The sequence below is a fragment of the Streptomyces poriferorum genome (assembly GCF_019399235.1).
Taxonomy (GTDB): Bacteria; Actinomycetota; Actinomycetes; order Streptomycetales; family Streptomycetaceae; genus Streptomyces; species Streptomyces poriferorum.
In genome coordinates, this window is record NZ_JAELVH010000017.1 from 1 (window position 1) to 96,658 (window position 96,658).

The following is a 96,658-nucleotide window of genomic DNA, read 5'->3' on the forward strand; positions in this document are numbered from 1 at the left end:
AGCGCGCTGCTGGACGATCTCCGCACGGCGATCGGGCGGTACGTGGTGCTGCCGAGCGACGAGGCCCTGACCGCCGTCACCCTCTGGGTCGCGGCCTCCCACATCCAGCCCGGCCTCCAGCACGCGCCACGGCTGGCGGTGGTCGGACCGACCAAGGGGTGCGGCAAGTCCCGTCTCCTGGACGTCCTCTACGAGACCGTCCACCAGCCGATGATGACGGTGAACACCTCCCCCGCCGTCGTCTTCCGCGTCATCGGCAAGAACCCGCCGACGCTGCTGGTGGACGAGGCCGACACCATCTTCGGCCCCAAGGCAGGCGACAAGGAGGACCTGCGCGGCCTGCTGAACGCCGGGCACCAGCGCAACCGGCCCGCCTGGCGGATCTCCGGGCCGGAGCACAAGCCAACCGCGTTCCCCACCTTCGCCATGGCGGCGCTGGCCGGCATCGGCGACCTGCCGGACACGATCATGGACCGCGCGATCGTCATCCGCATGCAGAAGCGCAAGCCGGGCGAGCGGATCACCCCGTTCCGATCGCGATACTCCGTACCGGAACTGCACGCGCTTCGCGACCGGCTGGCCGACTGGCTGGTCCCGCAGCGCGGCACCGTCGCGGGCGCGGTGCCGAAGATGCCCGTCGAGGACCGCGCCGCCGACACCTGGGAGCCGCTCGTCATCGTCGCCGACCTCGCCGGCGGGCACTGGCCCGCGCGGGCACGTGCCGCTTGCCTCGCGATGACGCGCAACGAGGTGGTCCAGGACGAGCAGACGACGCTGAAGACGCGGCTGCTGCGTGACATCCGCCGCGTCTTCAACCAGGAGGCCGGCAAGGAGGCCATGCGCAGCCAGGACCTGCTCGCGGTCCTCATCCAGGACGCCGAGGCCCCGTGGGCGGAGTACGGCACGAAGGGGCTGAACGCCTACCACCTGGCGAATCTGCTGCGCGACTTCGGTATCAGCCCGGCCAACTACCGATTCGAGAACGGCAGGCAGGCCAAGGCGTACGCCCGCAACCAGTTCGTGGACGCATGGGCCCGCTACTGCCCCGACCCCGCCCTGTCGGCACCCACCGCCGAGGTCCCGGCACATCCGACCCGGGGCAGGCCGCCCGCCCCTCCGTCCGGGACGCTGCCCACCGGCCCGCCGGGAGGGCCCGCAGGCCCCAGGCCCACTCGCTGACACCAGGTCCGCATCAATCCGTCGCATCCGTCCCCGCGCAGGTCAGCGCGGGGACGGATCTCCTCGGCGTTACGGATCACTCCGTACCTGCGGCCCGCTCCGTACCTGTGCTGACCAGCCACGCGACGGATGCGACGGATGCGACGACGGGCCACCCCACACGACTGACGGAGCACCACCATGCCCGAATCGAACGCCGACGACCCCACCTCCCGCCGACGCAGGAAGTTGTTCAGGCTCACCCGACGACCAGCAGCAAGCTGGAGCGAACGAGCCTCTAACGAGGCTTCGTCCGCGCTTGCCCCCGCCCCAGGGGTGGCGGAGGACAAGGCCGAGCGCCAGGGGGCGCCCGAGCCGAAGGAGGGGGCGGCCGAGGACTCTGGCCGGCCCGCAGCCGACTCCGCTCCTCCCCGTACGCCTACCGATGCCCAACCACTCGTCGAGCAGCCCTCCTGGCGGGATCTCGACGCCCCCGCCCTGCCCGCGCAGATGAACCGCAAGCGCACCGTGGAGAAGCGCGACCAGGAGAAGACCATTCGCTTTACACGCACCGCAGTCCAGGTGATCAGCGCCGCCGCTCACCAGCGCGGTCAGAGGTTCGCCGGATTCGTCGGAGACGCGGCCCTGGCTGTTGCGCAGGGCAAAGCGGAGATGGTCGGCAGTCCGGAGGACGATCCACTGCGCCCGCTGATCGAGGCCGTCGAGGCGCACACGGTCGCGCTGAACCGCATCGGCGGCAACCTCAACCAGATCACTGCCGCCATCAACCGAGGAACCGTGCCCGAGCGCGCCGAGGAGGTCCTCGACCGCGTCGAGCAAGCAGCACGGACCAGCTTCCACCTCATCGACCAGCTCCTGACAAACGGCACGGTTCATGGTTCCTGACGTCTCCACCGGCTCCGACAGCCGCGGACTGATCGCCTATCTCTTCGGCCCTGGGCGCCGCGACGAGCACACCAACCCCCACATCGTCGCCGCCTGGGACATGGCCGGCGCTCCCGACCCCGGCCGCGACCCGGCAGCCACCTACTCCCAGCTCGCCAGGCGACTCGACCACCACGTCGACCTCCGCACCCGCGAGCTGGGCGGCAAGAAGCCATCGCAGCACGTCTGGCACTGCCCAGTCCGCACCGCCCCCGGCGACCGCTACCTCACAGACACCGAGTGGGCCGAGGTCGCCCGCCGCGTCGTGCACGCCACGGGCATCGCCCCCGACGGCGACGAGAGGGCATGCCGATGGATCGCGGTACGCCACGCCGACGACCACATCCACATCATGGCCACCACCGTCCGCGCCGACGGGCGCCGCCCCCGCACCCACCAGGACGGCCGACGGGCGCAAGCGGAGTGCCGCAGGATCGAGACCGAGTTCGGCCTGCGCCGCCTGAAGTCCGGTGACATCACCGCGCCTCGCACCCCCACCGGTGCCGAACGCGCCAAGGCCGAGCGCCAGGGCCAGACCGTGACCGCACGACAGTGGCTGCGCGAGCGGGCGTACGCAGTCGCCGCCGCCGTACACACCGAGGCCGACTACTTCACCGTGCTGCAGTCCCTCGGCATCAAGGTCAAGACGCGCCTCGGCCCCGAGAGCGGCGACGTGATCGGCTACAGCCTTGCCGCACCCGGCGACACCAACAGCGCCGGCGAACCCGTCTGGTACGGCGGCTCGAAGCTCGCACCCGACCTCTCCATCAACCGCCTCCGCGAACGTCTCCCCGACCAGGAGACAGCCGACCGCCCCCGGTTCGCGGCAGACCCCGCCGAGCCGTGGCAGCACACCATCACCGCGATACAGACGGCGCACTCTGTCCTCGACTCCGACGACGATGCCGCCGCCCAAGGCCAGCTCGCCGCCTTCGGCGACGCCCTCTACAACATCGCCAGCGCCACACCCGGCCCACACCGCACAGAGCTACGCGCAGCGGCCACGGCGTTCAACCGCGCCCGCCGATCCGCCACCCGCGCCGACCACCAAGCAGCCCACGCCCTGCGCCAAGCCGCAAAGGAACTCGCCTACGCCTCCAACGAACCCGGCGGACTCGCTATCGCCCTGCTCTTCGCCACCGTGCACCTGGCCCGCGCCGCCGCCAAGTGGCACGAGCAGCGCGGCCACGAACAGCAAGCCGCAGCCGCCGACGAAGCCTTCCGCCACCTCCAGGCCGGCTACCAGCAGGTCGCCGCCCCTGTCCTGGCGGACTTGGCCCACCGCGCACCACGAGCCGCAACCGCCCGCCGCTACGAGCAAGACGTGCGCGCGACCCTCCCCGACCACGCCGACCGGATCCTCACCGACCCCACTTGGACCGCCCTGACCACAACCCTCGCTCACGCCGAGACCGCCGGCCACAACCCCCGACGCCTCCTGGCCGAAGTGGCCGCCCAGCGTGAGCTCGACAGCGCAGAGCACCCCGCCGAAGTCCTCAACTGGCGCATCACCGCTCAACCGAACCGGCGGACGAAGGCGGCCCGCAGCCGAAGCACGATCAGCGGAGCGCCGCCCATGTCCGCCACACCACATCCTCCAGCCACGCCGGTGGCCACGAGGCCAGAAGAGAACAGTCGGCACCGATGACGACCCGTAATTCGCACGTAGCTGCCGATGCGCCAGCTACGGAACCAGCAAGGCAGCCCACATCGCACTCTGTCGCTAGAAAATGTCCCGTATAGGCTATGGGTTCTCCAGTAAAGTTTAGGCTGTGCCACCGAGAAACGCCGAGCATGGCCTGATAAACGCCATTACCGCCGAAGCACGATAAAGCGGCGGCTTGGCGCGCCCTGCCGCAGGCCACATGAAAGGCTATTTAGTGAAAATATTTATGGATGAGTCAGGCAACGGAAACATCTCCCAGCCATTGATTGTCGGCGCGGTTGAGCTGGGTGAGGACGCAGAAGATGTTGAGGCGAGAATTCGCGATTTGTACAAACGCCTAGACGCAAGGAGTAGCTTGACCGGACTTGGCAGTTTCGAAGAATTCCGCAAGGATGGTTTTCACAGTTCGAACGATCCGGTAGAGATTTCTGTTCCGTTCCTAGAACTGATGCGGTCCACCTTCTTCAGGACGTACATGGTCGTCACGAACCGAACACGCGTCCCTGGCGACACGGAATCCGAACGAATCGAGTTCATGTATGTAAAGCTGTTGAGTGATCTATTGATTCGGCATCGCAATGAATCCGAGGTGCTTTGCCACATAGAACAGAGCGAAGAGATGGCGTCGATCATTGGCCGACTTCCGAATGGCGTCACCAGGCAAGCCCACAAAACAATCGGCAAAACAGCGCCGCTGCCGAAATTGAAACTCTCAATGGTCGCAAAGCGGGATTACATGTCTACCGCCATCATCGACTATGTCATGGCAGCCGTGAGTAGATGGCTCCAAGCCGACCGCACCTTGGACCCGAGAAGCAGGCATTCCAGGGGATTCCGCGAGATCGAGCCGTCCATCTCTATGCTCTATTCGTTCGAGCACGGCCGCATTTCCAGCCGAAAGGATCCGCTTCATTAATATGTGGTATACTCGCGCCCGAGGTAGGGCCTCAGTCAACGTTGTGCGCGAGTTCGCGTGCGTTGCGTGATAGTCCTTGCATGGGAGTGTGGCCCTACCTCCTGACGCGTCACCGCAGGGGGACCAGTGGCTTTTTCGGTTGATCACCTGGCGGAGCAAGCCTTCCTGTCGGTCAAGGATCTCGAATGGCTATCCGCGCACCTTCCTGCCGGTGAAGGAACCTTCTATGTCCAGCGGAGGCATCGCAAGAAGCACGGCGGGATACGAGAAGTTTTCGAGTTGAAGCCGCCATTCGATACCGTTAGCAAAAATTTGCATCGGAGCTTCACGAGCCGGTTCTCGTATGAAGCACCTGCCCATGTTCACGGGTTCGTTCGCGGACGTTCCACGATCAGCAATGCCAGTCAGCATCTTGCAAAGAGGTGCGTCTTGCGTATGGATCTTGAGGACTTCTTTCCGTCCATTGGTGCAGCAGCGATACATGATTTGCTTCGAGAGCAAGGGTACGAAGAGAAGGCTGCGGAACTTGCCGTCAATCTCGTTACTATCGGCGGTAAGCTGCCAATCGGACTGAGTACGTCACCCCTCCTGTCTAATCTTGCTTTCCTGAGCACGGACCGCTCCCTTGCTGAGTATGCTCGATCGGAGGGCCTTTCTTTTACGCGCTACGTGGACGATCTGACATTCTCTGGAGATGTCACTGACCGCCACTCGATGGATATCGCTCGTATCCTCGACGACGCTGGCTGGTCGGTAAACACACGCAAGACTGTCTTCATGCGCCGCGGTGGTCCACAATACGTTACCGGTTTGTATGTCGGTGAATCGAGCGGGCCACGGATTCCACGCAAGGTAAAGCGCAAGATGCGATGGATCTTGCACGTCATATCGAAATTCGGTTACGCCGCCTACATGACCGATTTCGGCGGCGAGGGCGACGAGATGTTTCGGCGCCGCCTGTTGGGCTGGGCGTGCTATATCGCCGCAGTCGAGCCAGACGTGGGCTACCCACTACTGCGAGCTTTCGATGAACTGGTTGATGAAGAGGATCTAGAAGGGGATGAAGAGGGTCTATACGACCTGCCCTAAGAGCTCGTAACACGATCATGCTTGGCCGAGATGTTTCCGCTGGCCTCTGACTTGCGCTCGTTGGCGGCCCGGACAGGGTAGTGTCCGGGCCGCCAAGTACTGCCCTCAAGACCTCGCGATCACGGCCTGGGCTCCGAGCCGCGTCAGCTCGTGGCTGACGGCCAGGGCCGCCTTCCTGGCGTCGCTGCTGGTGCGGCGAACATCGACCGAAGAACCGCCGTCAGCCGTGAAGGTTCTGGCGCGGACTGTGTAGGTGGTGGCGTCCGGTCCCCGGTTCGTTCGGCAGTACCCCGCCAGTGGGGCATTGCAGAAGCCGGCCAGCCGACGGAGTACCAGACGCTCGGCTTCCGCCTCCGTGGCGGTAGCCGGGTCGTGGAGGAAGTTGATGGCCTCGCTCGTGGCCTTGTCGTCCTCGCGTGTCTGGAAGGCGATGATCGCAGCAGCGAGCGGGGGGCAGATCGCCTCCGGGCTGATCCGTTCGGTGATCAGGTGACGCAGGCCGAGGCGCTCCATGGAGCATGTGGCGACGATCAGCGCGTCAATCCGGCTGTCGGGCTCGTGCAGCGCTCGGAGGCGTTCGTCCACCGGCCCACGTATCGGAACGACGTTGATGTCCGGGCGATGGATGCGCAGTGCGGCGGTCCGGCGCAAGGACGCGGTGGCTACATTCGCCCCAGCGGGGAGGGTGGCCAGCGTGAGACCGGGATCGCGGGCGACCAGGCAGTCCCGGATGTCGTCGCGCCGCAGGTAGGCGGACATTGTCAGGCCGGGAGTGTCGATGGTCGGCGCGTCCTTGAGGCAGTGAACAGCGACGTCGATTTCGCCCGTCAGCAGGGCGGATTCGATCTCTTCAGAGAAAACGCCGTCCGCCTCCAGTGCGGCTCGATCCACCGACCGATCTCCACCCGCTTCGGTAAAGGGGCGCAGGATGGTGGGGCCGGCGGCGGAGAGAGCGGATAAGACCGGGGCCGTCTGCATGAGAGACATCTTCGAGGCGCGGGCGCCCACGCGAAGGGCCACAAGTTTCTCCTTTAGTGACAAAGTGTCGGAATCTGCATGGTTCTGGTGCAAGTACGATTGCGAGCCAACGGGACTGCTATCGCGGGGAGTTGACCTGAATGGGCGACGTGGTGCGCATCGGCTCCAGAGCTAGCAAGCTGGCGAGGACGCAGGTCAGCGAATGGCTGGCACCTCTGGCCGGGCAGTTCCCGGAAGTCACCTTCAAGCGCGAGGTCATCCTCGAAGGCGGCGACCAGGACCGCGTCACGCCCACGCTCGCGGAGGTCGCCAAGACGGCCGGCGGGTCTGCCTTTTCCACCAACCAAGAGGCAGCCTTGGTCACGGGGAAAGTCGACGTGATCGTGCACTCCTTGAAGGACCTCCCTACGGCCGTTACCGAAGGAACGACCCTGCTGACCACGCCAGGCCCGCGTGAAGACGTACGCGACGTGCTCTGCGGGGCGACCCTGGCCGGTCTCCCAGAAGGGGCGACTGTGGGCACAGGGGCGCCCCGCCGCGTGGCTCAGCTCCTCGCGCTCCGCCCCGACCTCAACGTCGTGCCGATCCGGGGAAACGTGCCAGGGCGGCTTGCCCGAACCACCAAGGGCTCGCTCGATGCGGTGGTTCTCGCCGCTGCCGGGCTGAATCGACTCGGGCTAACGCTCGAGATCCACGAGGTTCTGGACCCGCGTCTGTTCCTCCCGTCACCGGGGCAAGGGGCACTCGGAATCCAGGTCCGTACAGACTCGCTGGCCGCACGACTGCTCGCTGCGACCGGGGACAGCTACGTTGATGCTTGCGTACGGGCGGAGCGCGCCTTGCTTGCCGATCTGCATGGCGGATGCTCCGTCCCCGTCGGCGCGTGGGGGCGGGTGGAGCAGGACGGACTGCTGCACTTGTCGGCCGCCGTAACGTCCACCGATGGGACTCAGCAGGTAACCGCGGAAGCCACTGGGCCGGCGGACGAGCCGGAGAAGCTTGGCTTCACTGTTGCGGCAGACCTGCTGAACCAGGGCGCCGCCGACATCCTCTCGGCGATCAGGAGCCTTTGAGCCTGCGCGCGATTTCCATCGCACCGTACGTAATGATCCGATCGGCGCCGGCCCGCTTGAGGACGGTGTACGCCTCGACCAGGCCGCTCACGTCGAGTGCCCCGTCCGGCTGGCGGTCCGTGAGGCGCAGGTACTCTCCCGACACGGAGAACGGAACCACGGGTACGGGGACCTTGTCCTTGAGCCGTACGAGGGTGTCGACGGTGTGCAGCGCAGGTTCCGTAAGGATCATGTCCGCGCCCTCACGAACCATCTCAAGGGCGAAGTGCACAGCCGCCTCCGGCTGCCGCGGACTGATCTGGAAAGCCCGCATCCCGGACTGAGGTGTGGCCCCCATCGTTGCCCGGTAGCCCTGGTAGAGCCCGGACTCGAAGATGAGGTGCGGCATGATCGCCACCTCACGGTGCCCGGAACCGTCCAGAGCTTCGCGGACGGCCTGGACCGAGCCCGGAATCATCGCCGCGGGCCCAACGATGTCGGCGCCGGCCTCGGCCTGCATCACTGCCTGTGCCGCCAAGACCTCGGTGGTCCTCACGAGGTCCATGCCGCCGTCGCGCTCGTTGGCGAGCCAGCACTCCCCCGAGTCGGTGTGGGAGCACACGCACGTCTCGGTCATGACCGCGAGCCCAGGCGCGGACTTCTTCACGGCCGCGATCGTACGGGCCATGAGCCCCGTGGGAGAGGTGGCCTGCGAGGCGTGGCCGTCCCGGAGACGCGAACCCGCGAACACCTTGACGGACCGCATGCCCAGATCCTCGATCATCTGCGCGTCTTCGACGGCCTCTCCCACCGTGCGCGTGGGCATTGAGCTGGCTGGCCTGTCGTCGCCCTCGCGCATCAGGAAGACCATCGTGAGGTCTTGGGGGGTGAGTCCCGGCCCACCGAGATAGTTCCGGACCGATAAGCGTGGGGTGCGCAATGCTCCTCCTATGGCCTGCGGGGTGTGCGGTGAAATGGGAGGGCCAGTGGTCAGGGCCCCCACCAGGTCATGTGGTTCGAATGACATCGGCGCTCTTCTGGCTTGGGCGAACCCGTCCGGCCGCGATCGTCACGCAGCAGCTGGGCGGGAGATTGAGGGTCAGGCCGCGTCGGCGCGGGCTTCCTGATACGCCTCGTTCATGAGGCTGTTGAAGGCCGCGTCGTGCTTGTCGCGCGCCGTGAGGCGGCGATGGTCGCGAGCCTGTTCCCAGAACTGGCGGCCTACAGGGCTCCTCATGAACTCAGCCGCCACCTGACGCATGCTGTTGGGCGGCATGAAACGCAGACGGAGCATCGTGCTCCAGAGGCTGACCCACCTGTTGGTGTGAATGAGCCGCGCACGAGTCGGGTCGTCCAGATCTTCCAGGTCGGGGTAGTTCGTGATCTGGTTGAACTCCGGGTTTGCGGCCGTGTCCCGGATCAGCTCGCCATGCATCTGCGCCAGCCGAGCTGCCGCACGTCGCGGTGGTGCCTGGCCGTGAGCACCAGGTGCGCAGCACCGACAGTCGTACCCAGGGCCAGGGCGAGGGGAATGGTGGACTTCATTCGTTCTTCCTTCGTGATTGGAGCGGGTGTCGGGGCCTCGGCCCGATCCGTCTGCTGCGTGGAGGAGGGGGCGATCAGAGCGGGCCGAGGGCCGACTACCGCCTCCGGGGAGAGCTGTGCTCTCACCGGGACGGAGTCTTAACTTCGTCGGGCAGGACGCATCACGTCGAAGGTTCTGGGGAGCTTCCAGACGCCCGGCAGGCCGTTGATCACGGCAGCCCTTCCGCCGCGCTCGGTGCGCCGGAGATCCCGGATCGTTCGCCACGCACCCTCGCAGCGGACGAGGTCGCTGGTACGAACCTGCGCAGGGGCCACGGTGACAGTCGTAAGCACATGAGTGCCGCTCATCGGCTTACCCAGATTCCGGCGACGAGCAGAACCGTGAGGCCCGCCAGAACGCTGAGGTGGATCCACTCGGGCGCCTGCCGGCTCACAGGGGCACCTCAGCGACGAGGGCATGGACACGCGTGGCCAGCTCGATGTCCGCCTGAGCCAACGGCACCCACGTCTGAGGGGCGCCCGGAGCAAAGTGGCAGAGGCTGGCGTGCGTGCGAAACAGATAACGGGCCGCGACCCGCATACGCTCACCGTCTTGAGCATCTGCGCGAGCCGCGTGAAGTTGAACCGGGTCTTCGCAACCCGGCTGAGTCCACAACTCATGAACTCCAAGGGCTCGCGCCAGCATCGAGGCCGCTTCAGCGAGGGTGTCCCACCCATCCTCGAACCGAGCCTCGGGAATCCTTACGGCGCCGTGCCCGGTCCCCAGCACCAGCACCTCTTGGCGCTCGTTGAAGACGATCGGGCTCGCCGTCACGATCGGGCACGTACCCCGGTGGTGGCAGGCCCCCGCCTTCGCGTGCTGGGAGAGCGTCTGCCACAACGGGGCGAGCGTCAAGGATTCCCCGGGGCGACGGTGCATGTAGTCGCTGACCGCGCGCGCCACGGCGGCCGTCCCGATCACTGGTGCCCTCCCGCCGAACGGTTCAGCCACTGCTGAGCACGCCGCATCTCCAGGACGGTAGGAACCCGGTAGGTGCCCCTGGGCCCTCCACTGCCTGGAGCTACCGTCGGCGCTTCCCTCGGCTCTTGACCCTCGCCGAGCCTCCGGTCGGTGTACTGGGCAACGTGCCGCCGCAGAACGCGGCCCAGCGCCCGCATGCGCGTCCACGTACGCCAGGCAACGTCATCCCCGGCGAGTACTTCCTCCAGGAGCGGGAGGATCTCCTGGCGCTGCGCGTCGGCCTCCTCCCGGTCCTCGGGAAGACCGGCCTCAAAGAAGCAGCGGATCTGCTCCACCAGAAGCACGACCTGCACTTGCATCGCGGGGAGTGTGGTGGTCCCGAGCTGGAGACGCAGCGTCTCGTCAGCGAGGGTGATCGCGGCTGCGGGATTCAGAGCTGGCGCCTGTTGGGCTTCGTTCGGGGGGTGCGACATAGCTGCTCCTGGCTTCTCCTGTGTCCCGGCGATCCGTTGCCTTCCTTCGGCCCTCCCAACATGCCGCCAGTAGCCCTACGATCACTAGGAGTTGAGTATCGGGCGGCGATCGGGATATCCGGCATATGACAAAGACGAGGGATGTAGACCCAAGCCAGGGGCTGGAGCAGTACATCGGCAGGATGGTTCAGGACGCCCGCCTGAGGCGGCAGCAGGAGGCCAAGGAGAAGGGTGACTTCAACGATGCACCCTGGAGCCAGGCATTCGTCGCCAAGCGCACGTACACGTCGCAGAGCCGGATCTCCGAGGTCGAGACGGGCGAGGTCCCGCCCGACACCGACCTGGCGCAGAAGCTCGAAGGAACCCTGGGCCTCGACCCTGATTCCCTCGTCAACCTGGTTCGCATCCTGAACCAGGAGAACGTCAACGACTACGCCAGGCCCTACATCCGTCGCCTCCCCGAGGCAACGATGCTCTACGACTTCGGCCTGATAGTCCCTGGCCTTCTCCAGACACCCGGGTACGCCCGAGCCCTGGTACTGGCCGGACAAGCCGGCGATCCCCGGCGCATCCAGCACATCGTGGATCAGCGCATGGAACGCGCTCGCCGCGTGCTGAGCGGAGAGCATCAGCCGTGGCTGACGGCGATCATCTACGAGGCCGTACTTCACTGCGACATGGGGGAACCCGAGGTCGCCCGCGAGCAGCTCGAGCACCTGCTGAAGGCGCAGGAACAGCCGAACATCAGCGTTCGGGTTCTGCCGTTCACGGCCGCCATCGTCAGCGGATCGTTCACCCTCCTCACCCTCAACAGCGGCCGGCGGGCCACGTACACAGAAGGCTTCGGAACGGGTAGCTACTCTGAGGAAACAGCGACGGTCATGCAGTACCAGCGGGTCTATGATCGCCTTGCCGAGGAGGCGTTGAGCGCCCGTGACTCCACCGGCCGAATCCACGAAGTACTGAAGAGGTTCAAGTGAGCGAGCAGCCGACCTACCGCAAGTCCTCCTACAGCGGCTCCAGCAACGACGCGTGCGTGGAGGTCGCGGACAACCTGCCTCAGGTCATGGTCCGCGACTCCAAGCACAAGGACGAGATCGGTCCGGAGCTGAACGCCTCCCGGCCGGCCTGGACGGCCTTCATCAGCTCGATGAAGTAACGCCAAGAGCGCCCCGACGGCCCCCTCTGCGCGAGCGGGCTTTCTGCCGCGCCCGACAAGCGTACGGGAGCCCCACACCATGAAGGTGTCGGTGTGTCTCCTCTAGCTCCGGAAGTGCAGTGCAAGCTCCACTCATGAGGGCAAGCGGCGCATGGAGACGGGCTACGGGGCCGCCCACGAAGCCCCCATGGCCACACCGCCGGTGGTGCGCACCCCGCCTGCTCAGCGTTGAGCCTCTTGCAGCCTCGCTACCGCGTCCGACTAGTCGAAGGCCCCCTACGTACAGGGCTCGGCCACGTCAACGGTCAGACTGAGGAGCCCTTCTCCAGATCATCCATGCCCGTGCCTGCGCGGCCGGGCCGTTGGCAGGCGCGGCTTCCAACAGTGACCCGGCGCCGTCGCCGAGTACGCCAACTAGAGCTCGCTTTGGCCGAGACTTTGCTCCTCGACCCACGCCAGGTGAAGGCCCTCCGTGTCACTCAGTACCCCAACTTCGAAGCCCGAGTGCCCATCCAACGTCAACGCGACCGCCACCTGCGACCAGTAACACACCAACATCCGCCCCACCCACGGATCCGAGAAGGCAGCGCCTCGGCACTTTGCCATCCAGAGCGGGCTACCTCAGAACGACTGTCCCTTCCAGCGAAGGGAGCCAGGTAAGCCGTACGGAGAACAAGCCACCCGACAAATCCCGAACCACTCCTACGTCATTTGTCTAGGTGCGCTCGCTACCCTGACGCGCCCTCCCGGTTACACCGCCGCGGTCTCGCACGCACCCCCACCAATGTCAGTGCAGCGTGGCAGGATCGACCATCAGCGTGCCCGTGCACCCTTCTTCGTACAAGGTGGCACCCCCAGGAGGAGCTTCGTGTCCAGCCCGAACACTGCACCCCAGGAGAATGGAAACCTAGGTGAGAAATTCCTCGGCTTTCTCGCAGCAATCATTATCGTCATCACCGCGATCCTCGAAGGATCGCTCATGGTCCCCCGCATTGGCAAGTTCGGAACCGGAACAATTGACGTCGTATCCCTGAACGGGCAATGCGTCTTCCTCGTCATCGCATGGCTGGGACTACTTGCCCACGAGTTTATTTACCGCCACGAGGAATACTGGCGGAAGAAGACACGCAAATGGGCATGGGGTATTCAAATCTTCACTCTCGCCCTGTGCGCAGGAGTAAATTGGGAGAGCGGTCCCTGGGCCCCCCTGGTTGCACTCTTTCTCGTCATTATGACCATGATCATCTGGGATGCCTACCTGAAGGTCCTGGCCCTGCACCCTGAGGACCAACAGATCCTAGACCGGATCATCGAGCAGGATCGCCAGCACAAACGGGAGCGATGGGAGCACGAACAGCGACGCCAACGAGCAAGCCGCCTAGCAAAGGCCGCCGCTCTCTACGGCAACGACCTGCAAATCAATCCGGACGATCTGGATAACCCAATGCCATCCGACCTCTCATGGAAAATCCCAGCACGAAAGCATCCCCCACTGGTCTACTTCATTCGAAACGGAAATCGCGTCAAGATCGGCACGACTACTGGACTGCGTCGCCGAATTAGCGACCTGGCATTGCGACAGGAAAACGTACTTCTACTCAAGCCTGGCGGCCGGAATCTAGAGAAGGAGCTGCATCAGAGATTCGCAAGACTCCGTGATGGCAACACGGAATGGTTTCGCCTCAACGGAGAGCTACGTGAGTACGTGATGGTGCAAATTACCGAAGCATTGAAAGAAGGCGAGCGAAACTCTCTCGATCGACTCAATGACAAATAGGATTCCTTGAAGTCTTCGTGAGCACACCCCCCAATGCGCGCGAGATACGCGATTGCACGGTTGGCCCTACCTCGCTAGCACTCGGAGGTTCGCAGGGTGGACGCTGGCGCCACCCCCAAGGAATTCGCGGAGACCACGCCAGCGCCCTCCATCGTTATCTCTAGGGTGGTCCGGAGGTCCCCCTCGACGGCTGGGTGTATGCGCACCGAATGCCCCTACCTGAAACGGTCGTCAACGCCTCACCGGAAACGCTCAGGGGCCAGCAAGCGAGCTTCGACCACTAACCATCCAGACGAATGTCAGGCCACAGCCAGACACACACTGAAGAGGCATAGCCCGTATACGGCGATGGCAAGGTGAAGAATCACCCACAGGCGATGAAGGCGAATGCGATGCAGTCGAGGAAAGCGACGATAGTGATCGTTTCTCGCACGCATCAGTCCTTCATTGGAGCCCAGCACACCCAACTCCACCAGGTCCTTAGTCAAAGCCCGCGCTTGAGAAAGGTGATAGGAGGCCCGTTCGAAGTACTTGGAGACCGCCAACGCCCCATACCCTCCGGCCATCGCCACGAAAATACACAGGGGCATGACGTACGTCGAAAACTTCTGCTGGACAATGAGAGCGCTCAAGGCAGCCGTGATGACGAGAAGGAGATTGGTCAACGTCGAACGTTGCGTCTCACACTGTCGTAGCTGCTCCCGGTGCTCCTTCCAGTAGGCGCGTATCGCCTCTTCTGACACTTCAGCCATGAAATGACCCCCACATAATCCCAGACACTCGCCGGTCATCCGGTTCGCTTCCCTGAACCCCTAGCAGTGGAGACACCGTAGCGTGAAAATCTTCATCAGCAGCGTCCGCAAGGGACTGGAAGAGGAGCGCGACGCGCTTCCTGGCATCATTCGCGCGATAGGGCACACCCCGGTCCTGTTCGAGGACTTCTCCGCGCAGACCACACCCAGCCGACAGGCGTGTCTGGCAGCTCTCGATTCAGCGGATGTCTGCATCTTCCTGCTCGGACCGTCCTACGGACACGTATTCTCCGAGACAGGACAATCAGCAACACACGATGAGTGGGTGGTAGCCAAGACGGCAGGCAAGCCGCGCTGGGTCTATCGCAAGCTAGGGGTCACGTTCGAGGACACCCAGCAGAAATTCGCCCGAACCGTAGAGGCTTACGCCACGGGCGTGTTCCGTGACTCGTTCCACGACACCGCCGAGCTGATGACCAAAGTAGTGGGCAAGATCAAGGAACTAGAATCAGACCGGTCTCCGCTGTCCTTCGCACCCCTGCCGCAGCCCGTACCTCTGCGTTGGAGCCTCGACCAGGTCAGTGTCGCAGGCAGCGCCAACCTCCCCCTGCTGGAACTGCACGTCTTCCCGGTGGGGTTCGCCGGCTACTCGGCAAGGGCGCTGGAGGAGGTGGGCGACTCGCTGGCGGACCGCATACGTCGGAGCGGGGCAGTCAAGAACGACGTTGCCCTGATGTCATCCGGCTCCCAAGAGCATGTAAGCGTCAGCATCCCCCTCAGCAAGCCCCGTACGTGGGATTCCCCTCGGCCTGGGGAGCTGATCGAAGTTCGCTTGCACAAGTCTGGCCAAGTCTCCCTGCGGGCCACGCTCCCCCGAGACGGCCTGGGCTCCATCCTCGACCAGGACTCGCTGCCCCAGCAAGTAACCTCTCTGCTGAGGTTCAATGGCGCATTGGACCTAATCCAGCATGAACGCATCATCGTGGCGATCGGTGTGTCAGACCCTAATCTGACCCAAGTCGACAGATTTAACCCACATCAATCACGTACGCGCGCGGAACTAAGCGCCTACTCTCGTTCTTTCACGCTGCAGACCGAGCCGGATGAGTCCACCAGCTTGGCCGCGCTGGACACGGGTGCCGAGGAAGTCGCTGGCATCCTGTCGCGAGCCCTGATCAAACGGCACCCCTCACTCTCCCGATAGTCCATCTCTTTCGACTATGACAGGCGACCACAGCGGGCTCGTAAAACTCCTCAACCGCCGCGTACCAGTCCGCACACAGTCCGCAGGACACCCCGTCAGGACCGTCGTACCCCATCGCCAGCCATCAGTAAAAGACCAGGTCAGCGGCCTGCAGGGAAGATCCATGCAGGCCACCGACCCGGCCCATTACTAGGAGACCAAGAAGGCCTGATCTCCGGTTGGGCCGTCCGACCCGCGACACCGCGGGTCGCGTTGCCCGTACCTGACCGCACCCGGACCGCGGGGCGCCGAACGGCGTCCGTCGCGGGCCGGGTGCGGTCTTGTTTCTCCCCGCCACGGATACGCGTGGACGTGCCGCGGGTCGCACCCTCCTAGAAGAGGACAGTCGAGGTGCCGTGCGTGAGGTTCTCGAGGATCGCGCGCAGCCACGGGCCGCGTGCGGCCGGCAGCCGGACCAGGGTGTGCTCGAACGTTCCCCGGTCGGCGCGGAACAGCTGGTTGGGAAGCATGGGGAGCGGGTCGTCGCGGAGTACGTCCCAGGGTATGCGGCCCGACGCGGGAACCGGCAGGAACGGCTGGGGCGAGACCAGCCACAGCCACACGCCCAGGGGCAGGGGCACCAGATACGCCGAGGCGGCCGGGCCCTCAGGAGTCCAGGTCAACCCGGTCTGCGGGTGGATGGGTACGAGGAGGATGCCGGCATCCACGTCGGCGGAAGGCCGTCCCGGTCCGGCCAGGACGGCGCGCCGCTTCGGGGTGCCCGCGGGCAGCAGGGTGTCGAGCGCGCGCTGGAACACGTCCGCGGCGGCACCGTCGGGGACCGTCACCGGCTGCCCCCGGGAGGCCACCAGCAGGTGGGCGAGCGCATGGCCGGCTGCCGCCTCCCACCGCGGGCTCCACGACCAGTAGTGGCTCGGCCCCAACGGCCCTCCCCACGTGGCGATCGGCTCGAACAGGGGTATCTCCTCCCCCTGCTCCGCCAGTTCCGCCCAGGAGAGGGGCGCAGCGCGGGTTCCGTCGACGGGGATGCGGTGCACGGCGTCCGAGCCGAGACGTACCGCCTGCCAGAGCGAGCAGTCGTCGACCCTGGTCGCCACGGGGAGATCACATGTCTCGCAGGCCATGTTGGGTCCGTCTGCTCCATCGAGGCCGCAGCACGCGCCACCGCGCCGCTCAGGGATCAGCCGGGTGCCACGGATATCACCGGGCGCGATGACACTCGCCCCGGGCGTGCCGTCGGACAGGGCGCGGACCGGCGCGCAGATGCCGCGTGCCTCCGCCTCGCCCGGACCGGTCTCGTCCCGCATCCGCCACGGCCCGCCCCAGGGGTCAGGGTCCACGGCAAACGTCCCTGCCTGCATGAGCACCGGGAGCTGTGCCCCGTTCCCGTACTTCTGACGGGCGTGGACCGGCAATGCGACCTGGGACAACGGGGCGGTCAGCTCGGAACCGCATCCCGCACACGCGAATACGAACAAGCGTCCTCCACCTGGGAAACAGACGCATTTTCGCAGCTCGCCGACGGCCGGCCAACCTGATTACGCGGGCATGGTCCCGGCCACCCCCAATGCCGCACTCCTGCCGCAACGGCTCACCGCTTCGAGTGCCCGGCCCACCCGTTTCGTTCCTCCGCCGGGACGCGTCGCGGGGAGCCGGCGCACGGATCCGACCACGCTCTGCCGGGTCGCGGACGACCGGAGACGCGGGGCCGTGAGGGCCCCGCGTCTCCGGTCGGCGGTCGTCTGCGTACAGTGCGCGCTCCGCACCGTCACCCCTGGTCCGCGCCGCCCCTCGCGCCGCGGGGGCGGAGGAACGCCCCGGCCAGCAGAGCTCCCGCCAGGACGAGGGCGGAGTTGACCAGGATCGCGAGCGACACCCCGGACAGGACGGTCTGCGGGTCGCCGTCGCCGAGGCCGGACATCCGGGCCGTGGCGATGGCGCTCATGATCGGGATGCCCATGGTGATGCCGACCTGCTGGGTCATCGTGGCGAGGCCGGTGGCCAGGCCCTGTTCGTCGTCGGGGAGGCCGGAGGTGGCGGTGACCATGAAGCCGACGATCATCAGCATGTTGCCGATCCCGCCGATGAACGTGGCGGCCAGCAGGAGCCAGATCCAGGCGCCGGAGGTGCCGAGCGCCACCAGGGAGAGCGTGGCGACGGCCTGGATGATGCCACCGGTCACGATGGTCGTCCGGTTGCCGAAGCGGCCGACGGCGCGGCCGCCGAGCGTGCCGCCGATCACCGTGCCGATGCCCAGGACACCGAAGGCGAGGCCCGTCGCCAGCGGCGAGTAGCCGAGGACTTCCTGGAGGTAGAGCGTCAGCAGGAAGACCAGCGAGGTCTCGGTGACGAAGGCGATCAGACCGGTGGCGTTGCCCCAGATGACGCTGCGGCGCTTGAGGATGCGTACGGGGACGAGCGGTGCGGCGGACCTCTTCTCGACGAACCAGAAGGCGATGAGCAGCGCGGCGCCGGCGAGCAGGGCGGTCAGGGTGGTGGGCGCGGTCCAGCCGGTCGCGCCGGCCTGGGTCAGCCCGTAGACCAGGAGCAGCAGTCCACCGGTGACGGTCGCGGCTCCGGGGATGTCGAGCCGGGGGCGGCCCGCCGGGCGGGAGTCGGTGATGACGGACGGGGCGAGGGCGACGACGAGGGCCGCGACGGGGACGTTGACGAAGAAGGCCCAGCGCCAGGAGAGCAGGTCGGTGAGGAGTCCGCCGAGGATCGCGCCGGCGGTGAAGCCCGCGGACATCAGGGCGCCGTTGAGGCCGAGGGCGCGTTCGCGCAGCGGACCCTCCTTGAACGCGGTGGTCAGCAGGGCGAGTCCGGCCGGGGTGACGGCCGCCGTGGCGAGGCCCTGGAGGACCCGGGCGGTGAGGAGGACCTCGGGCGAGGTCGCCAGTCCGCCGAGCGCCGAGGAGAGGCCGAGCACGGCCATGCCGCCCACGAAGAGGCGCTTGCGGCCCACGAGGTCGGCGATGCGGCCGAACAGGAGGGTGAATCCGGCGGCGGCCAGGGCGAAGGAGGTGGCGATCCACTGAAGGTTCGGGAGCGAGAAGCCGAGTCCTTCGCCGACGACGGGCAGGGCGACGTTCAGGATCGAGAAGTCCACGGCGATCATGAACTGGGCGCCGAGAAGGAGGGTGAGGACGAGCTTCTGCCGCCCGGTCATGCGGGGAGTCGCCGGCGGGGCCACGGCGGGAGCGGTCGCGCCGCGTTGCTGGATCTGGCTGGGTGCGGACATGGTCGTCCTTCCTCGGACGGGAGTTTTAACGGGTCTGTGGTTCCGTTAAGATGGGATGACCGTAGCAGAGGAACGGCCATTAATGGAACTGGAGACCCGTTATGACATCCGAGAGTGCGGAGAACGTGGAGCCCGGCACGGTCCGGCCCGGCGGGCGTACCGCCCGGGTCCGTGAATCCGTCCTGCTCGCGGCAGGTGACGCGCTGGCGGAGCACGGCTTCGACCGGCTCGACCTCGCCGATGTCGCACGCCGCGCGGAGGTGGGCAAGACGACCGTCTACCGGCGCTGGTCCACCACGACCGGTCTGATCGCGGACCTGCTCGACGACATGGCCGAACAGTCCTCACCGCGGACCCGGACCGGCTCACTGGCCGAGGACCTCAGGGCCAACGCCCGGCTCGTGCTGTCGACGCTCACCGATCCACGCCAGGGCGCCCTGTTCCGGTCCGTGATCGCCGCGGCGACCTGCGACGCGCGAACGGCGCAGGCCCTGCACCGGTTCTACGCGGTCCGCATCAAGGAGTGGGCAGGGTGCGTCACCGAGGCCGTCGAGCGCGGCGAGCTTCCCGCCGGCACCGACCCGGACGAGGTGATCCGCGCCGTGTCGGCCCCTCTCTACTACCGCCTGCTGGCCAGCGGCGACCCGATCGACGAGGCCGCCGCCGACCGCGCAGCCGAGGCCGCGGTCGTGGCGGCGAAGGCGGGTACGTTCGTGAGGTGAGTGCGGTACGCACGTGAGTGGGTGCGGCGCGGTACGTACGGGGCGGTGAGTGCGGTACGTACGTGAGTGGGTGCGGCGCGGTACGTACGGGGCGGTGAGCGCGGCGCGGTACGTGAGGTGTGGGTACGTACGTGAGGTGTGTGCGGTCAGTTCGCCCGCAAACGGGCCGCCCAGGGGTGGCCGGCGCCCTCGGCCAGGGTGATCGTCTCCGTCAGCCAGGCGCGCCCGTCCTCACCGAGAACGGGCAGGGCGGCCTCGAAGTCCTGCTCGTCCTTGGGCCGCCGGGACCTGGCCTTGTAGAGGAGCTGGACCTCCGGCGCGAGGTAGGGCACGCCGTCGTCCCAGACCCTGCCGAGCCGCTCCAGCGGGAGGCGGATCCGTGGGTCGCGGCGGAACACCCAGTCACCGTCCTCCGCGTCGTCGAGCATGAACTGCACCCGCCACGGTTCGCCCGGGCCCGGCCGGCACCAGATGTCGTGGACCTGCGGCGGGAGGATCTCACCGGGGAGCCAGGGGCGCAGGGTGCCGGGCGGATCGGCGGCCCACCACTGCCCGTCCGGCAGGACCCGCTGGACGGCGAGCTGGTCGCGGCGCAGCAGCAGTACGTCGATGTCACCGTGGTCCCGGAAGGCGCGGCCCACCGCCAGTTCGACCGCGTACCCGCCCGCGATCCACCACGGCGTACGCAGCGGGGCGAGCAGGTGTACGGCGTCGGCGAGTGACATCGGCTCCCAGGGGCCCCAGGGTGTTTCCGTGCGCATCGGGTTCCCGTCGGATCGTCGGCCCGGCCGCTCAGTTGCCGGTGAGGAGGTGGCGGTAGCTCTCCGGGTGCTCGCGGAGGTACGTGGCCAGGTTCATGGGCGGCCGGCCCGTGAGAGTGGCCACGGCATCGGAGACGGTGGCCATCTCCCCGGCCGCGATGGCTTCGTACGAGGTCACCCAGCCGGCCACCTCCCAGTCCGGTGCCCCGTAGCCGGACCGTGAGGCGTAGGCCTCCTCCCGGGTCTCCGGCACATAGGTGACGGTCCGTCCGGTGACCCGGCCCAGCTCCTCGGCGGCCTCGGCGAGAGTGAACGCCTCGGGCCCGGTGAGGTCGTACGTCACCCCGTCGTGCGTCGGGCCCGTGGGGTCGGTGCCGGACAGGAGGACGGCGGTCGCCGCGTCGGCGATGTCCTCGTGGGCCACCGCGGCGACCCTGCCGTCGCCGGCCGGTCCGCGCAGCACGCCGTCGCTGCCGGTCATCGCCGGGAGGCCGGCCAGATACCAGCTGTCGCGCAGGAAGGTGTGCCGGACGCCGGAGACCCGGATATGCGCCTCGGTGTCCCAGTGGTCCCGGGCGAAGGTGAACGTCGCGTCCGGTGCGGCGCCGAGGAAGGAGACGTACACGATCCGTTCGACGCCTGCCGCGACCGCCGCGTCCACGGCCGTGGTGTGCTCGTGCACGCGGTCCGGGCTCTCGTGCGCCGAGACGAGGAACAGGGTGTGTGCTCCGGCCAGGGCGCGGCGCATGGCCTCGCCGTCCCCGTACGGGGCGGGCGGCGCGGTGTCGGCGCCGGGCAGTTCGGGCAGCCGGGACGGGTCGCGGCCGAGGAGCCGTACGGGGACGCCCGCCCGGGTCAGCCGCTTCGCGACCCGGCCGCCGAGTGCGCCGCTCGCTCCGGTGACGGCGGTGAGGGGGCCGTTCGTGACGCCTTCGGAATCCTGCGTGGGGTCTGTGGGGCTCATGAGGGGTTGCCTTTCTTGTACGGCCAGGGGCGCACCTCCACGACCGCCTCGACCGGAACCGGTCCGTAGATGTGCGGGAACTCCTCGCCACCGGGGTCGAGCGACTCGTACCGCACGGGCACGGGGAGCCGTTCGGTGTCGATGACGAGCACCACCAGGTCCTGGTCACCGGCTCCGGCCCGGCTCCCGGCGCCGTACAGCAGCTCGGCCACGGCGGCGAGCTGGTGGGGCAGCGAACAGTGGATGAAGCCCTCTTCGTGCAGGGTGCGGCCGCGGGTGGACATCTCGTACGTCCCGGTCCCGCGGGCCGCCTCCCACAACGGGCGTTCGGTCAGGTGCAGCAGTTCGGCCATGGGCCCAAACTAGCCGCGCCGGCGCGTCCTTCGGGCGATGAGCGTGGCCGCCGAACCGGCGACGAGCAGGGCGGCCGCGATTCCGCCGATCACCCACTCACCGCCGCGCGCACCCGTGTCCGGAAGCTGTCCGCCGTGATGGGGCGGCCCGGGCCGCCCGCTGTCCGTCGGGGTGGGCTGCGGGGCCGGCGTCGACTCCGAGGGGGACGGCCCGGGGCTGTCGGATGGCGTGGGCGTCGGCGTGGGTGTGGGCGAGTCCGTCGGCGTGGGTGTGGGCGAGTCCGTCGGGGTCGGTGACGGCGACGGCTCCTCCCCGCAGTCCGGCAGATCACCGTCGAACGGGTAGGCGTGCAGTTCCTGGCCGCCCGACTCCCCTTCCGACGTGTGGGTCAGCGAACCGGCGCTGTAGAAGCGGCCGTTGGTGCCGCTGATCGCGACCGTAGCCAGGCTGGACTGCTGGCCGATCAGTACGCTGCCCTGGAACTGACCGGTGCCCTTCAGCCCGATCGTGGTGGCGTCCGGGAAGTTCCACATCAGGTGCTCGCGGAGTCCGGACTGCGGCAGCGAGCCCATGTAGGTGCTGATGTTGCGGGTGGTGCCGTAGACGTTGACCAGCACGGTCGCGCCGTCCGGAACGGCACGGAAGACGATGCCCTCCTGACCGCCCGCCTCCGTCATCAGGTCGGCGTCCACCGCGAAGACCTGGAGGGCGGAGGTGCCGTCGCCGGTGAAGTAGGTCTCGTCCCCGTCCTTCTGCACCGTTCCGTTGGCCGGGCGCCGGTGGTCCTCGTTGTCGTCGTACGCGTAGCAGTGGCTGGCCGCCGTCAGCTGGTCGCGCAGCGCGGTGTACGGATCGGTGGCGTCGGGGTCGAGGACCGGGTCGGGGATCACCGTCCCGCTGAGGTCCTGGGCGTGGCGCACCACGCCATGGTTGGCGCCTTCCTCGGCCAGGAGGCGCTGCTCGCTCGCGACGCTCAGATCGCCGCCGACCGTCAGGTAGTCGGAGCCGTCGGGCGGCGGCACCCGCGAGCCACCGCCCGCGACGCCGACGTTGTAGATCTGTGAGACGCCCGCCCGTTTGTTCATGTCGAACTGCCCAAGGGTGACGATCTTGCCCTCGGCCTCCGCTGCGGCTTGCCTGACCAGGTAGTCGCCGCCGACGAAGATGTTGATGTTGCTGTCGTGATGGATGACCGGATCATTGTTCGGGTCCGGCCAGATGGGAGGGCAGTCGCCCCCCAGGCACGGGCCGAGTCCGCCGGGCAGCGGATCGGCGGCGGCGGCGGGAGCGAAAGCCCCCACCATGACCGCCGCCGCTGCCACCGTCACCGCCGCGCGGTGGTTTTTACCGCTTCTACGCTTTTTGGTTCCCATATAGCGCAATATGCAGCTTATGGGGCACTTAGGCGGCTTGCCACGCCGGGCAGTCGCCTTCGTCCGCCGACTGCCCTCGGGCTGCTGCCGCCGTCGCGGTGGCTGCCGCCGTCAGCCTGCCAGCAGCTTCGCCTCGGTCACCGGGTCGACGCCCTTCAGCGGACGGTCGGCGCGCTGCGGCGCCGTACCGCCGATGGCACACAGCCAGGCCCAGGTGTCGGCGACCGTCTCCTCGACCGGCCTGCAGTGCAGGCCGGTTGCGTACGCCCTGCTGACATCGCCCTGGTGGAGGGTGTCGTACAGCTCCCCCGGCGGCAGCCAGACCGGCAGGTCCGTCCAGGGCTCGACGCCCGCCGCGAGAATCCGCTCGGCATCGGTCCAGCGCAGCTCGGCGTCGGAACCGGTGGTCCGCACACATGCGTTCAGCAGCCCGCCCATCGTCGTGTGGCCGGAACGGCTGACCAGGTTGTACGGGCCGTGCAGGCCCTTCCCGGAGGCGTCCAGCAGCCATTCCGCGAGGTCGCGGACGTCGATGTACTGCAGGTCCAGGTCCGGTGTGCCGGGCGCGAGCACGGGGCCGCCGCGGGCTATCCGCGTCAGCCACCACGGCAGCCTGCCGACGTTCTCCCAGGGGCCGATGATCAGCCCCGCGCGGGCCATCAGCGCCCGGTCCCCGAAGGCGTCCTGCACGGCCAGTTCACCGCCCAGCTTGGCCTGCGCGTACGGGACGTCGCCGTCGGCGTCCGGCGAGGCGCCCTCCACGAGCGGACCGTCCTCGGGCAGGCCCGCCGGTGCCGGGTAGTCGTACACCGACCGGCTGGAGACGTACGCGTAGTGCGCGGCGCGGCCGGACAGCAGCCGGGCCGCGTCCCGTACGGCCGAGGGCGCACCGCTCCAGGTGTCGACGACCAGGTCCCAGGTGTACGTCCCGTCGCCCGGCTCGGCGACCCCGGCGAGCGCCGCGAGGCCGTTCTCCTCGGTGCGGTCGCCGAGCAGTTCGGCGACGCCGGGCGGCGGTGCGTGGCGTCCGCGATGGAACACCGTGATCTCCCAGCCGCGCGCGAGCGCGGCCTCCGTGACGGCCCTGCCGACAAATTCCGTACCACCCAGGATCAGAAGCCTCATGCCCCGACTCTGCCCGCCCGCGCCCCGGTCCGGAACGGTCCTCGCTCTCGGCGGAATCGCTGTCGGCTGAATCGCTGCGGGGTGGATCGGTTGTCGTTGGAATCGCTGCCGGGTGACCGCTTGTCAGCGCAATCACTGCCGGATGATCGTGTGCCGGTGGAATCGCTGCCGGGTGACCGCTTGTCAGCGCAATCGCTGCCGGGTGACCGCGCGGCCCGTCGCAGCCTCGCGCAGCCGGTCGCAGCCCGCCGGGCCCCGCGCTCAGGAGAGGGCGAGCGGGCTGCGGTGGCGCAGCAGCCACTGGTGATAGCCGGCCGCCCGCCGGGCCGCCTCCCGGTACGCGGCCTCCAGTTCCCCGTACACCACCGTCATGTCGGCGCCCGGCCGGGAGACCAGCAGCAGCCGGACGGCGAGCGGGTCGTCGCGCAGCGGGCGGATCGCCATGTCGTCGCGCGGGCCCGACGTGGGCTGGCACGGCGCCACCGCCTCGCCGAGGACGACGAGCGACGCGGCGGTGAGGTAGTCGCCGTGCAGCACGGTCGGTGCGACGCCGGCGGCACCGAACACCCGCCGCAGGCCGTCCCACTCGCCGTCCACCGTGGGGTCGACCATCCACCGGTCGGCGGCCAGGTCGGCCAGGTCGACGACGGGCAGGGCGGCCGCCGGATGGTCGCGGGCCATGGAGATGAACTGCGGTTCGCGGTCCAGCAGGACACGCTGTTCCAGCCCCTCCGGAACGGACAGCGGGCAGCCCTCGACCTCGTGCACGAAGGCGACGTCGAGCCGGCCCGCCCCGACCGCGCGCAGCAGTGCGCGGGCCGACACGTCGACCCTCAGCGAGATGTCCGTACCGGGCAGCTGGATCCGCAGTCTGCGCAGCCACCCGCCGATGACCCGGCTGGCGGTGCAGCCGATCCGCAGCCGCTGCCCGCCGGCGCGGGCGGCGTCCGCCTCCGCCTTCGCCTCGGTGACCAGCGCGCTCATGCCGTCGACGAGGGGGCGGGCACGTCCGATGACGGCGCGGCCGAGCAGGGTGGGGCGGCAGCCGGTGCGTTCGCGGCTGAACAGTTCGGCGCCCAGCGTGTTCTCGATCCGGCGCAGCTGGGTGGTGAGCGAGGGCTGGCTGACGCCCAGTCTGCGGGCCGCCCGGTGCAGGCTGCCGGTGTCGGCTATGGCGCACAGCGCCCTGAGGTGCCTCACCTCAAGCTCCATGCTGCCGAGGGTAGGGCGGCGGAGTCGCACCGCACCAGACGCCGGAACGTCATCAAACCGCTTCAATTCACCGGGTGTTGGTCCGACCAACACCGGGTGTGCGTCCGTTGGGCCCTGCCGGGCGATAGGGCGGCGCTATCACCGGTTGGCATCATCCGCGCGGAGCCGCGTTCCCCGACACTCACTGCGTACCACCCCCGTCCGTGTCCGCTGACCGGACGGGGTCCCCCTGGCAGGTAACCGGCAGGAGAACCCCCCATGAGACACCCCAGGACCATCATGTCGGCTGTGGCCGGCCTCGGCTTCGGCCTCGCCGCAGCGCTGGGCACCGCTCCGGCGATCGCGTCCGCCGCCCCGGCGCCCGTCGCTCCCCCCGCATCCGCCTCCGCCGTCCACGCGGCGTACACCTCCCACTCCGGATCGCACGAGAGCGCCGCCGCCAACAAGGCGTTCTTCGAGGCGGTGGCGAAGTCGGTGGCCGAGAAGCGGGCCGCCCACCCGGGCGCCCAGGCCGTCACCATCGTCTACAGCACCGCGAACGCGCCGAGCTTCCGTTCGGAGATATCCAGCAGCGCGCAGATCTGGAACAGCTCCGTCTCCAACGTCCGGTTGCAGGAGGGCTCGAACGCCGACTTCTCGTACTACGAAGGCAACGACCCGAGTGGCTCGTACGCGAGCACGGACGGCCACGGGAACGGGTACATCTTCCTCGACTACGCGCAGAACCAGCAGTACGACTCCACCCGCGTGACGACCCATGAGACCGGCCACGTCCTCGGCCTGCCGGACCACTACTCGGGCCCGTGCAGCGAGCTGATGTCGGGCGGGGGGCCCGGCCCGTCGTGCACCAACCCGTATCCGGACTCCAATGAGCGCGGCCAGGTGAACTACCTCTGGCAGAACGGCTTCGCGGCCGCGCTCGCCCGCAGCGGTTCCTGACCTCGCCGCTTCACGGAAGCGCGCCGCTTCGCGCACACGATCCGGGGGCCACCTCGCAGGACGGGGTGGCCCTCGGCCGGTGTCGGATGCGCCCCGGCCCGTGGCGGAGGCGCCGCGGCCCGTAGCGGAGGCGCCCCGGCCGGTGGCGGAGGCGCCGCGGCCGTCATCCGGCCGATAGTTCGCTACGGACCAGGGCCAGCAGTTCGTCCTCCGTCATGCCGAGCTCACGCGCCTCGCCGACCATCTCGCGCACCCGCTCCAGCAGCCTGGCGCGGTGCGGGGAGGCGCCGTCCGCGACGACCGCGCCCCGGCCGCGCCGCAGTTCGATCAGACCTTCCTCGCGCAGCCGCTGGTAGCCGCGCAGGGCCGTGTGCACATTCACGCCGAGCGATTCGGCGAGCGCCCGGGCGGCGGGCAGGCGCTCGCCGGGGGCAACGGCCCCGTCGGCGACGGCACGGCGCACACAGGCCGCGATCTGGTCGCCGAGCGGCACGGTGGAGGTGGGGTCGACCCTGAAGAGCATGGTCAGTGTTCCGTTCGGCGCTGGTCGATCAGGGTGTTCAGGAGCGCGGCAGCCGTCGCCGAGTCGTCGACCGTGACCGCGAAGTCCCGGCCGTCGGCCAACCGTGCCACGATCCCCTCACCGGAACGAATCATGATGCCGGTGCGCCCCGGCCGGATCCGGTAGCCCCAGCCCCCGTACTCGGTGAGCGGCTTGATGTCCCGGCTGGCCGCCGTCTCGATCCGGTCGAGCGGCACGCGGACGCGCGGCCACGGCAGCATCCCGGAGACGGTGATCCCACGCCGGTCCACGGCCACGTTCGGGCGGGCGAAGCTCAGCAGGAGCAGCCCGACCAGGAGGACCGGAACCGCGGCGCTCCAGCCCACGGCGAACAGGAGCGCGACTGCTCCGGCGCAGGTCAGCGCCACCGCGGGCAGCAGCCATCGGTTCCCGGTGCTGCGCGCCCACCCCGCGACCTCCCCGGCGGCCAGCGCGATCCGTTCCCCGCCCGCCGTCGTCCCGTCAGCCTGCCGGTCCGCCTGCCCGTCCGCCGACGGTTCCTCCGGTACGGGAAGGACTGCGGCGAGCAGCAGCCCCAGCCCGGAGGCGAGCGCGGCCACCCCCAGCGCGGCGGCCAGCTGCCACATCGGGAACGAGACGTCCTGGGCGCGGCCCTGCGCGTCCTCGGCCGCGTCCACGTTCACGAGCAGGACCACCGCCATCAGGTACCCCAGGAAGCCGGCGACTGCGTAACCGCAGGCGACGACTCTCCGGTACGCCCGGCCGTGGAACCCTCCCCGGGCGGTCATCAGGACCCACAGCACACCGGTGCCGACGAGCAGCACCGTGGTGATGACGACGTATGAGGTCCGGCCCGCGTAGTCGTCGGCCCGGCCGTTGCCCACGAAGTGGCTGGCCAGCTGGGCGGGCAGGCGGTCACGGCGCGTGGCGAAAAGGATCAGGTCGGCGGCGAGGGCCAGCAGGAACGGCATAGCGGCGAGAGCCGCGCGGCCGGTGTTCTTCCGGTTCATCAAAACCTCCATTGTTCGCATGCTAGTAGAACAATAGAGGTGCGGCAACCAACCGATGCAGGCGAGACGACCCGCCGGTGGGGCCGGAACGACGAACCGGCCCGACGGCGTCGAGCCGTCAGGCCGGTTGAGGTTGAGGGAGTGTCATGCCGTGTCTCGTGCGGGCGGCGGGTGGCCGCCCGCCGCCGCGGTCAGGCGGTTTCGAGCGGGAACGCGCCGCGGTGACCGGTGCCCGCGCCCGTGTCCGGGCGGGGCTCGAACTCACGGCAGTTCCAGACCTCCTGGACGAATCCGCTGCGCCGGTCCCACAGGTCCAGCACGTCGTCCTCGCCGGCCGCCCCCCGGTAGGCCTCCTTGGCGCCCCGGAAACAGGCGAGGCCGCCGGAGAGCCCGCGGCCGGGTGCCGGGAAGTAGTCCGAGAAGGCGCACGCGATGCACGTCCGGAGCCGGATCCCGGGCGGCAGGGAGCGCTGGATGGTGGCGAGCGCGGCACCGAAGTCGCTCTCGGCACGGTGGGACCGGAAGGCCGCGCCGCCGTAGCGCAGCTCCAGATAGAGATACGGGTCGGGCCTGCGCAGCGACAACAGGCAGCTCAGCGTGGCCTGATGGACCTCTCCGTCCGCGGTGACGGGGAACGGCAGGTCCCATTCCAGGACGCAGTCGTTGAGCACGCCGTCGGCGAGGGCGAACATCCCGCTCTCCGGCGGCATGCCCGCCACCGGGCGGAGTGCGTCAAAGCTCTCGCCCTCGAAATCGACGCCCCTGATGCGAAGCCGGAGTTGCTGCCCGTCGGTGGTGAGGATGACGGCATCGGAGCCCTGTCGGTCCCGGTACCACCCTGCCCACGACTCATCTGTCATGGGCAGGGACTGTAGCCCGTGGCTCGGACACTCCCCGTGCCGCCCTCCACTTCGCCGCCCGACCCCTGTGACCTCGGCCGATCTTCGGCCGGCCGCTGTTCCGTGCGTCGGCCTCCGTTCAGTGCGTCCGGCGGGTGACGAACTCCGCCAGGGCCAGCAGATCGCCCGCCGCCGACAGATCGGGCACGGCCCGGGACAGATGGTGCACCGCGCGTGCCATACGGTCCGCGGCGCAGACCTGGGCCCAGTCGCGGCCGCCCGCCCGGTCGACGGCGTCGGACGCACGGCTGATCTCACCGGCCGTGTTCATCGGGCCCCGGTAGAGCGCGGCGAGTTCCGCCGCCGCCGGGGTGCCCGAGGTCAGCGCGGCGACCACGGGCAGCGACTTCTTGTGGGCGGCGAGGTCGGCGCCGACCGGTTTCCCTGTCTGGGCGGGGTCGCCCCAGATGCCGATCAGGTCGTCGATGAGCTGGAAGGCGAGCCCGGCCTCCCGGCCGAAGCCGTCCATCGCTCCGACCGCACGCTCCTCCACGCCCGCGTAGAGCGCGCCCAGTGCGCAGGCGCAGCCGAGCAGCGCTCCCGTCTTCGCCGTCGCCATGGTGAGGCACTCGTCCAACGTGACCTCATCCGGCCCGCGTTCCTCGAAGGCGCAGTCCGCCTGCTGGCCCGCGCACAGCTCGATGACGCAGGTGGAGAGCCGGGCCGAGGCACGGGCCGACACCGCGCGCGCGTCCTCGGCCAGGAGCCGCTGGGCGAGGGCAAGCATGGCGTCGCCCGCGATGACGGCGTCGGGGATACCGAAGACGGTCCAGGCCGTGGCCCGGTGACGGCGGGTGCGGTCCTCGTCGATGACGTCGTCGTGCAGCAGGGTGAAGTTGTGGGCCAGTTCCACGGCGACGGCGGCCCGTACGGCATCTCTGGGATCGCCGCCCAGCGCACGGGTGGCGGCCAGGACGAGTGCGGGTCTGATCGCCTTGCCGGCGCTGCCCGCGGCGGGGCTGCCGTCGGCGTGCTCCCAGCCGAAGTGGTACATCGCCACGCGCCGGATCGATCCCGGCAGTGAGGCGACCGCGGCCCGCAGATGCGGGTCGACGAGGGTCCGGGTGTACTCCAGGAGCGCCGCGGCCTCGTTGCCCTCGGTGGCGGCGGCGTCGGTACGGGTCATGGTCAATCGGTCACCCCGGTCGTTGCCGTCCCCGGCCCCCGATGACTTTCGCCCCGGGGGCCGGGGACGTGGGTGGTTGCTGTGGGTGCGCCGGCTGCGGCCGACGGGGTCCCGGACCCGGCGGGCCCGGGACCCCGCGGACTCACCGCCAGCGGCTGACCTCGACGTTCTCCAGGACACCGAGGGCGTCCGGGACCAGAACGGCCGCGGAGTAGTAGGCCGTCACGAGGTAGGAGATGATCGCCTGCTCGTCGATCCCCATGAAACGGACCGACAGGCTGGGCTCGATCTCGTCCGGGATACCCGTCTGCTGGAGGCCGACGACGCCCTGTTCGACCTCGCCGGTCCTCATGCAGATGATCGACGTGGTGCGGGCGTCCGTGACCGGGATCTTGTTGGACGGGAAGATCGGAACCCCGCGCCAAGCCGGCACGTGGTGTCCGCCGACGTCCACGCTCTCCGGCACCAGACCGCGCTTGTTGCACTCGCGGCCGAAGGCGGCGATGGCCCGGGGGTGCGCGAGGAAGAGCTTCGATCCGCGGCGGCGCGACAGCAGTTCGTCCATGTCGTCGGGTGTGGGCGCTCCGTCGTGCGGCTGGAGCCGCTGCCCGTAGTCGCAGTTGTTGAGCAGGCCGAACTCCCGGTTGTTGATCAGCTCGTGCTCCTGGCGCTCACGGAGCGCCTCGACCGTGAGCCGCAACTGCTGCTCGGTCTGGTTCATCGGCTGGTTGTAGAGGTCGGCGACCCTGCTGTGGACCTTCAGGACGGTCTGGGCCACGCTCAGTTCGTACTCGCGGGGCGCGGACTCGTAGTCCACGTATGTGTGCGGGACGACGGCCTCGCCGACATGCCCGGCGGACAGGTCGATCTCCGCCTCGCCGTACTTGTTGGTGCGCTGGTGCGGGATGGCGAGCAGCCCGGCGAGATGGGTGCGCAGCGACTCGGCCCGCTCGGCGAGGTTGAGCACATCGGCCCGCCTCAGGGTCAGGACCGTGCACGCCGTGACGGCACGGGCCGTGTACTCCCAGAGGGCGTCGCCCTCGATCAGGGAGTGGTCTCCGAAGTAGGCGCCGTCCGCATGGACTCCGAGCACCGTCTCGTCCCCGTAGGGCCCGGTGCCGACCTTCTCGACCTTTCCGTGCGCCAGCAGGAAGACCCGGTCCGCCGCCTCGCCCGCCGTTGCCAGGAGCTGCCCGGCGGGAATGTCGCGCTGCTCGCACCGCCTGGCGAGTTCGGCGAGCACCTCCTCGTCCCCGAAGTCCCTCAGAGCCGGGAGTTCACCGAGCTCGGCGGGGATCACGGAGACCCGGTCCCCTGTCTGCACGAAGGTCACCCTGCCGTCTCCGACCGAGTAGCTCAGCCTGCGGTTCACCCGGTACGTGCCGCCCTGCACCTGGACCCACGGAAGCATCTTCAGCAGCCAACGTGAGCTGATCTCCTGCATCTGCGGAGCGGACTTGGTGGTCGTCGCGAGGTTCCGCGCGGCTGCCGTACCAAGACTCTGCTGCGGCGGCGCCTGCACGTTCTGAACCTCTTCGCCAACGGACATCTGTCGTCCTCTCGATTCATCGGCTGACCTGCGAGAAGAACCTTTCAGCATGCGGACTCGCCGCGCCATTACACAAAAGAGTGTGACTAATCGGGCTTTGGGCTGGGCACAACGCTGCGCGATGCCCGCCGGCCCAGTTAATTTGCATACGGAATGCAAATTCACCTACCGTGACTGCCATGCGGCTGACGAGATTCACCGACGTGGCACTGCGCGTGCTGATGCGTCTGGCCGTCGTGGAGAACGAGGACCCGCCGACCACCCGCGAGGTGGCGGCGACCATGCAGGTGCCGTACTCCCATGCCGCGAAGGTCGTGGCCCGCCTCCAGCACCTCGGCCTGGTCGAGGCGCGACGGGGCCGCGGGGGCGGACTCGCCCTCACCCCGGCCGGCCGCTCCGCCTCCATCGGCGAGCTCGTCCGTGAGCTCGAGGGCCCGGGCGACGTCGTCGAGTGCGAGGGCGCCACCCCGTGCCCGCTGCGGTCGGACTGCCGTCTGCGCCACGCCCTGCGTGCGGCCTCGGAGGCCTTCTACGTCTCGCTCGACCCGCTCACCGTCACCGAGCTGGTCTCCTCGCCGACCGGCCCGCTGCTGATCGGCATCAGCAGCAGACCGCCCGCGGACGCCTGAACCACCCCCCGCCGGACCCGGCCCACGGCCCGGTTCCTACACTGATTTTAAATGCGCATCTGAGATGCAAATTCTGAATCCGAGGAGTTAACGATGCTCTCCGAGCCGTCGACCGCCACCGTCCGTGCCACACTTCCCGCCGTGGGCGCGGCCATCGGGGACATCGCCGATCTCTTCTACCGCAAGCTGTTCGACGCCCACCCCGAGCTGCTGCGCGACCTGTTCAACCGCGGCAACCAGGCCTCCGGCGCCCAGCGTCAGGCGCTCGCCGGCTCCATCGCCGCGTTCGCGACCCAGCTGGTCGAGCACCCCGGGACCCGTCCCGACGTGATGCTCGACCGCATCGCGCACAAGCACGCCTCGCTCGGCGTCACGGCCGCCCAGTACGACGTCGTGCACACCCACCTGTTCGCGGCCATCGCCGAAGTGCTCGGCGACGCGGTCACCCCCGAGGTCGCAGCCGCCTGGGACGAGGTCTACTGGCTGATGGCCAACGCCCTGATCGCCATCGAGGAGCGCCTGTACGCACAGCAGGGCGTCGTCGCCGGCGACGTCTGGCGCGCGTGGGAGGTGGTCTCGCGCACCGAGGAGACCGCGGACGTCGCCACGTTCCAGCTCCGTCCGGCCGACGGCGCCCCTGCCCCCGCCTTCCGTCCCGGCCAGTACGTGTCCGTGCAGGTCGAACTCCCCGACGGCGCCCGCCAGATACGCCAGTACAGCCTCTCCTGCGCCCCGGGTTCGGCGCTCCGCTCGTTCACCGTCAAGCGGGTGCACGGCGGCGGCGCCCCCGACGGGGAGGTCTCACGGCAGTTGCACGACCACGTCCGCGCCGGTGACCGGCTCCGCGTCTCGGCCCCGTACGGCGACCTCGTACTGAAGTCCGCCGAAGCCCCGCTCCTGCTCGCCTCGGCGGGCATCGGCTGCACCCCGATGCTGTCGATGCTGGAGCACCTCGCGGACTCCGGCCACCGCGCGCCGGTGACAGTGGTGCACGGCGACCGCTCCCCCGCCGACCACGCGCTGCGCGCCGACCACGCCCTGTTCACCGCCAAACTCCCCGACGCCGCGGCCCACTTCTGGTACGAGAACCCCGAGCAGGGCCACCCGGCGGACCGCACCGGTCTCGTCGACCTGACCGGCGTGGCGATCCCGTCCGGCACCCACGCCTACCTCTGCGGTCCGCTGCCCTTCATGCGGGCAGTGCGCACCCAGCTGCTCGCCAAGGGCGTCCCGGCGGCCGACATCCACTACGAGGTGTTCGGCCCCGACCTGTGGCTCGCCGAGGGCTGAGCGGCGGCCGGTGCTCGCGGAATTGACCGGATCGGCTCGCACACCGTCCGAACAGGGCCCCGGAATCCCCCCGTGAATGGTCCGGGACCCCGTCCGTCGGGTACAAGCGCTGTACGGACACACTCCCCCCACGCACGAAGGAGTCGGTCATGTCCTCACCCATGTCCGCGAGCGCCTTTCTCGACGCACTGAAGGACGAAGGGCTCACCGTCGTCCAGGTCGGCGACTGGCGCACGCACAACCGCAACCACAAGGGCCCCTGGGGGCCGGTCAACGGCGTGATGATCCATCACACGGTCACCAAGGGCACCGCCGCCACCGTCCGGATCTGCCGCGACGGCCACGCGGCGCTGCCGGGACCCCTGTGCCACGGCGTCATCGCCAAGGACGGCCGGATCCACCTGGTCGGCTACGGACGGACCAACCACGCCGGGCTCGGCGACGACGACGTCCTGCGCGCCGTCATCGCCGAGAAGGGCCTGCCGTCCGACAACGAGGCCAACACCGACGGGAACCGGCACTTCTACGGCTTCGAGTGCGAGAACCTCGGCAACGGCAAGGACCCCTGGCCCGCCGTCCAGCTCGAAGCCATCGAGAAGGCGGCGGCCGCGGTCTGCCGCCACCACAACTGGACCTCCCGCTCGGTCATCGGCCACCGGGAGTGGCAGCCCGGCAAGGTCGACCCGCGCGGCTTCTCGATGACCTCCATGCGGGCACGGATCCACGACCGCCTGAAGTAGCCCGGAGCCCGCTCCGGCAGGGGCACGGCCACAATGGAGCCATGCCCTCCACGCCCTCCGACGCGCCGGGTCCTGCCGGGAACTCCGGACAGGACCCCGGCCTCTCCCGGCTGCGGCCGGTGCTCCCGTCGCCCCTGCAGCCGGCCGGGGACGAGCGCTTCGCGCGTCACGGCGTGACGCTGCTCCTGAAGCGCGACGATCTGATCCATGCGGACCTGCCGGGCAACAAGTGGCGCAAACTCGCCCCGAACCTCCGTGCGGCGGCCGGCCGGCCTGTGCTCACCTTCGGCGGCGCCTACTCCAACCACCTGCGGGCCACGGCCGCCGCGGGCCGGCTGCTGGGCTTCCGCACCATCGGCGTGGTCCGGGGCGACGAACTCGCCCACCGCCCGCTCAACCCCTCGCTGGCCCGGTGCGCGGCCGACGGAATGCTGTTGCACTTCGTGGACCGCCGGACGTACCGCGCCAAGGCCGATCCGCAGGTTCTGGCTGGGCTGCTGAGCGCCTACGGAGAGTGCGAGGTCATCCCGGAGGGCGGCAGCAACGCCCTGGCCGCACAGGGCTGCACAGAGCTCGGCCGCGAGCTGCGCGGGACGGCCGGCGTGGCGGCGGTGGCCTGCGGCACCGGGGGCACCCTCGCCGGACTGGCCGCGGGACTGGCGCCCGGACAGCGCGCCCTCGGGATCCCGGTCCTGCGGGGCGGCTTCCTCGGGGACGCGGTCCGGGACCTCCAGCGGGAGGCGTTCGGCGGACCGGCCGGCACGTGGTCCCTGGACGAACGCTTCCACTTCGGCGGGTACGCCCGCACCACACCCGCCCTGCACGCGTTCGCCGACGACTTCGAGGACCGCCACGGGCTGCCGGTCGAGCGCCTCTATGTGGCCAAACTCCTGTACGCGCTCACCGTGCTGGCCGGTGAGGGCGCGTTCGCCGCGGGCACCACGGTCGCGGCCGTGATCACGGGGCGCCCGGACGATCAGTCCGACTCCTCCCGGTAGGCCGCGGCCTCCTCCAGGTCGAGGCGCCTGAGCAGCGTCCGCATCATCTCGTCGTCGATGCTGCGCTCGTCCCGCAGCCGTACGAAGACCTCGCGCTCGGCCTCGATCATCTCGCCGGCCAGTCGCCGGTAGGTGTCGTCCGCCGACTCCCCCGTCACCGGATTGGCCGCGCCGAGGCGCTCCCAGACCGCGTTGCGGCGGCGCTCCAGGACGGTGCGCAGCCGGTCGGTGAGCGGCTGCGGCAGGCAATTGCGCCGGTCGGTGAGCAGTTCCTCCAGGCGGGCCTCGGCGGCCGTGGACGCCTCGCTCTGGGCCTGCGCCTCGGCGAGCGTCTCGGCCTGCCGGTCGCGGCCCGGGAGCTTCAGGACCTTCACCATGACCGGCAGCGTGAGCCCCTGGACGACCAGCGTGCCGATGACCGTGGTGAAGGTCAGGAACAGCACCAGGTTGCGTGCCGGGAACGCGTCGCCGTCGCTCGTGACCAGCGGGATGGAGAAGGCGATGGCGAGCGAGACGACGCCGCGCATCCCGGCCCAGCCGACGATCAGCGGTGAGGTCCAGTCGGTCTCGGGTTCCCGTTCCCGGATGCGTTTCGACAGCAGGCGGGGCACATAGGTCGCCGGATAGACCCAGATGAACCGGACGACGACGACCGCCAGGAACACCGCCACCGCGTACCAGAGGGCCTCGGTGACGGCGTACGTACCGAGCCCCTTCAGTACGAAGGGCAGCTGAAGGCCGATCAGCGCGAAGACGGCGGACTCCAGGATGAACGCGACCATCTTCCAGACGGCGGCCTCCTGGAGCCTGGTGGCGAAGTCGACCTGCCAGGCGCGGTGGCCCAGGTAGAGCGCGACGACGACGACCGCGAGCACTCCGGAGGCGTGCACGCGTTCGGCGGCCGCGTAAGCCACGAACGGGATCAGGAGCGACAGGGTGTTCTGGAGCAGCGGTTCCTTGAGGTGTGTGCGGAGCCAGTGCAGCGGGACCATGAGGACCAGTCCGACGCCGACACCGCCGACCGAGGCCAGCAGGAACTCGCCGATCCCGCCGCCCCAGCTCATGCCCTCGCCCACGGCCGCGGCGAGCGCCACCTTGTAGGCGGTGATCGCGGTGGCGTCGTTCACCAGGGATTCGCCCTGAAGGATCGTCGTGACACGGGCGGGCAGGCCGACCCGGCGGGCGATGGCCGCGGCGGTGACGGCGTCCGGCGGGGCGATGACGGCGCCCAGCACCAGCGCGGCCGTGAGCGGCAGGTCGGGCACCAGCCGGTACGCCAGCCAGCCCACCGCGACGGTGGCGAACAGCACGTAGCCGACGGAGAGCAGCGCGACGGGGCGGATGTTGGCCCGCAGGTCGAGGTACGAGCTGTCCACGGCCGCCGTGTAGAGCAAGGGCGGCAGCAGGAGCGGCAGCACGATGTGCGCGTCCAGCGTGTACGTCGGCACCCCGGGCACGTACGAGCCGATCAGCCCGAGGGCCACCAGCAGCAGCGGGGCCGGCACCGGCGTCCGGCGTGCCAGACCGGCTGTCGCCGCACTGGCCGCCACCAGTGCCACCAGTGGCAATGCGTCCATCTCACGGTCCTCGCATCCGTCGTAACCTGGCCATCATGAGCGAGTGCCCGCATGTACCGGACCTGCCGCGCCCCGAGCCCGCAGCCCTCTCCGAGACCTGTCTCGAATGCCGGGCGGCGGGCACCCACCCCGTGCAACTGCGACTCTGCCTGATGTGCGGGCATGTCGGCTGCTGCGATTCGTCGCCCCACCAGCACGCGACGGGGCACTTCAAGGAGACCGGTCATCCGGTGATGCGGAGCTTCGAGGCCGGCGAGAGCTGGCGCTGGTGCTTCGAGGACGGTTCGATCGTCTGACGTCTGGGTACGTCAAACCGGCGCCTGTTGTTCGTAATTGACCGTCGCAGACCCCTAGCCACTGTGCGTACTCGTGGGCTTACCATGAGTGACAGTCATGGGACGGGGTCTCGGCGACACGGCATCATGGATCGCGATAGCGTCGCCGGACCAAGAACCGAAGACGTACCGCATGGCTCCGGGCGACCCTTCCCGGATCCTCGAAGAGTTTGTGCCACCTTGGAGGTGAGGGTGTCCCAGATCGCAGGCGAGCCCGGGAATCAGGACTTCGTAGAGGTCCGGCTGCCCGCTGCGGGTGCCTACCTGTCGGTGCTGCGTACGGCCACGGCCGGTCTCGCAGCGCGTTTGGACTTCACTCTCGACGAGATCGAGGATCTCCGTATCGCGGTCGACGAGGCCTGCGCGATCCTGCTCCAGCAGGCCGTGCCGGGTTCCGTCCTCAGCTGCGTGTTCCGGCTCGTCGACGATTCTCTCGAGGTGACGGTTTCGGCCCCGACGACGGACGGCCGGGCCCCGGAGCGCGACACGTTCGCCTGGACGGTGCTCTCCGCACTGGCCGGAAAGGTCGACTCCTCGGTCGCCGATGACCGTACGGTCAGCATCAGCCTGTACAAACAGCGCGGCGCGGGACCCGGGCCGGCGTGAGCAACGGGAACGGGGACGGTCCTGTGCGGGACGAGACGATCCGACCAGGGGTGGTGCGCGCAGCAGGCATCCCGGAGCAGCAGGCCCTGCCTCATCCGGTGGACGGGGCGGACCTGCCCCGTGCGGTGGACGGGGCACAGGGGCCCGCCGGCATTACGGTCGCGGTGGAGAAGTCGCAGGCGGAGCGGGCGGGCCAGATGAGCGAGCACGGGCACCACGATCCACACGACCGCAGCGGGGCGCGGGCGCTGTTCATCGAGCTGGGCAAGCTCCCGGACGGGTCACCCGAGAAGGCGGAGCTGCGCAACCGGCTGGTGCGGATGCACCTGCCGCTGGTGGAGCACCTGGCGCGGCGCTTCCGCAACCGCGGCGAGCCGCTGGACGATCTGACCCAGGTCGCCACGATCGGTCTGATCAAGTCGGTGGACCGGTTCGACCCGGAGCGCGGCGTCGAGTTCTCGACGTACGCGACCCCCACGGTCGTCGGCGAGATCAAGCGGCACTTCCGCGACAAGGGCTGGGCGGTGCGGGTGCCGCGCCGGCTCCAGGAGCTGCGGCTCTCGCTGACCACGGCGACGGCGGAGCTGTCCCAGCAGCACGGCCGCTCGCCCACGGTGCACGAGCTGGCGGAGCGGCTCGGCATCTCCGAGGAAGAGGTCCTGGAGGGCCTGGAATCGGCCAATGCGTACAGCACGCTCTCGCTGGACGTGCCGGACACGGACGACGAGTCCCCCGCGGTCGCGGACACGCTCGGCTCCGAGGACGAGGCGCTGGAGGGTGTCGAGTACCGGGAGTCGCTCAAGCCGCTGCTGGAGGACCTGCCGCCGCGTGAGAAGCGCATCCTGCTGCTTCGCTTCTTCGGCAACATGACCCAGTCGCAGATCGCCCAGGAGGTCGGCATCTCGCAGATGCACGTCTCCCGGCTGCTGGCCCGCACCCTGGCCCAGTTGCGCGAGCGGCTGCTCGTCGAGGAGTAGGCGGGCGAAGGGGCGGCCGGACGGCACCCGTCCGGCCGGCCCGAGGCTGCCGTACCGCGCCTCAGGCGTCGGCGCTGTCCGTGTCGGGCGTCGCGCCCGGCCTGCGGATGCCGAGCGCCTCGATGGTCGCCGGGCGGGCCAGCTGGTACAGCGCGGTCAGCGCCACAGCGGCGAGCACGATGCCGGCCGGGATCAGCGCACCCTGGGACCGCAGCAGCGTCCAGGCCACCGGCAGCGCGATGATCTGCGTGATGAGTGCGGGTCCGCGGCTCCAGCTGCGGCGCCGAAGGAGCCCGCGGGCGGCGAAGAGCGGGATCAGCCCCAGGGCGATCACCGTCAGGCCGCCCATTTCGGCCTGCTGCGGGCTGTCGGGACTGCCGAGCAGTCCCATCACCAGCATGGAGACACCGCCGATGACGAGGGCCGCCCCTTCGAGGGCGCTGAGGCCGGCCACGAGCGCGAGCCTGGCCGGCTTCGGCGGTTCGGCCGAGGGCGTCGGCGAGGGCGCGTTCTGCTGAGTACTCACCCCTGCAGGTTGGCATCCCCGGCACACGAAAGCGAAGCCGGGGTCGGAACGTCTTCGGCCGGCCGGAGAGACACCACGCACGGACCGGCACGCCGCGCCCACGTCGTCACTCTGCGTGAAGGCATCCGGGCAGGACTTCAGGCCGATACCTCGCGGTAGGTAGTCTGGCGGTCATGCGCGCACTTCTTGTGGTCAATCCAGCTGCTACCACCACCAGTGCGCGGACCCGTGACGTGCTGATTCATGCACTGGCCAGCGAAATGAAGCTGGAGGCCGTGTCCACGGAGTACCGCGGACACGCCCGTGACCTGGGACGACGGGCCGCCGACAGCGACGACATCGATCTCGTGGTCGCGCTCGGCGGAGACGGCACGGTCAACGAGGTCGTGAACGGCCTGCTCCACAAGGGCCCCGACATCGACAACCTGCCGAAACTCGCCGTGGTCCCCGGCGGCTCGACCAATGTCTTCGCCCGCGCCCTCGGCCTCCCGAACGACGCGGTGGAGGCGACCGGCGCCATCCTGGACGCACTGGCCAACCGCACCGAACGGACGGTCGGCCTCGGCCTGGCGGCCGGCACCCCCGGCACGGAGGACGAATCGGTTCCGGAGCGCTGGTTCACTTTCTGCGCCGGCCTCGGATTCGACGCCGGTGTGATCGGTCGCGTCGAACAGCAGCGCGAGCGCGGCAAGCGTTCGACCCATGCGCTGTACGTACGCCAGGTGATGCGCCAGTTCCTCGATGAACCGCATCGGCGGCAGGGAATCATCACGCTGGAGGTGCCCGGCCAGGACCCGGTCACCGACCTCGCGCTCTCCATAATCTGCAACACGGCTCCCTGGACGTACCTGGGGAACCGGCCGATCTACGCCTCCCCGAAGGCGTCGTTCGACACCGCCCTGGACATCCTCGGCCTGCAGCGACTGTCCACCCCGGCCGTCACCCGGTACGCCACACAGCTGCTCACCTCGAGCCCGGAAAAGGGTCCGCGGGGCAAGCACGCAGTTTCACTGCATGACCTCACGGACTTCACCTTGCATTCAAAGGCCCCACTGCCCCTCCAGATGGACGGTGACCACCTGGGGCTGCGTACAAGTGTGACGTTCACAGGCGTACGCCGTGCACTGCGTGTGATTGTGTGAGTGGAAGGGACCAAAGTCCTTTAACTCGAACGTTTGGACTGGCTTCCACCCTCTAGAAGTACGGCTGTGACCTAGCCGACACCGAGGAATCAAAAAAAACTTTCCAGAAGGGGTTGTATCCGTCGCCGAGGTTTGGGAATCTCTACATGGCGATCGGGACGGCCCGCAACAACGGCCTCCACTGAAAGCCAGAATCCCTCCTCACACACAGGACCACAACCAGTTCTTCTGGGCGTCGGCCCTACACGTACGGAGGGGTTCGTGAAAGCGTTCACATTCACAAGCCACAGTACGTATACCAAGGAGAGGTAGCAGCCATGGACTGGCGTCACAACGCCGTTTGTCGTGAGGAAGACCCGGAGCTGTTCTTCCCCATCGGCAACACCGGTCCTGCGCTGCTGCAGATCGAGGAAGCCAAGGCCGTCTGCCGTCGCTGCCCCGTCATGGAGCAGTGCCTGCAGTGGGCGCTCGAGTCCGGCCAGGACTCCGGCGTCTGGGGTGGCCTCAGCGAGGATGAGCGCCGCGCAATGAAGCGCCGCGCCGCTCGCAACCGGGCGCGTAACGCAAGCGCCTGACCGACGCCACCGCTACGAACCTCAGCCAGGCGGCGCGTACAGAGCGTACGCATCACCCCGCCCCCCGAGTCGCAGCGCGCAGTACCCCACGAAGCGCATGCTTGACCAGAGAGCCCGGACCGTTCACCAACGGTCCGGGCTCTCTGCTGTGCGTTCTCACGTGCTAGCCATCGGCGCTGACCGGGGCCGCGTTCTTACGTGCTGCTTGCCGGCGCGGACCGGGGCTGCGCTCCTCCGCGCTACTTGTCGGCGCGGACCGGGATGTCGAGGACGACCTGGGTGCCGCGTTCGGGCGCCGGCACCATGCCGAACGAGCCGCTCAGCTCGCCCTCCACCAGCGTCCGCACGATCTGGAGGCCCAGATTCCCGGCGCGCTGCGGGTCGAATCCCTCGGGCAGGCCGCAGCCGTCGTCCTGAACGGTGATCAGCAACCGCCCTTCCGTGGGCGAACCGCCGCGCACCGCGGAGACCTCGACCGTGCCGGACTCGGCCACGCCGAACGCGTGCTCCAGGGCGTTCTGCAGCACCTCGGTGAGGACCATCGCCAGCGGAGTGGCCACTTCGGCGTCGAGGACGCCGAAACGTCCGGTGCGCCGGCAGGTGACCTTGCCCGGGGAGATCTCGGCGACCATGGCGATGACCCGGTCGGCGATCTCGTCGAACTCCACCCGCTCGTCCAGATTCTGGGACAGCGTCTCATGGACGATGGCGATCGAACCGACGCGCCGCACCGCCTCGTTGAGCGCCTCGCGGCCCTGCGGGGAGTCCATCCGACGGGCCTGGAGACGCAACAGGGCGGCCACCGTCTGGAGGTTGTTCTTCACCCGGTGGTGGATCTCCCGGATGGTGGCGTCCTTGGTGATCAACTCACGTTCACGACGGCGCAGTTCGGTGACGTCGCGCAGCAGGACCAGCGAGCCGATGCGGACACCCTTGGGCTTGAGGGGGATCGCCCGGAGCTGGATCACGCCGCCCGCGCACTCGACCTCGAACTCCCGTGGCGCGTAACCGCTGGCCAGTTTGACCAGCGCCTCGTCCACCGGGCCGCGGGAGGGCGCGAGTTCGGCGGTGATCCCGCCGAGGTGCTGTCCGACCAGGTCGGAGGCGAGGCCCAGGCGGTGGTAGGCGGAGAGGCCGTTGGGGCTGGCGTACTGGACGACACCGTCGGCGTCGAGCCGGACCAGTCCGTCGCCGACCCGCGGCGAGGCGTCCATGTCGACCTGCTGGCCCGGGAACGGGAAGGAGCCGGCCGCGATCATCTGCGCCAGGTCGGAGGCGGACTGGAGGTAGGTGAGCTCCAGCCGGGACGGGGTGCGGACCGTGAGCAGGTTGGTGTTGCGCGCGATGACACCCAGCACGCGGCCCTCCCTGCGTACGGGGATCGACTCGACCCGTACGGGGACCTCCTCCCGCCACTCCGGGTCGCCCTCGCGCACGATCCGGCCCTCGTCCAGCGCCGCGTCCAGCAGCGGACGGCGGCCGCGCGGCACCAGATGGCCGACCATGTCGTCCTGGTAGGAGGTGGGGCCGGTGTTGGGCCGCATCTGGGCGACGGACACGTAGCGCGTTCCGTCACGTGTGGGGACCCAGAGAACGAGGTCGGCGAAGGACAGGTCGGAGAGCAGCTGCCACTCCGAGACCAGCAGATGGAGCCACTCGAGGTCGGTGTCACTCAGGGCGGTGTGCTGGCGGACGAGGTCGTTCATGGAGGGCACGTGTGCGAGCGTACCTGTGGATGCGGACAGGTTCCGAACCGGACGGCCCACCCGTACGTGCAAGGAGGAAGGGCCGGAATTCACCGTGCCCCGTGGATGGACAGCGCGAGTGGTCTAGTCCACAATGCTGTAGACAGAGCCTCCGCTCTCCCCGCACAGGAGAGCGGAACGAGGTACCCGCGCTCTCTGCCCTGACTGCGCCGGGTGCCTCTCCCCGGCCGGGGGCACCGCACACCGCCGGCCGAGCCGATCGCCCGTAACGGGCGGTCCTACTCCGGGCTGCGGTGCTGGTCGGGCTGAGGGTCCCGGCCCGGCGCCGCGGCCCGCGGGTGTTTCCGGAGGCGGTTTCGGCGGGTCAGCGGGTTTCCGTGACCTTCGCGAGCGCGCGCGGCGCGTCCGGGTCCTGGCCGCGTGCGATCGTCACCTCGTAGGCCAGCATCTGCAGCGGCAGGATCTCCAGGATCGGCTGGACCTCCTCGGCGACCCCGGCCGTCGGCAGCACGAAGCCCGCGGAGGCCGCTTCCACCTGGGCCTTCGGGCCGACCACGAAGAGGTCCGCACCACGCCCGCGCAGCCGGTCGAGCACCGGCTGGAGTGCCTCGCCGCCCCGGCCGTCGGTGACCACGGCGATCACCGGGGAGATGTTGTCGACCATGGCGAGCGGACCGTGCAGCAGATCGGCGCCCGAGTAGGACAGGGCGGGGATGTAGCTCGTCTCCATCAGCTTCAGGGCGGCCTCCTTGGCTGTGGGATAGCCGTATCCGCGTGAGGTGATGACCATGCGCTCGGCGAAGCGGTAGCGGGACGCCAGGACCCTGACCTCGTCCTTGCGCGCCAGGATCGCCCCGGCGAGTTCCGGCAGGATCGCGGCCGCCGCACCGTCGCCGCCGCGCAGCCCTTCCACGAAGAGGTACAGGCAGAGCAGGGAGGCGGTGTACGTCTTGGTGGCGGGCAGGGCCTTCTCCGGCCCCGCCAGGATGTCGATGTGGTACTCGGAGACCGCGGCGAGCGGTGAGTCCGGGCTGTTGGTGACCGCCAGCGTGACCGCGCCGGCCTCCCGGGCGGCCTTCGTCGAGGCCACCAGGTCGGGCGAGCCGCCGGACTGGCTCACGGTGATGACCAGGACGTCCCTGAGGTCCGGCTTCGCGCCGTACGCGGTGGTCGTGGACATCGAGGCCAGGCCGCAGGGCAGACCGAGCGTGATCTCCAGCAGGTACTTCGCATAGAGCGCGGCGTTGTCCGACGTGCCGCGGGCGGTGAGCAGGACGAAGCGTGGCTTCCGGCCCGCGATCTCGGCGGCGACCGCCCGGATGGCGGGTGCCCCGCGGTCGAGGATGCGCCGCAGCATCTCGGGCTGCTCGGCCATCTCGCCGGACATGATCCGGCCGGGCTGCTCGCCCTCGTCGGCCGGGTACGTGGCGGACATGTCTGGTGCCTCCCGGGGTGTCGCGGTGCGTCGGTCAAGTCAACACGGGGCACCGCGGGCCCGCCAGCGGACAGCCCCGGCGGGGACGCGCCCGCGCGCCCCGAAACGTATGGCCGGCAGACGCCCGGGGGCCGTGTCCAGGGGCGGGAGTTCTGCTAGATTAGGACTTAGATTGGTCTATACCACATGTCTTCACTCTAGATCGGCAGGCCCCGCGTGGAAGTTGTCATCGTCCCGGACGCCAAGGCAGGCGGCGAACTGATCGCGGGGGCCATCGGCGCCCTGCTCAGCCGTAAGCCCGACGCCCTTCTCGGCGTTGCCACCGGATCGACCCCGCTGCCCATCTACCGGGCGCTGGCCGAGAAGGTCCGCTCCGGCGCGGTGGACGCGTCGCGCGCCCGCATCTGCCAGCTCGACGAGTACGTGGGGCTGCCGGCGGGCCACCCGGAGTCGTACCGCTCCGTGGTGCTGCGCGAGGTCGTCGAGCCGCTCGGGCTCTCCGAGGCGTCGTTCATGGGCCCCGACGGCTCCGCCGAGGACGTCCAGGCCGCCTGCGAGGCGTACGACCAGGCACTCGCCGACGCCGGCGGGGTGGACCTCCAGCTGCTCGGCATCGGCACGGACGGGCACATCGGCTTCAACGAGCCGTGCTCCTCACTCGCCTCGCGCACCCGCATCAAGACGCTGACCGATCAGACGCGGGTCGACAACGCGCGCTTCTTCGACAACGACATCGAGCAGGTGCCGCACCACGTCATCACCCAGGGCATCGGCACCATCCTGGAGTCCCGCCACCCGATCCTGCTCGCGACGGGCGAGGGCAAGGCGGACGCCGTGGCGCAGACGGTCGAGGGGCCGGTCGCCGCGATCGTGCCCGCGTCGGCGCTGCAGCTGCACCCGCACGCGACGGTCGTGGTCGACGAGGCGGCGGCGTCCAAGCTGAAGCTGGCGGACTACTTCCGCGCCACCTATGCGGCGAAGCCGCTGTGGCAGGGTATTTAGTTCTGGTTCTTATCGGTACGCGGGAGGGCCGGGGCACCGTGTGGTGTCCCGGCCCTCTTGTGTGCGGGGGCGTCCCGCGTGGGCCTTCCGCCCTCGATCGCCGGGCGGGCTCGAATGTGACGGCCCGCCCGTCCTGTGGGGGCTTTGTCCTCAATCGCCGGACAGGCTTGATTCTGCCCGGCTGGGCTCGGTCGTGCCCGGACGGGCTTGATCGTGCCCTGGTTCTACTTCGGCGACACGATCGCTTCCGCGGCTGCGAGGCCGCAGACCCTGGCGGCGCCGTGGGTGGCGATGTGGAGGGCGCCCCTGGGGTCGGACTGGGGGACGCCCATCTCGACCACGATCGTGTCCGGGCGCGCCGCGAGCACCGCGTCGAGAGCCTCGGTCATCCACGGGTGGCGGTGCGCGTCGCGGACGACCGCGACGATGCGCCGCTCCCCCGCGGCCCGCAGCGCCCCGGTCCCGGGTGCCTCGGTCTCGCCGCTGTACGTACCGGTCTCGGTGCCCGGCAGCAGCCTGGTCAGTTCGGCGGCGACGCCCCATGGTGTCTCGTCACCGACGGCGATGTTCGCGACCGGGGTGAACGCGGCGACGTACGGGGGCTCGGTGAGCGGCTCGCCCGTGCCGGTCACCTTCACTGCGCGGCGGGCGGCGGTCAGGCCGACGTCCGAACCGATGCCCGTGCTGTGTCCGGTGCCGGGCGCGGTCCCCTCCTGCACTGCCGCGCCCGGCTCCGAGACAGCCCCCCTGGCCCGGCGCGTCCACGACGCGAGGGCCCGTACCCGGGCGGCGGCGTCCGCCAGCCGCTCCTCGGGCAGTTCGCCGGCCCGGACCGCCGCGACCAGCGCGTCGCGCAGCCGCAGGACCGTGCTGTCGTCGTCGAGGCCGCCGCCGACGCAGAGCGCGTCGGCACCCGCCGCGATCGCGAGGACGGAGCCGCGCTCGATCCCGTACGTCGAGGCGATGGCCTGCATCTCCACGGCGTCGGTGACGATCAGGCCGTCGTAGCCCAGCTCCTCGCGCAGCAGACCGGTCAGGATCTGCGGGCTCAGGGTCGCCGGGCGGTGCGGGTCGAGCGCGGGAAGCAGGATATGCGCGCTCATCACCGATTTGGAACCCGCTGCGATGGCCGCCCGGAAAGGCACGAGCTCACGGGCGTGCAGGGTCTCCAGATCCACGTCGATGCGGGGCAGCGCGTGGTGCGAGTCGACCGCGGTGTCGCCGTGCCCCGGGAAGTGCTTGGTGCAGGCGGCGACGCCGGCGGCCTGGAGGCCCTCGACGTATGCGGCGGTGTGCCGGGCGACCAGGTGGGGGTCGGCGCCGAAGGACCGCACCCCGATGACCGGGTTGCCGGGGTTGGAGTTGACGTCCGCGGAGGGCGCCCAGTTGAGGTTGACGCCGCAGTCGGCGAGCCGGCGGCCCAGCTCCTGGGCGACGGCACGGGTCAGGGCGACGTCGTCGACGGAGCCGAGCGCCAGGTTGCCCGGGAAGGACGAGCCGTGCCGCACCTCCAGACGGGTGACGTCGCCACCCTCCTCGTCGATCGCGACGAGCACGTCGTCACGCTCGGCACGGAGCTGGGCGGTGAGCGCGGCGAGCTGCTCGGGCGATTCGATGTTGCGGCCGAACAGCCCGACGGAGGAGAGGCCTTCGCCGACCCGGCGCAGCAGCCAGTCCGGTGCCGTGGTGCCGGTGAAACCCGGCTGCAGGACGGCGAGGGCGTCGCGGGTGACGGTGTCCGTGGTGGATACGAGGGTGGTCATGGAAGTCGTTATCCCTTCACTGCGCCGTCGGTGAGACCGCTGACGGCCTTGCGCTGCAGGTAGATGAAGAGGATCAGGATCGGGATCGCGAAGAGCGAGGAGGCTGCCATGGTCGCTCCCCAGTCGTCCCCGAACGCGGTCTGGAACTGCGAGAGCCAGAGCGGAAGGGTCTGGGACTCGATGTCCTTGTTGAGGATGAGGACGAGCGGGAACTCGTTCCAGGCGGTGATGAAACCGAAGAGCGAGGTCGCCATCAGGCCGGGGCCGAGCAGGGGCAGGATCACCTTCCTGAACGCCTGCGGGCGGGTGCAGCCGTCGACCATGGCGGACTCCTCCAGCTCCTTGGGCACGGCGGCGACGTAGCCGCGCAGCGTCAGGATGGTGAAGGGCAGGACCATCATCATGTAGAAGGCCGTCAGCGGGACCAGGCTGTTCAGCATGTCCGCATCGCGGACCAGCATGTAGATCGCGATGACCATGACTTCCCAGGGCGCCATCTGCGCGATCATGAACGTCAGCAGGATGCCCCGGCGGCCCTTGAAGCGCATGCGGGCCATCGCGAAGGATGCCAGCAGCGCGATCACCAGCGAGGCGACCACGGAGACGATCGTCACCGTGAACGAGTTGCGGACCAGGGTCCAGAAGTGGTCGGCCGCCATCGCCTTCTTGAAGTGCTCGAAGGTGATGTCGGTGGGGAACCACACCGGGGTGTCCGTGATGATGTCGCCGGTCGGCTTGAAGGCCGTGCTGAACATCCAGTAGACGGGGAAAGCGAAGCCTATGAAGAGGACGACAGCCGTCAGGTTGGGCCAGATCCGGCCGAACAGTGAGCGCTTCACAGCTCGTCCTCCTCTTGCTTGAGTACGGTGCGCAGGTAGTAAGCGGTCATCGCCAGCAGGACGATGATCGTCAGGAACGAGATGGCCGCGCCCATACCGAAGTGCTGGTTGCCGACGCCTTCGACGAACGCGTAGACGGGCAGGGTCTCGGTGAGCCGGTCCGGGCCGCCGCCGTTGATGGCGAAGAGCTGGGCGAAGGACTTGAAGACCCAGATGACTTCGAGGAACGTCGTGGCCAGCAGGAACGGCTTGAGGAAGGGGAGCGTCACCAGGGTGAAGCTCTTCCAGGAGTTGGCGCCGTCGAGCGAGGCGGCCTCGTACAGCTCCTTGGGGATCGTCGTCGACGCGGCGTACAGATTGATCGCCACGAACGGGATGGACTGCCAGACGATCACCAGGGTGACCAGCGAGAAGGTGGACAGCTGACTGCTCGTCCAGTTGAAGTCGGCCATCGAGTGCCAGCCGAGGCTGTCGAGGACGTAGTTGACGACTCCGAACCGCTGGGCGAACAGCCACTGGTAGACCGTAGTAGCCGCGATCATCGGCATGGCCCAGGCAAGCACCAGGCCCAGCATGAGCACCAGTCGCATCTTCTTGCCCAGCCGCGCGAGCAGAAGACCGACCATCATCCCGATCACCATGATCAGGACGACGTTGGCGGCGGTGAAGAGAACCGACCGCTCGACAACTCTCCAGAAGTCCGAGCCGCCGAGGACTTCCTTGTAGTTGTCGATACCGTTCCACTCGGTCAGGTGGAGGATCAACTGGCGCGGGTTGAGGTTCTGGAACGACAGCATGCCGTTCTTGACCAGTGGGTAGCCCAGGAGCACCGCTGTGACGAGCAGTGCGGGCACGAGGAGGAGGTAAGGGGCTGAGCCACCGGCCCGCCCTCTGCTCGATGCGGCGGGGCCGCCGGAAGGGGCATCGTCCTTGCGGACGCCGGCTGCCGGGACCGAGTCCGCTTTTTCGGTCTGCACTGACATGCTCGCCATCTCTGTCTTGGGCCGTACGGTCGAGTCACGCGGGTGCGCCGGGGGGCGGTTGCTGTCCGCCCCCCGGCGCGTGCGATCAGCTCTTCTGCGAGAGACGCTTGTTGATCTCCGACTCGACCGCCTTGGCGGCGTCGGCCGGGGACTTTCCGTTCAGAACCGCGGTCATGTAGCTCTTGATCGGGTTCGGCGCGTTCTCGACAGCGGCCCACTCGGGGATGAGCGGGGTGGTGCCGCCGACGGCGGCGGCCGGGGCGGCGGCCTCGGCAGCGCCGTTTCCGGTCAGGTTGGAGTTGAGCGACTCCTTGTTCGGGATGACGCCGTTCTCCTTGGCCAGCTGGCCCTCGAACTGGTCGGACAGGGAGAGCTTCAGGAACTCCTTGGCGAGGTCCTGCTTCTTGCTGCCCGCGGCGACCGCGAAGTTCGAGCCACCGAGGAAGACACCCTCGGGCTTGTCGGCGGTCTCACCCGGGATGGTGAAGTAGCCGATGTCGCTCTCGATCTTCTTGTTGGCCGCGATGGCCGTGCCGGCCTCCCAGCCCATGCCGATGAAGGCACCGACGTTGCCCTTGGCGAAGACCTCGGCCTGCTGCGGGGTGGCCTCGTCCTTGTCCTTGGGAGCCTTGGAGTAGGCCTGGTACTTCTTGTAGAGCTCCATGGCCGCGGTGACCTTGGGGTCGGAGAGGTTGGAGACGTACTTGTCCCCTTCCTTCTTCACAAGGTCAGCGCCCTGACCGATGGTCAGGCCGTCGAAGAAGTACCAGTTCTGGCCGGGCAGGTAGATCGGCTCGGCCTTGCCCTTCGCCTTGATGGCGTCCAGGTCCTTGAAGAACTCGTCCCGCGTCTTCGGGGTATCCTTGATGCCGGCGTCGGCCCAGACCTTCTTGTTGTAGATGACGACGCGGTTGGCGAAGTACCACGGGGCGGCGTACTGCTTGCCGTCGAAGACCGAGGACTCGTTGAGTGCCTCGACCCAGTCGCCGCCGATCTCCTTCTTGAGGTCGCTCAGGTCGGAGAGACCGCCGGTGGCCGCGTACGCCGGGGTCTGGGTGTTGCCGACCTCGATGACGTCCGGCGGAGTCGACTCGGAGAGAGCCGTGGTGATCTTCTGCTGAATGCCGTCCCACTTCTGGGTCTCGAACTTCAGCTTGGCGCCGGTCTTCTTCTCGAAGGCAGCGGTCAGATCCTTGGTCCAGCCGGGAGGCGTCGAGCCGTCCATGGCCCAGACAGTCAGCGTCTGGCCCTTGTAACTGTCGGGGCCGGTCTTCTTGCTGCTGCTGTCAGCCTTGTCGTCCGAGCCACAGGCAGTGGCACCGGCCAACAGAGCCACGACGCCAATGGCCGCGATGAGTCCGCGCTTCACGACACCCTCCTCAGGGCTGCAAGAGAATTCCCCCCACCACCCGAGAACGCCGTCCGACGCACAATCGCATGCGCCGGGTACTGCCCGTGGGGCTGGGACCTGGTCTTTAATGGTTTAGACCAGTACCGGGAGCTTGGCCTAGACCTTTAGGGGTGTCAAGGGTGTATAAGAAGTGCACTCGCGTCCGTTATAGGACCGACACCTGAGGGAGGGCGACGAGCCGTGACCGGACCGTGCCACCATGTGAGCCGCGACAGACGGAGGAGCCGGTGACGGCAGCAACGCAGCAGTCGGGAAGGCGGGCCATGGGTGCCGACGGGGGCAGTGCCGGGAACGAGACGGGCGCGGGTACGCGTACCGCGCGCGTCCCGAAGTACTACCGGCTGAAGCGGCATCTGCTCGACATGACGGACACGATGCCGCCGGGCACACCCGTGCCCCCGGAACGGACCCTGGCCGCCGAGTTCGACACCTCGCGCACGACCGTGCGCCAGGCGCTCCAGGAACTGGTCGTCGAGGGCCGGCTGGAGCGCATCCAGGGGAAGGGCACCTTCGTCGCCAAGCCGAAGGTCTCACAGGCCCTGCAGCTCACCTCGTACACCGAGGACATGCGGGCCCAGGGGCTGGAACCGACGTCCCAGCTACTGGACATCGGCTACGTGACGGCCGACGACACGCTCGCCGGACTGCTGGACATCAGCGCGGGCGGGCGCGTGCTGCGGATCGAGCGGCTGCGCCTGGCGAGCGGTGAGCCGATGGCGATCGAGACCACCCACCTCTCGGCCAAACGCTTTCCCGCGCTGCGGCGTTCACTGGTCAAGTACACGTCCCTGTACACGGCCCTGGCCGAGGTGTACGACGTGCGGCTGGCGGAGGCCGAGGAGACCATCGAGACCTCCCTCGCCACCCCGCGCGAGGCCGGCCTGCTCGGCACGGACGTGGGCCTGCCGATGCTCATGCTGTCCCGGCACTCACTGGACGGACAGGGCGAGCCGGTCGAATGGGTCCGCTCGGTCTACCGGGGCGACCGCTACAAGTTCGTGGCCCGCCTGAAGCGTCCGTTGGACTGAAGGCGCCGGCAGCCCCGGACAGCCCCCGTGGAAGCGTTCCCACGGGGGCTGTTCGCTGCCCGGCGCCCCCTCACCCGCGATTGGCCTGGACCAACACCCCGACGTTTGATGGCATTTCGGCCAGACGTCCGACGCCGCACGACCGTTGCCGGACCGCAATGCGGACAGGGGGTGACGCTGGCCGGAACCCTCGCCTAGATTTCCTGCGCATTACAACAGGTGATCAGTGAGGGGACGGAGTCGCCGCCATGCCGGAAGAACCAGAAGGAAAACCACCCACCGTCACACCCGTGCGGGTGGTCATCGCCCTGTGTCTCATCGCGCCGTTCGTGGCGATGCTCTGGGTGAGTTCGTACGCCAAGGTCGACCCGACCTTCATCGGGATCCCGTTCTTCTACTGGTACCAGATGCTCTGGGTGCTCATCTCGACGGCGCTCACGATGGTCGCGTACAAGCTGTGGCAGCGTGACCAGCGCGCCCGCAAGGGGGGTGCGTCAGCATGAAGGACGGCGTGAACGGAGTCGCGCTCGGCGTCTTCATCTTCTTCTTCCTGGCCGTCACGGTCGTCGGCTTCATGGCCGCCCGGTGGCGCAAGGCCGAGAACGAGGCCAGCCTCGACGAATGGGGGCTGGGCGGCAGGTCGTTCGGCACCTGGGTCACCTGGTTCCTGCTCGGCGGCGACCTCTACACCGCGTACACCTTCGTCGCCGTTCCCGCGGCGATCTACGCGGCGGGCGCGGCCGGCTTCTTCGCGGTGCCCTACACCATCCTGGTGTACCCGCTGATCTTCACGTTCCTGCCGCGGCTGTGGTCGGTGTCGCACAAGCACGGCTACGTCACCACCTCGGACTTCGTCCGCGGCCGCTTCGGCTCCAAGGGGCTCTCGCTGGCGGTCGCCGTCACCGGCATCCTCGCCACGATGCCGTACATCGCCCTCCAACTCGTCGGCATCCAGGCGGTGCTGGATGTGATGGGCGTGGGCGGCGGCGAGAACACGCACTGGTTCATCAAGGACCTGCCGCTGCTGATCGCGTTCGCGGTGCTCGCCGCGTACACGTACTCCTCCGGGCTGCGCGCCCCCGCGCTGATCGCGTTCGTCAAGGACGGGCTGATCTACCTGGTCATCGCCGTGGCGATCATCTACATCCCGATCAAGCTCGGTGGCTTCGACGACATCTTCGCCAAGGCGGGCGAGGCGTTCTCCGCGAAGAACGAGGCGGCCGGGAAACCGGTGGCCGGTCTCGCTCCGGGTGAGGCGGGCCAGTGGGGTTACGCCACCCTGGCCCTCGGCTCGGCGCTGGCTCTCTTCATGTATCCGCACTCGATCACGGCGACGCTCTCCAGCCGCAGCCGTGACGTGATCCGCCGCAACACGACGATCCTGCCGCTGTACTCGCTGATGCTGGGTCTGCTCGCGCTGCTCGGGTTCATGGCGATCGCCGCCGGCGTCAAGGTGGACAACGGTCAGCTGGCGATCCCGCAGCTGTTCGAGAACATGTTCCCGGACTGGTTCGCGGGCGTGGCCTTCGCCGCCATCGGTATCGGCGCCCTGGTACCCGCCGCGATCATGTCGATCGCCGCGGCGAACCTGTTCACCCGCAACATCTACAAGGACTTCCTGAAGCCCGACGCCACACCCGCGCAGGAGACCAAGGTCTCCAAGCTGGTGTCGCTGCTGGTCAAGGTCGGCGCGCTCGCCTTCGTCCTCACCATGGACAAGACGGTCGCGATCAACTTCCAGCTGCTCGGCGGGATCTGGATCCTCCAGACGATGCCGGCCCTGGTCGGCGGGCTGTTCACCCGCTGGTTCCACCGCTGGGCGCTGCTCGCGGGCTGGGCGGTCGGCATGCTGTACGGGACGATCGCCGCGTACGGGGTCGCCAGCCCGACCCAGAAGCACTTCGGCGGGTCCTCCAAGGAGATCCCCGGAATCGGCGAGATCGGCTACATCGGCCTGACGGCCTTCGTGCTCAACGTCGTGGTCGTCGTCGTCCTCACCTTCGTCCTGAACGCCGTGAAGGCGCCCGCCGGGGTCGACGAGACCTCCCCGGGCGACTACACCGCGGACGCGGGCGACCCGGGCGTGAAGACGGAGCTCCCGCCGGCCACCGCCGGCGCTCCGGGCGGTCACTGACCACCCGCTGCGTGAACGGGCCGCCGCACCCCTCCCCGGAGAGGTGCGGCGGCCCGTTCGCACGTCCGCAGAAATCGCTTGCGGCCACGGCCCGCCCGTGCGGCAGACTTCGCCCCATGGACATAACGATCCGGCCGATCGAGCCCGCCGAGCACGCGCTCCTGGGCGACATCACCGCCGAGGCCTATCTCGGCGACGGCCTCCTGGCCTTCGGCGACGACGATCCGTACCTGGCGCGGCTGCGCGACATCTCGCGCCGGGCGGCGGAGGCCGAGGTGCTGGTGGCAGCCGACGCGGGGGGCCGTGTCCTGGGCGGGGTCACCTACGCGGCCCCCGGGAACCCGTGGGCCGACATCGCCGCGGCGGACGAGGCGGAATTCCGGACGCTGGCGGTCTCCCGCGAGGCCCGGGGCGCAGGAGCCGGGGAGGCGCTCGTCCGGGCCTGTATCGACCGCGCACGGGCCACCACGGGGGTCGCGGGGATCGTCCTGTCGACTCAGCCGGCGATGCACGGGGCCCACCGGATCTACCGGCGGCTCGGCTTCGTCCGCACGCCCGACAGGGACTGGAGCCCCGTCGCCGACCTGACGCTGCTGACGTTCCGTCTGGAGCTGCGCCCTTCGGTGTGAGGGTGAGCACGACACAACATGTGGGGGCTGCCGCATCCGGCAGCCCCCACATGTATGCTCGTGCTCGCTGTCGCCGCAGGGAAATCCGGTGCGAATCCGGAACTGTCCCGCAACGGTGTACTCGGTGTGCTTTTGCACCCCCTAGTCCGAGGTCCTGCCGACAGCGCATCCGGCTCGACCGATCCGGATGCCCAGACGTCCGGGCCTCGTGGATGGGCCGGTGGACGCCGCACGGAGCGCCGCCCTGCCGCGCTCCGCCCGGCCGCCCTCCGCTCCCCCCAAGGCCCCGAGCCGAGCGAGGAGAGCACCGCGTGACCATCGCGCCAGCCCATCCGGTTTCAGCGGCCGAATCAGCGGGAACCACGAGCGACGGACCGGCAACCGCACTGCTGCGGACCCTGACCGACCTCACCGCCGATCTGCCCGACACCGACCCCGGACGCGTCGCCGCCGCAGCGCTGCGCGGCCGCAACGCCCGGTCGGACGAGGCCGAGCTGCGCTCGCTGGCCACCGAGGCCGCCGCGGGCCTGATCTCCGAGGACCCCGCCTACTCCCGCCTCGCCGCCCGGCTCCTCACCCGCACCATCGCGGACGAGGCGGCCGGGCAGGGCGCGACGTCGTTCTCCGCATCGGTCGCCGTCGGGCACCGCGAGGGCCTGATCGCGGACCGCACGGCCGCGTTCGTGACCCTCCACGCGGCCGCCCTGGACGCACTGGTCGGGCAGTCGCTCGCCGACGGGGCCGACGACCGCTTCGGCTACTTCGGACTGCGCACCCTGCACAGCCGCTATCTGCTGCGCCACCCGCTCAACCGTGAGGTCATCGAGACCCCGCAGCACTTCATGCTGCGCGTCGCCGCCGGGCTCGCCGAGGACACCTCCGCGCGCGCCCTGGACGAGGTCGCCGCGCTGTACGGGCTGATGAGCCGGCTGGACTACCTGCCCTCCTCCCCCACGCTCTTCAACTCCGGTACCCGGCACCCGCAGATGTCCTCCTGCTACCTGCTGGACTCCCCGCTGGACGAGCTGGACTCGATCTACGACCGCTACCACCAGGTGGCGCGCCTGTCCAAGCACGCGGGCGGCATCGGCCTCTCGTACTCCCGTATCCGTGCCCGCGGTTCGCTGATCCGCGGCACGAACGGGCACTCCAACGGCATCGTGCCGTTCCTGAAGACGCTCGACGCCTCCGTCGCCGCCGTCAACCAGGGCGGCCGGCGCAAGGGCGCCGCCGCCGTCTACCTGGAGACGTGGCACGCGGACATCGAGGAGTTCCTGGAGCTGCGCGACAACACGGGCGAGGACCAGCGGCGTACGCACAACCTCAACCTGGCGCACTGGATCCCCGACGAGTTCATGCGCCGGGTCGACACGGACGGCACCTGGTCGCTGTTCTCCCCGGCCGACGTGCCCGAGCTGGTCGACCTGTGGGGCGACGAGTTCGACGCCGCGTACCGGGCCGCGGAGGCCAAGGGCCTGGCCCGCAGGACGATGCCGGCCCGTGAGCTCTACGGCCGCATGATGCGGACCCTCGCCCAGACCGGCCAGGGCTGGATGACGTTCAAGGACGCCTCCAACCGGACCGCGAACCAGACCGCCGAACCGGGCCGCGTCGTGCACTCCTCGAACCTGTGCACGGAGATCCTGGAGGTCACGGACGACGGCGAGACGGCCGTCTGCAACCTCGGCTCCGTCAACCTCGGCGCGTTCGTCGCCGACGGCACGATCGACTGGGAGCGCCTGGACGCCACCGTGCGTACGGCCGTGACCTTCCTCGACCGGGTCGTGGACATCAACTTCTACCCGACCGAGCAGGCCGGCCGGTCCAACGCCCGCTGGCGGCCGGTGGGTCTGGGCGCGATGGGTCTCCAGGACGTCTTCTTCCAGCTGCGGCTGCCGTTCGACTCCCCCGCGGCCCGCGCCCTGTCGACGAAGATCTCCGAGCGCATCATGCTCGCGGCGTACGAGGCGTCGTGCGACCTCGCGGAGCGCTCGGGCCCGCTGCCCGCGTGGTCCGAGACGCGTGCCGCCCGCGGCGTGCTGCACCCGGACCACTACGACACCGAGCTGAACTGGCCGGAGCGCTGGGACGCGCTGCGCGCCCGGGTCGCGAAGAGCGGGATGCGCAACTCCCTGCTTCTCGCCATCGCGCCGACGGCGACGATCGCCTCGATCGCAGGCGTGTACGAGTGCATCGAGCCGCAGGTCTCCAACCTCTTCAAGCGCGAGACGCTCAGCGGGGAATTCCTCCAGGTCAACGGCTATCTGGTGGACGAGCTGAAGCAGCTCGGCGTGTGGGACGCGCGGACCCGTGAGGCGCTGCGCGAGGCGAGCGGCTCGGTGCAGGGCTTCGCGTGGATCCCCGAGGAGGTGCGGGCGCTGTACCGCACCGCGTGGGAGATCCCGCAGCGCGGCCTGATCGACATGGCGGCGGCCCGTACGCCGTTCCTCGACCAGAGCCAGTCGCTGAACCTGTTCCTGGAGACGCCGACGATCGGCAAGCTCTCCTCGATGTACGCGTACGCCTGGAAGCAGGGGCTGAAGACGACGTACTACCTGCGCTCCCGCCCGGCGACCCGGATCGCCCGCGCCGCGTCCGCCGCCACCGTCCCCGAGCAGGCACCCGCGCCCGACGCGGACGCGATCGCCTGCTCCCTGGAGAACCCCGAGTCCTGCGAGGCCTGCCAGTAATGAGCTCCAACGACAACAAGAACCTGCTGGACCCGGGCTTCGAACTGACCCTGCGGCCGATGCGGTACCCGGACTTCTACGAGCGCTACCGGGACGCGATCAAGAACACCTGGCACGTGGAGGAGGTCGACCTCCACTCCGACGTGGCGGACCTCGCCAAGATGTCGCCCGCCGAGCAGCATCTGATCGGCCGGCTGGTGGCGTTCTTCGCGACCGGCGACTCGATCGTCTCCAACAACCTCGTGCTGACGCTGTACAAGCACATCAACTCCCCCGAGGCGCGGCTGTACCTGTCGCGGCAGCTGTTCGAGGAGGCCGTGCACGTCCAGTTCTATCTGACGCTGCTCGACACGTATCTGCCCGATCCGGACGACCGGGCGGCCGCGTTCGACGCGGTCGAGGAGATCCCGTCGATCCGCGAGAAGGCGCAGTTCTGCTTCCGGTGGATGGACTCGGTCGAGAAGATCGACCGGCTGGAGACGAAGGCCGACCGCCGCCGTTTCCTGCTGAACCTGATCTGCTTCGCGGCGTGCATCGAGGGGCTGTTCTTCTACGGCGCCTTCGCGTACGTGTACTGGTTCCGCTCCCGCGGGCTGCTGCACGGCCTCGCCACGGGCACCAACTGGGTGTTCCGTGACGAGACGATGCACATGAACTTCGCGTTCGAGGTCGTGGACACCGTCCGCAAGGAGGAGCCCGACCTCTTCGACGACGCGCTCCAGCAGCAGGTCACCGACATGCTGAAGGAGGCTGTCGAGGCGGAGCTGCAGTTCGGCCGCGACCTGTGCGGCGAGGGCCTGCCCGGGATGAACACCGAGTCGATGCGCCAGTACCTGGAGTGCGTCGCCGACCAGCGGCTCACCCGGCTGGGCTTCCCCGCGGTGTACGGCTCGGAGAACCCGTTCTCGTTCATGGAGCTCCAGGGCGTCCAGGAGCTGACGAACTTCTTCGAGCGCCGCCCGTCCGCGTACCAGGTGGCCGTCGAGGGCACGGTCGGCTTCGACGACGACTTCTAGTACCGCGACGGGGCAAACGTTGCCTACCGCGGCGCTAGCTGTATTGACCGGTGAGGTTGGGGACGCGGCTGGCGGGTGGTCTGCCTGCGAGCGCGGTGTGTCCGCGGTGGTGATTGTAGGAGTGCAGCCAGTGGGGGAACGCGTCGCGTCGTTCCTGCTCTGATCGGTAGGGCTTTGCGTAGGCCCATTCGTCGAGCAGGGTGCGGTTGAGGCGTTCGACCTTGCCGTTGGTCTGTGGCCGGTAGGGCCGGGTTCGCTTGTGGGTGATCCCGGCCGCCGTCAGGGTCTCGCGCCAGAGGTAGGACTTGTAGCAGGCGCCGTTGTCGGTCAGGACCCGTTCGACGATGATCCCGGCGCCGGTGAAGTAGGCGTGTGCGCGTGTCCAGAACGCGGTGGCGGTCTCTTTCTTCTCGTCGGTGTGGATCTCGCTGTAGGCGAGGCGGGAGTGGTCGTCCACGGCGGTGTGGATGTAGCTGTAGCCGGCTCCGGAGCGGGTCTTGCGGCCTGCCTGGCGGCCGAGGGCCTTGTGGCCGCCGCCGTCGGGGATGTTGCCGAGTTTCTTGATGTCCACGTGCACCAGTTCACCGGGCCGGTCGCGTTCGTAGCGGCGTATGACGCGGCCGGTGGCCCGGTCGAGATGGCTGAGCCGGGCCAGGCCGAAGCGGAGCAGGACTCGGTGCACGGTGGAGGGCACCAGGCCCAGCAGGTGCGCGATGCGGGCCGGTCCCCACCGCCGTGCGAGGCGGACCTTGATGATCCGGCGTTCGGTCCGGGTCGGCGTGCGCCCGGGGCTGTGGTGGGGGCGGCTGGAACGGTCACTCATCCCCGCCTCGCCGAGCTGGCGGTAACGCCCGGCCCATCGCTGGGCCGTGGTCGGCGAGACCTGGAACCGCTCCGCTGCCCGGCGCAGGGGCCATCCGTCATCGACCACACAGCGGGCCAGCCGCAGACGTCCGGTCTCGGTCAAGGGTGCATTACGGTGGGGCATGAGGGCCTTTCGGGCTGGTGTAGACGTCGCAATCCACACCGAACCCGGAAGGCCCTCACTCGTTCAAGATCCCAAGACGGTGATCGCTGTCACCGCACCCAACCTCCGTGGACAGAACAGCTAGCCCTTCAGATCCTCGCCCAGCTCCTGACGTACGGACGCCGTGCGGCCCTCACCGGTCGTGCGGCGTCCGCCGTTTGCGGGGGTTCGGCGCTCCGCGCCCGTTCCGCTTCCCGCAGCTGGCGGTCGATGCGGCGTTCGCGGGCGATGCCGACCAGCGTCGGCGCCAGGAAAAGTGCGAAAACGACTGTTGTGCCCAGGTAGTTCAGGAATGTGTTCATGTCTCTACTCTCGCCGGTCCCGGCCGATCGCGGCAGTGGCAGGACTGTCATGGGGCATCGAATTACTGCCACACTGGGGGCATGCTGAAGAATGTGGCCGCCCTGCTGCTCGACGACGTGAACCCCTTCGAACTCGGTGTCTTGTGCGAGGTGTTCGGCCTCGACCGCAGCGAGGAGGGACTGCCGGTGCACGATTTCGCCGTGGTCTCCGCCGAGGGCCCGGTACTCCGCACCCATGCCGGATTCACCATCACCACCCCCCACGGCCTCGACCGCCTGGAGGAGGCCGACCTCATCGCGGTCCCCGCCGGCACCCACTTCGTGGACCGGGAGTACCCCGAGGACGTCCTGGAGGCCTTGCGCCGGGCAGTGGGGCGCGGGGCCAGGGTGCTCAGCGTCTGTTCGGGGGCGTACGTTCTCGGCGCGGCCGGCCTGCTGGACGGGCGGCGCTGCACCACCCACTGGCGCCACGCCACCGAGCTGGCCCGTCGCTTCCCGCGTGCGATCGTCGAACCGGACGTGCTGTACGTGGACGAGGGTTCCGTTATCACGTCGGCGGGCACGGCGGCGGGGATCGACGCCTGTCTGCACCTGGTCCGCCAGGCCTACGGGACCGCCGCCGCCAACACGATCGCCCGCCGCATGGTGGTACCGCCGCACCGCGACGGCGGGCAGGCGCAGTACATCGAGCGCCCGCTGCCCCGGAACCGCTGCGACACGGTCGGCGACACGCTCGCCTGGATGGAACGTCACCTCGACCAGGAGATGACCGTCGAACAGCTCGCCGCCCTGGCACACATGTCACCACGCACGTTCGCCCGCCGCTTCCAGCAGGAGACGGGCACCACGCCGTACCGCTGGCTGTTGCGCCAGCGCGTACTCCTGGCGCAGCACCTCTTGGAGACATCCGATGAAACAATGGATACGATCGCCGGACAGACCGGTTTCGGGAACGCCGCGGCGCTTCGCCATCAGTTCGTACGCTCCTTGGGTACCACGCCGAACGCGTATCGCCGGACCTTCCGCGGCCCGACCGAATTGACCGAAGTAGCCTGATCACTTACGGGGCTTACATCGGACCATTCGTCCAACTGATTCCCCCGCGAGTCCATGGACCGGGTCCGCCCCGGCACGTCAGGGTCGGGCGCATGGACATCCGGATGGCTAAACGAAGGACCGTCGGGGCCGTGGTGGCCGCGCTCGCCGCCACTCTGCTGCCCCTGCAGAGCGCCTCGGCCGAGGACGGGGCGTCCGCCGCCGCGCCGCCGCCCGAGGTGCTGCCGTCACTGCGGCAGTGGCAGCCCGGCGAAGGGGAGTTCACCCTCACGGACCGGGCGAGGATCGTGCTGGACGGGGTGCGCGAGCAGCGCACGGCCGCCGATGCGGCGCGGTTCGCGGGCGAGCTGGCGGGGAAGGCCCCGGTCTCGCGGGGCAGGGCCCGCGCCGGTGACATCGTGCTGCGCCAGGACGCCTCCCTGAAGGGATCGCTGGGCGCGGAGGGCTACCGCCTCGACGTCGGCGACCGGCTCACGGTCACCGCCGCGACGTCGGCGGGCGTCTTCTACGGTTCGCGTACGGTGCTCCAGCTGCTGAACGACGACGGGCGGGCCGCGCGCGGTTCGGCGACCGACGTGCCCGCGTACCGCGAGCGCGGAGTCGGGGTGTGTGCCTGTTACATCAACGTCTCGCTGCCCTGGTTCGAGCGGCTGATGAAGGACATGGCCTCGCAGAAGCTGAACCAGCTCTGGATCGAGGCGAAGATCAGGAGCGACGTCGACCCCGAGTCGGCGTTCTGGGGCTACTACACGAAGCCGCAGGTACGGGCCCTGGTCGCGATGGCGAAGAAGTACCACATCGACCTCGTGCCGGAGATCAACTCCCCCGGCCACATGGACACCTACCTGGAGAACCACCCGGAGCTCCAGCTCAAGGACAAGGACGGCGTCGCCTCGCCGCCCCGGCTGGACATCTCACGGCCCGAGGCCCTGACGTACTACACCTCGATGGTCGACGAGGCCCTGGAGGTGTGGGACACCCGCACCTGGCACATGGGCGCCGACGAGTACATGATCGGCTCCTCGTACCCGAACTATCCGCAGCTGCAGACGGCCGCCGCCGCCAAGTTCGGCGCCTCGGCCACCCCCGACGATCTCTTCGCCGACTTCATCAACCAGGTCAACGCCCACGTGAAGGCCGACGGCCGGTCGCTGCGGATCTGGAACGACGGTCTGATGGGCCGCAACGGCGTCGTCCCCCTCGACCGTGACATCACCGTCGAGCACTGGCTGGGCGGCGGCGCCATCCAGCAGCCGTCCGCGCTGCTGGCCGAGGGCCGCCCGGTGATGAACTCCGCGTACGCGCTCTACCTGGTGCGCGGCGGCTACACGATGCAGACCCAGAAGCTGTACGAGAGCGACTGGACGCCCCTGCGCTTCGAGGGCCAGACACTGCCGGCCACGGCGGCGAACCTGACCGGCGCGAAGATCAGCCTGTGGCCGGACAGTGCGGCGGCCGAGACCGAGAACGAGGTCGAGGCGAAGGTCTTCATGCCGCTGCGCTTCATCGCGCAGGCCACCTGGGGCGGCCCGAAGCCGAGTGGGACGTATGCCGGTTTCGAGGCGCTGGCCCGTCGGATCGGGCACGCCCCGGGCTGGGAGAACACCGACCGCGCCCCGCTGGCCGACGGTACGTACCGCCTGAGCGCGGGCGCGGGGACGCTGGCGCCCGGCGCGGACGCCGGGGTGTCGCTGGCCCGGAACGCGAAGGCGGCCTGGACGCTGACGGCGACCGCGGACGGCTACTACACCGTGAAGTCCGCGGAGAGCGGCCTGTGCCTGGACGCGGCGCGCGGGAAGAAGTACCTGGGCGCTCCGCTGGAGGTGGGGGCCGAGCTGTCGCTCGGGACCTGCGCGGCGGGCGCGCGTACGCAGCGCTGGCAGCTCGACGCCGGAGCCGGCGCGCTGGTCCTGCGCAACGCCGTCTCGCAGCTCCGGCTGACGGAGCGGGCCACGGACGGTGCCGCGGTGCAGACGACGGGCGGGACGCGCCTGACGGCGAAGTCCGCCTGACCTCGGGAGCAGCTGTGGGGCCCGCCGGCGACGGCGGGCCCCACAGACATGTCAGATGCCGCAGTTGGGCGCCGACCAGTAGTGGCTCGGGCCCTGGTTCACGTGGACGTGGTCGTTGTGGTCCGGGTAGCCCGGGCCGAGGATCCCGTTGAACCCGTGGTTACGGGCCTGCTGGGCCAGGGTGCAGAAGGCGATCCCGCCCAGGTCGGCCGCGTCGCCGTACAGATGGCGGCTGTTGGACGCACCGCCGACCGCACTGTTGCAGGACGTGGAGCGGAAACCGCTGTTGACGGTGATGGGCCGGTCACCGAGCGCGTGGCGCAGCGCCTCCAGCTTCCACATGGTGCTCAGCGCGTTGGCCTTCGCGGTGCCCGCCGCGACGGCACCACCCGCCCAGGTGCTGTTGCAGTGGTTGAGCTCGGCGTACGTGAAGTGGGCGGGCGTGCAGTCGCTGTCCTGGAGCGCGTAGAGCTTGGACTGGGTGGCCGGGCCGGCGACGCCGTCGGCAGCCAGTCCGTAGGCGGCCTGGAAGCGCTTGACGGCGGCGGTGGTGGCGGGCCCGTAGGAGCCGTCGATGGCGAGTACGGAGTTGTATCCGGGGTATCCGGCCACCCGGATCTGGAGCTGGACGACATCGTTGCCGGTGGCGCCCGAGGACAGGGTGCGGGTCCAGGTGTAGCAGTCGTCGGCCTGTGCGGTACCGGCGGTCACGACCGCCCCGCCCAACGCGAATGCCATGGTCATGACAAGGCCGAGCAGGAGTCGTGCGGAACGTCTGAGCATGGGGGGGGGCTCCCTACCACGGTGAAGGTGTGGAGCGACAGCCTGTCGGACGAGTCGACGCGCGTCAACTATGCATGGAAGAAAGGCAGTTGACTTCCCCGAGACATGCCGGAGGCCCTGTCCCGGCGTACCGGAACAGGGCCCCGCACAGCTGCGCGCCGGCCGGATCAGTCGTTCGGGACGACCTCGTAGCGCGGGGTGTTCTCCGCCATCTGGCGCAGCGCGTCCTTGCGGTCGCGCTTGGAGAGGCGGTCGATGTACAGGTAGCCGTACAGGTGGTCCGTCTCGTGCTGGAGGCAGCGGGCGAAGTAGCCGTCGCCCCGCAGCTTGACCGGGTTGCCCCGGGCGTCCTGGCCGCGCACCACCGCGTAGTCCGGGCGGGCCAGCGAGGCGTACGCCGTCGGGACGGAGAGGCAGCCCTCGTTGGAGTCGTCCAGGACGCGCTCCTCGGGCGCCAGCTCGTCGAGCACCGGGTTGCAGATGGCGCCCGTGTGCCGGACCCCGTCGTCGTCCGGGCAGTCGTAGACGAAGACCTTGAGGTCGACCCCGATCTGGTTGGCGGCCAGGCCCACGCCCTCCGCCGTCCGCTGGCTGGCGAACATGTCGTCGATCAGCTGGGCCAGCTCGTCGTCGAACGCGGTGACGTCCTTGCACTCCTTGTGCAGGACCGGGTTGCCCACGACCGTGATCGGGCGCGAGGTGCCGCGCTCGCGGTGTGCCGCCTCACGCGCCTCGCAGTCCTCGGTGTCGATGAGGAACCCGTCCTCGTCGACGCTGATCTGCTCGTCCGTCTCCTGCTGCGCCATGTCCGCCGTACGCCTTCCTCACAACGTGAAACCCGGGATCCGCGGCTCGCGAGACCCGGGCGCCCGAGCACCGGAATCGGTGCGCGTACAGCCTACGGGCACCCGTCGGCCGACTTCTTCCGGACGTCAGCAGACTTCTTCGAGATCCCGCCACTCACGGCTGTCCGGGCTGTCCGCCACCCAGCCGTCGAGCAGCCCGCGCACGAGCCCCGCGGGCGCCGCGAGACCGCACTCGCGCTCGGGCACCCACAGTTCGCCGGCGGTGCGGTGGCCCAGCGGGCCGGGATGGCCCGGCTCGCTGTGGTCGTGCGGGTCGAGATGCTCGCCGTCGCCCTCGTCGCTCTCCATCCGGCTCTCCGAACAGGCCCGGCACAGCAACCGGACGGACGAGGACCAGTCCTCGGCGGCGAAACCCGCGTCGGACGCCAGTTGCTCCAGCGCGTCCCGGTCCGCCTCGGTGGCCGCTTCGAGGAGCACCACCCAGGTGGGGACGGGGGACGGGGCCCACAGCTCGATCTCGTCGAACACCGGGTAGGAGGGCCCGGCCGCGGTGATCCGCTCGCCGTGCGGCACCCCGTCGTGCAGGACGACCTCGCCCCAGCGCCGCCCGGACGACGGCAGCGGGATCGACAGGACCTCGATCCGTGCCGGATCCAGCCTGCGGCCCCAGACGACCTCGGCCTCGCCCTCCGGCGACAGCCGCACGGCCGCGCTGCCCAGCTCCATGCCGACCGGCTCGCTGCCCGCCGCCGGAGTCTGCTGCCCGCCGCCGGGCACCTTCAGCCCGTACGCCTGCCAGGCCCGGCGGGCCAGCGGCCAGTCCTGGAGCGCGGTGGCGGCGATCCCGACGTTCCACCAGTCGGGGGCGCCGGACTCCTTGTCGAGCAGCGCGACGGCCCGCAGGCCCGCGGCTCTCGCCTGTTCCCAGTCGTGCCGGAACTTGTGCAGCAGCGCCAGGTTGAACCATGACTCGGAGAGCCAGGGTTCCAGGTCCGCCGCACGCGTCAGCAACGCGCCCGCGTCCTCGTACCGGCCGTCGCCGATCAGCGTGAACGCGCGGTCCGTGGCCTGCCGCCAAGAGGCGGAGGGCCGATGCCGTACCTTCCCGAAGATCCTCACGATTCCCGCCTGTCCCGACTGGACACCCTCGTTTTCCGCTCTCTTCGCATCCAACCATGCCCGGCCGGACGCCCGCTCATTACCCATGGGTTACCCCGGCGGGACGGGGGTCAGACCGCCCCTGGCCAGAACCCTGGCGAGCGATTCCACCACCTGGGGCTGGTAATCACGGCCGGTTCCGAGCCTGAGCTGTTCCAGGGCACCGAGCGGCCCGCCGATCCCTTCCCCGCACAGGTCGTCGTATGCGTTGACCGCCCGGACGATCCTGGCGGACAGCGGCTGCTCGCGGTAGGGGTCCGCCTGCTGTTCCACGACGACGGCGACCTCGGTGTCCACCCCGGTCTGGCGGACCACGGCCCCGCCCAGCAGGGCGATCCGGCGCTGCTCGGCGGCAGGCAGGGAGGCCGTCGCCCCGTCCGGTACCGGGTCGACGAGCGAGAGCTGGCCGATGTCGTGCATCAGCGCCGCGTACTCGAGGACGGTGAGGTCGGGCCCGGAGAGGCCCATCTCGCGCCCGACAGCCGTGCACAGCACCGCCACCCTGCGGGCGTGACCGTGCGGGGTGTACCCGGCGATCTCGGTTGACCGGGCGAGCGAGGCGATGGTCTGCCGGTAGGTGGTGCGCACCGCGGCGAACCGGCGGAAGGACACCTGGGTGAGGAGCAGCGGTACGCACAGGACAGGCAGCGCCCACAGCCCGGCGACGGCGACCCCGAGCGCCATCACGGCACCGGTGGCACAGACCGCCGACCCGATGCCGCCCAGCGCCCGCAGCTCGTCGCGGAGCAGTGGCCCGTACGGGACGGGGGTCAGCCCGGCCGCCCGGAGGCTGCGGGGCAGCGTGCGGGCCCGCAGCAGCAGGGCGCCGAGCACGGCGTCGCACAGGGCGGTGAGGCCGAGCAGCACGAGGAGGAAGGCCGCGTAGTACGGGCCGTCACCGAACCAGTCCGCGGACCGGCCGGAGTTGTACAGCGGCTGGAAGCAGACGGCCGCGAAGGTGACGGTCAGGACGCGGCGGGCCACCTGGTCGGGGCCGGGCCCGCTGCCGCGCGCGACATGGGGCACGGAGGCGACGAGCTGCGCCGCGACGAGCACGGCGATCACCTGGAGCACCCCGTGACTGGTCGGCTCCCCTGCGCTGCTCCCGAGCAGGGCGTACGCGAGCGCCCCGGCCGCGCCGAGCGGCGCGGGCTCCCGTTCCCCCGGCTGGGCGCCCCAGCGGGCCAGCTCACCGATGGTGATGAGCAGGCCGAAGGCGAGGGCGTGGCCGGGTTCGTGGACGCCGTGCCACAGGGTGTGCGCCAGCCCGGCGGCGGCGAGCGCGAGGGCGGCGCCACGGACGGCCAGGACGACGTGCGGCAGCCGTACCCACCGCGGGCTCACCGGGGACGGTCCGGGGCGCCGCGACCGAGCCCGTCGGCCGGTCGGGGACGGACCGGCCCCCGGACGGACCCGGCGCCCACGCCCCCGGCCTCGTCCTGCCCCCGCGGCACCGGAACCCGCTCCTCGTCCGCCGTCGCGGCCCCCGACCACCCGTGCCGTTCCAGGCCCCGCGCCAGAGCCCGGACCATCTGCGGGTCGAACTGGGTGCCCGCACACCGCTTGAGTTCCTCCACGGCGACCGGAACCGGGCGCCCCGGCCGGTAGGAGCGGGTCGAGGTCATCGCGTCGAAGGCATCGGCGACGGCGACGACCCGGGCGAACTCGGGGATCCGGCGGCCGGTCAGCCCGTACGGGTAGCCGCTGCCGTCGAGCCGCTCGTGATGGTGCAGGATCGCGGCCCTGGCCTCGCCGAGGAAGCCGATGCCGCGGACGATCTCGTGGCCGTACTCCGGGTGCAGTTCGATCACCCGGCGTTCCTCCGGGGTCAGGGGCCCGTCCTTGCGCAGCACCCTCGTCGGCACCCCGAGCTTCCCCACGTCGTGCAGGATTCCGGCGAACCGGAGCACCTCGATGCGCTCCTGCGCCATGCCCAGCTCCTGCGCGATGAGCACGGACGCGCGCCCCACCCGCTCGCTGTGCCCCCGGGTGTAGGTGTCCTTGATGTCGACGGCCTGCACGAGGGCCCTGATCGTGGCGCGGTGCGCGGCGTGCTCACGGTGGTACTGGGCGAAGACCCAGCAGGAGATGTACATCGGCAGCAGGACGAAGAGCGCGGCCAGCGGCCCGTACGAGCTGTGCCACAGGATCGCCATCATCAGCCCGGCGAGACCGTGCACCAGGTGCGGCCCCAGCGATCGCGGCAGCAGCCCGCTCCAGGCGCGCCGCAGGGGCAGCTGTTCCGCCGCCGCGAGGATCGAGCCGTCCAGGGCGGTCAGGACGAGGCTGAAGACCAGCGCGGCGGTGCAGGCGGGCAGCAGGGCGTACGGCAGGTCGGGGAGCCGGTCCGGCCCCGGACCGCCGAGCGCGGCGGGGCCCCCGAGCAGGGTGTGCACCGACGAGGCCGCCCAGACGGTGACGGCCAGCTGGCCGGCCCGCCAGATCCGGCGGGCCGCGGCGGGCGGCTTCTCCACCCGCCCGACGAGCGAGCCCGGGATCGCGACCAGTGCGGCGGCCGGGGGCGGCAGCAGGAAGGCCGCGGCGAGCAGCAGGGGAAAGAACGATCCGGCGCTGATGGGCACGGAACTGCCGAAGAAGGGGCAGCGGCCGGGCAGTTCACAGACGAGGTAGAGCCCGGTGAGCAGTCCGAGGGTGGTCCAGGGGGTGCCCGCGCCGGGACGCAGCGCGGGCAGGACGCACAGGGCGGCGCCGAGCGCGACGGCCAGGATGTACGCCCGCGCCGCGCCACGTGTGGCTCTCACCCGTTCCGCCCGCCCCCAGGTCGCGTCCGCGAAGTCTCGCCCGGTCCGCCCCGTGGGCGGACGACGATACTTTTCGGACACCCCCCAGCATCGCCAATGGAGGCGTCAGGCTAGCGAGTTGGGCGCCCCGGCAGAGTGCCGACGGCTGCGATTAGCACGTTCGGGTGATGCGTCATTCGTTGGCGGCGGCCGGCAGCTCGGTGTCGGAGACCGTGACGTCCTGTTCCGGTACCGCCTGCCCGGACCGGATCAGGTCGATCCGGCCCATCACCTTCGAGCGCAGGTCGGCCGGGACGTCGTCCTGACCGCAGCAGCGCTTGACCAGCTTCTTCACGGCCTGCTCCAGGCCGTACTTCTCCAGGCACGGGGAGCACTCGCCGAAGTGCACCTCGAACTTGTTGCAGTCGCTGTCGGGCATCTCCCGGTCGAGGAACTCGTAGAGGTGATCGAGGACCTCAGCGCACTCCGTCTCGTGCGGCTCTCCGCAGCTCATGAGCCCGAGCCTTTCCGATCGTCCGACTCACCGGCGCCCGCCGGGACGAGCCCGCGGTCACGGGCGTAGTCCTCCAGCATGCCGCGCAGTTGACGGCGGCCCCGGTGCAGCCGGGACATCACCGTACCGATGGGAGTCCCCATGATGTCCGCGATCTCCTTGTAGGCAAAGCCCTCTACATCGGCGAGATAGACGGCGATGCGGAACTCTTCGGGGATGGCCTGCAGCGCAGACTTCACATCGGAGTCGGGCAGGTGGTCAAGAGCCTGGGACTCGGCGGAGCGCAGACCGGTCGACATGTGCGACTCGGCACGAGCCAGCTGCCAGTCCTCGATCTCTTCGGCCGCACTGCGCTGGGGTTCGCGCTGCTTCTTGCGGTACGAGTTGATGAACGTGTTTGTGAGGATGCGGTACATCCACGCCTTGAGGTTGGTGCCCTCACGGAACTGGTGGAAGGAGCCGTACGCCTTGGCATACGTCTCCTGGACCAGGTCCTCGGCGTCCGCGGGGTTGCGCGTCATGCGCAGCGCGGCCGAGTACATCTGGTCGAGGAAACCGAGGGCATCGCGTTCGAAGCGCGCGTTGCGCTCGGCGGTCGTCTCCTGCGGGCGGCCGTCGTCGGTCCCTGTGTCGGTCCCAGTGACCGGACCCACCTCCTCCAACGCTGTGGCGGAGCCGAAACCGGACCCGCTCGAATCGGAGAATAGTCGACCTTGGTCCGACGCGGGCTGTCGATCCGATCCGTTCAGTGCCCGCTCGGGAGTGGTCTTGGCCGCATGCAGCACCGTCCACTCCAGGTCAGCGGCGTTCGAGCGACGCGGGCAGATGGTCGAACCCATGCGACGGACTCCCTCTCCACATACGACGTTGGTGTACCGACGTCCCGAACAACAGCGGCCCCCCGTTCAACATTCCCGGGTCCGGGACCGGCCCCGGATCACTCGATTCCGGCCAGCCAGCCGGTCACGGACGTGGTGAGGATCTCCATCGCCTGAGCCTCGGTCAGCCCGGATCGCCTGGGGACGGCGAAGCCGTGGTCCCCGTGCGGCACCTCGGCCATCCGGTACTCCCCCGGCGGGAATTCGGCGGGCTTGCCGAACGGGTCGTTGCCGCCTTGGACGACGAGCGTGGGGACGCCGGCGCCCAGGAGCTCGTCGGCGCGGGACTTCTCCGGGCGGCCCGGAGGGTGCAGCGGGAAGCTGAGCGCGAGGACCGCCCGGGCGCCGAGCCCCGCCGCGGTCCGGCAGGCGACCCTGGCCCCGGCGCTGCGCCCTCCTGCGACGACCGGGAGCCCCGGGGCCGCCAGCACCGGCCACAGGCCGCGCCAGCCGGTGTCCAGGGTCTTCGGGGCGGGAGCGAGCTTCTTCCCGGCGACCCGCCAGGGCTGCTCCACCAGAGCGACGCTCACCTCGTGAGCGGGCAGCGCGGCAGCGAGGGCCTTGAGGTCCCGGGCTTCGATGCCGCCGCCCGCGCCGTGTCCGAGCGCGAGCAGGAGGCGGGGGCGTGCCGCGGGCACCCAGGTGATCCGGGCCCGGCCGGCGTCGGTGTCGACCGTTTCGGTGCGGGGGTCTGTCTCGGTGGCGTTCACACCCCCATCCAACCAACCCGCGGCGGGCCGCCCGGACTCCGGCGCGTCACCCGCTCGTCCGCTCGTCCGCTTGTCCCCTTGCCCTCATCCGCTCGTCCGCTCGTCCGCTCGTCCGCTCAGAAGAGCGTGCTCACCTCGGGCGCCGCCAGCTCGTCGAGCAGTTCGGGGCCGTTGTTGCGGACGTTGCTGACGGCGGTGGCCACCGGATAGGCCCGCATGAGCCCGCCGGGCGGGGGCGCGAGCAGCCCGCGCAGCTCCTCGACATCCGTACGGGAGGGGTCCAGCCAGTCGTCCCAGCGGTCCGGGGTCAGCATCAGCGGCATCCGGGGGTGGATGTCGGCGAGCGCGGACGGGCCCTCGGCGGGCGCGACGGCCAGCGGGGCCGTCTCCGCCTCGGTCGTGATCACCGAGCAGGTCACCCACCAGGCCTGGGGATGGTCGTCCGGCAGGGTCCGGTCGCGCCAGAACTCGTAGAGACCGGCCATGGCGAAGACCGATCCGTCGGCGGGCGTCACGAAGTACGGCTGCTTGCGGGGCCGCTTCTTCCGGCCCTTCTCCTCCAGCTGCCGCTCCTCGCTGCCGGTCACCCACTCGTAATAGCCGTCCGCGGGCAGGATGCAGCGCCGGGAGACGAAGGGGCGGCGGAACGACGGCTTCTCGTGGACCGTCTCGGCGCGGGCGTTGATCATCCGGGCGCCGCCCTCCGGGGATTTGGCCCAGGAAGGCACGAGCCCCCACTTCAGGGCGCGCAGCTGGCGAACCGGACGCTGGTCGTCGGCGTCCTTCACAGGACGTTCCAGTACGGCGTAGACCTCCTTGGTCGGCGCCACGTTGTAATCGGGTTCCAGCGTCTCGGCCGGTTCCCACTTCTCCACCTGGAAGAGTCCGGTCAGATCCTCGGGCCGCCGACTCGCTGCATACCGTCCGCACATAGGTGCCAGACTGCCACGACCGTCATCCCGACCGGACACCGATGACGCCAATACCGCAAGGAGCCGCCCAGACCATGGACAGCACCGATCTCGGCAATCTGTGGGACCGCGTCTTCGGCACCCAGCCCGCCCCCGAGCAGTGGCTGGTGGTGGTGACCGCCACGGCCGCGCTCATCGCCGTCGTACCGAACTTCATATGGCGGCTGTCACGCAACGCGATCACCATCGCCCACGAGGGCGGCCACGGGCTGATCGCCCTGGTCACCGGCCGGCAGCTCTCGGGCATCCGGCTGCACTCGGACACCAGCGGGCTGACGGTGAGCCGGGGCAAGCCGACCGGGATCGGCATGGTCCTGACCGCCGCAGCGGGTTACACCGCACCGCCGCTGCTGGGTCTGGGCGGTGCCTGGCTGCTGGTGAACGGCCGGATCACGCTGCTGCTGTGGCTGGCCACAGCCCTGCTCGCGGTGATGCTGGTCATGATCCGCAATGTGTACGGGGCGCTGACGGTCATCCTCACCGGATCGCTCTTCCTGCTGATGTCATGGCTGGCCTCGCCCGCCTGGCAGTCCCTGTTCGCGTACAGCGCGGTGTGGTTCCTGCTGCTGGGCGGCGTGCGTCCGGCGTTCGAGCTGCAGTCCAAGCGGCGGCACGGCGGGGCACCGGACTCGGACGCGGACCAGTTGTCCCGGCTGACGGACGTGCCGGCCGCGCTGTGGCTGTTCCTGTTCCACGCGGTGTCGCTCTGCTCTCTCATCGGCGGCGGCCGCTGGCTGCTGGGGCTGTGAGCCCTGCCCCGCGCCGCCGCGCCCCGTTTGCCCGACGCTCTAAAGTGACCTCATGACCGAAAGTGCCGTGCACCCCGCCCTCTGGCCCGCCCCTCACGCGAGCGGAGCCGTCGACGCCACCGTCACGGTGCCCGGATCGAAGTCGGTCACCAACCGCGCGCTGGTGCTCGCCGCGCTCTCCTCGGAGCCCGGGTGGCTGCGCCGCCCGCTGCGCTCCCGCGACACCCTGCTGATGGCCGAGGCGCTGCGCGCGATGGGGGTCGGCATCGAGGAGACGGTGTCCTCCAGCTCGTCCGTCGCCGGTGGCCCGGACGGTTCGGGCGAGGCCTGGCGGGTCATCCCGGCCGGTCTGCACGGCCCGGTCACCGTCGATGTCGGCAACGCCGGTACGGTCATGCGCTTCCTGCCCCCCGTGGCGACCCTGGCCAACGGGCCGGTCCGTTTCGACGGCGACCCCCGTTCCTACGAGCGCCCGCTGACGGGCGTGATCGACGCCCTGCGCGTGCTCGGCGCCCGGATCGACGACGACGGCCGCGGCTCCCTGCCGATGACCGTGCACGGCGGCGGCGCGCTCGACGGCGGCCCGGTGGCGATCGACGCCTCCTCGTCCTCCCAGTTCGTCTCGGCGCTGCTGCTGTCGGCGCCGCGTTTCAACCAGGGCGTGGAGGTACGTCACACCGGCGCCCTGCTGCCCTCGATGCCGCACATCCGGATGACCGTCGACATGCTGCGGGCCGTCGGCGCCCAGGTGGACGAGCCGGAGACGGGCGGCGAGCCGAACGTCTGGCGGGTCTCCCCCTCGGCACTGCTGGGCCGCGACCTGACCGTGGAGCCCGACCTGTCCAACGCCCAGCCGTTCCTGGCCGCGGCCCTGGTCACCGGTGGCCGGGTCACCGTTCCGGACTGGCCGCTGCGCACCACGCAGCCCGGTGACGCGCTGCGCGAGATCTTCACCGCGATGGGCGGCAGCTGCGAACTGACCGAGCACGGGCTGACCTTCACCGGCTCGGGCCGGATCCACGGCATCGACGTCGACCTCGGCGAGGTCGGCGAGCTGACCCCGGGCATCGCGGCCGTCGCGGCCCTGGCCGACTCCCCCTCCACCCTGAGCGGCGTCGCCCACCTGCGGCTGCACGAGACGGACCGGCTGGCCGCGCTCACCAAGGAGATCAACGAGCTGGGCGGCGACGTCACCGAGACCGCCGACGGCCTCCACATCCGGCCCCGGCCGCTGCACGGCGGTACCTTCCATACGTACGACGACCACCGCATGGCCACCGCGGGGTCGATCATCGGCCTTGCCGTCCCCGGAGTGGAGATCGAGAACGTGGCGACTACCGCCAAGACCCTGCCCGACTTCCCGCAGATGTGGACCGGAATGCTCGGGGCCTGAGACATGCGCCGCTACGGCAAGAACCCCGACGAGGACGACATCCGGGTCCGCCCCAACCGCAAGGGCAACCGGCCTCGTACGCACATCCGGCCCAAGCACGAGGACGCCGAGGAGGGCATGGTCCTCACCGTGGACCGCGGCCGCCTCACCTGTCTCGTCGAGGGCCGCACGGTCGTCGCGATGAAGGCCCGTGAGCTGGGCCGCAAGGCCGCGGTGGTGGGCGACACCGTCTCCATCGTCGGCGACCTGTCCGGTGAGAAGGACACCCTCGCCCGGATCGTCCGGATCGGTGAGCGCCGGACGGTGCTGCGCCGGACGGCGGACGACGACGACCCGTTCGAGCGGGTCGTGGTGGCCAACGCGGACCAGCTGGCGATCGTCACCGCGCTGGCTGATCCGGAACCCCGCCCGCGCATGATCGACCGCTGCCTGGTCGCCGCGTACGACGGCGGGCTCTCCCCCCTCCTGGTGCTGACCAAGTCCGATCTGGCCTCCCCGGACAAGCTGCTGGAGGCGTACACCCCGCTGGGGGTCCCGTTCATCGTCACCAGCCGTGAGGAACTGGAGAACGGCGATGCGGCCGACCGGGTCCGCGAGCAGCTGCACGACCGGGTGACCGCCTTCGTCGGGCACTCAGGCGTCGGAAAGACCACGCTGGTCAACGCGCTGGTGCCGAAGGACAGACGGCGTACGACCGGGATCGTCAACGCGGTCACCGGGCGAGGTCGCCACACCACCACCTCGGCGCTGGCGCTCCCGCTGCCGGACTACCGGGGCTGGGTGATCGACACCCCCGGTGTCCGCTCCTTCGGGCTGCACCACATCGACCCGTCCCGCGTCATCAACGCCTTCCCCGACCTTCAGCCCGGCACCGAGGAGTGCCCGCGCGGCTGCACCCACGACAGCCAGCAACCGGAATGCGCGCTGGATGCCTGGGTGAAGGCGGGGCACGCCGATCCGGCACGGCTGGACTCGCTGCGCCGGCTGCTGTCCACCCGGGAGCGGCGCGAAGGCGACTGACCCGGTCCGCCGGAGGCTGCGCGAGAGGTGCCTGGCCCGGGACCGACGCGAAGGCCACCGGCCCCGCCTGACGTTAAGGCGCCTGGCCCGGGACCGACGCGAAGGCCACGGGCCGGGTACTGACGTGAAGGCGACCGGCCCGGTACCGACGCGAAGGCGACCGGCCCCGCCACGTTTGCGATCACCCGCCATTGGTAAGTGCATAATCACAATCACACCCAGCGGTACAGGGCGGTCACCTACGCGGGAGGGGCACTGACGATGGCGTGGCTGCTGGTCGTGGTCGCGGGACTTCTGGAGACCGGCTTCGCGGTCTGCCTCAAGCTGTCGCACGGCTTCACCCGGCTCTGGCCGACCATCGCCTTCTGCATCTTCGCCCTCGGCAGTTTCGGGCTGCTGACCATGTCGCTGAAGAAGCTCGACGTCGGGCCCGCCTACGCGGTGTGGACCGGCATCGGGGCCGCGGGCACCGCGATCTACGGCATGGTCTTCCTGGACGACGTCGTGTCCACGCTCAAGCTGATCTCGATCTCGCTGGTGATCCTCGGCGTGATCGGCCTTCAGCTGTCCGGCTCCTCGCACTGACGGGCGCGGTCGGCATCGGCCCGAGGCCCACCGTGCCGCGCCGCCCCGGTCAGGCGGCCGCGTCCGGCAGCCGTTCCACGACGTCCCGCACCAGCTGCACCCCGTCTCCCGCACCGCCCCCGGGCACCAGCGCGTAGGACAGGGCGAGCCGCAGCGCGAGTTCGCAGGTCGTGGCCAGGGCAGCCGGGTCGTGCGGCGGGCGTCCCTCGTCCAGTGCGGCCACCGCCCGGTCCCTGACCTGTCCGAGGAGTTCGGCGGGGGTCGGTGGTCCGGCGTCGGCCCTGCGCTGGGCGGGCACGGCGGAGGCAGGGCGGCACGGCGCGGCGACGGGGTGGGGTAACCGCTCGCCCCAGCAGCCCGTGAGCAGCCCCCTGACCAGGGCGTTCGCCCGTGTGGCGCGGACCGTCCAGGCGGCGGTGGCGGCGAGTCTCTCGCCCGGGCCGCCGGCGGATCCCAGGGCCCGTTCGACGCCGGCGAGATAGCTGTCGGCGGCGCGCCGGACCAGGGCCCGGGCCAGTCCGTCCTTGCTGCCGAACTCGTTGTAGAGCGTCTGCCGGGACACCCCGGCGGCCGCGGCAACGTCGACCATCCGCACGGTGGGCCAAGGCCGTGCGGAGAGCGCCGCGTGGGCGGCGTCCAGCAGTGCTTCCCGCGCTGTCGGCATAGTCGCCTCCCACGCCAGGGCGGTGTCCGGCGCTCCGGACCGGGCCCAGGGGCTCTGCGTTTCAGAGTTGAGGCGCTCCCCGGCACTGTCAAGGCTTCACGCAGCCTCCGGGGCCCTGTGGCTCCGTTCACCCGCGGTGGATACTGTGACGGCATGCCCGATTACCACGATGATCTGCGCCTCGCCCACGTGCTGGCGGACGCCGCCGACGCGACGACGATGGACCGGTTCAAGGCTCTGGACCTCAAGGTCGAGACCAAGCCGGACATGACGCCGGTGAGCGAGGCCGACAAGGCCGCCGAGGAGCTGATCCGCGGCCACCTCCATCGGGCACGGCCGCGCGACGCGATCCTTGGCGAGGAGTACGGGATCGAGGGGACGGGTCCGCGCCGCTGGGTGATCGACCCGATCGACGGCACCAAGAACTACGTGCGCGGCGTACCGGTCTGGGCGACGCTGATCTCCCTGATGGAGGCCGGCGAGGACGGCTTCCAGCCGGTGGTCGGCGTGGTGTCGGCACCGGCGCTGCAGCGGCGGTGGTGGGCGGCGAAAGGCGCGGGTGCGTTCTCCGGCCGCAGCCTGACCTCCGCGACCAGGCTCAATGTCTCGAAGGTGGAGCGCATCGCGGACGCCTCGTTCGCGTACTCCTCGCTGACCGGCTGGGAGGAGCAGGGCCGGCTCGACGGTTTCATGGACCTGACCAGGGCCTGCTGGCGAACCCGTGGGTACGGCGACTTCTGGCCGTACATGATGGTCGCCGAGGGTTCGGTCGACATCTGCGCGGAGCCGGAGCTCTCGCTCTGGGACATGGCCGCGAACGCGATCATCGTCCAGGAGGCGGGCGGCCGGTTCACCAGCCTGGACGGAGTCAGCGGACCGGGCGGCGGGAATGCCGCGGCCTCGAACGGGACGCTCCACCACGAGCTTCTGGGTTACCTGAACCAGCGCTACTGACGCGCCGCACCGGGCCGCACGGGCCTGAGCAGCGAACGGAACCGACGAGGGGCGTGCCGCACCACCGCACGCCCCTCGAACGATCTTCGCTCCCCCTTGTTGCCGCCTCATATCGGTGCAACTCTGAGAGTCCCCCCACTTGTGAACTTGTGAATCGGCTCACAGAGTCGCTTCACGAAGGAGGTGGCTCCCTTCATGCTCGTCCGTGACGCCATGAGCACGATGGTCCTGACCATCGGCCCGACCCACACCCTCCGCCAGGCCGCCCGGTTGATGTCGGCGCGCCGGATCGGAGCAGCCGTCGTCCACGACCCGGACACCTGCGGGCTCGGCATCATCACCGAGCGCGACATCCTCAACGCGGTGGGATCGGGGCAGGACCCCGACACGGAGACCGCCTCCACCCACACGACGACCGATGTCGTCTTCGCCGCACCCACCTGGACCCTGGAGGAGGCGGCCGAGGCCATGACGCACGGGGGCTTCCGTCATCTGATCGTGCTGGACGACGACGGACCGGTCGGCATCGTCTCGGTGCGCGACATCATCCGCTGCTGGACACCGGCCAGACGCAATCCGGTGGAGCTGGTCGGCTGAGGGCCCGGACGCACGACCGGCCGGCACCCGTGCAGGGAACCGGCCGGTCTCGCGCCAGAAGGACTATGCGCGCAGCGCCTGGACGGCGGCGTCCAGGCGCTTGCCGAAGTCCCCGTCCGCCTGGCGGAAGTTGTTGATCGCGCGCTCGGCGATGTCATCGCGCGAGACCTTCGCGATGAACCCGGCGAGGTTGTCGATCAGTCGGCTCTTCTCGTCCTCGGAGTAGAGCCGGTAGAGGTTCCCGGCCTGTACGAAGTCGTTGTCCTCGGCGTGGCTCGGCGCCTCGTGGGTGCCGGTGCCGCCCGCGACCTGGGTGGGCTCCCACAGGGGGCGGTCGGTCTGGGCCGGGCCGCCGAAGCTGTTCGGCTCGTAGTTCTTCGTACCCTTGTGGCGGCCGTCGTACAGGTACCCGTCACGGCTGTTGGTCCGCGCCTCGGTGGCGTGCGGGCGGTTGACCGGCAGGTGGTCGGCGTTGATGCCGACGCGGTAGCGGTGCGCGTCGCCGTACGCGAAGAGGCGGCCCTGGAGCATCTTGTCCGGGGACGGACCGATGCCGGGCACGAAGTGGGCGGGACTGAAGATCGACTGCTCGGTCTCGGCGAAGATGTTCTCCGGGTTCCGGTTGAGCTCCAGCTTGCCGATCTCGACCGGCGGGTAGTCCGCGTGCGGCCACACCTTGGTGAGGTCGAACGGGTTGAAGCGGTACGTCGCCGCCTCGGCCGCCGGCATGATCTGGACCTGCACGGTCCAGGACGGGAACTCGCCGCGCTCGATGGACTCGCGCAGATCGCGCTGGTGGCTGTCCGGGTCCATGCCGGAGATCTGATTGGCCTCGTCGGTGGTGAGGTTCTTGATGCCCTGGTCGGTCTTGAAGTGGTACTTGACCCAGAAGACCTCTCCGGCCTCGTTGTTCCACTGGTAGGTGTGCGATCCGTACCCGTTCATGTGGCGCAGCGTGGCCGGTATCCCCCGGTCACCGAAGAGCCAGGTCACCTGGTGGGTGGACTCGGGCGACAGACCCCAGAAGTCCCAGACGTTGTCCGCCTCCTGCGAGCCGGTGTACGGGTCGCGCTTCTGGGTGTGGATGAAGTCGGGGAACTTGATGGCGTCCTTGATGAAGAACACCGGGGTGTTGTTGCCGACGAGGTCGTAGTTGCCGTCCTCGGTGTAGAACTTCAGCGCGAAACCGCGCGGGTCCCGAACCGCGTCGGCGGAGCCGAGGTTGCCCGCGACGGTGGAGAAGCGCAGGAAGGTCTCGGTCTGCTTGCCGACCTCGGAGAGGAACTTCGCCCGCGTCCACTGCGAGACGTCGCGGGTGAGCGTGAACGTGCCGTACGCACCGGCGCCGCGGGCGTGCACGACGCGCTCCGGGATGCGCTCACGGTTGAAGTGCGCGAGCTTCTCCATCAGCACCTGGTCCTGCACCAGCACCGGTCCGCCGACGCCCGCGGTCTGGCTGTTCTGGTTGTCGGCGACCGGTGCGCCGGCCTCCGTGGTGAGCGGTCCCTGTGTCACGTGCGCCTCCTGCGTCGTTCCTGCGTATACGCCACACGCCGTCGTGCCGTCGTGGCGAGCACAGCCTGTCCCTGGCCTATCTCGTATCTGATCCTACAATGGACTAAGTCCAAGTCAATGCGGCATCCAAATTCACACCCGTTCAGGACCAGGCGCCCGCCACTGCTAGGCTTGCGCCATGAGTGACCTGCTGGAACGACTCCGTGGACGCGGCTGGCGCATGACCGCACAACGGCGCGTCGTGGCCGAGGTCCTCGACGGGGACCACGTGCACCTGACGGCCGACGAGGTCCACGCGCGGGCCGTCGCCCGACTGCCCGAGATCTCCCGCGCCACCGTCTACAACACCCTGGGCGAGATGGTGACCCTCGGCGAGGTCATCGAGGTCTCCACCGACCGCCGGGCGAAGCGTTACGACCCGAACGCGCACCGCCCCCACCACCACCTGGTCTGCGCGAAATGCGGCGCCATCCGTGATGTGCACCCGGCGGGCGACCCGCTCGCGGACCTGCCGGCCGGCGAGCGCTTCGGTTTCATGATCTCCGGCGTCGAGATGACGTACCGCGGCATCTGCCCGAACTGCGCCGCGGCCGCCTGACCCGGCCGACTCCCCCTCCACCCCTACTGGGCCTTCCGGTGGGGGCGCTTCCGGCGTGCCCGGGCCACCGCCCGCGGCGTGGCCGGCCACGGCACGGCGTGACCGGCCGGTCGGTCGGTCCGAGTCCGCCGAGCTCCCGGCAGGGCGCGCCCGAGCCGGCAGCGGAGCAGTCGGCGACCGCTCCGCCGCGCCGCCCCGAACAGCACCGGCGCGGCCGGCCACCCCTCTGTCATCGCGCACCCCCTTCCCCAATCTGACGGGTCGTCATATCGTCATCGGCGATCACAGCCGCCCCCGCGACGGCTGTGCACCTCGATGTGCACGAGGAGACACCCGTGGGAGACCCGCACCCGAACCCACCCCAGGCAACCGCGCCATCCGTCACCGCGCCCAAGCTCCGGGCCCACGCCCTGTCCCGTTCCTTCGGGCGCGGCACCCGGGCCCTGGCCGCTCTCGGCCCCGTCGATCTCGACATCGCACCGGGCGAGTTCACCTGCATCGTCGGACCGTCCGGCTGCGGCAAGTCCACCCTGCTGAGGATCGCGGCCGGACTCCTGCGGCCCACCGCCGGTGAGCTGTCCATCCGTACGGCATCGCCCCGCCCGGCAGCGATGATCTTCCAGGACTACGGGATCCATGACTGGAAGACCGTCCTGGCCAACGTCCGTTTCGGCCTCGACATCCAGCGTGTACCCCGCCGCGAGGCCGATGCCAGAGCGCGCGACTGGCTGGTCCGGCTGGGTCTCGCCGATTTCGCCGGCGCCTATCCCGCCGAGCTCTCCGGCGGGATGCGCCAGCGCGTGGCCATCGCCCGCGCGCTCGCCGTCGAGCCCGAGATCCTGCTGATGGACGAGCCGTTCGCCGCTCTCGACGCCCAGTTGCGCACGATCATGCAGGACGAACTGCTGGACCTCACCCAGACCACACGCACCACCACCCTGTTCATCACCCACAGCCTGGAGGAAGCGATCGTGCTCGGCGACCGGGTCCTCGTGATGTCCGCCAGACCGGGCCGGATCATCGCCGAACACCGTCCCCCGTTCGCCCGGCCGCGCACCGGCGACATCCGCTCGACCCCCGAGTTCACCGCGCTGAAGAGCGAGTTGTGGGAACTGCTGCGCGGCGAAGTACGCGGAGAGGCGGCGCGGGCATGAGCACGGTCCTGAAGTCGACGACCACCTCCGGGGAACAGCTCCTGGTCCGCAGGCCAGGTCCGCAGGAACTGCATCCCGTACGCACCCACCGCAGGCGCCGCACGCTGGAGATCGCGCTCGCCGTCGCCGTACCGCTGCTTCTGGTCCTGCTCTGGCAACTGGCCGCCGCCAGGTCCTGGATCGACGACCGCGTCTACCCCGCGCCCTCGACCATCCTCGCGGACGGCTGGGACCGGGCGGCCGACGGCGAGCTGTGGCCGGACGTCCGGGCCACGCTCAAGCGGGTCCTCGGCGGCTACGCGATCGGCACGGTCGCGGGCTACGCCCTCGGCCTGCTGATGGGTTCGCTCGCGCTCGTCCGGGCCGCGCTGGAACCGCTGCTCGACGCCCTCTACGTCGTGCCGAAACTGGCGCTGCTGCCGGTGTTCCTCAATATGTTCGGCCTCGGCGAGGGGCCGCAGATCGCCCTGGTCGCCGCCACCGTCTTCTTCTTCGTCTGGATCTCGACGATGGCAGCCGTGCTCGCCGTCCCGTCCGGACACCGCGACGCGGGGCAGGTGTTCGGGGCCTCGCCCTGGCAGATGTTCCGGCACATCCTGCTGCCCGCCTCACTCCCCGCCGTTCTGGTCGGTGCGCGGATCGCGGCGGGGGTGGCCGTCCTGGTCATCGTCGCGTCGGAGCAGATCGCGGCGGCCGACGGGCTCGGGCACCTGATCTTCGACTCCCGCGCCCTGTTCCAGAACGACGTGATGTTCGTCGGCATCGTCTGCGTGGCGGTGCTCGGCGTCATCTTCTCCGAAGTGGTGCGGATCGCGGGCCGGCTGCTCACCCCGTGGGCCCCGCGCGACCGCGGCCGCAGTCAGTCGTGAACGGTTCCACCCGCTCCCCGTACGGAGGCACTGTGCGTACACGTACCCCTTTCACCTGCACCGTTGTACTCGTGGCGGCGTCCCTGCTCGGCGCGGCAGGATGCGCCGGGAACGACCCGTCGAACGACGCCGCCGCCGACACCGCACCGCGCACCGTCACGCCGGTCGACGGCTGCGGCGCCGGTGGCTGGACCGACCCCTCGGACCTCGCACCCGATCGCAAGCCCGCCCGCTGCGACAAGGGCGCTCCGGCGCCGCAGCCGCTCGCGAAGAAGCGGAAGATCACGGTCGCCACCGGGACCCTGAGCGCTGAGTACGTCGCACCGCTCCAGGTCGCGGTCGCCAAGGGTGAGTTCACCAAGGAGGGGCTTGATGTCTCCCTGAAGGTGCTTCCCACCCCGGACGCCCTGCCGCTGCTCGCCAAGGGCGACGTCGACGCACAGTGGGCTGCGCCCGAGGCCGCGGTGATGAACGGCATCAACGGCGGCTTCGCCATCAAGTGGGTGGCGGGCAACTTCTCCCCCGACCCGACCTCCAAGAGCGGCCTGTGGGTGCGCCTCAAGGACGGCGAGAGTGCCGATCACGTGGACATGGCGGGCCGGAAGCTCGGCACGATGATCGGCAAGGGCTCTGTGATCGCGTATCCGATGGACACGTCGCTGAAGAAGCACGGCGGCGGGCTCGACAGGATCAGCTTCCAGCAGCTCGGCTCCGCGGACGTGCTCACCGCCCTGCAGAACGGCGGCGTGGACTCCGCCTGGCTGCTCGACCCGATCTGGCGGAAGGTGGACGGCGACAAGAAGTACGCCTTCCTCGGCGGCCAGCCCGTCGGCGAGCCGCTCGGCGGGCTGCTGTTCGGTCCGAACCTGCTGAACAAGGACCCGGACGCGGGCGTCGCCCTCCTCCGGGCCTACATCCGCACGGTGAACACCTACTTCGCCGGCGACTACAAGTCCGACCCCGCCTTCGTCGCCGAACTGGCCGGGCTCATGAAGACCGACGAAGCCACCCTGCGGTCGACACCGTCGATGCGGATGGACTGGGAGATCAGGAAGGGCACCACGGACCGGCTGCAGAAGGCGTACGCCGACTCCGGCGTCTCGACCGGGGACCCGGTACCGGAGGACAAGGCCGTGGACCGGGCGATGTACGGCGAGGCGGTGGGGCACAAGCCCTGAGCCGGGCCGACCGGTGCGGCGCATGCACAGAGGGCCGGATCCCCGAAAGGATCCGGCCCTCTGTCTTCAGTAGCGGGGACAGGATTTGAACCTGCGACCTCTGGGTTATGAGCCCAGCGAGCTACCGAGCTGCTCCACCCCGCGTCGTTGTGATCCCCACAGTACGTCACGCCCTGGACCAGCGCAAATCCCTTTCCCGGGCCCTCCCGGAGGGACATCGAGGGGGCCAGGACGCACCTCTGCGCGGTCGGTTTGGCGGGTCCGGGCGCGCCTGTGCGCGGTCGGTTCAGCGAGCCCGGGCGCGCTTCTGCGCGGTCGGTTCAGCGAGCCCGGGCGCGTCTCTACGCGGTCGGTTCAGCGAGCCCGGGCGCGCCTCTGCGCGGTCAGCTCAGCGGGTCCGGGCGCGTCTCCACATGGTCGGTCCAGCGGGTCCGGGCGCGTCTCCGCGCGGTCAGCTCAGCGAGCCCGGACGCGCCTCCACATGGTCGGTCCAGCGGGTCCGGGCGCGCCTCCGCGCGGTCAGCTCAGCGAGCCCGGACGCGCCTCCACATGGTCGGTCCAGCGGACCCGGGCGCGCCTCTACGCGGTCAGTTCCTGATGCAGCGCATCGCGCAGCCGTCCCGCGCGCTCCGCGACCTCCGCGGGCCCCAACTCGACGGCGCGGGCGCACCACCGCTGCCCTTCGCTGAGCTCACCGCGGCGCGCGGCCAGCAGGGCGAGGCGCAGCGCGGCCCGCCCGTGCCCGTCGCCCGCGGCACGGCTCCACCACAGCGCGGCCTCTCGCTCGCTGCCCTCTCGGGCCAGCAGCAGTCCGAGGTTGAAGGCTCCGTTGCGGCTGCCCGACTCGGCCGCCTCCCGGTACCAGCGGGCGGCGCTCTCCACGTCTCCCCGGGCCGCGGCCAGCATGCCGACGCGGACCTGGGCGCGGCGGTGCCCCTGCTCGGCGGCACGCTCGTACCACTCCTCGCACTCGGTCTTGTCCGGCATGGGCTCGCCGAGCGCGGGAGGCCCGGGCGGTGGCTGGCGCGCGTCCAGCAGCCCGGCCAGCCGGAAGGCCGCCTCCGCGCTGCCGCCGCCCGCCGCGCAGCGCAGATGCCGTTCGGCCTCGCGCTCCTGACCGTGGTGCAGCAGCGCCATGCCGACCTGAAGGGCGGCCTCGGTGTGGCCGGCCGCCGCGGCGCGCTCGTACCAGAGCAGGGCCGTACGGTCCTCGTCACGCCCGGCGTGCAGGATGCCGAGATTGAAGGCCGCGTCGACGCTGCCGGCCTCGGCCGCCTTGGAGAACCAGGGCTCCGCGCCGGTCGCGTCGCCCGCCTGGAGCAGGAGCACGGCCAGGGCGTTGGCTGCCTCGCGGTGGCCCGCGTAGGCGGCGCGCCGGTACCACTGCTCGGCCTGCGGCGTACGGTCCTGGGCGGCGCAGAGCAGCCCGAGGTTGTACGCGCCGTTGACGTCGCCCGCGTCCATCGCCGCGCGGTACCAGCGCTCGGCGGTCTGCTGCTCGCCCCGGGCAGCGTGCAGGGCGCCGAGCGCGTTGGCGGCGTTGCCGTCGCCGTCCTGGGCGGCCCGCAGCCACCACACGGCGGCGCTCTCCTGGTCGCCCGCGTCGCGCAGCAGGAAGCCGAGCGCGCAGGCGGCCCGGGCCTCGCCCGCCTTGGCGGAGATGAGGTACCAGCGGCCGGCCTCCTTGAGCTCGCCGCGCTGTTCGAGGATGGCTCCGAGGTGAAGGGCCGCCCGGCGGTGTCCGCGCGCGGCGGACTGCCGGTACCACTGCTCGGCCTCGCCCATGCGTCCGGCGTCGGGGCCGGCGACCGGACTGTCGTCCTTGCGCACGACGGACCGGCGCACGCCGGCACCCGCCTCGGACTCGGGTCCGGTGCGCGGACCCAGGCCGGGGCGGCCGAACGCGTCGTGCGCGTCCTCCGTCGCGTTGCGTTCCAGCATGCGTGCCAGCCGGTAGGCCGCCTCGCGGTGTCCCTGCTCGGCCGCGGCGCGCAGCCAGCGCTCCGCGCCCACGTCGCTGCGGTGTTCCAGCAGGTCGGCCAGGGCGTACGCCCCCAGCGCGTGGCCCTGCTCCGCGGACTGGCGCAGCCAGTACTCGGCCCCGGGCTCGTCACCGCGCTCGCGGTAGTGGCGCCCGAGGGCGTGCGCCGCCGCGGCGGAACCGGCGACGGCGGCGATGCGCCACCAGCCGGCCGCCTCGTCCGCGTAGCCACGCTGGTGCAGGAGGACACCCAGGTTGTTGGCCGCTGCGCGATCGCCGTCCGCGGTGGCCCCGCGCAGGTACGCCTCGGCTCCGCTCAGGTCGCCCCGGCGCAGCAGCAGCGCGCCGAGAACGCTCATCGAAACGGTGTCACCGGCATCGGCGGCACGGCGATGGCGTGCCTCGCTCTCGGCGTTGTCCGCGCTCGCCGCGGTCTCCGCACTCTCGGCGTTCTCCACACCGTCGGCGGTCTCTGCGGTCTCTGCACTGTCGACGGTCGCGGCACACTCCGCAGTCTCGGCGGTCTCGATGTGGTCGTTGTACTGCGCGGCGGCACCAGCGAATGCCACATCCGCCACTTTTTCCGCCGGATGGACGCGCTGCTGCACAAACCGCCCTGTCTCCAACAGAGTTGCCCTGTCCCCCATAAATACCATCGTCGCACCACCTGCAACCCGCGTACACCTGGTAAATCGCGGCCAGTGAGGTCACTACAGCGTTTTGTCGACATGCCCACAGAGAGACAAGTCAAACACGCTCGTGCCCAACTAACGCCCCACGAACCGCACTTCACGCAGACTGCACAATAAAGTCACCACGACATGACGAAGGCCCGGATCCCCTGGAGGATCCGGGCCTTCGTCTTTCAGTAGCGGGGACAGGATTTGAACCTGCGACCTCTGGGTTATGAGCCCAGCGAGCTACCGAGCTGCTCCACCCCGCGTCGTTGTGTTCAAACCGTACCACGACGCGGGGATGAAGCTTTACCGGGTTACTCAGCCTCCGCTGTCGGCACTCGCCGACGCCGCAGGCTTCTTCGGTTCATCCGTCGAGCTCGCGCTGCCGGACTTGGGCTGGGCGGCAGCTGCCCGCTCCAGCGCGTCCTGCAGATCCTCCTGGGCCTTGCCGTAGGCGGTCCAGTCCTGCTCCTTCAGGGCCGTCTCACCTGCCGTGTAGGCCTTCTGCGCATCGGCGATCGCCTTCTTCAGCGCGGCGTCACCGGTGGCCGGCGGCTCCGTGGTGTCACCCGGTGGCTCGGTCGTATCGGCCGGTGGCTCGGTCGTATCGGAGCCGTCCACCCCGAAGACCGCGTTGAGCGCCTCGCCGAGGCTGTTCTCGAAGACGATCTTCGATCCGTACGAGGCCGCGACCTTGCGCAGCAGCGGGTAGTTCTGCGTGCCACCGCGCGTGTACACCGGCTCGATGTAGAGGAAGCCCCCTTCGAGCGGCACCGTGAGCAGGTTGCCGTACTCGATGTCGGAGTCGGTGCCCTTGAGGTTTCTCACGAACTCGGCGACGTCGTCGTTGCCGTTGAGCTCACTCTGTACCTGGCCCGGGCCCTTCACCGTGGTGGTGACTCTCAGCAGCCTTATCGTGCCGTAGTCCTTGCTGGCCGCGTCGGCGTCCACCGCCATGAACGCCCCGAGGTCGGGTCGTCCCTTGGGCGTGAACGTCGTCGTCAGCGAGAACTTCTGAGCCGTCTGATCCGGCATCTTTATGCTCAGGTAGTACGGCGGGACGGCACCGGACTCCTTGTTGGTCGGATCATCCGGGACCTGCCAGGCGTCACTGCCGCTGTAGAACTGCGCGGGGCTCGTGACGTGGTAGCGGGTGAGCAGTTCGCGCTGCACCTTGAACAGGTCCTGCGGGTAGCGCAGGTGGTCCATGAGGTCCTGCGGAATGTCCGCCTTGGACTTCACGGTTCCGGGGAAGGCCTTGCGCCAGGTCTTGAGGACCGGGTCCTCGGTGTCCCACTCGTACAGCGTGACCTTGCCGTCGTACGCGTCGACGGTGGCCTTCACCGAGTTGCGGATGTAGTTGACCTGGTTCTGCTGGGCGACGACCGCGCGCTGGTTGGTGGTCAGCGAGTCGGCCGTGGTGTCACCGAGCGTCGTGCGCGAGGCGTACGGGTAGCCGTTGGTCGTGGTGTACGCGTCGACGACCCACTGGATCTTTCCGCCGACCACGGCCGGGTAGGCGTCGCCGTCGATGGTCAGCCACGGGGCGACCGCCTCGACGCGCTCCTTCGGCGTGCGGTTGTAGAGGATCCGCGAACCCTCGCCGATGGCTCCCGAGTACAGGATCTGCGGCTCGCTGAAGGCCACCGCGTACGCGGCGCGGTTGAAGGCGTTGGAGAGGCTGACGCCGCTCTTGCCCTTGTAGCTGGTGGTCTTCTCGCCGTCGTCCTCGTAGTCGAGCTCCTTCTGGGGCCCGCCGACGATGGAGTACTGCTCGGTCTTCTCGCCGTAGTAGATCTCCTGCTGGTACTTGCCCAGCTCTCCGGTGGTCGGCAGGCCGGACTCCGTGAAGTCGGGAGATCCCTTCGGGTTGGTACCGGTGGTGGTGCCCCGGGCGGCGATCGCGCCGTAGCCGTGGGTGTAGGTGAAGTGGTCGTTGATCCAGTTGCGCTTGGGGATGCCCTGGAGGTTGAGCTCGCGCAGACCGATGACCGTGTCCTGCTCCTTGCCGGCCTCGTCCTTGTAGCGGTCGACGTCCAGCGTCTTGGGGAACTGGTAGTAGTTCCTCTTCTGCTGGAGCTGCTGGAAGGCCGGGGAGACGACGTTGGGGTCCATCACCCGGTAACTGGCCGCGGCGTCCGCGCTCGCGCGGAGCTTCGCGTCGTCGTCCGTCGTGGACTTGCCCGCGTAGTCGGTGACCTTCGCGTCATCGATGTCGTAGGCGTCACGCGTGGCCTTGATGTTCTTCTGGATGAACGGGGCTTCCTTGGCCTGCTCGTTCGGCTGGACCTGGAACTTCTGCACGATCGCCGGGTAGAGCCCGCCGATCAGGATCGCGGAGAGGACCATCAGCCCGAACCCGATCACCGGAAGCTGCCAGGTGCGGCGCCAGAGCGTCGCGAAGAAGAGCACGGCACAGATCGCGGCGATGCAGAACAGGATGGTCTTCGCCGGCAGATAGGCGTTCGCGTCGACGTACCGCAGGCCCGTCCAGTTGTCCGTCGCCTTGAAGTCGCTCGACTTCACGGCCAGCCCGTAACGGTCGAGCCAGTACGCCACGGCCTTCAGCGCGACGAAGATGCCGAGCAGCACCGAGAGATGACCGGTGGCCGCCCCCGTCGCCCGCGCGCCGGGGCTGGTGATGCGCAGCCCGCCGTACAGGTAATGGGTCAGTGCGGCGGCGATCAGCGAGAGCACCGTGGCCGCGAAGCCGAAGCCCAGCAGGAAGCGGTACCACGGCAGGTCGAAGGCGTAGAAGGACACGTCCAGGTGGAACTGGGGGTCCTTCTGACCGAACGACACCCCGTTCACATACATCAGCCAGGTACGCCACTGGCCGGAGGCGGATGCTCCGGCGATCAGACCGACGAGCGCGGTGATCGCGAGCAGCACCCACTTCTTGTACGGGGCGAGACTCATCCGGTAGCGGTCCAGGCTCTGCTGTTCCAGCGACATCGCGCTCAGCGGCGGCCGGAGCCGGTGCGCGAGCCAGATGTTCACACCGATGGCGACGGCCATCAGCAGTCCGAAGACGAGGAACAGCCCGATCTTGGTCCACAGGGTGGTGGTGAAGACGGATGAATACGCGACCGACCTGTACCAGAGCCAGTCCGTCCAGAACCCCGCGAACATGACGAACGCCATGGCGAGGACCGCCAGGACGCCCAGTGTCATGAGCAGGGTTCGGGCGCGCCGGGACGGGCGGCCGACTCTGATCCGTGGCCCGGTCGGGCCTCCGCCGCGGTCCGGCATCTGGAAAGCCAACGTGCGCACCTCGAAGTTCGCGGTCGTGTGGAGCGGGCCCAGCGATCGTAGAGCCCACCTATGCAACTTACTGAGGCTTTACCTAGTTCCCGTTCCGGGGGCGGAAGGAGGCAGGATGTTGTCCATGCCCAACGTTTCCCCCTCAGGCCCTCCGATGGCCGCGAGCCCGCTCACCGTCGCCGTGCTCGAAATCGACGAGTACATCTCCGGTCTCGGCTGGGACCAGCCCGCCCGGCTCTTCGCCCTCGTCGACACCGCACGGCTGCGGGTCCAGGAGCCCGGACTCGCCGCTCAGCTCGGCCTCGACGACGGCTCGAAGGCCGCCGCACTCACCCCTATCGAGCAGGAGGAGCTTCCCGCAGGTACCGCACTGGACGAGTTCCTCGCCACGATCGCCTGGCCCGACGCGGTCGTCGGGTGCGCGATGACGGTCGAGCGGCTGATGCTGCCGCCGTCCGCCGAGACCTCCGTACCGGAAGGTCTCAACGATGCCCAGCTGACCAAGTGGGTCGCGAAGCACCCCGACCGGCAGGAGGTGCGGATGACCGTGGCGGTCCTGCGGGACGGCGCCCGTGAGTCGGCCGTACGCCTGCGGGAGAAGGACTCGCCGAACGACGTGCTGACCGGCGCCGGCCTGGTGCCGGGGCTGGCCGAGGCGCTGGCCGCGACCTTCGAGTCCTGACCCGGCCGTCCCGCACCGGTGGGGAGGCGGTCAGCCTGTCGAGCAACTCGGCAGTCCGGCCGCGTCCCCGGTGCGGATCTTCTCCAGCGACTTCGTGGCGTCGTCGATGTTCTTGACCCTGACCAGCGTGAGTCCGTCCGGGGTGTCGGACGCGGCCGCCTCGCAGTTGTCGTCGGGGGTCAGGAAGTAGCGTGCGCCCGCGTCGCGTGCGCCGACGAGCTTCATGTTGATCCCGCCGATCGGTCCGACCTTGCCCTTGTCGTCGATCGTCCCGGTGCCGGCGATGAACTTGCCGCCCGTCAGCTGCCCCGGGGTCAGCTTGTCGACGATGCCGAGGGAGAACATCAGACCGGCGCTCGGACCGCCCACGTCGGCGAGCTTGATGTCGATCTCGAACGGGAAGGTGTGGTCCGTCCCCGCCTGGATGCCGACGATCGCCCGGTTCTCCTTGGGAGCCTTCTCCGTGGTGATGGTGATCTTCTCGGTGCCCTCGGGCTCCTTGCCGGCCTTCTCGGCCGCCGCCGCGGTCTTGGCCGGGATGACCGTGAAGGTGACTTCCTGACCTGGCTTGTGCTTGGTGACGAGCTTCGCCACGTCCTCGGGCTGCTTGACCGCCGTGCCGTCGACGGCCTTGATCACGTCGCCCGCGTGCAGCTCGCCCTGTGAGGGACTGTCCTTGAGGACGGTGGAGACGACGACCCGTGAGGACACCGGGATGCCCAGCTCGGTGAGGGCCGCGACCTTGGCGCTCTCCTGGGACTGGCTGAACTCCTCGGCGTTCTCCTGCGTCGACTGCTCCTCGGTCTTTCCGTCCGGGTAGAGCGTGTCGTGCGGGACGACCACGCTGTCGTGGCCCAGCCATCCGTAGACGGCCTCGATGAGGTTCATGTTGTAGTCGGCGCCGGTGACCCTGACCGTCGTCATGTTGAGATTGCCGGACGTCTCGTACGTCTTGTGGCCGGTGATCTGCAGAACGGGCTCCCCGCCGACCTTGCCGAGTGTGTTCACGGTCGGCCCGGGGGACATCTCCGAGTACGGCACTTTGATCAGCACGCCTGCGCAGAGCAGCGCGATCAGGATCAGGGTGGAGGCGAGCATCGTCGCGGTGCGGCGTGGCATGGAACGACAGTACGGGAAGGGCCTGTCAGTGCACCGTCGGGGCCGGTCCGTACGAGGGCCGCGGCCGGGCGTGGCGAGGGTGCCGGGCGGCGGATCCGGAGGCTGCCGGTCAGCGGATTGGCGACTGCGTACGACCGGTGTGGCGTCAGACGTTCGATATCTGCTCGACCGGCTCCGAAACGGAGTGCGAGCGCTCCATCGCCTCACGGAACCGGGCGTAGCCGGCGAGCTCGGTGACATCGCCGGTCGTGCGATTACGGGCGGCCCAGCTTCCCCATATCGCAGCACCGAGCGCAGCAAAAAGCGGAATCAACAACCAGGCGAGTGCTGCCATGACGACCTCCCTGCCCCATGAGCGACCGCAACGGAACGATCAGCAGATTAACCATCCGCAGGACCAACGCTCATGGCAGGGGTGGGGTTACGCAAATCGGGGTGGAAGCCCGCCCGGGTGGTTTGAGCTCAGCAGGCGCCGACCCACTCCTCCGTACCGTCGGAGAACTGCTGGTGCTTCCAGATCGGAACCTCGTGCTTGAGGTCGTCGATGAGCTTGCGGCAGGCCTCGAAGGCCTCTGCGCGGTGCGGGCAGGAGACGGCCACCACCACCGCCAGATCGCCCACCGTCAGTTCACCCACCCGGTGGACGGCGGCCAGCGCCCGGACCGGGTACCCGGCGACGACCTTCTCCGCCACCCGGCGCATCTCGTCCTGCGCCGAGGGGTGGCACGAATAGCCCAGCGCCCCGACGTCCTGGCCGCTGTCGTGATTGCGCACGGTACCGACGAAGAGCGCGGTGCCTCCCGCCGCATCGTCGCCGACGGCGCGGAAGACCTCGTCCACGGACAGCGGTGTGTCGCGGATCTCCAGCAGCCGGATGGGGTCCTGTGCCGCCTGCTCGCCGGGGTGGTCGTACGTGGGTGCCATGCAGCCATCGTGCCGTACCGCCACGGCATCGCGGAATGCGGCTTTCACCCGGCGGGGCGCCGGCGGCCTTGGAGCCTCCTACAGGCGCCGGGGCTCCAGCCACCGTCGCGCGACCCCGGACGCGGCCCGGTGCCCTTCCGGCGCCGCCCAGTCGCCGTTCTCCCGGCGCCCTTCCCGGCGAGCGGTGCCGGTCAGCGCGCTAGAAGCGGCGGCGGGCCTTGCGGGCACGGCGTACCAGGGCCGCGGTGCCGAGCAGCGCCACGGTCGCACCGGCGGCACCGGCCGCGGTCGCGTCCTTGCGGCCGAGCCGACGGCCGGCCACGGTGTGCCGTCCCTCGACCTCTTCGAGGAGCGCGGCGAGCACCTCCTCGTTCGTCCAGCTCGGGCGCCAGCCCGCATCGTGGAGCCTGCTCACACTCACCACCCAGGGGTGCATCGTGTACGCCAGGTCCCCCGCCGGGGACGGGGTCAGACCGATCCGGTGCAGCCGGGCGGCGGCACCGAGCGCGACAGCCGAGGGAAGCTCCATCCGGCGGACTCCGCTGAGCTCCTCGACCTCCGCCTGCTCGAGCCAGCCGTCGCAGCCGACCGCGAACTCTCCGTCGATCTTCTCCAGCGCGGCGTACTCCAGTGCCGTGACCAGGTCGTCGACATGGCAGAACTGCCAGGTGGGGCGCGACCCGGCGACGACCAGGAGGCGCGGCGACTCGAAGTAGCGGGTCAGGGCCGTGTCCGTACCGCCGACGAGCACGGTGGGACGGACCACGGTGACCTGGAGTCCGGGGTGGGCGCGGGGCGCGCGGCGGCCGAGCCGTTCGATCTCCAGCAGGTCGCCGACGCCGGTCGCCTCGGCCGTGGCGCGCAGCTCGGCGTCCTCGGCGAGCGGGACGTCGTTGTCGGGCAGCGCGCCGTAGACCATCGCCGAGGTGCACAGCACGACCCGGTGGACGCCGACGGCCGCGGCCGCGGTCAGCACGGTCTGGGTGCCGCGCACGTTGTACGCGGTACGGGCGGCGGGATCGGTCTCCAGGTCGAGATCGAGCGCCAGGTGCACCACCACGTCGGCGCCGCGCAGCTTCTCCGCGATCGCCGGGTCGCGCACGTCGAGGACGTGCCACGTCGCCTCGGACACCTCGCCGCGGCGTTCGTCGATGGCGATGACCTGCTTGATCTCCTCGGAGGCCGCCAGACGTGCGGTGAGCAGCTCACCGACACCCGTCGCGGCTCCGGTGACGGCCACGACGGGGCCGCGGCTCCTGGAGCGGCTGCGGACGGCCTTGTTCTCGGTCTTGTCGTGGGTCTTGTCGTCCTTGTCGTGGGTCTTGTCCTCGGCCCTGATCTGGGACTTGCTCTCGGACTTGTTTTCAGGCTTGTTCTCAGGCGAAGGGTCGGCCAGGTTTCGCGCTGCGCGAACCTGCGGATCTGGGGAACTCACCGGGCGTCTCCAGCGGTTGTCTTCAGTACGTACCCGAATGACGCGTACGTACCAGGTGGCGTCCATCCTGCCGCAGGCCGGGAGCAGGCGGAGCACTGAGGCCCTGAGCGGACTTGGTGTCTACGCTGGATGGTGATGTCGGGCAGTCGCCGTCGGTTCGAGCCGGCGGCCCTACGAGCCGAGGAAACCCGTGAGTGACACCCCATTCGGATTCGGCGTTCCGCCGGAGGAGCCGGACGACGGCGACAAGGGCAAGAAGAACGACCCCACCGGAGGTGGGCAGGGCTCGGGCGGTCCGGCGAACCCGTTCGGCTTCGGCCCCGGCGCGGGCGGTGACAACCCCTTCGCCGCCATGTTCGGCTCCATGAACCCGAACGACCTGGGCGCGGCCTTCCAGCAGCTCGGCCAGATGCTGAGCTACGAGGGCGGTCCCGTGAACTGGGACATGGCGAAGCAGATCGCCCGCCAGACGGTCTCCCAGGGCACCGCCGACGGCACCAAGGACGCGAGCGTCGGCCCGTCCGAGCGTGCCGCGGTCGACGAGGCGCTGCGCCTGGCGGACCTCTGGCTGGACGGCGTGACGTCGCTGCCCTCCGGTTCCGTCTCGACCGTGGCGTGGAGCCGTGCCGAGTGGGTGGAGGCCTCCCTCCCCGCCTGGCAGAAGCTGGTCGACCCGGTGGCCGAGCGTGTCGGCCTCGCCATGGGCGATGTGCTGCCCGAGGAGATGCAGGCGATGGCGGGCCCGCTGATCGGCATGATGCGGTCGATGGGCGGTGCGATGTTCGGCCAGCAGATCGGACAGGCCGTCGGGGTGCTCGCCGGCGAGGTGGTCGGTTCCACCGACATCGGGCTGCCGCTCGGACCGGCCGGAAAGGCCGCGCTGCTTCCGCTGAACGTCGAGCGGTTCGGCAAGGACCTGAGCGTGCCGCAGGACGAGGTTCGGCTGTACCTGGCCCTGCGCGAGTCCGCTCACCAGCGGCTCTTCGCCCATGTGCCGTGGCTGCGCTCGCATCTGTTCGGTGCGGTCGAGGGCTATGCGCGCGGTATCAAGGTCGACACCAGCAAGCTGGAGGACGTGGTCGGCCAGTTCGACCCGTCGAACCCGGAGCAGCTGCAGGACGCCCTTCAGCAGGGCATGTTCCAGCCGGAGGACACCCCGGAGCAGAAGGCCTCCCTGGCCCGCCTGGAGACGGCGCTCGCGCTCGTCGAGGGCTGGGTGGACGCCGTGGTCCACGAGGCCGCGAAGTCCCGGCTGACCTCCGCCGACGCGCTGCGCGAGACGATGCGCAGGCGCCGTGCCTCCGGCGGTCCCGCCGAGCAGACCTTCGCCACGCTCATCGGTCTCCAGCTGCGTCCGCGCCGGCTGCGTGACGCCTCGCGGCTGTGGGCCTCGCTCACGGACGCGCGGGGGCTGGACGGCCGCGACGCGCTGTGGGAGCACCCCGACATGCTGCCCACTGCCCACGACCTGGACGATCCGGACGGATTCGTCCATCACGAGCAGCTGGACTTCTCCGAGCTGGACAAAATGCTCGGCGAGGCGGCGAACGGGCCGCAGAAGCCCGCCCCCGGCACTGACGTCGCCGACGGCGGCAGCGGGACCAAGGGCGACGGGTCCGAGGGCGACGACAGCAAGGACGACACCGACAAGTGAGCCTGCACGACGACGCCGTCCGCGTACTGAAGGACTACGGCTCCGCGGCGGACGCCGCCCAGGAGGATCTGCGCCAGGCCTACCTGGACCACTTGGCGCTGCACCCCGACGGCATGTGGAAGGCCTGCGGGACCGGGCATCTGACGGCCAGCGCCCTGGTCGTCGACCCGGAGCGCGGCAGGGTGCTGTTCACGCTGCACCGGAAGCTGCGGATGTGGCTGCAGATGGGTGGCCACTGCGAGCCCGGCGACGCCACCGTGGCCGCCGCCGCGCTGCGTGAGGCGACGGAGGAGTCCGGCATCGCCGGGCTGACCCTGCTGGAGGGTGGGCCGGTGGTCCTGGACCGGCATCCGATCCCCGCACCGTGCCACTGGCACCTGGACGTGCAGTACGCGGCGCTGGCGCCGTCGGGCGCGGCGGAGCGGATCAGCGAGGAGTCACTCGATCTGCGCTGGTTCCGCTACGACGAGGTCGCCGAGGTCGCCGACTCCTCGGTTGTCCGCCTGATGGAACGCACGCGCGCCGCCCTGGACGCCGGCCGGTAGCCGGGAGCGGACGGTACGGGTAAGGGGCGGCCTCCCATGAGGCCGCCCCTTACCCGTCCATGGCACCGCGCCCGCCCCACCCCTCGTACACAAGAGCGGGCAGTACGGCTCAGTTCCAGGCGTTGTTCTGGTTCTGGGCGTGGGACCCCTGCTGCCCCATGCCGTACTGGGCACCCAGCCCCTGGCCGATCTGCGCACTCTGCGGCGGCAGTACCTCGCTGGGCTGTACCAGGGCGAAGCCCTGGCCGAGGAAGCTGAGCTCCCAGCCCTCGCCGGTGTTGCCGCGCCGGCGGAAGACGCCCGAGGAGTGCGTCTGGGCCTGCATCTGCACCCGCAGGGAGCTGGACCAGGCGACGATCGCGTCGGCGTCCGCGTTGACGTACTTGTCGGGCGTGACCTGCATCATCAGCGGCTGACCGGAGGTCATCAGCGCGACCTTGCCGGTGCCGGAGATGTTGAGCTGGTACTTGCCGGTGCCCGAAATGCCGTACTGACTGTCCACCGCGATGACCTCGGTGTGGAGGGACGAGTCGAGCGCCAGGACGTAGGAGCTGTCCACCGTCAGACCGTCGCGGTCGACGTCCACCACGTGGACGTACTGCGCGAGGTTGGCGAGGTAGACCGTGCCCTGCCCGGAGCAGCGCATCAGGTCGAGGCCCTCACCCGTGCCGGCGCGGGCGCGGCGCTGCCCCTGCGACTGGTACTCGCCGTCGAACTCCATCAGGCCCTGGTACGCGACCATGGCCCCCTTACGGGCGAGGACGTCGTCGTGGCCGGTCAGCGAGACCCGCAGGAGCTGCGGGTTCTGGACCGTGTACCGCTCCTGGGACTGCTGTTCCGTGTAGCTGAAAAGCGAACTCTGCATGGTGGGTTCTCCCTCCCCGTCAGTTCCGGACCCGCAGGCGGTCGGTACTGTCCTCGCTCGGCTGGACGACGACGATCCCCTGGCCGGAGAAGGCCATCTGGAACGCCTCGCCGCTGCCCCGCCCGATGAGCGAGGAGGCCTTGAAGCTGCGCTTGCCCTTCACCTTCAGGTTCGGGGACCACGCCACGAGGGCGTCCGGGTCGACGTACGTCTCGTCCTCGCCTCGTCCGCAGTCGACGACGATCGGCGTGCCGCGCGAGGTGATCGCGACCCAGCCGGTGCCGGAGACACAGACGTTCCACAGGCCCTGGCCGGCGAACTTGGCGAGCCCCTTGACCCTTTCGACACCCCACGTGAGGTGGCTGTCGAAGGCGAGGAGGTTGGTGCCGTTGACCGAGAGGGAGTCGTTGTTGAGATTGATGACGACCACGTCGGCGCCGTAGTCGGCGAGGTAGAGCAGACCGTCTCCGGCACACTTCATCAGGGGCGCGCCCTCGCCGGTGATCCACTGGGAGGCCATCTGACGGACGGCGGGCGGGTTGGGCTCGTACTGGATGAAGCCCTCGTACGCCACCATCGAGCCGGTGCGGGCGTACAGGTCCTGGCCGGTCGCCATGGCGACCTTCAGCATCGAATGGCCGTGGTTCTCCATCCGGGCCGTGACGGGGGTCGGGGCGTAGCCCGCGAGTTGCTGATTCATGACGGGCTCCCTCAGACCTCGTAGGGCTGGACGACGATGAAGTTGCCGGGAGCACCCCGGAACTGGAGGTTCACGGTCTCCCCGCTGTGCCCGGGATAGGCGTTGCGGCGCAGCCGGACCTGGCTGGAGATGATCACCTGGGACGCGGCCGACCACGCCACGACGGCATTGCAGTCGGCGAAGGTGGTCGGGGTGACCGGCAGGACGACGGGGACACCATGGGTCTTGACGACGATGGTGCCGGTGCCCTGGAACTGCATGGTGAACAGGGCGCCGCCGGGAATGCCATGGCCTTCGATCCTGCGGACCTCGTACTGCAGCGACTCATCGAAGGCGAGGACGCTCTCCGCCGAGACGCAGATGCCATCGCCCTGGAGCTCGATGGCGTGCAGATGGGAGCCGTCCTCGGCGAGGAAGACCTGTCCCCGGCCGGTACAGCGCATCAGCTGCATTTCCTGGCCGGTGGCATTGCCGACCATCCGGCCCGCGAAACCTGCGCCCTTGTAGCCGAAGTCGACCTTGCCCTGGTACATCACCATGCTGCCCTGCCGGGCCAGCACTCCGCTTCCGCCCATGGTGAGGTCGACGCGCATCAGCTGCTGGTTCTGCGGGGTCCAGCGCTGGCCGGTGGCGGTCTCCTTGTACGGCTGGAGCGCGGCCAGCAGGCCGGCCCCGGCCTGCGGCACTCCTTGGGGCACACCCTGCGGCATGCCGGGCGGCTGCTGTCCGTACGGAGCCGGAGCGGGCTGCCCGTAGGGCGCGGGGGCCTGCTGTCCGAACGGCGCGGGCGCCTGCGCCGGAACCTGCCCGAACTGCGGCTGCTGGGGCGGCTGCCCCGGCTGCCCGTAAGGAGCGGGCGCGGGCGGCGGCACACTGCCGCCCTGCGGAGCCAGCGGCGCCGCTATGGTCGGCGCTGCGTGCATCTGCTGTTGCGGTGGAGCAGGCGCCTGAGCCGCCGGTGCACCGAAGGACGGCGCGGGCTGCGGGGCCTGCGGTGCGGCCGGGGCGCCGAAGGACGGCGCGGGGGCCGACGCCTGTGCGGGCGGGGCGAACGATGGGGCGGCGGACTGCGGC

General features: G+C 69.7%; 93 protein-coding genes, 2 tRNA genes and 1 riboswitch. Of the genes, 43 read left to right on the forward strand and 52 right to left on the reverse strand.

Annotated elements, in window-relative coordinates; genetic code table 11:
- The 5 genes from JGS39_RS05055 to JGS39_RS05075 all read left to right on the forward strand — a co-directional run.
- Positions 1–1,179: DUF3631 domain-containing protein (locus JGS39_RS05055; RefSeq protein WP_236065693.1), on the forward strand; the 1,179-nt coding region annotated here is incomplete at its 5' end.
- A gap of 315 nt (positions 1,180–1,494) precedes the next feature.
- The gene (locus JGS39_RS05060) at positions 1,495–2,064 is read left to right on the forward strand and encodes a MobC family plasmid mobilization relaxosome protein (protein ID WP_219567580.1); all 570 of its coding nucleotides are present in this window, start codon (positions 1,495–1,497) and stop codon (positions 2,062–2,064) included.
- Positions 2,054–3,751, forward strand: coding sequence for a relaxase/mobilization nuclease domain-containing protein (locus JGS39_RS05065; protein WP_219567505.1), 1,698 nt, complete (start codon positions 2,054–2,056; stop codon positions 3,749–3,751). The genes JGS39_RS05060 and JGS39_RS05065 overlap by 11 nt, the downstream gene beginning before the upstream one ends.
- Before the next feature lie 193 nt (positions 3,752–3,944).
- On the forward strand, positions 3,945–4,685 hold the full coding sequence (locus tag JGS39_RS05070) for a hypothetical protein (protein ID WP_219567506.1): 741 nt from the start codon (positions 3,945–3,947) through the stop codon (positions 4,683–4,685).
- 126 nt (positions 4,686–4,811) lie between these two features.
- Positions 4,812–5,774, forward strand: coding sequence for a reverse transcriptase family protein (locus tag JGS39_RS05075; protein WP_219567507.1), 963 nt, complete (start codon positions 4,812–4,814; stop codon positions 5,772–5,774).
- 105 nt (positions 5,775–5,879) lie between these two features.
- Here the strand turns inward: JGS39_RS05075 and hemC (JGS39_RS05080) are convergent, their stop codons facing one another.
- Entirely contained in the window at positions 5,880–6,794 is a 915-nt protein-coding gene (gene hemC, locus JGS39_RS05080) for a hydroxymethylbilane synthase (RefSeq protein ID WP_308120182.1), read from the reverse strand.
- A 98-nt stretch (positions 6,795–6,892) separates the two neighbouring features.
- Between hemC (JGS39_RS05080) and hemC (JGS39_RS05085) the strand changes: the two genes are divergently transcribed.
- Positions 6,893–7,825 carry a hydroxymethylbilane synthase gene (hemC, locus tag JGS39_RS05085; protein ID WP_219567509.1) on the forward strand — a complete coding sequence of 311 codons (933 nt, stop codon included), beginning with the start codon at positions 6,893–6,895 and terminating at the stop codon, positions 7,823–7,825.
- Here hemC (JGS39_RS05085) and JGS39_RS05090 read toward each other — a convergent pair.
- The 5 genes from JGS39_RS05090 to JGS39_RS05105 all read right to left on the reverse strand — a co-directional run bounded on the left by JGS39_RS05090 (position 7,812) and on the right by JGS39_RS05105 (position 10,783).
- The gene (locus tag JGS39_RS05090; RefSeq protein WP_264302725.1) at positions 7,812–8,831 is read right to left on the reverse strand and encodes a porphobilinogen synthase; all 1,020 of its coding nucleotides are present in this window, start codon (positions 8,829–8,831) and stop codon (positions 7,812–7,814) included. The genes hemC (JGS39_RS05085) and JGS39_RS05090 overlap by 14 nt on opposite strands.
- 72 nt (positions 8,832–8,903) lie before the next feature.
- Complete coding sequence (locus JGS39_RS05095; RefSeq protein WP_219567511.1) at positions 8,904–9,239, reverse strand: DUF6082 family protein; 336 nt, start codon at positions 9,237–9,239, stop codon at positions 8,904–8,906.
- Positions 9,224–9,349 (reverse strand): hypothetical protein, encoded by a 126-nt coding sequence (locus JGS39_RS41395; protein ID WP_264302726.1) that lies wholly within the window; start codon positions 9,347–9,349, stop codon positions 9,224–9,226. The genes JGS39_RS05095 and JGS39_RS41395 overlap by 16 nt, the downstream gene beginning before the upstream one ends.
- A gap of 430 nt (positions 9,350–9,779) precedes the next feature.
- Positions 9,780–10,310 carry a hypothetical protein gene (locus tag JGS39_RS05100; RefSeq protein ID WP_219567512.1) on the reverse strand — a complete coding sequence of 177 codons (531 nt, stop codon included), beginning with the start codon at positions 10,308–10,310 and terminating at the stop codon, positions 9,780–9,782.
- Positions 10,307–10,783, reverse strand: coding sequence for a hypothetical protein (locus JGS39_RS05105; protein WP_219567513.1), 477 nt, complete (start codon positions 10,781–10,783; stop codon positions 10,307–10,309). The genes JGS39_RS05100 and JGS39_RS05105 overlap by 4 nt, the downstream gene beginning before the upstream one ends.
- A gap of 125 nt (positions 10,784–10,908) precedes the next feature.
- Here JGS39_RS05105 and JGS39_RS05110 point away from each other — a divergent pair, with 125 nt between their 5' ends.
- From JGS39_RS05110 to JGS39_RS41615, 3 genes are all read left to right on the forward strand, one after another.
- Positions 10,909–11,763 (forward strand): helix-turn-helix domain-containing protein, encoded by an 855-nt coding sequence (locus JGS39_RS05110; protein WP_219567514.1) that lies wholly within the window; start codon positions 10,909–10,911, stop codon positions 11,761–11,763.
- The gene (locus JGS39_RS05115; RefSeq protein ID WP_219567515.1) at positions 11,760–11,942 is read left to right on the forward strand and encodes a DUF397 domain-containing protein; all 183 of its coding nucleotides are present in this window, start codon (positions 11,760–11,762) and stop codon (positions 11,940–11,942) included. The genes JGS39_RS05110 and JGS39_RS05115 overlap by 4 nt, the downstream gene beginning before the upstream one ends.
- Before the next feature lie 868 nt (positions 11,943–12,810).
- A complete protein-coding gene (locus JGS39_RS41615; RefSeq protein WP_219567516.1) occupies positions 12,811–13,719 on the forward strand; it encodes a GIY-YIG nuclease family protein in 909 nt (302 codons plus the stop codon).
- A gap of 299 nt (positions 13,720–14,018) precedes the next feature.
- Here JGS39_RS41615 and JGS39_RS05125 read toward each other — a convergent pair whose 3' ends face one another.
- On the reverse strand, positions 14,019–14,471 hold the full coding sequence (locus tag JGS39_RS05125) for a hypothetical protein (protein WP_219567517.1): 453 nt from the start codon (positions 14,469–14,471) through the stop codon (positions 14,019–14,021).
- 82 nt (positions 14,472–14,553) lie between these two features.
- Between JGS39_RS05125 and JGS39_RS05130 the strand changes: the two genes are divergently transcribed.
- Positions 14,554–15,675 (forward strand): DUF4062 domain-containing protein, encoded by a 1,122-nt coding sequence (locus JGS39_RS05130; protein WP_219567518.1) that lies wholly within the window; start codon positions 14,554–14,556, stop codon positions 15,673–15,675.
- A gap of 371 nt (positions 15,676–16,046) precedes the next feature.
- Here the strand turns inward: JGS39_RS05130 and JGS39_RS05135 are convergent, their stop codons facing one another.
- Together JGS39_RS05135 and JGS39_RS05140 are read right to left on the reverse strand one after the other, a co-directional pair.
- Positions 16,047–17,153, reverse strand: coding sequence for a hypothetical protein (locus JGS39_RS05135; protein ID WP_219567519.1), 1,107 nt, complete (start codon positions 17,151–17,153; stop codon positions 16,047–16,049).
- A gap of 290 nt (positions 17,154–17,443) precedes the next feature.
- On the reverse strand, positions 17,444–18,916 hold the full coding sequence (locus JGS39_RS05140) for an MFS transporter (protein ID WP_219567520.1): 1,473 nt from the start codon (positions 18,914–18,916) through the stop codon (positions 17,444–17,446).
- A 101-nt stretch (positions 18,917–19,017) separates the two neighbouring features.
- Here JGS39_RS05140 and JGS39_RS05145 point away from each other — a divergent pair, with 101 nt between their 5' ends.
- Positions 19,018–19,638: a TetR/AcrR family transcriptional regulator gene (locus JGS39_RS05145; protein ID WP_219567521.1), complete on the forward strand. Its 621-nt coding sequence runs from the start codon at positions 19,018–19,020 to the stop codon at positions 19,636–19,638.
- A 146-nt stretch (positions 19,639–19,784) separates the two neighbouring features.
- Here JGS39_RS05145 and JGS39_RS05150 read toward each other — a convergent pair whose 3' ends face one another.
- The 6 genes from JGS39_RS05150 to JGS39_RS05175 form a co-directional block, all read right to left on the reverse strand.
- Complete coding sequence (locus JGS39_RS05150; protein ID WP_219567522.1) at positions 19,785–20,399, reverse strand: nucleotidyltransferase domain-containing protein; 615 nt, start codon at positions 20,397–20,399, stop codon at positions 19,785–19,787.
- Positions 20,400–20,430: 31 nt separating this feature from the next.
- Positions 20,431–21,363 carry an SDR family oxidoreductase gene (locus JGS39_RS05155; RefSeq protein ID WP_219567523.1) on the reverse strand — a complete coding sequence of 311 codons (933 nt, stop codon included), beginning with the start codon at positions 21,361–21,363 and terminating at the stop codon, positions 20,431–20,433.
- Positions 21,360–21,716 (reverse strand): DUF952 domain-containing protein, encoded by a 357-nt coding sequence (locus JGS39_RS05160; protein ID WP_219567524.1) that lies wholly within the window; start codon positions 21,714–21,716, stop codon positions 21,360–21,362. The genes JGS39_RS05155 and JGS39_RS05160 overlap by 4 nt, the downstream gene beginning before the upstream one ends.
- A gap of 9 nt (positions 21,717–21,725) precedes the next feature.
- The gene (locus tag JGS39_RS05165; protein ID WP_372456128.1) at positions 21,726–23,045 is read right to left on the reverse strand and encodes a choice-of-anchor A family protein; all 1,320 of its coding nucleotides are present in this window, start codon (positions 23,043–23,045) and stop codon (positions 21,726–21,728) included.
- 156 nt (positions 23,046–23,201) lie between these two features.
- A complete protein-coding gene (locus tag JGS39_RS05170; RefSeq protein ID WP_219567525.1) occupies positions 23,202–24,215 on the reverse strand; it encodes an NAD-dependent epimerase/dehydratase family protein in 1,014 nt (337 codons plus the stop codon).
- 261 nt (positions 24,216–24,476) lie between these two features.
- Complete coding sequence (locus tag JGS39_RS05175; protein WP_219567526.1) at positions 24,477–25,427, reverse strand: LysR family transcriptional regulator; 951 nt, start codon at positions 25,425–25,427, stop codon at positions 24,477–24,479.
- 258 nt (positions 25,428–25,685) lie between these two features.
- On the opposite strand from JGS39_RS05175, the gene snpA reads away from it, so the two are divergent.
- Positions 25,686–26,366, forward strand: coding sequence for a snapalysin (gene snpA / locus JGS39_RS05180; protein WP_219567527.1), 681 nt, complete (start codon positions 25,686–25,688; stop codon positions 26,364–26,366).
- Positions 26,367–26,529: 163 nt separating this feature from the next.
- On the opposite strand, the gene JGS39_RS05185 is transcribed toward snpA, so the two are convergent.
- From JGS39_RS05185 to JGS39_RS05205, 5 genes are all read right to left on the reverse strand, one after another.
- Complete coding sequence (locus JGS39_RS05185) at positions 26,530–26,889, reverse strand: GntR family transcriptional regulator (RefSeq protein WP_219567528.1); 360 nt, start codon at positions 26,887–26,889, stop codon at positions 26,530–26,532.
- Between the two features lie 2 nt (positions 26,890–26,891).
- Positions 26,892–27,899 (reverse strand): SdpI family protein, encoded by a 1,008-nt coding sequence (locus JGS39_RS05190; RefSeq protein ID WP_219567529.1) that lies wholly within the window; start codon positions 27,897–27,899, stop codon positions 26,892–26,894.
- A 191-nt stretch (positions 27,900–28,090) separates the two neighbouring features.
- Positions 28,091–28,759: a DUF6304 family protein gene (locus JGS39_RS05195; RefSeq protein WP_219567530.1), complete on the reverse strand. Its 669-nt coding sequence runs from the start codon at positions 28,757–28,759 to the stop codon at positions 28,091–28,093.
- Between the two features lie 118 nt (positions 28,760–28,877).
- Complete coding sequence (locus JGS39_RS05200) at positions 28,878–29,924, reverse strand: family 2 encapsulin nanocompartment cargo protein polyprenyl transferase (protein WP_219567531.1); 1,047 nt, start codon at positions 29,922–29,924, stop codon at positions 28,878–28,880.
- Between the two features lie 142 nt (positions 29,925–30,066).
- The gene (locus tag JGS39_RS05205) at positions 30,067–31,473 is read right to left on the reverse strand and encodes a family 2B encapsulin nanocompartment shell protein (protein ID WP_219567532.1); all 1,407 of its coding nucleotides are present in this window, start codon (positions 31,471–31,473) and stop codon (positions 30,067–30,069) included.
- Positions 31,474–31,652: 179 nt separating this feature from the next.
- Here JGS39_RS05205 and JGS39_RS05210 point away from each other — a divergent pair, with 179 nt between their 5' ends.
- The 4 genes from JGS39_RS05210 (at position 31,653) to JGS39_RS05225 (ending at position 35,130) form a co-directional block, all read left to right on the forward strand.
- Positions 31,653–32,102: an RrF2 family transcriptional regulator gene (locus tag JGS39_RS05210; protein WP_219567533.1), complete on the forward strand. Its 450-nt coding sequence runs from the start codon at positions 31,653–31,655 to the stop codon at positions 32,100–32,102.
- 93 nt (positions 32,103–32,195) lie between these two features.
- The gene (locus tag JGS39_RS05215) at positions 32,196–33,392 is read left to right on the forward strand and encodes a globin domain-containing protein (protein ID WP_219567534.1); all 1,197 of its coding nucleotides are present in this window, start codon (positions 32,196–32,198) and stop codon (positions 33,390–33,392) included.
- A 149-nt stretch (positions 33,393–33,541) separates the two neighbouring features.
- Positions 33,542–34,132, forward strand: a complete 591-nt coding sequence (locus JGS39_RS05220; RefSeq protein ID WP_219567535.1) for an N-acetylmuramoyl-L-alanine amidase — start codon at positions 33,542–33,544, stop codon at positions 34,130–34,132.
- Between the two features lie 41 nt (positions 34,133–34,173).
- Positions 34,174–35,130 carry a 1-aminocyclopropane-1-carboxylate deaminase/D-cysteine desulfhydrase gene (locus tag JGS39_RS05225; protein ID WP_219567536.1) on the forward strand — a complete coding sequence of 319 codons (957 nt, stop codon included), beginning with the start codon at positions 34,174–34,176 and terminating at the stop codon, positions 35,128–35,130.
- On the opposite strand, the gene JGS39_RS05230 is transcribed toward JGS39_RS05225, so the two are convergent.
- Complete coding sequence (locus JGS39_RS05230) at positions 35,109–36,707, reverse strand: Na+/H+ antiporter (protein ID WP_219567537.1); 1,599 nt, start codon at positions 36,705–36,707, stop codon at positions 35,109–35,111. The genes JGS39_RS05225 and JGS39_RS05230 overlap by 22 nt on opposite strands.
- Positions 36,708–36,742: 35 nt before the next feature.
- Between JGS39_RS05230 and JGS39_RS05235 the strand changes: the two genes are divergently transcribed.
- The 3 genes from JGS39_RS05235 (at position 36,743) to JGS39_RS05245 (ending at position 38,625) form a co-directional block, all read left to right on the forward strand.
- Positions 36,743–37,003: a UBP-type zinc finger domain-containing protein gene (locus JGS39_RS05235; protein ID WP_219567538.1), complete on the forward strand. Its 261-nt coding sequence runs from the start codon at positions 36,743–36,745 to the stop codon at positions 37,001–37,003.
- Positions 37,004–37,234: 231 nt separating this feature from the next.
- Positions 37,235–37,648 (forward strand): ATP-binding protein, encoded by a 414-nt coding sequence (locus JGS39_RS05240; RefSeq protein ID WP_067163834.1) that lies wholly within the window; start codon positions 37,235–37,237, stop codon positions 37,646–37,648.
- Positions 37,649–37,698: 50 nt separating this feature from the next.
- On the forward strand, positions 37,699–38,625 hold the full coding sequence (locus JGS39_RS05245; RefSeq protein WP_371602880.1) for an RNA polymerase sigma factor SigF: 927 nt from the start codon (positions 37,699–37,701) through the stop codon (positions 38,623–38,625).
- A gap of 61 nt (positions 38,626–38,686) precedes the next feature.
- On the opposite strand, the gene JGS39_RS05250 is transcribed toward JGS39_RS05245, so the two are convergent.
- On the reverse strand, positions 38,687–39,079 hold the full coding sequence (locus JGS39_RS05250) for a hypothetical protein (RefSeq protein WP_219567582.1): 393 nt from the start codon (positions 39,077–39,079) through the stop codon (positions 38,687–38,689).
- 245 nt (positions 39,080–39,324) lie between these two features.
- Here JGS39_RS05250 and JGS39_RS05255 point away from each other — a divergent pair, with 245 nt between their 5' ends.
- Both JGS39_RS05255 and JGS39_RS05260 read left to right on the forward strand, forming a co-directional pair.
- The gene (locus JGS39_RS05255; RefSeq protein ID WP_219567539.1) at positions 39,325–40,293 is read left to right on the forward strand and encodes a diacylglycerol/lipid kinase family protein; all 969 of its coding nucleotides are present in this window, start codon (positions 39,325–39,327) and stop codon (positions 40,291–40,293) included.
- Between the two features lie 317 nt (positions 40,294–40,610).
- Positions 40,611–40,868 carry a WhiB family transcriptional regulator gene (locus JGS39_RS05260; protein ID WP_003953983.1) on the forward strand — a complete coding sequence of 86 codons (258 nt, stop codon included), beginning with the start codon at positions 40,611–40,613 and terminating at the stop codon, positions 40,866–40,868.
- A 239-nt stretch (positions 40,869–41,107) separates the two neighbouring features.
- Here the strand turns inward: JGS39_RS05260 and JGS39_RS05265 are convergent, their stop codons facing one another.
- On the reverse strand, positions 41,108–42,574 hold the full coding sequence (locus JGS39_RS05265; protein ID WP_219567583.1) for a sensor histidine kinase: 1,467 nt from the start codon (positions 42,572–42,574) through the stop codon (positions 41,108–41,110).
- Between the two features lie 364 nt (positions 42,575–42,938).
- A complete protein-coding gene (locus JGS39_RS05270; protein WP_219567540.1) occupies positions 42,939–44,009 on the reverse strand; it encodes an SIS domain-containing protein in 1,071 nt (356 codons plus the stop codon).
- Between the two features lie 216 nt (positions 44,010–44,225).
- Between JGS39_RS05270 and nagB the strand changes: the two genes are divergently transcribed.
- Positions 44,226–45,011, forward strand: a complete 786-nt coding sequence (gene nagB / locus JGS39_RS05275) for a glucosamine-6-phosphate deaminase (protein WP_219567541.1) — start codon at positions 44,226–44,228, stop codon at positions 45,009–45,011.
- Positions 45,012–45,235: 224 nt separating this feature from the next.
- Here the strand turns inward: nagB and JGS39_RS05280 are convergent, their stop codons facing one another.
- The 4 genes from JGS39_RS05280 to JGS39_RS05295 all read right to left on the reverse strand — a co-directional run bounded on the left by JGS39_RS05280 (position 45,236) and on the right by JGS39_RS05295 (position 49,965).
- The gene (locus tag JGS39_RS05280) at positions 45,236–46,774 is read right to left on the reverse strand and encodes a glycoside hydrolase family 3 protein (protein ID WP_219567542.1); all 1,539 of its coding nucleotides are present in this window, start codon (positions 46,772–46,774) and stop codon (positions 45,236–45,238) included.
- Between the two features lie 8 nt (positions 46,775–46,782).
- Positions 46,783–47,613: a carbohydrate ABC transporter permease gene (locus tag JGS39_RS05285; RefSeq protein WP_148020652.1), complete on the reverse strand. Its 831-nt coding sequence runs from the start codon at positions 47,611–47,613 to the stop codon at positions 46,783–46,785.
- Positions 47,610–48,596, reverse strand: coding sequence for a carbohydrate ABC transporter permease (locus JGS39_RS05290; protein WP_219567543.1), 987 nt, complete (start codon positions 48,594–48,596; stop codon positions 47,610–47,612). The genes JGS39_RS05285 and JGS39_RS05290 overlap by 4 nt, the downstream gene beginning before the upstream one ends.
- A gap of 85 nt (positions 48,597–48,681) precedes the next feature.
- Entirely contained in the window at positions 48,682–49,965 is a 1,284-nt protein-coding gene (locus JGS39_RS05295) for an extracellular solute-binding protein (protein WP_219567544.1), read from the reverse strand.
- Between the two features lie 305 nt (positions 49,966–50,270).
- Between JGS39_RS05295 and JGS39_RS05300 the strand changes: the two genes are divergently transcribed.
- From JGS39_RS05300 to JGS39_RS05325, 6 genes are all read left to right on the forward strand, one after another.
- Positions 50,271–51,035 (forward strand): GntR family transcriptional regulator, encoded by a 765-nt coding sequence (locus JGS39_RS05300; RefSeq protein ID WP_219567584.1) that lies wholly within the window; start codon positions 50,271–50,273, stop codon positions 51,033–51,035.
- Between the two features lie 248 nt (positions 51,036–51,283).
- A complete protein-coding gene (locus tag JGS39_RS05305; RefSeq protein ID WP_219567545.1) occupies positions 51,284–51,538 on the forward strand; it encodes a DUF3311 domain-containing protein in 255 nt (84 codons plus the stop codon).
- Entirely contained in the window at positions 51,535–53,169 is a 1,635-nt protein-coding gene (gene mctP, locus JGS39_RS05310) for a monocarboxylate uptake permease MctP (RefSeq protein ID WP_219567546.1), read from the forward strand. The genes JGS39_RS05305 and mctP overlap by 4 nt, the downstream gene beginning before the upstream one ends.
- Before the next feature lie 116 nt (positions 53,170–53,285).
- Positions 53,286–53,798: a GNAT family N-acetyltransferase gene (locus JGS39_RS05315; protein ID WP_219567547.1), complete on the forward strand. Its 513-nt coding sequence runs from the start codon at positions 53,286–53,288 to the stop codon at positions 53,796–53,798.
- Positions 53,799–53,865: 67 nt separating this feature from the next.
- Positions 53,866–53,962, forward strand: a riboswitch (adenosylcobalamin-variant (AdoCbl-variant) riboswitch).
- 147 nt (positions 53,963–54,109) lie between these two features.
- Positions 54,110–56,488, forward strand: a complete 2,379-nt coding sequence (locus JGS39_RS05320) for a ribonucleoside-diphosphate reductase subunit alpha (protein WP_219567548.1) — start codon at positions 54,110–54,112, stop codon at positions 56,486–56,488.
- Positions 56,488–57,504: a ribonucleotide-diphosphate reductase subunit beta gene (locus tag JGS39_RS05325; RefSeq protein ID WP_219567549.1), complete on the forward strand. Its 1,017-nt coding sequence runs from the start codon at positions 56,488–56,490 to the stop codon at positions 57,502–57,504. The genes JGS39_RS05320 and JGS39_RS05325 overlap by 1 nt, the downstream gene beginning before the upstream one ends.
- 34 nt (positions 57,505–57,538) lie before the next feature.
- Here JGS39_RS05325 and JGS39_RS05330 read toward each other — a convergent pair whose 3' ends face one another.
- The gene (locus tag JGS39_RS05330) at positions 57,539–58,492 is read right to left on the reverse strand and encodes an IS481 family transposase (protein ID WP_219567550.1); all 954 of its coding nucleotides are present in this window, start codon (positions 58,490–58,492) and stop codon (positions 57,539–57,541) included.
- Positions 58,493–58,620: 128 nt separating this feature from the next.
- Entirely contained in the window at positions 58,621–58,833 is a 213-nt protein-coding gene (locus JGS39_RS05335) for a hypothetical protein (RefSeq protein WP_219567551.1), read from the reverse strand.
- A gap of 81 nt (positions 58,834–58,914) precedes the next feature.
- Between JGS39_RS05335 and JGS39_RS05340 the strand changes: the two genes are divergently transcribed.
- Both JGS39_RS05340 and JGS39_RS05345 read left to right on the forward strand, forming a co-directional pair.
- On the forward strand, positions 58,915–59,889 hold the full coding sequence (locus JGS39_RS05340) for a helix-turn-helix domain-containing protein (protein ID WP_219567552.1): 975 nt from the start codon (positions 58,915–58,917) through the stop codon (positions 59,887–59,889).
- 104 nt (positions 59,890–59,993) lie between these two features.
- Positions 59,994–61,901 (forward strand): glycoside hydrolase family 20 protein, encoded by a 1,908-nt coding sequence (locus JGS39_RS05345; RefSeq protein ID WP_236062994.1) that lies wholly within the window; start codon positions 59,994–59,996, stop codon positions 61,899–61,901.
- Positions 61,902–61,952: 51 nt separating this feature from the next.
- Here the strand turns inward: JGS39_RS05345 and JGS39_RS05350 are convergent, their stop codons facing one another.
- The 9 genes from JGS39_RS05350 to JGS39_RS05390 form a co-directional block, all read right to left on the reverse strand.
- On the reverse strand, positions 61,953–62,684 hold the full coding sequence (locus tag JGS39_RS05350; protein WP_219567553.1) for a D-Ala-D-Ala carboxypeptidase family metallohydrolase: 732 nt from the start codon (positions 62,682–62,684) through the stop codon (positions 61,953–61,955).
- A gap of 167 nt (positions 62,685–62,851) precedes the next feature.
- Positions 62,852–63,490, reverse strand: coding sequence for a peptide deformylase (gene def, locus JGS39_RS05355; protein WP_219567554.1), 639 nt, complete (start codon positions 63,488–63,490; stop codon positions 62,852–62,854).
- 126 nt (positions 63,491–63,616) lie between these two features.
- Entirely contained in the window at positions 63,617–64,609 is a 993-nt protein-coding gene (locus JGS39_RS05360; protein ID WP_219567555.1) for a tetratricopeptide repeat protein, read from the reverse strand.
- A gap of 90 nt (positions 64,610–64,699) precedes the next feature.
- Positions 64,700–65,992 carry an HD domain-containing protein gene (locus JGS39_RS05365; protein ID WP_308120186.1) on the reverse strand — a complete coding sequence of 431 codons (1,293 nt, stop codon included), beginning with the start codon at positions 65,990–65,992 and terminating at the stop codon, positions 64,700–64,702.
- Positions 65,989–67,410, reverse strand: a complete 1,422-nt coding sequence (locus JGS39_RS05370; protein ID WP_219567556.1) for an HD-GYP domain-containing protein — start codon at positions 67,408–67,410, stop codon at positions 65,989–65,991. The genes JGS39_RS05365 and JGS39_RS05370 overlap by 4 nt, the downstream gene beginning before the upstream one ends.
- Positions 67,411–67,582: 172 nt before the next feature.
- Positions 67,583–67,903 (reverse strand): mycothiol system anti-sigma-R factor, encoded by a 321-nt coding sequence (gene rsrA / locus JGS39_RS05375; RefSeq protein ID WP_219567557.1) that lies wholly within the window; start codon positions 67,901–67,903, stop codon positions 67,583–67,585.
- Entirely contained in the window at positions 67,900–68,556 is a 657-nt protein-coding gene (locus tag JGS39_RS05380) for a sigma-70 family RNA polymerase sigma factor (protein ID WP_018105559.1), read from the reverse strand. Before JGS39_RS05380 ends, rsrA begins: the two co-directional genes overlap by 4 nt.
- Positions 68,557–68,840: 284 nt before the next feature.
- Positions 68,841–69,491 carry an alpha/beta hydrolase family protein gene (locus JGS39_RS05385; RefSeq protein ID WP_219567558.1) on the reverse strand — a complete coding sequence of 217 codons (651 nt, stop codon included), beginning with the start codon at positions 69,489–69,491 and terminating at the stop codon, positions 68,841–68,843.
- 116 nt (positions 69,492–69,607) lie between these two features.
- Entirely contained in the window at positions 69,608–70,423 is an 816-nt protein-coding gene (locus JGS39_RS05390) for an SOS response-associated peptidase (protein WP_219567559.1), read from the reverse strand.
- 74 nt (positions 70,424–70,497) lie between these two features.
- Between JGS39_RS05390 and JGS39_RS05395 the strand changes: the two genes are divergently transcribed.
- The 4 genes from JGS39_RS05395 to JGS39_RS05410 all read left to right on the forward strand — a co-directional run bounded on the left by JGS39_RS05395 (position 70,498) and on the right by JGS39_RS05410 (position 74,209).
- Positions 70,498–71,211, forward strand: a complete 714-nt coding sequence (locus tag JGS39_RS05395) for a M50 family metallopeptidase (protein ID WP_219567560.1) — start codon at positions 70,498–70,500, stop codon at positions 71,209–71,211.
- A gap of 52 nt (positions 71,212–71,263) precedes the next feature.
- The gene (aroA, locus tag JGS39_RS05400; protein ID WP_219567561.1) at positions 71,264–72,604 is read left to right on the forward strand and encodes a 3-phosphoshikimate 1-carboxyvinyltransferase; all 1,341 of its coding nucleotides are present in this window, start codon (positions 71,264–71,266) and stop codon (positions 72,602–72,604) included.
- A 3-nt stretch (positions 72,605–72,607) separates the two neighbouring features.
- Entirely contained in the window at positions 72,608–73,624 is a 1,017-nt protein-coding gene (gene rsgA, locus JGS39_RS05405) for a ribosome small subunit-dependent GTPase A (protein WP_219567562.1), read from the forward strand.
- A 261-nt stretch (positions 73,625–73,885) separates the two neighbouring features.
- Positions 73,886–74,209 (forward strand): DMT family transporter, encoded by a 324-nt coding sequence (locus JGS39_RS05410; protein ID WP_219567587.1) that lies wholly within the window; start codon positions 73,886–73,888, stop codon positions 74,207–74,209.
- Positions 74,210–74,258: 49 nt separating this feature from the next.
- On the opposite strand, the gene JGS39_RS05415 is transcribed toward JGS39_RS05410, so the two are convergent.
- The gene (locus tag JGS39_RS05415) at positions 74,259–74,873 is read right to left on the reverse strand and encodes a TetR/AcrR family transcriptional regulator (RefSeq protein ID WP_219567563.1); all 615 of its coding nucleotides are present in this window, start codon (positions 74,871–74,873) and stop codon (positions 74,259–74,261) included.
- 153 nt (positions 74,874–75,026) lie between these two features.
- Here JGS39_RS05415 and hisN point away from each other — a divergent pair, with 153 nt between their 5' ends.
- Positions 75,027–75,827 carry a histidinol-phosphatase gene (gene hisN, locus JGS39_RS05420; protein ID WP_148020630.1) on the forward strand — a complete coding sequence of 267 codons (801 nt, stop codon included), beginning with the start codon at positions 75,027–75,029 and terminating at the stop codon, positions 75,825–75,827.
- Positions 75,828–76,022: 195 nt separating this feature from the next.
- Positions 76,023–76,424: a CBS domain-containing protein gene (locus JGS39_RS05425; protein ID WP_219567564.1), complete on the forward strand. Its 402-nt coding sequence runs from the start codon at positions 76,023–76,025 to the stop codon at positions 76,422–76,424.
- 63 nt (positions 76,425–76,487) lie between these two features.
- On the opposite strand, the gene JGS39_RS05430 is transcribed toward JGS39_RS05425, so the two are convergent.
- Positions 76,488–77,939, reverse strand: a complete 1,452-nt coding sequence (locus tag JGS39_RS05430; protein ID WP_219567565.1) for a catalase — start codon at positions 77,937–77,939, stop codon at positions 76,488–76,490.
- A 178-nt stretch (positions 77,940–78,117) separates the two neighbouring features.
- Between JGS39_RS05430 and JGS39_RS05435 the strand changes: the two genes are divergently transcribed.
- From JGS39_RS05435 to JGS39_RS05450, 4 genes are all read left to right on the forward strand, one after another.
- Positions 78,118–78,537, forward strand: a complete 420-nt coding sequence (locus tag JGS39_RS05435) for a Fur family transcriptional regulator (RefSeq protein ID WP_219567566.1) — start codon at positions 78,118–78,120, stop codon at positions 78,535–78,537.
- 335 nt (positions 78,538–78,872) lie between these two features.
- Positions 78,873–79,691, forward strand: coding sequence for an ABC transporter ATP-binding protein (locus tag JGS39_RS05440; RefSeq protein ID WP_219567567.1), 819 nt, complete (start codon positions 78,873–78,875; stop codon positions 79,689–79,691).
- Entirely contained in the window at positions 79,688–80,560 is an 873-nt protein-coding gene (locus JGS39_RS05445; RefSeq protein WP_219567568.1) for an ABC transporter permease, read from the forward strand. Before JGS39_RS05440 ends, JGS39_RS05445 begins: the two co-directional genes overlap by 4 nt.
- Positions 80,561–80,631: 71 nt before the next feature.
- Complete coding sequence (locus tag JGS39_RS05450) at positions 80,632–81,738, forward strand: ABC transporter substrate-binding protein (protein ID WP_308120190.1); 1,107 nt, start codon at positions 80,632–80,634, stop codon at positions 81,736–81,738.
- A 70-nt stretch (positions 81,739–81,808) separates the two neighbouring features.
- Here the strand turns inward: JGS39_RS05450 and JGS39_RS05455 are convergent.
- The 4 genes from JGS39_RS05455 to JGS39_RS05470 all read right to left on the reverse strand — a co-directional run bounded on the left by JGS39_RS05455 (position 81,809) and on the right by JGS39_RS05470 (position 87,648).
- A tRNA-Met gene (locus JGS39_RS05455) sits at positions 81,809–81,882 on the reverse strand.
- Positions 81,883–82,317: 435 nt separating this feature from the next.
- Positions 82,318–84,375 carry a tetratricopeptide repeat protein gene (locus tag JGS39_RS05460; RefSeq protein WP_219567570.1) on the reverse strand — a complete coding sequence of 686 codons (2,058 nt, stop codon included), beginning with the start codon at positions 84,373–84,375 and terminating at the stop codon, positions 82,318–82,320.
- Positions 84,376–84,588: 213 nt separating this feature from the next.
- Positions 84,589–84,662: transfer RNA gene (locus JGS39_RS05465), tRNA-Met, on the reverse strand.
- Between the two features lie 52 nt (positions 84,663–84,714).
- Positions 84,715–87,648 carry a UPF0182 family membrane protein gene (locus JGS39_RS05470; protein WP_219567588.1) on the reverse strand — a complete coding sequence of 978 codons (2,934 nt, stop codon included), beginning with the start codon at positions 87,646–87,648 and terminating at the stop codon, positions 84,715–84,717.
- Positions 87,649–87,775: 127 nt separating this feature from the next.
- Here JGS39_RS05470 and JGS39_RS05475 point away from each other — a divergent pair, with 127 nt between their 5' ends.
- The gene (locus JGS39_RS05475; RefSeq protein ID WP_236062997.1) at positions 87,776–88,342 is read left to right on the forward strand and encodes a PPA1309 family protein; all 567 of its coding nucleotides are present in this window, start codon (positions 87,776–87,778) and stop codon (positions 88,340–88,342) included.
- Between the two features lie 30 nt (positions 88,343–88,372).
- Here JGS39_RS05475 and JGS39_RS05480 read toward each other — a convergent pair whose 3' ends face one another.
- The 4 genes from JGS39_RS05480 to JGS39_RS05495 all read right to left on the reverse strand — a co-directional run bounded on the left by JGS39_RS05480 (position 88,373) and on the right by JGS39_RS05495 (position 91,820).
- Complete coding sequence (locus JGS39_RS05480) at positions 88,373–89,461, reverse strand: YlbL family protein (protein ID WP_219567571.1); 1,089 nt, start codon at positions 89,459–89,461, stop codon at positions 88,373–88,375.
- Positions 89,462–89,606: 145 nt separating this feature from the next.
- Positions 89,607–89,795, reverse strand: a complete 189-nt coding sequence (locus tag JGS39_RS05485; RefSeq protein WP_136329457.1) for a hypothetical protein — start codon at positions 89,793–89,795, stop codon at positions 89,607–89,609.
- A gap of 128 nt (positions 89,796–89,923) precedes the next feature.
- The gene (locus tag JGS39_RS05490) at positions 89,924–90,385 is read right to left on the reverse strand and encodes a molybdenum cofactor biosynthesis protein MoaE (RefSeq protein ID WP_219567572.1); all 462 of its coding nucleotides are present in this window, start codon (positions 90,383–90,385) and stop codon (positions 89,924–89,926) included.
- A 199-nt stretch (positions 90,386–90,584) separates the two neighbouring features.
- On the reverse strand, positions 90,585–91,820 hold the full coding sequence (locus JGS39_RS05495) for an SDR family oxidoreductase (protein ID WP_219567573.1): 1,236 nt from the start codon (positions 91,818–91,820) through the stop codon (positions 90,585–90,587).
- A gap of 190 nt (positions 91,821–92,010) precedes the next feature.
- Here JGS39_RS05495 and JGS39_RS05500 point away from each other — a divergent pair, with 190 nt between their 5' ends.
- Complete coding sequence (locus JGS39_RS05500) at positions 92,011–93,474, forward strand: zinc-dependent metalloprotease (protein WP_219567574.1); 1,464 nt, start codon at positions 92,011–92,013, stop codon at positions 93,472–93,474.
- Complete coding sequence (locus JGS39_RS05505; protein ID WP_219567575.1) at positions 93,471–94,019, forward strand: NUDIX hydrolase; 549 nt, start codon at positions 93,471–93,473, stop codon at positions 94,017–94,019. The genes JGS39_RS05500 and JGS39_RS05505 overlap by 4 nt, the downstream gene beginning before the upstream one ends.
- A 109-nt stretch (positions 94,020–94,128) precedes the next feature.
- Here JGS39_RS05505 and JGS39_RS05510 read toward each other — a convergent pair whose 3' ends face one another.
- From JGS39_RS05510 to JGS39_RS05520, 3 genes are all read right to left on the reverse strand, one after another.
- Entirely contained in the window at positions 94,129–94,884 is a 756-nt protein-coding gene (locus JGS39_RS05510; protein ID WP_219567576.1) for an AIM24 family protein, read from the reverse strand.
- A 19-nt stretch (positions 94,885–94,903) separates the two neighbouring features.
- Positions 94,904–95,584 carry an AIM24 family protein gene (locus JGS39_RS05515; RefSeq protein ID WP_219567577.1) on the reverse strand — a complete coding sequence of 227 codons (681 nt, stop codon included), beginning with the start codon at positions 95,582–95,584 and terminating at the stop codon, positions 94,904–94,906.
- 11 nt (positions 95,585–95,595) lie between these two features.
- A partial coding sequence (locus tag JGS39_RS05520) for an AIM24 family protein (protein WP_219567578.1) occupies positions 95,596–96,658 on the reverse strand: 1,063 nt, incomplete at its 5' end.

Coding starts and splice junctions, on each gene's coding strand:
- JGS39_RS05065 (WP_219567505.1), top strand. CDS start 2,054: ATGGTTCCTGACGTCTCCACCGGCTCCGACAGCCGCGGACTGATCGCC.
- hemC (WP_219567509.1), top strand. CDS start 6,893: ATGGGCGACGTGGTGCGCATCGGCTCCAGAGCTAGCAAGCTGGCGAGG.
- JGS39_RS05090 (WP_264302725.1), bottom strand. CDS start 8,831: ATGTCATTCGAACCACATGACCTGGTGGGGGCCCTGACCACTGGCCCT.
- JGS39_RS05095 (WP_219567511.1), bottom strand. CDS start 9,239: ATGCATGGCGAGCTGATCCGGGACACGGCCGCAAACCCGGAGTTCAAC.
- JGS39_RS41395 (WP_264302726.1), bottom strand. CDS start 9,349: ATGAAGTCCACCATTCCCCTCGCCCTGGCCCTGGGTACGACTGTCGGT.
- JGS39_RS05105 (WP_219567513.1), bottom strand. CDS start 10,783: ATGTCGCACCCCCCGAACGAAGCCCAACAGGCGCCAGCTCTGAATCCC.
- JGS39_RS05110 (WP_219567514.1), top strand. CDS start 10,909: ATGACAAAGACGAGGGATGTAGACCCAAGCCAGGGGCTGGAGCAGTAC.
- JGS39_RS05125 (WP_219567517.1), bottom strand. CDS start 14,471: ATGGCTGAAGTGTCAGAAGAGGCGATACGCGCCTACTGGAAGGAGCAC.
- JGS39_RS05140 (WP_219567520.1), bottom strand. CDS start 18,916: ATGTCCGCACCCAGCCAGATCCAGCAACGCGGCGCGACCGCTCCCGCC.
- JGS39_RS05145 (WP_219567521.1), top strand. CDS start 19,018: ATGACATCCGAGAGTGCGGAGAACGTGGAGCCCGGCACGGTCCGGCCC.
- JGS39_RS05150 (WP_219567522.1), bottom strand. CDS start 20,399: ATGCGCACGGAAACACCCTGGGGCCCCTGGGAGCCGATGTCACTCGCC.
- JGS39_RS05155 (WP_219567523.1), bottom strand. CDS start 21,363: ATGAGCCCCACAGACCCCACGCAGGATTCCGAAGGCGTCACGAACGGC.
- JGS39_RS05160 (WP_219567524.1), bottom strand. CDS start 21,716: ATGGCCGAACTGCTGCACCTGACCGAACGCCCGTTGTGGGAGGCGGCC.
- JGS39_RS05170 (WP_219567525.1), bottom strand. CDS start 24,215: ATGAGGCTTCTGATCCTGGGTGGTACGGAATTTGTCGGCAGGGCCGTC.
- JGS39_RS05175 (WP_219567526.1), bottom strand. CDS start 25,427: ATGGAGCTTGAGGTGAGGCACCTCAGGGCGCTGTGCGCCATAGCCGAC.
- snpA (WP_219567527.1), top strand. CDS start 25,686: ATGAGACACCCCAGGACCATCATGTCGGCTGTGGCCGGCCTCGGCTTC.
- JGS39_RS05185 (WP_219567528.1), bottom strand. CDS start 26,889: ATGCTCTTCAGGGTCGACCCCACCTCCACCGTGCCGCTCGGCGACCAG.
- JGS39_RS05190 (WP_219567529.1), bottom strand. CDS start 27,899: ATGAACCGGAAGAACACCGGCCGCGCGGCTCTCGCCGCTATGCCGTTC.
- JGS39_RS05195 (WP_219567530.1), bottom strand. CDS start 28,759: ATGACAGATGAGTCGTGGGCAGGGTGGTACCGGGACCGACAGGGCTCC.
- JGS39_RS05200 (WP_219567531.1), bottom strand. CDS start 29,924: ATGACCCGTACCGACGCCGCCGCCACCGAGGGCAACGAGGCCGCGGCG.
- JGS39_RS05205 (WP_219567532.1), bottom strand. CDS start 31,473: ATGTCCGTTGGCGAAGAGGTTCAGAACGTGCAGGCGCCGCCGCAGCAG.
- JGS39_RS05210 (WP_219567533.1), top strand. CDS start 31,653: ATGCGGCTGACGAGATTCACCGACGTGGCACTGCGCGTGCTGATGCGT.
- JGS39_RS05215 (WP_219567534.1), top strand. CDS start 32,196: ATGCTCTCCGAGCCGTCGACCGCCACCGTCCGTGCCACACTTCCCGCC.
- JGS39_RS05220 (WP_219567535.1), top strand. CDS start 33,542: ATGTCCTCACCCATGTCCGCGAGCGCCTTTCTCGACGCACTGAAGGAC.
- JGS39_RS05225 (WP_219567536.1), top strand. CDS start 34,174: ATGCCCTCCACGCCCTCCGACGCGCCGGGTCCTGCCGGGAACTCCGGA.
- JGS39_RS05230 (WP_219567537.1), bottom strand. CDS start 36,707: ATGGACGCATTGCCACTGGTGGCACTGGTGGCGGCCAGTGCGGCGACA.
- JGS39_RS05235 (WP_219567538.1), top strand. CDS start 36,743: ATGAGCGAGTGCCCGCATGTACCGGACCTGCCGCGCCCCGAGCCCGCA.
- JGS39_RS05255 (WP_219567539.1), top strand. CDS start 39,325: ATGCGCGCACTTCTTGTGGTCAATCCAGCTGCTACCACCACCAGTGCG.
- JGS39_RS05260 (WP_003953983.1), top strand. CDS start 40,611: ATGGACTGGCGTCACAACGCCGTTTGTCGTGAGGAAGACCCGGAGCTG.
- JGS39_RS05265 (WP_219567583.1), bottom strand. CDS start 42,574: ATGAACGACCTCGTCCGCCAGCACACCGCCCTGAGTGACACCGACCTC.
- JGS39_RS05270 (WP_219567540.1), bottom strand. CDS start 44,009: ATGTCCGCCACGTACCCGGCCGACGAGGGCGAGCAGCCCGGCCGGATC.
- JGS39_RS05280 (WP_219567542.1), bottom strand. CDS start 46,774: ATGACCACCCTCGTATCCACCACGGACACCGTCACCCGCGACGCCCTC.
- JGS39_RS05290 (WP_219567543.1), bottom strand. CDS start 48,596: ATGTCAGTGCAGACCGAAAAAGCGGACTCGGTCCCGGCAGCCGGCGTC.
- JGS39_RS05300 (WP_219567584.1), top strand. CDS start 50,271: ATGGGTGCCGACGGGGGCAGTGCCGGGAACGAGACGGGCGCGGGTACG.
- JGS39_RS05305 (WP_219567545.1), top strand. CDS start 51,284: ATGCCGGAAGAACCAGAAGGAAAACCACCCACCGTCACACCCGTGCGG.
- mctP (WP_219567546.1), top strand. CDS start 51,535: ATGAAGGACGGCGTGAACGGAGTCGCGCTCGGCGTCTTCATCTTCTTC.
- JGS39_RS05315 (WP_219567547.1), top strand. CDS start 53,286: ATGGACATAACGATCCGGCCGATCGAGCCCGCCGAGCACGCGCTCCTG.
- JGS39_RS05325 (WP_219567549.1), top strand. CDS start 56,488: ATGAGCTCCAACGACAACAAGAACCTGCTGGACCCGGGCTTCGAACTG.
- JGS39_RS05330 (WP_219567550.1), bottom strand. CDS start 58,492: ATGCCCCACCGTAATGCACCCTTGACCGAGACCGGACGTCTGCGGCTG.
- JGS39_RS05335 (WP_219567551.1), bottom strand. CDS start 58,833: ATGAACACATTCCTGAACTACCTGGGCACAACAGTCGTTTTCGCACTT.
- JGS39_RS05340 (WP_219567552.1), top strand. CDS start 58,915: ATGCTGAAGAATGTGGCCGCCCTGCTGCTCGACGACGTGAACCCCTTC.
- JGS39_RS05345 (WP_236062994.1), top strand. CDS start 59,994: ATGGCTAAACGAAGGACCGTCGGGGCCGTGGTGGCCGCGCTCGCCGCC.
- JGS39_RS05350 (WP_219567553.1), bottom strand. CDS start 62,684: ATGCTCAGACGTTCCGCACGACTCCTGCTCGGCCTTGTCATGACCATG.
- def (WP_219567554.1), bottom strand. CDS start 63,490: ATGGCGCAGCAGGAGACGGACGAGCAGATCAGCGTCGACGAGGACGGG.
- rsrA (WP_219567557.1), bottom strand. CDS start 67,903: ATGAGCTGCGGAGAGCCGCACGAGACGGAGTGCGCTGAGGTCCTCGAT.
- JGS39_RS05390 (WP_219567559.1), bottom strand. CDS start 70,423: ATGTGCGGACGGTATGCAGCGAGTCGGCGGCCCGAGGATCTGACCGGA.
- JGS39_RS05395 (WP_219567560.1), top strand. CDS start 70,498: ATGGACAGCACCGATCTCGGCAATCTGTGGGACCGCGTCTTCGGCACC.
- aroA (WP_219567561.1), top strand. CDS start 71,264: ATGACCGAAAGTGCCGTGCACCCCGCCCTCTGGCCCGCCCCTCACGCG.
- rsgA (WP_219567562.1), top strand. CDS start 72,608: ATGCGCCGCTACGGCAAGAACCCCGACGAGGACGACATCCGGGTCCGC.
- JGS39_RS05410 (WP_219567587.1), top strand. CDS start 73,886: ATGGCGTGGCTGCTGGTCGTGGTCGCGGGACTTCTGGAGACCGGCTTC.
- JGS39_RS05415 (WP_219567563.1), bottom strand. CDS start 74,873: ATGCCGACAGCGCGGGAAGCACTGCTGGACGCCGCCCACGCGGCGCTC.
- hisN (WP_148020630.1), top strand. CDS start 75,027: ATGCCCGATTACCACGATGATCTGCGCCTCGCCCACGTGCTGGCGGAC.
- JGS39_RS05425 (WP_219567564.1), top strand. CDS start 76,023: ATGCTCGTCCGTGACGCCATGAGCACGATGGTCCTGACCATCGGCCCG.
- JGS39_RS05435 (WP_219567566.1), top strand. CDS start 78,118: ATGAGTGACCTGCTGGAACGACTCCGTGGACGCGGCTGGCGCATGACC.
- JGS39_RS05445 (WP_219567568.1), top strand. CDS start 79,688: ATGAGCACGGTCCTGAAGTCGACGACCACCTCCGGGGAACAGCTCCTG.
- JGS39_RS05460 (WP_219567570.1), bottom strand. CDS start 84,375: ATGGTATTTATGGGGGACAGGGCAACTCTGTTGGAGACAGGGCGGTTT.
- JGS39_RS05470 (WP_219567588.1), bottom strand. CDS start 87,648: ATGCCGGACCGCGGCGGAGGCCCGACCGGGCCACGGATCAGAGTCGGC.
- JGS39_RS05475 (WP_236062997.1), top strand. CDS start 87,776: ATGTTGTCCATGCCCAACGTTTCCCCCTCAGGCCCTCCGATGGCCGCG.
- JGS39_RS05480 (WP_219567571.1), bottom strand. CDS start 89,461: ATGCCACGCCGCACCGCGACGATGCTCGCCTCCACCCTGATCCTGATC.
- JGS39_RS05485 (WP_136329457.1), bottom strand. CDS start 89,795: ATGGCAGCACTCGCCTGGTTGTTGATTCCGCTTTTTGCTGCGCTCGGT.
- JGS39_RS05490 (WP_219567572.1), bottom strand. CDS start 90,385: ATGGCACCCACGTACGACCACCCCGGCGAGCAGGCGGCACAGGACCCC.
- JGS39_RS05510 (WP_219567576.1), bottom strand. CDS start 94,884: ATGCAGAGTTCGCTTTTCAGCTACACGGAACAGCAGTCCCAGGAGCGG.
- JGS39_RS05515 (WP_219567577.1), bottom strand. CDS start 95,584: ATGAATCAGCAACTCGCGGGCTACGCCCCGACCCCCGTCACGGCCCGG.